Raw genomic sequence first — 112602 nt, forward strand, 5'->3', positions numbered from 1 at the left:
GGGGAGAGATGGCTGTTGCATCATCTGCGTGGGCTTCCGGCACCTCGCGACGGCGTGCGACCTACGTGCCGCTTCAGCGCGGGGGGTTGCGCTCGGCATCGCAGGTCGCGTTGGTCGCGTCGTGTCTGATCGCCGCCTCCGCATCCGTCGCGCTCGGCGCCCTCGCGCTCATCTGACACACCGACTCAGGGGAAGGGACACCATGGGAAAGCTGTACTACGGGGCTGACACGGAGGCCGTCGTCATTCCCGACCGACTGTTGAGCCACATCAAGGTCGTGGCCGCCACGAAGCTGCGCCGCAACGAGTCGTTCACGCTCTCATGGGTGCATGCGCCGGGTGAGCCCGTCGGGCGCTCGACGCTCTGGCTGCAGCCCTCGATTCCGATGCGCTTCGTGTTCGACTCCGTCGAGCCCGAACAGCTCGACCCGGTGACGCTGCGTACCCTCGCAGACCAGGCCGCGTCGAGCGCAGGCATGCACGTCGACTTGACGAAGGACGACTTCGGCATCCAGAAGAGCACGACCGAGCGAAAGCTCGCCTCGGTCGCCTGATCCGAGATCTCGCGAAGCCCCTGACCGCCGTCGCTGCGGTCCGGGGCTTCGCCGTTCTGGCCGGTCGCCGCTCACGAGAGTGCGCGACCGTCGGGGATCACTCCGTCGGATGTCAAGGCCCTCGGTGTCGCTGCGTACCTCGCGCAGCATGGCCCGCAGGTATCCGACCACGACGAGAGGACGATCATGAACACGACCGCCGACCCGCGCGAGGGCGAAGGAGCCGAGGGATTCCCCGGGCAGGAGCAGTCGCAGCCCGGCAAGACCGCGCCGATGGAACCGCAGCCCGACCACGGCGAGCACAGCTATCGCGGAACCGGCCGACTGACCGGGCGCCGCGCACTCATCACCGGCGGTGACTCGGGCATCGGGCGAGCAGTGGCGATCGCGTTCGTCCGTGAGGGCGCGGACGTCGCGATCGGCCACCTCCCGGAGGAGGCCGATGACGCCGCCGAGACGGTGCGATGGATCGAGGAAGCCGGAAGGCGCGGCGTCGCCCTTGCCGCCGACATCCGCGACACGGACGCCGCCACGCAGATGGTGGAGCGGGCGCACGAGCGGCTGGGAGGTCTTGACCTGCTGGTGCTCAACGCCGGCTACCAGCGCGATCGAGAGAGCATCGAGACGATCCCGCTCGACGATGTGAAGCGCGTCTTCGACACCAACCTCGTCGGTCTGATCGCCGGCGCACGCGCTGCGGTGCCCCATTTGCGGGAAGGCGCCTCGATCATCGTCACGAGCTCGGTGCAGGCGTTCTCGCCCTCGCCGTCGCTGATCGACTACGCCATGACGAAGGCGGCGCAGGTCGCCTTCGTGAAGGCCCTGGCCGAGGAGCTCGGGCCTCGCGGGATCCGGGTCAACGCCGTCGCGCCGGGGCCGGTGTGGACGCCGCTGATCCCCGGCACAGGATGGGACCAGGAGCGCATCGAGACCTTCGGGACGGACACGCCCCTGGGTCGCGCCGGTCAGCCGGCCGAGCTCGCCGGAGCCTACGTGTACCTCGCCTCGGACGCGGCACGCTATGTCAGCGCCGCTGTTCTGCCGGTCACGGGTGGCAAACCCCTCTGATCGTCGACGACCCGTGCCGGTCGTTCGTCTGCGGAGCCTTGCATGCGCATCGCGGACGACGACCGGCATGGGTGCGCTCGGGGACCGATCATCGGAATCAGGGTCGCGACCGAACGGCGCGCAGGCAGGAGTGAAGAAGCGGCATGGGACGACTCTGGTACGGGCGCGAGGAGTACTTCGTGGTCGAGGACGATCTGATCGCGCACCTGCGCGTCGTCACGATGAACAAGCTCCGTCGTGGAGAGGCCTTCATGCTGACCATGCCCACCGCCGACGGGACGGGCGGGCGACGGAGCCTCTGGATGTCTCCCGCGGTGCCGATGTCGTTCACGTACTCGCGTCGCGGCACCGTGCAGATCAGGCGAGAGCTCATCGAAGCGCTGATGGATGCGGCCAACAGCCCAGACGGGCTCGATGTGCAGGAGTTGATGACGGGACACACCCCGTCGTAGATGTCCGTTGCCCGGTGCCGTGAGAGCATGTCGACGTCGCACACTCGAAGGAGTTTCGCCATGCCCGATCCGCGCCGCCGACCTCTCGGCACGGGAGCGCTGACGCTTGCGCCCGCCGAGGCGCCGGAGCGTTGGCGGCTCACGGGGAGCGAGGAAGGAGCCCCCGAGGCCAACTGGGGCCACTGGGTGCGCCTCGCGCAACGGATCCTCGAGGTCGACGTCCTGTCGCGCGAGCGCGAGGGACGCGGCGACGCCTGGGATGAAGGTTTCGCCGCCGGTCACGCTGCGCACGGCGACGACACCGCGAACCCCTATCGCTGACCGCCGTCCTGCGCCGCGAGACGCAACGCATCCGCTCCGAGGCCGAACACCTCGCGCTGCACGCCGGCGATCGCCGCGGGGTCGTCGCCTCGCAACTGGATCACCACGGTGACACGCTCGCCCTTCGCCGTCTCGCCCGACCAGGATGCAGCGAGCACCCCCGGTGCCGAACCGCCCTTGAATCCCAGGTAGGGCAGAAGCGTGCGATCGAGATCCGCGCCGAGTCCGGGGTTCTTCGAGAGGATGGCACGCACGGTCTCGTCGCCCGTGTCGAGCAGCGCCTCATGCACCGCGGCAACGGTGGCGGGGCTCGCGAACCAGTCGACGCCGTTGTTCCAGGCCGGGCTGGTGACGCTCGCCGCATCCACCGAGAGGGGAGCGGCGTCGACGCCCTCGAGGAGCCGTCTCCGCTCCGCCTCATCGGCGTCGCGCCACTGAGCCAAGAGCGCGGAGTCTCCCCATCCGAGAGTGAAGAAGTCCTTCGTCGTCAACCACGGCGCATTGCCCTGACCCCCGACGCTCGCGAATGCCGCTTCGATGCGCTCTCGTCCGAGTCGCCGGATCAGCAGATCGGTGGCGGTGTTGTCGCTGATCGCGATCATCGCCTGAGCCGCCTCGCGGACCGAGATCCCGGTACCGACGGGTTCGTCCTGGAGTCGCCCGGAGGGCAGGCTCCGATCCGCGTCGGCCAGCACGAGCGTCTCGTCCCACGTCAGCTCCGAGGAACGCACCGCCTCCGCGGTCGCGAGCAGCACGAACAGTTTGAACACGGAACCGAGAGGGGCGGCGTCGTCCGCCCGTCTTTCGACGAGCTCCTCGTCGCCGCGGGCGATCAAGACCCCGACCTCGCCGGGCAGCCGATCGAGGCGATCAGCCACGTCGTCGAGCGAGGATGATGCTCTTCATGGCTCGGACGCGGGGCCGAGGAGGAACGCGACGATCTTGTCGTCGTCGTTGATGGCGACGGTCATGTCGAAGGGTTCGCCGATCGCACCTCGGATCGTCGTCACCGCGGAACGTTCGTCGCCCCGGTAGGCCGTGACGGTGAAGGGCGCCGCGGGCCGGATCTGCGTGTTGAGCAGGTCGGCGACTTCGCCGGCGGACACCTCTGCGGTGAAGACGGCGTCGAGGTGAGGCTCCCACTCGGCGGCTGTGGTGTCGTGCTCGGCGCCGAGGACGTCGATGATCCACGACGTCTTCTCTCCCACGGGGGTATCGGCGATCTCCACGGACGAGGGTGTCGTAACCGGCGCGTCGGGTGCGTCGGCGGCGGGCGCGCAGGCCGTCAGAGCGAGCGCCGCGGTAGCGAGGAGAGCGAGGGACGAGTACGGGCTCAGCCGGCGGGGCATGGCGGGGTCCTTTCGTGGGGGATCCCATCCACGCTATGCACGGCGCGACTCGAGCGCCTCCACCTGGCGGGGGAGTTCTCGAACGCGCGTCAGGAGCCGGGGCGCTCGATCAGCAGCAGGCCCTGCTTGGTGTCGGCGAGCGTCATCCAGCCGTCCCCGAACTGATACGTCATGCCGTACCCGTCCGAATCCGGGTTGAGCACGTTCGCCTTGTTCTCGGTGATGTACTCGTCGCCGACGCTCGTCCAGCCGCCTGCGAGCAGTTCGCTCCGGGCGGTCTGGGCTTCGGCGTCGCTCACGGGCGCCCACCCGAACACCTGGACGTGATCGCTGGCGACCGAGTAGTCGCCCCAGACGCACTGAATGCCCTCCGGGAAGGTCAGGCTGCCGACCCGGAACACGTCCTCCTTCGCGGTCCACTTCGCCTTCGCGAAGTCCGCGATCACGTCGTCCGGGAGCAGTGACTCGCACGTGGGCTTGTCGATCGTGCCGGGTGTGGGTTCGCTGGTGGCGACGGGGGTCGGCGTGGAGGCGTCCGGCGCCGACGCGGGAGTGGAGGCGGCCGGCTCGGGAGCGGCCGAGCTCGAGCATGCGGCGAGCGAGATCGCGCCGGCGACGAGCAGGGCGGCGCAGAGCGAGGAGCGGATGCGGCGGGTCATGCCGTGGCCTCCGAGTCGGTTGCACGGGCGAAGAAGTCGAGGAAGGACTGGTGGAGCGCGCCGTTGGTGGCCAGCACCGACCGGGTGGAGAGGGAGTCGGTGCCGTCGAAGGCCGTCATCCGTCCGCCTGCTTCGGTGATGATCGGTCCGAGGGCCGCGATGTCGTACTCCTTCACGTCGAACTCGGCGACCATCTCGAGCCGCCCCTCGGCAAGCAGCATGTACGGCCAGGCGTCGCCGTATCCGCGGTCGCGCCACACGGTGCGCGAGAGCCGGATGAGTCCGTCCAGGTGACCCGCATCATCCCACTGCGCGATGCTCTGGAAGCTCACGCTCGAGCGGTCGAGGCTGTCCACGGTCGACACGGCGAGCCGGCGCGGCTGGGCTCCGCCGTTCGTCCAGGCGCCCTCGCCCTGGGCAGCCCACCACCGGCGTCCGATCGAGGGCTGGCTCACGACGCCGACGCGGGGCACGCCGTCGACGGCGAGCGCGATGAGCGTCGCCCAGATCGGGATGCCCTTCAGGTAGTTATGGGTGCCGTCGATCGGGTCGATGATCCACTGGCGTGCGCTGTCTCCGGCCGATCCGAACTCTTCGCCCAGCACCGCGTCGTCCGGCCGTTCCGCGGAGAGGATGGCGCGAATCGCCTTCTCGGTCGCGATATCCGCCTCGGTCACGTAGGACGCGTCGGGCTTGACCTCGATGCTGAGGTCGGCGGCATCGAAGCGCGACATGGCGACGGCGTCCGCCGCATCCGCCATTCTGAGGGCGAGCGCGAGGTCGTCGGAGAAGCTGCCCGCGAGCGCGCCGGAGGACGAAGTGGGGGACATGACCGTCAGCCTACCGGGCCGACACCGGCTCGATTGGCGCTCTGCTTCGCCGGGTGATAGCGTTGTCCCTCGGTTCGGAAAGTGAGTTTCTCGCTCCGGATCACGCACCTCTAGCTCAATCGGCAGAGCAACTGACTCTTAATCAGTGGGTTCAGGGTTCAAGTCCCTGGGGGTGCACCACAAGGAAGGCCCGGAATCACTGAGCAAAGCTAGTGACCGGGCCTTCCGGCGTTTGCGGCTCCGGACGGGCAGCAGCGCGAAAACAGCGCGCGTGTCTCAGCCGAGCGGTGTCGGGGCGCTGCGGCAAGATGAAGTCGTGGTTACCGGATGGCACAAGCGCGGAGCGGACCCGGCGGAGCTCAAGGCTCTTCACCCGGGCGTGCCCTCGTGGATGCGTCGGCAGATCATCATGTGGGCAGACGCGTTCTCCGCTGAGGCAACGAACTCGTCATTCGTAAGTGGCAACCCAGATCCCGCGGTTCTTGAGGACTATGAGACGGCCGTCAGACGACGCGAGTCGCTCGTCGACGGGTTCAGCGGCGAGGGCGCGGAGTATCTGCTGGACGAGATGGGTCAGGACGAGTTCCTGGACTTTGTTGACTATCTCGTCTACCGAGTGAGTCGAGATCCGGACGCGTATCCCGACGCGTTGGATCTTCTTGAGGACATCCTTCAGCGCGCGGGTTCGGAGTGGCGGGTCGGGGAGCGAGATGGATTCGCGTCTCTGGAAAAGCGGGTGCCTGAAGGTGTCTCCATAGCCGCCGCGGAAACGATCTCGAACTCAGGCAACGCTGGCGGGCTGCTTGCGGAGTCCTGGCATGCCGCGTTCGGCAAATCTCCTCACACCGAAGAGGCCTATGAAAAGGCCATCAAGGCTGTCGAGGAAGCAGGAGTGCACATTGTGACTCCGAAGGATTCAAAGTCAACGCTCGGCAAGATGATAAGTGTGATGAAGAGCCAAAAGGATTGGAAACTCGACCTCCCGACTCCCGACGCGGACGTAGCAATCAAGATGGCCGACGCGCTCTGGGTTGGGCAGGAGAGCCGTCACGGTGGAAATGGATACCGGAAGCCGACACAAGCTGAAGCGGAGGCTGCCGTCTTGCTCGCTGTTCCCCTCGTGCAGTGGTTCACGTCTGGTGCTCTCGCGCGGCGCTAGACGCGGGCAGGACTACCAGTCGATCATCGCGCCGCTGATGACGTTGTTGATGAGGCGCTCGATGAAGATCACGGCCTCCTCGCGGCCCACGGTGTACCCGGTCGGGTGGCCACAGCGGTTACGCGTTTTGAGCCCGTCGTCCAGGATGCTCCGGGCGTTCTTGTTGAAGACGCCTGCGTCCTCGCACAGCAGGAAGAAGTTCGCGTCGTTGACGTATAGCAGATCGTTCTTTTTGGATATCTTCCGGTAGTTGTGAGCGGTCTCGAACCGTGCTTTGTTCGCCGCCTGCATCGCTTTGAACCCGCCGCGGTGGCCCTCAATCACCGAGTACAGGTGCTCGATCGTGGCTGCCCAAACCATGAGCACAGCGCCTCGATACGCATTCGCTTCATAGCAGTCGATGGCCTCTTCGAGATACTGCCGATATGTCGCCGGGGCGCGCTGTGCTGACTCCCGGAGCGAGTGGAGCGCTTGGGTGGGTGCCTGACGGGCGATGTCGGTGACAGGGAGTCGGTACGCCTCTTGAAACTCGCGAAGGCGGTCGAGGTTTGGTTCCCAGCTGTCAGTCACCATCGTCCGCGATGGGCTTATCGAGCACGTATCGCGCCATGTTCTTGAATATTTCGCGTACGGTGTCTGCGGTCGCGTCGGCCGCGATATGAATCTCGACATTGACGTGCACGCTCGGGCTTGTCGATACGGAAACGGTGGGGGTCGGCGGAGGGGCTGGCAACATCTGCGTACCGGTCGAGACGGGAGCTGGTGTTGCCGGAACGGCGGTCGCGGCCGAAACGTCGCCGTTAGAGTCCGCCGGGCTGGTGTCGTCGCCAGACTCATCTGGCGTGGCTGCGGGAGGGGAGCCGTTCACGAAGGCATCGACCGCGGCCAGATTGAACGTGATTCGCGTCTCCTTGCCGCCTCGGCCGACCAGGAAGCTCCCTAGCCCTGCTCCCTCCACGACGCGCCCGAAAGTGACCGCCCCCGAAAGAAGGGTAGATCCCTTCAAGCCGCCCAATGTGTCCTGGTGAGACGCTTCCCAGTACTGCCCGACTTCTGCGGCGGTGGCTTCAGATTTCGAGCCGTAGTGCACCCACTCCAGAGTCGCCTTGTAAAGGTCGACGCCCGCGAGCGTCTCGCGCAAGGCCGCCTGCGCATCGCTGTTGAAGAGCTTTCCCCGCTCGGTCATGCGGAGATTGGTTCCATCGCGCAGAATCAGGCCGAATTCGACCACCGCGCTGATCTTGCGGTCGTCGATGCTCCCAAGCGCCTTCTGCATCGTTGACTGATCGACCCACCCGATCTGCTTACCCAGATAGCTCAGCAACTTCTGAATGTCTTCGACAGACGCCCTGATCGGGACCATCTAGTTCCTCCTTGAATGCGACCTTGCGAAAACCATATCGACAAGATGGAACGGCGGTGTGCATTTGAGTCGCTAGCCGTGGCGTCGAAGTGGCTGGACGTTCGTCAGATCGGCCTCAGCCGCCGACATGATGTCGTCAAGGATGTCCACGTTCGGGCGTGCGTCGAGCAGATGCCCGTAGACGTCAACGGTCGTCTGGTAGCTAGCGTGGCCCATCCATCGGCTGACCTCGTAGAGCGTGCACTGGGCACCCTTGCCGATCATCGAGATCATGACCGTGGCGTAATAGTGGCGGAGGTCGTGCCATCGAACGCCGATCAGCCCCAACTCCTTCAGCGCGGGCTTGAAGTAGTACCGGATGACCGAGCCGATATCGAACTGTCGGTCGTAGTCCAGCCCGCGCGGGTCGCCGCCGCTCCCGGGGATTCGCCCTGGCCACAGAGCGGCGCTGGGGTCGTCCCGGTGTGGGTGCTCGGCGAGGTAGGCCGCGAGATCGTCGCGTAGGGCTCGGGGCAGAGGCGTAGTGCGCCGTCCCGCTGCGGTCTTGGGCGTGTCCGTCTTCCATCCGCCCTTGACCCGGCGCACCGACCGCTCTACGCGGACCTCGCTGGCAACCCTGCCCATGCTCGTGACGTCCGCCACGGTCAGCGCTGCCAGCTCGCCCTCGCGGAGTCCGGTGTGCGCGGCGAACCGCACCAGTAGCCCATAGGGAGCGTGGCTGTCGAGTAGGCGAGAAAGCTTGACGACGTGAGCCGGCTGCAACGGGAACTCCCTCCGCTTCTCGACCTTGACGCGCGGCTTCTTGACGGCCTCGCATGGGTTCGCCGCGACCAGCCCATGCCGGTGCGCGTACTTGAAGACGGTGTTGATCGCGATCCAGGCTCCGTGGACGGTGCTCGCGGAGAGCTTCTTCTTCGTCCGCTCGGAGTCCTATTTCCGTCTGGGATCACCGAGATGATCCAGGGCGCTGCGGCGAGCGAGTGCTGCACGATGAACAACAGTCCCGGCCCGACCGCATAACGCAAGCCGCCGTGACCGCCCTCCCGCTGCTGCATGGTGCGCGCCGGCGCGATCGTCATGAGAGTCAGCCCGAATGCGAGCATGGCGATGACAACGCCCACTAGGAACATGGTCACCCTAAACCGGTGTTTCCCCCGCTAGGCGTCAGGTAGCCGGTCGCGCTCGCGTACAGGAACACGATCAACGCAACGAACCCAGTGCCTCCATCTGCACCGCTACTTCGCCAGAACTTCTCATCCCTCACCCCGTTCAGCGGCCAGAACGGCGAGCGCTCGGAGCGCTCGAGTTCGGTTATGCCGAAGGCCTATTGGTCGAGTGTGTCCGCCTCGGTGTGCCCCCGCGATTCACCATCCGCGAGATCCCGCGCCGCTCACAGCCGGTCTCTGATCCTCAATCAGCTCAGCTCAGCTCAGTTCCCGACGCCTCATGTCCGCGAATGCTTGCACCGCATCGTGGTGGTCGCTGGTCACTGATTCCGGAATCTCGAACTTAATGTTGAGCGTGATTCGAGGTGTCTCTCCGCGGCCGAGGAGCGCTGACAGTTCATCGAGTTCGACCCGGAACTGGTCGACAAAGCGGCGGATTTCCTCTATCGGCTGATCCGCGTACTTAGACAAGGCGCGAAACATCGCGCGGCCCTCTTCTCCGCTACTTGCTAGGGCCCGCACACGGTAGGACCAATCGAGCATCTGTACGTAAATGGACGTCATCCGGTTGGCTAGATGTCGGATCAGATCGGGATCGCCCGGTTCCCCAGGTGCCCCTAGCGCCAGCTCTTGTGTGCGTTGATCCAGTAAGTCCTCGAATACTTGGGTCGTCGTCATGAGTCTGGCGAGTTCCGCAGATGAACGGTCCAGAGCGACCGCGTCGGGGACGTGCTCCCCAGCGACTGCAAATCTCATCAAATGGTCGCTGTACTTGCTCTGATTCTCCTCGATGCCCACGGCCAGCCAGTACCCGAAAAGTAGGTACTCCCAACCCCCCGGACGCTCGCCTAAGAGGATCGCCAACTCGGCGTCAGTTCGTGGCACGCGGCCGTTGAATTTGCGCGCACCGTTCGACTCGGGGTGCTGGAGCTTTTCCGCGATCGCCGCAGCCACGCCAGCGGGTCCCTCTTTCAGCGCTTCCAGGTGTCCGATCGTGCTCTGAACGCCTGCAAGTTGGGTCGAGTCGAAGCGCACCGGGAGCAGGTAAGGGGATTCGGCCTGCATGGCGCGTGCAAGCACACTACGTCGCTCCAACCGCGTCCAAGGCTTGGCCGCATAAGCCGCCGAGATGAACATGACAGCGTAACGAGATCGCCGCTCGTAGACGTCTGCGAAGAACTCGGTCAGGTCTTCACCCCACAGATCGGCCTTAGCGTCCTCGTCGTAGAACACTGTGAACCCGTCAGCTTGCACGAGGCGCACGACCTCCTCCACGAACTCCCGTTCCTCACCTGCGAAGGTGACAGCGACGTCAAAATCTCTGTCCGGACTAGCGCTCATGATCCCCCCATGGACATCCGGTTCAGCGTACGGCCTGATTGATCCAGGGGTGTGGTGCCGCGCGGCTTCCTGTGCCCCGTGCTGTGCCCGCAGCGGGCGAGACACGCGGGATCATGCGGCTCTCGCGGGCAGCAATTGAGTCTGAATCAGAGGTCGGTGGCTCGCACCTCACTCCGGGTCGGGTAGCCAGACTGCGTCGATGTCCGGTGGAGCGGGAGGGTTCGCCGTCTTTCGGGCGAGGGCATCTGCCTCTGAGTCGGACTTTCCAAACGCCTTGTGCACGATGACGCCCGCTCGGTAGAGGCTCAACACCTCGGCGTGATCTCGCTCGTACTCGCGCTGCGTGTTGAAAACCTCCAGCGAGAAGATCAGCGCGTTCAGGTATGTCGATAAGCGCTCGGCGGGCGGGTCATTCGCGCCGATGACTGAGGCGAACGGGTCAGGCATTGTCGCGACGAGAGACTCAATCTCATCTGCCGTCATGGAGTATTCGAGACGGTGAGCGGCGCTGTTTCTGACCGAATTGAGCTTGCGAAGCGTCGGCCCGAAGACCAGCGGCACTGCGCCGAACGCGAGGGCGACGTTTAGTTTCAGCGCGAAGGTCACGCGATCAGTGTTGAGCTCCGAGGCGTGCGGTGCGGCAATGCTGATGCCGCGGTTCATGCAGCTTTCTACCCATAGATGACCCTTGAGGAGGGCGCTCAGCGGGTTCGTGTCGTCCACGTGCTCACGCAGCAGGTTCTTGTCGAGTGGCATAGCCACTAGCTTGGCTGATGCGCACGAGCCGTGTCCTGTACCGCGCTACACCATTGACTCGCGCGGTAAGCGTAGAAACCTGGCACGTTGCCGAGACTCACTGGGCGAGCGTGTCCGCGGGCGGCGTACGATCGCTTTACACGCGTCGTAATGGCGGGCTTCAGGCCAACACAACCACGCCCGTGATGCGCTCGCCGGCTTCTGCGCCTGGAGCACCGCGATGGCATTGAGCCTGGGAACGCTGACCGGGTGACTAGACCTGCACGACAAGCAGTGCTGGAAAGGCTGCCCGGGAAGCTGGAGCTGTCCGGCACCGCCATGGAGTTCGCTGTCGGTGCTGTCGCAGTCGGCGTCGGCGCGGCGCTCCTGCAAGGCTTGTTGGATGCCATCGAGCTGGACAGTGCCAGCCGGAAGATCAGCCCCCAGATCGGCCTCGCCGAGCAAGAGAGCGCCCGCGTGGGTGGCGTCGCGCGGACACCTACGGTGAGAGCGTCAAGGACGTGAGCAACGCGGTGGCCCCGGTCATGTCGTCGTTCGACGGGATGCGCGGCGCGAGTGACGAGGCGGTGGAGGGGATGACGGCCAAGGCCCTGACGTTCTCGGCGCGTTCGAGCTGGACGTGGCCCGGTCGACGCAGGTGGTCGGTCAGCTCATGAAGCTACGTTCTGGCCCAGTCCATTGCCGAAACACGCGGGCGCTGAGTGGGCACACTGCGGGCAAAAGACGCAGGGCAGAGGCGGTTGGAGGGGGGATGCACACAGCGCCCGCTGCCACCGATCTCACGCGAACTAGGGCCGCAGCGGACGCTATCGGATGGACCCGGATGGTACAGTCCCGTGACTCTTAATCAGTGGGTTCAGGGTTCAAGTCCCTGGGGGTGCACGGATTGCCTCGACAGATCTCGCCATCTGCCGGGGCTTTCTGCTTTCCGGGGCGACGCTAGGCTGGCGCCGTGCAGCTCGAGCCGGTTTTCACTGCGGTCGCCGTGGCCTTCGAGGTCGTCGGAGCGACGGCGATGGTCGTGGGAGCGGTGATCGCCGTCGCTCTCGCGGCACGCTCTCTCGGACGCCGGGAAGGTGGACGAGCGGCGTTCATGGTGCTGCGGACAACGCTCGGGTCCGCGATTCTCCTCGGCCTGGAGGTGCTCGTCGCCGCCGATCTCATCCGCACGATCACGTCCAAGCCCTCGCTGGAGGATGCGCTCATCCTCGGCCTCGTCGTTCTCATCCGAACGGTGCTGTCGATGTCGATCCAGATCGAGATCGACGGCGTGCTTCCGTGGCGACGTGCGCTGTTGACCAGCGGCGGTCAACTGATCGGCGAGGCCGTCGCGCGCGACCGGCGCGCGTCAGCCCGATGACGTCGGAGATGGCGGCGCTCGATCGATAGTGTCGGGTGATGCGCTTGTTCTCTCCCGTCGCCGCTGCGGCGGTACTCGTGGCCGCGTTCGGCCTGACCGCCTGCTCGGCGCCCGCCTCGAGCACCACGGCGACGCCTTCCCTCACTTCGACGGCTTCCGCCGAGCCGACGTTGGCGGTGGGGGCCGTCGTCGATGCGACGACCGCGCAGGAGATCGGTACGCGCGGCACCCAGCGCGCCTATCCCATGGCCGACGGCAGCTTCGTCGTCGTCGACAGGGGAGAGCCGTTGCCGGCCGCGGTACAGGCGGACATCGACGCGAAGGCCGTCGCGTTCTCCGAGGAATGGGGCAGTGACGCGCAGGCGGCGGCGACGTCGGCTTCGTTGCGCGCCCGCGAGAAGGTCATCGCGGATGCGTCGTGGGGCACGGGTAAGCGCCCCATCCTCATCTTGAAGATGACCGCGTACGAGACTGCCGAGGCCGAGACGCCGACGACGTTCTGGATGGTCAACGGAGCCGGCCCCGCTCCGGACGGAGTTTCGCGCTCGCGCGAGGAGATGACCGCCGTCGTGAACGACTGGCTCGCCCAACAGGACGATCCGGACCTGTACGTCGTCATCCATGGCTGAGGGATCAGGCAGGAGGAGCGAGCTCGGATGACCAGTCCACGACACATGCCTGACCCCCGACTCGACACCGAGGTGACGAACCATCTCGCCACGACACACCCCGACCTCCTCAGAATCGCGGGGAGAAGCGGACGGGTGAACGCGCTCCTTCTGTTGCCGCCGCTGCTGAATCTCGCGATCGTGCTGTGCCTGGTGCTCTTCTGGTCGCAGTTGTCGCGAACACCCGCCTACATGGTGGTCCTCGGGGGGATCTTCTGCGTCATGCTGAGCCTGCTGATCGCCGGGATCATCCTGGGCCGCGGCGTGAAGCGCGCGTGGCTCGTTCTCGACCGCGAAGTCGGCGAGAAGTTCGGTGCTCGGATCGTCAGTGTTCGCGACGGAGTCGTTCGCGTGCGTCGTTGACTCGCTCGTCGGCGTTCACGCCGAGGGGCGGTCGAGAGGGCCGAACAGGGCCTGCCAGAGCCACTGCGTCGCCGTCTCGATGGAGGGAAGCGGGTCGCGCGCGAGCCAGGCGGTGATGACGCCGAGGGCGCTCCCTGTCACGCTCGCCGCGACGACGTCGACGGGCAGGCCGTCGAACACCGGCGGTGCTTCCTGGCGCACCGCGTCGCCCACGATGCCCTGGACGCGGGTGCGCAGCTGCGCCGCGACGGCGAGTGAGCCGTGCTCGCCGAGCACGAGCCGGTAGAGGTCGGCGTTGTCGGCGATGTGCTGCAGGTAGGTCGTGAGCTCGGCGGGCGGCTGGCTGATGTCGCGCGGGTCGGCCGAGCGGATGATGCGGCTCGAGACGTCGTCGACGGCCGACTCCAATGCATCGGCGAGGAGCTGATCCTTGTCGGCGTAGTGCTGGTAGAAGCTGCTGCGGTTGACTCCGGCCTCGGCGGCGATGTCGGCCACCGTGATGGCGTCGAGCGGACGCTCACGGGCGAGCGCGAGCAGTGCCGTCTGCAGACTCGCTCTCGTTCGTGCCACGCGGGGATCCATCCCGCCATCTTGGCAGAGCACCGGCCCGCTGCTGAGAGTTGTCCCACACGTGATGGTTTTGCAACACGTGTCGGATATCCTCGACGAGGCTCGATGGTGCGCCGCATCCCACCTCCTCTCGGAAAGGCACGTCGTGGCCCAACTCCTCTACCGGCTGGGGCGCTTCTCGGCGCGCCGCGCCTGGATCGTCCTGGTCGCCTGGGTGCTCGCCCTGGGTGTCGCGGGCGGCTCGTTCGTCGCCTTCGGCGGCACGCTCGCCACCTCTTTCAGCATTCCCGGAACCGAGACGGAGCGCGTCAACGATCGGCTCGCCGACGCTCTGCCGGATCTCACCGGCGCGAGCGCCCCCGTCGTGTTCCAGACCGATGGGCAGTCGTTCACCGACGAGCAGAAGGCCGAGATCACCTCGCTCCTGAAGGACATCGCCGGTCTCGACGGCGTCGCGGGCACCGTGGACCCGTTCCAGACCCAGGCGCACCGCGCCGATCAGGCCGCGCAGCTCGAGTCCGGCGCCGCCCAGCTCACGCAGGGCGAGGCTCAGCTGGATGCGGCCCAACAGCAGCTCGATGCGGGCAAGGCCCAGCTGGACGCCGCCGTCGCGCAGGCCCAGGCGGCGGGCGTCTACGCCCAGGCCGAGGCGCAGTTCACGGCCCAGCAGGCGCAGATCACCACGGGTCAGCAACAGCTCGACGCGTCACGTGCTCAGCTCGAGGCGCAGAAGCCGCAGCTCGAGGCGGGCAAGGAGCTGCTCGACGCTGCATCCGGGATCCGCACCGTCTCGACCGACGGTGCCACCGCGATCGGCAACGTCGCCTTCACCGAAGACATGTTCTCGTTGCCGCAGGAGACGAAGACCGCGGTCGCCGACCGCCTCAAGAGCGCCGACATCGCCGGGGTCAGCATCGATTACTCCTCGACGATCGCCCAGTCGACCGACGGCCTCATCGGAGTGGGGGAGCTCGTCGGCGTACTCATTGCGGCGCTGGTGCTCGCGATCATGATGCGCGCGCTGCTTCCGGCCATCACGCCGCTCATCGGCTCGCTCATCGGCGTCGGTGTCGGAGTCGCGGGATCCCTCGCGTTCTCCGACGTCGTGGACATGGCATCCGTGACGCCAATCCTCGGTGTCATGCTCGGCCTCGCCGTCGGCATCGACTACTCGCTGTTCATCGTCAACCGCCACCGCAAGCAGGTGCTCGCGGGCATGGAGATCGGCGAGTCGATCGGTCTCGCCAATGGCACCGCCGGCAATGCCGTCGTCTTCGCCGGCACGACCGTGATCATCGCCCTCGTCGCCCTCCTCGTCACCGGCGTGCCGTTCCTCGGCGTCATGGGCGTGGTGGGCGCGGCGTGTGTCTTCGTCGCGGTTCTCGTCGCGATCACGGTCACGCCAGCGCTGCTCGGGCTCATGAAGCTGCGGGTGTTGCGTCGCGGGCTCCGTGCGAAGGTCGGGCATCCCGACCATGCGCCGGCGGAGCTTCGCCCCATGCGCACCGGTCGTGTGGTCGCCGCGGGAGCCGTGGCGATCATCGCCCTGCTCGTGATCGCGATCCCCGCCCTCTCGATGCGCCTCGGCCTGCCCGACGGCTCCTCGGAGGCCACCGACACGACCCAGTACCGCGCCTACACGGCGGCGACCGAGGCCTTCGGCGCCGGCATCAACGGCCCGCTTCTCGTCGTGGCGGAGACGCCGCAGGCGGTGGATGAGGCCGACCGGGTCACGACGCAGGCCGATATCGTCCGCACGCTCATGTCGCAGGACGACGTGGATGCGGTCGCCCCGATCGCCGTCTCGGATGACGGCAGGACCTTCGCGTTCCAGGTCGTTCCTCAGGACGGTCCCGCGAGCGAGTCGACCGAGACGCTCGTGCACGATCTGCGGGCCCTGTCGCCTCTCGACGGCGACATCGAGCTCGGTGTCGCGGGTCAGGCGTCGGCCAACATCGACGTGTCGCAGAAGCTCGCCGACGCGTTGCCCGTCTACCTCGCCGTGGTCGTGGGGCTGTCGCTCGTGATCATGGTGCTGGTGTTCCGATCGATCCTGGTGCCGATCATCGCGACCGCAGGCTACGTGCTGTCGCTGTTCGCGGCGCTCGGCGCGGTCACGGCCATCTACCAGTGGGGCTGGCTGAGCGACGTGTTCGGTGTGCACGACCCCGGCCCGGTGCTGAGCTTCGGGCCGATCATCCTCATGGGTGTGCTCTTCGGCCTCGCGATGGACTACCAGCTGTTCCTCGTATCGGGGATGCGTGAGGCGTACGTTCACGGCGCTCCGGCGCGTGCGGCGGTCGTGGCGGGCCTGCGCGGCGGACGGGCGGTCGTGACGGCCGCCGCGATCATCATGATCTCCGTCTTCGGCGGCTTCGTCTTCAGCCACCTGGCGATGGTGCGGCCGATCGGCTTCGGGATGGCGATCGGTGTGCTCTTCGACGCGTTCGTCGTGCGCATGGTGATCGTCCCGGCGCTCATGCACCTGTTCGGGCGCGCGGCGTGGTGGCTTCCGCGCTGGCTCGACCGCATCCTGCCCGATGTGGACGTCGAGGGCGCGGCGCTCGAACGCGCTCACCCCGTGCAGCACTGACTCTGCACGACACGTGAGAAGGGTGCCCGCCGTCCGGTGGGCACCCTTCTCGCTTCTTCGTGTCAGGCCGCGTCGCCGACGAGGACGGCGACGCCTTCTTCGGCCGCATCCGCCGGGCGCTCATCGATGCGACGCAGGGCGCGGCGGCCGAGCGCGATCGTCAACGCGGCGATCACGATCGATGCCGCGGCCACGAGGTACGGCACCGTCGCGTTCGAGGCGTGCCACAGCCACGCGGCGAGCGGGGGAGCGGCTGCTCCGCCGAGGAAGCGGACCGCGGAGTAGGCCGACGATGCGACGGCGCGCGGGAGATCCGTGGCCTCCATGACCGCCTCGGTCAGTACCGTGTTCATCACGCCGAGGAGCAGGCCTCCCACGACGATGCACGTCACCAGAGCGGCGGAGCTCGCCACGAGGATGCCGCCGACGACGAGATCGATGGCGAGCAGCGGCAGCACGACCAGCATGACGCCCGAGCGGGTGAAGCGGCGCAGCAGCAGCGGCGCGACCCAGACGCTCGTGATCGCGAGAGCGACGCCCCATCCGAAGAAGGTGAAGCCGATCCCCATCGCGCCGAATCCGAGCGGGAAGGGCGAGAAGGCCAACAGCGTGAAGAACCCGATGTTGTAGAACAGGGCCGCGACCGCGAGCACGGCGAGGGCGGGCCTGCCGAGAGCTCGGAACGGCGCCGAGAGCGGCACCGGCGAACGCTTCTCCTTCGGGCCGCGCAGCAGCACGGCGACGGCGATGAAGGCGATGGCCATGAGTGCGACGACGCCGAAGAACGGGCCGCGCCAGCTCACCTCGCCGAGCAGGCCGCCCAGCAGCGGACCGACCGCGATGCCGACACCCAGCGCGGCCTCGTACAGCACGATCGCCGCGGAACTGCCCCCGCTGGCGGCCCCCACGATGGTGGCGAGAGCGGTGGAGATGAACAGGGCGTTGCCCAGACCCCACCCGGCCCGGAATCCGATGATGGCGTCGACGCTGCCCGACAGAGCGCTGAAGAGCGAGAAGACGACGATGAGGGCGAGACCCGCCAGCAGTGTCGCCTTGGCGCCGATGCGACTCGAGATCCAGCTCGTCACCAGCATCGCGAGGCCTGTCACGAGCAGGTAGCTCGTGAAGAGGAGCTCGGTCTCGACGGGGGTGGCCTCGAGCGACTCGGCGATGGCCGGAAGGATCGGATCCACGAGACCGATGCCCATGAAGGCCACGACGCAGGCGAACGCGACGGCCCATACCTGTGCGCTCTGGCGCCAGACGGACGTCGTCCCCGCGCTCATCGTGCCGCTCCTGCGAAAGCGTCGGTGCGCGACATCAGGATGCGGGAGGCGTGCTCGAGCGCCGCCCACTCCGCCTCGTCGAGATCGACGAACAGCGGCTCGAGCGTCTCGCCGAGCTGTGTGCGCCACGCATCCATCGCCTCGGAACCCGCGGGGGTGATCGAGACGCGTGTCACCCGGGAGTCCTCCTCGTCGCGCTCGCGCGCCACGAGGTGCAGGTCGGCGAGCTGACCGACCAGGCGGGTCATCCCGGGCTGTGTGGTGCGGCTCAGCCGCGCCAGGTCGCCCACGCGCTGGGGGCCCTCCTTCTGCAGGATGCTGAGGGCGCGCCACTGGGCGGCGGGCGCATCGTTCTGTGTCGTGACGGCGGCGACGCGGGTGAGCGCGTGCGCGGCGACGACGATCCTCTCGATGGCTTCGGCTTTTCGCATATCCCAAGTATATACCCCAGGTATGTAATGCTGGGGTGGAGCAGGCACGGATGGACGGCGCCCAACCGCCGTAGGCTGGGACGATGACTCCCGACGACATCGTGATCGTTGCCGCTGCCCGCACGCCGCAGGGGAGGCTGAAGGGTCAGCTGGCCTCTCTGGCGGCCCCTGAGCTGGGCGGGGTCGCCATCCGCGGCGCGCTGGCACAGGGCCGGGATCCCCGCATCCGCCGTCGACGCCGTCCTCGTCGGGCAGGTTCTGCCCGCCGGTACCGGGCAGAACCCCGCGAGACAGGCGGCGATCGCCGCCGGGCTCGGCTGGGATGTGCACGCCGCAGGCGTGAACAAGGTCTGTCTCTCCGGGCTCACCGCCGTCATCGACGCAGCCCGGATGATCCGCGTCGGCGATGCATCCGTCGTCGTCGCCGCGGGTATGGAGTCGATGAGTCGCGCACCGCACCTGCTGACCGGCTCGCGCGACGGATACGCCTACGGCAGTGTCGAAGTGCTCGACCACATGGCCTATGACGGGCTCACCGACGCGTTCGACCGCGTGAGCATGGGTGAATCGACCGAGCGTCGCAATGCCGACTACGAGGTCACGCGCGAAGAGCAGGATGCGGTCGCCGCCCGTTCGCACCAGCGCGCAGCCGCTGCTGTCGCCGCCGGTCTCTTCGACGCCGAGATCGTGCCCGTCGAGGTACCGCAGCGCCGGGGCGAGCCCGTCGTCATCACGCGCGACGAAGGAATCCGCGCCGACACCTCCGAGGAGGTGCTCGCGAAGCTGCGTCCGGCCTTCGCCGAGGGTGGGACCATCACCGCGGGCAACTCGTCCCAGATCTCCGACGGCGCATCGGCCGTCGTGCTCACGACGCGCAGCCACGCCGATGCGCAGGGATGGAAGGTGCTGGCCGCGCTAGGAGCGAGCGGGCAGGTCGCCGGTCCCGACAACTCGCTGCATGCGCAGCCGGCGCGGGCCATCGCCCGCGCACTCGAGAGGCAGGGCCTCGCCGCGTCCGATCTGGATCTCGTGGAGATCAACGAAGCCTTCGCAGCGGTCGTCGTCCGCTCGCAGCGCGAGCTCGGCGTCACAGACGAGGTCGTGAACCCGCAGGGCGGCGGCATCGCGTTGGGGCACCCGATCGGGGCGTCCGGAAACCGACTCGTCGTCCACGCCGTGCACGAGCTCGTACGGCGTGGATCCGGCACCGCTGCGGTCGCGCTGTGCGGCGGTGGCGGTCAGGGCGACGCGCTCATCCTCGTGCGCTGACGACCGCGAGCGGGAAGGCCTCAGCGGCGCAGACGCTTGCGGAGAAGCTTCGTCTCGTCGCCGGAGACCGGGGAGTCGCCGGCGGCCACGTGTCCGCGCTTGGCGCGGAAGGTGTCGACGATCGCGCCGATGGCGAGTGCGAGCGTGATGCCCCAGCTCACCCACGCCAGCGCCGTCCTCCAGGTGAAGGGCTCCTCGTTGTTGCGCAACCCTCGAAAGAGCGTGGCGCCACCGAGAAGGGCGCTGAACAGACCGGAGCCGAAGAGGTAGGAGCGCATGAGGCCACGCTATCGCGGGAGGATACCCCCTCGCTCGGGGCTTGCGCGAACCCCTGGAGGCCCTGCAGGCCGCTGTTAGCCTGAGTGGCATCCCGAGAGACCAGGAGTGCTCGCGTGCCGCAAGCAGAGTTCGTCGTCGTCGCCAACCGCCTTCCCGTCGACCGAGACGCCGACGGCGGATGGCGTCGCAGCCCCGGCGGGCTGGTCACCGCGCTCGAGCCGGTGATGCGAAAGAGCGACGGCGCGTGGGTCGGGTGGGCCGGAAAGCCCGACCTCGAACTCGAGCCGTTCGACGCCGACGGCACCCACCTCGTGCCGATCACGCTCAGCGCGGAAGAGGTCGAGCTGTACTACGAGGGCTTCTCGAACGACACGATCTGGCCGCTCTATCACGACGTGATCGCAGCTCCCCGATACCGCCGCGAATGGTGGAACGCCTATGTGGCCGTCAACCGCCGGTTCGCCGAGGCCGCCGCGGACGTGGCCGCCGAGGGTGGCACGGTGTGGGTGCAGGACTATCAGCTGCAGCTGGTGCCCCAGTTCCTGCGGGAGCAGCGGCCCGACCTCACGATCGGATACTTCCACCACATTCCGTTCCCTGCATACGGTCTCTTCTCGCAGCTGCCGTGGCGTCGTCAGGTGCTCGAGGGACTCCTCGGCGCCGATGTGATCGGCTTCCAGCGGGTGGCGGATGCGGGCAACTTCGCCCGAGCGGTGCGTCGCCAGCTTCGCTACGAGACGAAGTCGACGGGCATCAAGGTTCCGCAGGCCGACGGCTCGGTGCGCATGGCGCTGGCCAAGGCGTTCCCGATCTCCATCGACGTGGCCTCGTACGTCGAACTCGCAGAGCGGCCGGAGATCCAGGCGCGCGCCGCCGAGATCCGTGAAGAGCTCGGCAACCCGCGCCACATCCTGCTCGGCGTCGACCGCCTCGATTACACCAAGGGCATCCGCCACCGCATGAAGGCCTTCGGTGAGCTGCTGCAGGACGAGCGGCTCTCCGTCGAGGACGTGACCCTCGTGCAGGTCGCGAGCCCCAGCCGCGAACGCGTGGAGACGTACCAGCAGCTGCGCGACGAGATCGAGCTCACGGTGGGGCGCATCAACGGGGATTACGACACGATGGGCCACACGGCCATCCGCTACCTCCACCAGGCCTTCCCCAAGGAGGAGATGGTGGCGTTGTACCTCGCCGCCGACGTCATGCTCGTCACGGCGCTCCGCGACGGCATGAACCTCGTCGCCAAGGAGTACGTCGCGAGCCGCATCGACAACCGCGGCGCGCTCGTGCTGAGCGAGTTCGCCGGAGCCGCCGATGAGCTCGGCAGCTCGCTGCTCGTGAACCCCCACGACATCCAGGGGCTCAAAGACACGATCGTCCGGGCGATCGAGATGACACCGGGCGAGCAGGGACGCCGGATGCGGGCGCTGCGCCGTCGTGTGCGCGAGCACGACGTCGAGGACTGGTCGCGGGAGTTCCTCGCCGCGCTCGCGGGGATCCGGGGAAGCGGCGCGGCGTGAGCGATCTCGAGAGCCTCGCACACACCCCGCGGCTCCTGGTCGCGCTCGATTTCGACGGCACGCTCTCGCCGCTCGTGGACGAGCCGATGTCGGCGCGGATGATCCCTGCGGCGCGCCGCGCGCTGGACGCCCTGGCTGCCCTGCCCGTCACCGACGTGGCCCTGGTGTCGGGGCGATCGTTGGCCGATCTCCGTGTGATCAGCGAGCACACCGACGACTCGCTCTTCCATCTCGCGGGCTCCCACGGCGCCGAGACCTGGCACCCCGGTGCTCGGGCGGGAGAGGGCGATGCTGACGACCCCGCGGATCGGCAGCTTCTGTCCGAGCTGGTGGCGGAGTCCGAGCGCATCATCGCGGACGTCGACGGAGCGTGGGTGGAGCCGAAGGCCTTCGGGCTGGGCCTGCACACGCGCCTCGCGCGGCCGGAAGCGGCGCAGGCGGCCCAGCGCGAGATCGACGCCCTCATGGCTGAGCGTGCACCGGGCTGGCGGCGGCGCACCGGCCGCGACATCCTCGAGTTCGCGTTCCGGCACGAGGGCAAGGACCAGGCGGTCGCGGCGCTGCGCGAGCGTCTCGGTGCCACGGCGGTGCTGTTCGCCGGCGACGACGTCACCGACGAGGATGCGCTGCGTTCGCTCGGAGAGGGCGACCTGGGCGTACACGTCGGCGCGGGCGACAGCGCCGCATCCGTGTCCGTCGAAGACCCTGCGGCGCTGGCGGCCCTCCTGGACCGGCTGGCCCGACTGCGCGCTCAGCGTTGACGGCTCGGCGACCGTGACAGGCGCCCGGCCGCAATAGACTGCACGGGTGAGCCACCCCAACGAAGCGATCGACATCAAGCCGCGCAGCCGCGCTGTGACGGACGGCATTGAAGCCACCACCTCCCGAGGCATGCTGCGTGCCGTCGGCATGGGAGACGAGGACTGGGACAAGCCCCAGATCGGCATCGCCTCCAGCTGGAACGAGATCACCCCCTGCAACCTCAGTCTCGACCGGCTCGCCCAGGGCGCCAAGGAAGGCGTGCACGCCGGTGGGGGATACCCGCTGCAGTTCGGCACGATCTCGGTCTCGGACGGCATCTCGATGGGGCACGAGGGCATGCACTTCTCGCTCGTCAGCCGTGAGGTCATCGCCGACTCCGTCGAGACGGTCATGATGGCCGAGCGCCTGGACGGCAGCGTGCTGCTGGCCGGCTGCGACAAGTCCATCCCCGGCATGCTCATGGCCTCGGCCCGGCTGGACCTGTCGAGCGTCTTCCTCTACGCGGGTTCGATCGCGCCCGGCTGGGTCAAGCTCAGCGACGGGACCGAGAAGGACGTCACCATCATCGACTCCTTCGAGGCGGTCGGTGCGTGCCTCGCGGGCAAGATGAGCGAGGCCGACCTCAAGCGCATCGAATGCGCGATCGCGCCGGGTGAGGGAGCGTGCGGCGGCATGTACACCGCCAACACCATGGCCTCGGTCGCAGAGGCGCTCGGGCTCAGCCTCCCGGGCAGTGCGGCGCCGCCCTCCGCCGACCGCCGGCGCGACTACTTCGCGCACCGTTCGGGCGAGGCCGTCGTCAACCTGCTCAAGCTCGGCATCACGACCCGCGACATCCTGACCAAGGAGGCGTTCGAGAACGCGATCGCCCTCGCCATGGCGCTCGGCGGCTCGACGAACGTCGTGCTGCACCTGCTCGCGATCGCGCGCGAGGCCGACGTCGAGCTCTCGCTCCACGACTTCAACCGCATCGGCGACAAGGTGCCCCATGTCGCCGACATGAAGCCGTTCGGCCAGTACGTCATGAACGACGTCGACCGCCACGGCGGCATCCCGGTCATCATGAAGGCGATGCTCGATGAAGGACTGCTGCACGGTGATGCCCTGACGGTCACCGGCAAGACGCTCGCCGAGAACCTGCGCGAGCTCGACCCGGACCCCATCGACGGCACCGTGATCCACACCTTCGACAACCCGATCCACGCCACCGGCGGCATCACGATCCTGCACGGCTCGCTGGCGCCCGAGGGCGCGGTGGTCAAGACGGCCGGCTTCGACGCCGCCGTGTTCGAAGGACCCGCGCGCGTGTTCGAGCGCGAGCGCGCCGCGATGGACGCACTGGAGGCGGGGGAGATCCACGCCGGCGACGTCGTGGTCATCCGGTACGAGGGCCCGAAGGGCGGCCCGGGCATGCGCGAGATGCTCGCGGTGACCGCCGCCATCAAGGGCGCCGGCCTCGGAAAAGATGTACTACTCTTGACGGACGGACGATTCTCGGGCGGCACAACCGGCCTGTGCATCGGCCACGTAGCACCGGAGGCGGTGGACGCAGGTCCTATCGCTTTCGTGCGCGATGGTGATCTGATACGGGTCGATATCGCGGCTCGCTCTCTCGACCTACTCGTCGATGAGGCCGAGCTGAGCTCCCGCCGCTCTGGCTGGGAGCCGCTTCCCCCGCGCTATACCCGTGGCGTCCTGGCCAAGTACTCGAAGCTCGTGCGTTCGGCTGCCGAAGGCGCCGTCACCGGGTAACTTCGCCTCCGACATCCCGTCATCCCCACCCGAGGTAGTTCCCATGTCCTCAGACATCTCTGCGGCTATTCCCCGGCCGCCCGCCCGTGCGCAGTCCGCACCCGTAATCACGGGAGCGGAGGCCGTCGTGCGCTCGCTCGAACTCGTCGGCGTCACCGACGTGTTCGGACTCCCCGGCGGCGCGATCATGCCCGTCTACGACCCGCTCATGGACGATGAGGCCGTACGCCACATCCTCGTGCGCCACGAGCAGGGCGCCGGTCACGCCGCCGAGGGCTATGCCGCCGCATCCGGTCGCACCGGTGTCGCCATCGCGACATCCGGCCCCGGCGCGACGAACCTCGTCACCGCGATCGCGGACGCCTACATGGACTCCGTCCCGCTCGTGTGCATCACCGGTCAGGTCTTCTCGACGCTGATGGGCACGGACGCGTTCCAGGAAGCCGACATCGTGGGCATCACGATGCCGATCACGAAGCACTCGTTCCTGGTGAAGACGGCCGAGGAGATCCCCGGCGCGATCGCGGCCGCCTTCGAGATCGCGAGCACGGGGCGCCCCGGTCCGGTGCTCGTCGACATCACGAAGGACGCCCAGCAGGCGACGGCCCCCTTCATCTGGCCGCCCAAGGTCGAGTTGCCCGGTTACCGCCCGGTGACGAAGGCCCACGGCAAGCAGATCCAGGCCGCGGCCCAGCTGCTGTCCGAGGCCCGCAAGCCCGTGCTGTACGTCGGCGGCGGCGTGATCCGCTCGCACTCCTCCGACGAGCTGCGCGTGCTGGCCGAGGCGACGGGGGCTCCGGTCGTGACGACGCTCATGGCGCGAGGCGCGTTCCCGGACTCGCATCCGCAGAACCTCGGCATGCCCGGCATGCACGGCACGGTGCCCGCGGTGCTCGCACTGCAGGAAGCGGACCTCATCGTGGCGCTCGGCGCCCGCTTCGACGACCGCGTCACGGGCAAGGCATCGCTGTTCGCCCCCGGCGCGAAGGTCGTGCACGTCGACATCGACCCCGCGGAGATCTCGAAGATCCGCTTCGCCGATGTGCCGATCGTGGGCGATCTGAAGGAGGTGCTCGTCGACCTGGACGGCGCCTTCCGCCAGGCCATCGGCGACCAGCAGCCGGACATCACCGAGTGGTGGAGCTATCTCGACGGGCTCCGCGACGAGTTCCCGCTGGGCTATGCGCCCACGACCGACGGTCTGCTGTCGCCGCAGCAGGTCATCTCGCGCATCGGCGAGCTGAGCGGCCCTGAGGCGATCTACGCCGCCGGTGTCGGCCAGCACCAGATGTGGGCCGCCCAGTTCATCAAGTACGAGCGGCCCAACTCCTGGCTCAACTCCGGCGGCGCCGGCACCATGGGCTACGGGGTCCCTGCCGCCATGGGCGCGAAGGTCGCGGAGCCCGACCGCGTGGTGTGGGCGATCGACGGCGACGGCTGCTTCCAGATGACCAATCAGGAGCTCGCCACCTGCGTGATCAACGAGATCCCGATCAAGGTCGCGATCATCAACAACTCCTCGCTGGGCATGGTGCGCCAGTGGCAGACGCTGTTCTTCGACGGCCGCCACTCGAACACCGACCTCAACACCGGCCACGGCACCGCCCGCATCCCGGACTTCGTGAAGCTCGCCGATGCCTACGGCTGCCTCGCGATCCGCGTCGAGCGCGAGGACGAGATCGACGCCGCCATCACGCTCGCCCTCGAGACGAACGATCGCCCGGTGGTGATCGACTTCGTCGTCTCGGCCGACGCGATGGTGTGGCCCATGGTCCCGCAGGGAGTGAGCAACAGCTTCGTGCAGTACGCCCGCGACCACGCACCCGAGTTCGACAAGGAGGACTGACATGACTTCACACGTGCTGAGCCTCCTCGTCGAGGACAAGCCGGGTCTGCTGACCCGCGTGGCGGGCCTGTTCGCCCGACGCGGTTTCAACATCGAGTCGCTCGCCGTGGGCGTGACCGAGGTCCCCGGACTCTCGCGCATCACGGTCGTCGTCGACGTCGATCAACTCCCGCTCGAGCAGGTGACCAAGCAGCTGAACAAGCTGATCAACGTCATCAAGATCGTCGAGCTGGATGCGGCCGCCTCCGTGCAGCGTCAGCATGTGCTGGTGAAGGTGCGCGCCGACAACGCGAGCCGCTCCAACGTGCTCGAGGTCGTGAACCTGTTCCGCGGTTCCGTCGTCGACTACGCGCCGGACGCGCTGGTGGTCGAGATCACCGGCGACAAGGGCAAAGTGGACGCGTTCCTGCGCGCCCTCGAGCCCTTCGGCGTCAAAGAGATGGCGCAGTCCGGGCTGCTCGCGATCGGTCGCGGCGGCAAGAGCATCACCGAGCGCGTCCTGCGCGGATAACCCCTTTTCGCAAGCCGTTCACCGGTCGTTGAGCGAGCGCAGCGAGTCGAAACGCAACGACCGACACACGAAGGAGAAAACACACACCATGGCTGAGATCTTCTACGACGCCGACGCCGACCTCTCGATCATCCAGAGCAAGAAGGTCGCGATCGTGGGCTACGGCTCGCAGGGTCACGCCCACGCGCAGAACCTGCGCGACTCCGGCGTCGAGGTCGTCATCGCGCTGAAGGACGGCTCCAAGTCCGCCGCCAAGGCGCAGGAGGACGGCTTCGAGGTCAAGTCGGTCGCCGATGCCGCCGAGTGGGCGGATCTGATCATGATCCTCGCCCCCGACCAGCACCAGCGCTCCATCTACGCCGACAGCATCAAGGACAAGCTGACCGCGGGCAAGACCCTCGCCTTCGCGCACGGCTTCAACATCCGCTTCGGCTACATCGAGACGCCCGAGGGCGTCGACGTGATCCTCGTCGCCCCGAAGGCGCCGGGCCACACCGTTCGTCGCGAGTTCGTCGCGGGCCGCGGCATCCCGGACATCATCGCCGTCGAGCGCGACGAGACCGGCACCGCGTGGGCCACGGCGCTCTCGTACGCCAAGGCCATCGGCGGTACGCGCGCCGGTGTCATCAAGACGACCTTCACCGAGGAGACCGAGACCGACCTGTTCGGCGAGCAGGCCGTCCTGTGCGGTGGCATGAGCCACCTCGTGCAGTACGGTTTCGAGACGCTGACCGAGGCCGGCTACCAGCCCGAGATCGCCTACTTCGAGGTGCTGCACGAGCTGAAGCTCATCGTCGACCTCATGTGGGAGGGCGGCATCGCCAAGCAGCGCTGGTCGATCTCCGACACGGCCGAGTACGGGGACTACGTCTCCGGCCCACGCGTCATCGACCCCTCGGTCAAGGAGCACATGCAGGCCGTCCTCGCCGACATCCAGTCCGGCGCGTTCGCCAAGCGCTTCATCGACGACCAGGATGCCGGTGCTCCCGAGTTCCTCGCGCTGCGCGAGAAGGAGCAGGGCCACCCGATCGAGGCGACCGGCAAGAAGCTGCGCTCGCTCTTCTCGTGGCAGCAGCAGGACTCGGACTACACCGAGGGCTCTGCCGCTCGTTGATCCGCGCCTGAGCGCCTGAACACCTCGCCGTGCACCACGCGGCGGACCTGGCCCGGTCATCGCATCCCGAACACAGGATGCGGTGGCCGGGTCTTTTTCCGTGGGACCTTGGGCCCTGGGTAGTGGTCTGACCAATTCATAATCTGGTCCCATGACGCGCGGCGAATGACCGCGCAGAGTGGGAGTGTTCCGATGTCTGTCGTCATCGATGCCCTCGTCGACCGGGCCCAAGAAGCTCTGGCCGCGTACGCATCCTTCACCCAGGAGCAGATCGACCAGATCGTCCGCAAGGCGTCGGTCGCTGCCCTCAGCCACCACGCCGACCTCGCGGTGCTCGCCGTCGAAGAGACGCGTCGAGGCACGTTCGAGGACAAGGCCGTGAAGAACATGTTCGCGTGCGAACACGTCACGAACTCGATCATCAACCAGCGCACGGTCGGTGTGATCTCCACCGACGAGCTCACCGGTATCACCGAGATCGCCGACCCGGTCGGCGTCGTGTGCGCCCTCACGCCGGTGACGAACCCGACGTCCACGACGATCTTCAAGTCGCTCATCGCGCTGAAGACCCGCAACCCCATCGTGTTCGGGTTCCACCCGTCCGCTCAGCGCTCGTCCGTGGCCGCTGCGACGGTCGTGCGCGATGCGGCCGTCGCCGCGGGTGCGCCCGCCGACTGCATCCAGTGGATCGAGGAGCCGTCGATGGAGGCCTCGGGTGAGCTCATGAACCACCCCGGCGTCGCGCTCATCCTCGCCACCGGCGGCAACGCCATGGTCCGCGCGGCATACTCCTGCGGCAAGCCCGCCCTCGGCGTCGGCGCCGGCAACGTGCCCGCCTTCATCGAGCGCACGGCGAAGGTCGGTCGCGCGGTCAACGACATCGTGATCTCGAAGTCGTTCGACAACGGCATGGTCTGCGCCTCGGAGCAGGCCGTCATCCTCGATGCCCCGATCGCCAAGGAAGCACTCGCGGAGTTCGCACGCCTGCACGCCTACATGGCGACGCCGGCCGAGAAGCGCCTGCTGGAGGAGTTCATCTTCGGTGTGGCCGCCGACAGCGCCAACTGCGCCGACGCGAAGCTCAACGCATCCGTCGTCGGACAGTCGCCCGCCTGGATCGCTCAGCAGGCCGGCTTCGAGGTGCCCGCGGACACGTCGATCATCCTCGCCGAGGTCTCCGGTGTCGGACCGCACGAGCCCCTGACGCGCGAGAAGCTCGCGCCCGTGCTGGCCGTGCTCCACGCCCGCACCCCTCAGGAGGGCATCGACCTCGCCGAGCAGATGGTCGCCTTCGACGGCCTGGGCCACTCCGGCGCGATCCACAGCAACGACCCTGCGGTGATCGCCGACTTCGCCGACCGCGTGAAGGCCGTGCGCATCATCGAGAACGCCCCGTCGGCCCTCGGTGGCATCGGCGACATCTACAACGCGTTCATGCCGTCGCTGACCCTCGGCTGCGGCTCCTACGGTCACAACTCGGTCTCGAACAACGTCTCGGCGGTGAATCTGTTGAACATCAAGCGCGTCGGTCGGCGCAACAACAACCTGCAGTGGTTCAAGATCCCGGCGAAGACCTACTTCGAGCCGAACGCGCTGCGCTATCTGATCGACATGAAGCACATCGACCGGGTCACGATCGTCACCGACGCCACGATGACCAAGATGGGCTTCGTCGACCGGGTCGTCGACATCCTGCACCGCCGCCCGACGCCCGTGCACCTGCAGATCATCGACCGGGTGCTGCCCGAGCCCACCGTGGCGAGCGTGCAGGCCGGAGCCGCGCAGATGCGCGAGTTCCAGCCCGACACGATCATCGCGCTCGGCGGCGGCTCGCCCATGGATGCGGCGAAGGTCATGTGGCTGCTCTACGAGAACCCCGACGTGCAGTTCTCCGACATGCGGGAGAAGTTCTTCGACGTGCGCAAGCGCGCCTTCAAGTTCCCGGAGCTCGGTGCCAAGGCGAAGCTCGTCTGCGTGCCGACGACGTCGGGCACCGGAAGCGAGATGACGCCGTTCGCGGTGATCACCGACGAGACCACGGGCATGAAGTACCCGCTCGCGGACTACGCGCTCACGCCGTCGGTCGCCATCATCGACCCGACGCTGACCGCGGCGCTGCCGGCCTTCCTCGTGGCGGATGCGGGCTTCGACGCCCTCACCCACGCGACCGAGGCGTACGTGTCCGTCTACGCGAACGACTACACCGACGGTCTCGCGCTGCACGCGATCAAGCTGATCTTCGAGAACATCGTGCGCTCCACGCAGGCGCCCGCGGGTTCCAAGGACGCCGCTGACCTGCAGGCCCGCGAGAAGATGCACAACGCCGCATCCATCGCCGGCATGGCCTTCGGCAACGCATTCCTCGGGATCGTGCACGCCATGGCACACGTGACCGGTTCGAAGTTCCACCTCGTGCACGGCCGCACCAACGCGATCTACCTGCCGCACGCGATCCGCTACAACGGCCGCGTTCCCAGCAAGGTCACGAGCTGGCCGAAGTATGAGCGCTACATCGCACCGGAGCGCTACCAGGAGATCGCCAAGCACCTGGGACTGAAGGCGGACACCCCGGAACAGGGTGTGGAGAGCTACGCCCGCGCGGTCGAGAAGCTGCGTGACGCCGTCGGCATCGAGCGCTCGTTCCAGGCGCAGGGTGTCGCGGAGGGCGACTTCATCGGCCGCCTCGACGAGCTCGCCATGGCCGCCTACGGCGACCAGTGCGCTCCGGCCAACCCGCGTCTGCCGCTGCTCGCGGACATGCGCACCCTCATGGAGGCCGCCTACTACGGCACCTCGTTCGACGAAGTGCGCGCTGCTCGTGCGCACGCCGAAGCTGCGGCGGATGCGGCGACTGAGCCCGCCCGTCCGACGCAGGACGCCTGAATCCCCTTCTGGGCGTCCGGGCCCCGGGATCCTTGTGATCCCGGGGCCTTCGCCCTGCCAGGAGGTAGGGTCGAGGCATGGTTTCGCGTGACGACGACGCTCTCAGCTGGGACGGCGACGACGACCCGACGCTCGCCCCGCAGGTGGCGCCCCGCCGGGCCGCATCCGCCCCGCAGGAGCGGGCGGACGTGACGCCTGCGACGCGTCTGGACGCCGAGACGGAGGCGGTTCCCGCATCCGCCTCCGCCGACTCCGAGCCCGCGCCGATGAGCAACGTCGCGCTCGTGACGCTCGGTGTGTTCGGCGGCGTCTACCTGCTGCTCGCCGTCGGGTGGTTCATCGGCGGGTCGCGGCTGCAGTTCGTCGCACAGCTGTTCCTCAACCCCGCCGCGCACATCGCGGCGTGGATCCTGGCGATCGCGGCCCCCGCCGTCTGGTTCGCGACCACGATGGTGCTGACGCGCTCCCGGCCGATGTGGCTGCGGATCGTGGCCCTGGTCGTCGGTGCGGTGGTGCTGCTGCCGTGGCCGTTCCTCATGACGGGAGTGGGAGCATGAGCGCCACGACGCCCGCGCGCCGCGTCGCGCTGCCGGTCTGGCTCATCGTCACGATCGCCGGCTTCGCCGCCCTCTTCTTCGCTTTCGCGCTCTGGACGGCGCTCGGATTCCTGTTCCAGCAGGCCGGGGGAGACGCCGGGCTCACCGGGTACGGCTGGTTCGTGCTGCTGCTGCCCGTACTGTTCCCGATCCTCGTGTTCGCCGGCTGCTTCGCCCTCGCGCTGGCGGCGCAAGGCGGGGCCCTTCGCGCTTCTGCTCCTGCTCGGCCTGTGCCTGGTCGCCGTCTTCTGGCTCGACATCTTCGCCTACGCGTCGGTCACCCCCGCGCTCTACAACACCTGAGATCCGAAGGCCCAACGTCCTGTCACACGGTCGGGGGCGGGGTGGCCGGGGCAGTAGGCTGGCATCACTGCGCGGCCGGCCCGCCCGGGACGCGCTTCCACCCGCCTCGCGCCGTCGTGCTCTGCACGCGGTCCCGCATGTGTCAAAGGACATCCGCTGTGACCAAGCCCGTCGTCCTCATCGCTGAAGAGCTCTCTCCCGCCACGATCGACGCCCTCGGGCCCGACTTCGACGTTCGCCACGTCGACGGAGCGGACCGTGCAGCTCTGATCCCCGCCCTCGCGGACGCGCACGCCGTTCTCGTGCGCTCGGCGACGCGGATGGATGCGGAGGCCATCGCCGCCGCGCCGGCGCTGAAGGTCATCGCCCGCGCCGGCGTCGGACTCGACAACGTCGACATCAAGGCGGCGACGACCGCCGGCGTCATGGTCGTCAATGCGCCGACCTCGAACATCATCTCCGCGGCGGAGCTCACGGTCGGACACATCCTGAGCCTCGCGCGCCGCATCCCGGCCGCGCACGCGTCCCTCTCGTCCGGCGCGTGGAAGCGCAGCTCGTTCACCGGCACCGAGCTCTTCGAGAAGGCCGTGGGCATCATCGGCCTCGGCCGCATCGGCGCGCTGATCGCCGCCCGCCTGCAGGCGTTCGACATGCGTGTCGTCGCCTACGACCCCTATGTCACGAGCGCCCGTGCCCAGCAGCTGGGCGTCGAGCTCCTCACGCTCGACGAACTTCTCGAGCAGAGCGACTTCATCACCATCCACATGCCCAAGACGCCCGAGACCACGGGCATGATCAGCACCGAGCAGCTGCGTCGCATGAAGCCGACCGCGTTCGTGGTGAACGTCGCCCGCGGCGGGCTGATCGACGAGGCCGCCCTGGCCGACGCGCTGATCTCCGGTGAGATCGCGGGCGCGGGGCTGGACGTGTTCTCGAGCGAGCCGCCCGCTGCCGACAGCGACGCCGCCCGCCTGCTCTCGCTGCCGAACGTGGTCGTGACCCCCCACCTCGGCGCATCGACCGACGAGGCTCAGGAGAAGGCCGGCGTCTCTGTCGCCAAGTCCGTGCGGCTGGCGCTGTCGGGCGAGCTCGTCCCGGATGCGGTCAACGTCGCCGGCGGCGTCATCGACCCCTACGTCCGCCCGGGCATCGCGCTCGTCGAGAAGCTCGGTCAGATCTTCTCCGCGCTGGCCGTCTCGCCCGTCACGAGCATCGACGTCGAGGTGCACGGCGAGCTCAAGGACTACGACGTCAGCGTGCTGAAGCTCGCCGCCCTCAAGGGTGTGTTCACGAACATCGTCAGCGAGTCGGTGTCGTACGTGAACGCGCCGCTGCTGGCCGACCAGCGCGGCATCGAGGTGCGGCTCATCGTCGACGGCGTGAGCGAGGAGTACCGCAACGTCATCACCGTCGCGGGCGCCCTGTCCGACGGCTCGCAGCTCTCGGTGTCGGGCACGCTGACCGGCACGAAGCAGATCGAGAAGATCGTCGCCATCAACGGCCACGCCCTCGAGCTGCCGATCGAGAAGCACCACATCGTGATGCAATACACCGATCGCCCCGGAATCGTCGCCGTCTACGGTCAGCGCTTCGGAGAAGCCGGCATCAACATCGCCGGCATGCAGATCGCCCGCCGCGCGGCCGGCGGACAGGCCCTGTCCGTGCTGACTGTCGATTCGCCCGTGCCCGACGAGCTGCTCGCCGAGGTGGGCTCCGCCATCCAGGCCGACCTGTTCCGCCAGATCGAGATCACCGAGTCCTGAGGCGCGTCGCTCGCGGCGCGGCGGCGCTTCGTCTCGCCGCGCCGAGTCGAAACGTCTGGAGGTCGGGTCAGCCGCGCGCGGCGCGGGTGACGATCTCGACCAGGGCGTCCATCGCGGCGCCCGTCGGAGTGGGGCCGGCGACGCCGTCGCCCTCGAGGGCGTTGTTGAAGTACAGGCCGTCGCTCACGAGCATCACGAGATCCAGGGCCGCCTCGCTCGCCACGTGCGTGCGCAGCGCCTCGGCCCAGCGGTCCCTGATGGCGCGCAGCGCCGCTCCGGCGGCGGTGTGCCCGCCCTGGGCGAGCCGCGAGACGGCGACGAGCGCGCGATCCAGCGCGTCATCGCTCATCGCGGACGTGCGCACGAAATAGGCGACAGGACCTTCCGCGGACGCCGACATGCGATCCAGGTCCTCGTCGACGAGCACGTGGAGGCGTTCGAGCAGACCGGCCTCCAAAGCGTCCTTCGACCCGAAGTGGTAGAGCAGGCCGCCCTTGGACACCCCGGCGGCCCGCGCCGTCGCATCCATCGTCGCCGCGCGTTCGCCCTCGGTGACGAGAAGTCTCTCGAAGGCGTCGAGCACCAGCTCACGGGCGCGCGGGGGTCGACTCATGGTCTCGATCGTACTGACGGAGGACGTGTCATCTCTGTTACTATACCAGCCGGACGGTATAGAAACATATGAACACACTCACTCAAGACATCGCCATCGCCGAGGCCGAGGGGCGCCGCGTCGGATGGCGCGGCTGGGCGGCGCTCGTCGTCCTCATGCTCCCCGTGCTGCTGGTCGCGGTCGACAACACCGTGCTGAGCTTCGCGCTCCCCGAGATCGCCCTGCAGCTGCAGCCCACCAGTACGCAGCAGCTCTGGATCATCGACGTGTATCCGCTCGTGCTGGCGGGATCCCTCGTGACGATGGGCACGCTCGGCGACCGCTTCGGACGTCGTCGGATGCTGCTGATCGGCGCCACGGGCTTCGCCGCCGTCTCCGCCCTCGGAGCGTTCGCGCCCAGCGCCGAGCTGCTGATCGTGGCCCGTGCCGTCATGGGCGTCTTCGGCGCGATGCTGATGCCCTCCACGCTGTCGCTGCTGCGGAGCATCTTCACCGACCGCAACCAGCGCCGGCTGGCGATCGCCGTCTGGGCGGCCATGTTCTCGGCGGGCGCGGCGCTCGGTCCCGTCGTGGGCGGGTTCCTCCTCGAGCACTTCGCCTGGGGATCCGTGTTCCTGATGGCCGTGCCCGTGCTCATCCCGCTGCTGGTGCTCGCGCCGATCCTGGTGCCGGAGAGCCGCGACCCGAACCCCGGCCGCGTGGACCCGGTGAGCATCGTGCTCTCCATGGCGACCATGGTGCCCATCGTCTACGCGATCAAGGAAGCCGCGGCACACGGCCCGAGCCCGCTCGTCGCCGCACTGCTCGTCGCCGGCGTCGGGTTCGGTGTGCTCTTCGTGCGCCGGCAGCGCCGCTCCGAGACGCCGATGCTGGATGTGCGCCTGTTCGCTCGCGGCGCCTTCAGCGGTGCGCTGCTCGTCAACCTGCTGAGCGTGCTCGCGCTGGTCGGCTTCATCTACTTCGTCTCGCAGCACCTGCAGCTCATCGTCGGTCTCTCGCCGATGACCGCAGGGCTGGCGCTCGTGCCCGGTCTCGCGCTCATGATCGTCGCGGGACTCGCGGTCGTCCCGGTCGCAAAGCGCGTCTCGCCACGCGTGGTCATCCCCGTGGCCCTGGTGTTCTCGTTCGCGGGATATGTCATGGTCGCGCTGTCCACGGACCCGGGCTCGGTGGCGCTGCTGGTGGTCGCCTTCATGGTGCTCGGCATCGGGATCGGCGCCGCGGAGACCGTCTCGAACGAGCTCGTGCTCGCCAGCGCCCCGCCGGCGAAGGCGGGAGCTGCCAGCGCCGTCTCCGAGACGGCGTACGAGGTGGGCGCCGTGCTGGGAACATCACTGCTCGGAGGGCTGCTCACCGCGCTCTACCGTGCGAACCTCGTCGTGCCGCAGGGGGTGCCCGCGGACGTCGCCGATGCGGCGCGCGAGACGCTGGCGGGCGCCGTGAGCGCCGCGAATGAGCTCGCCCCCGAGACCGGCGCCGCGCTTCGGGATGCGGCAGCGCACGCCTTCGACGCCGGTGTCGGCGTCACCTCGCTCATCGGCGCGGGTCTCGTCGTCGTGGCAGCGGTCATCGCCGCCACTACGCTGGGATCATCCCGCAACTCGCCGCGGCGGTGATGCCCGCGGCATCCTGAGACAGGAGTGCCATGTCGCGCGTCGTGAAGCTCGCCGTCATCCCCGGTGACGGAATCGGTCCGGAGGTCGTCGCCGAAGCCGACAAGGTTCTCGAAGCGGTGGCCGCCGGCACCGACGTCACGTTCGAGCGCACCTGGTTCTCGCTCGGTGCCGCGCGCTTTCTCGAGACCGGCGACACCCTCACCGACGATGACCTGGCCGCGATCGCCTCTCACGACGCGATCCTGCTCGGCGCCGTCGGGGGAGTGCCCGGCGACCCGCGCTTGAAGAACGCGAACATCGAGCGCGGCCTGCTCCTCAAGCTGCGTTTCGCGCTCGATCACTACGTGAACCTGCGTCCGTCGAAGCTCTACCCCGGTGCGAGCGGTCCGCTGGCCGACCCGGGCGAGATCGACTTCGTCGTGGTGCGCGAGGGGACGGAGGGCCCGTACGTCGGCAACGGTGGCGCGATCCGCGTCGGCACCCCGCACGAGGTCGCGAACGAGACCTCCGTAAACACGGCGTTCGGCGTCGAGCGTGTGGTGCGCTTCGCGTTCGCCGAGGCCGAGCGTCGCCGCAAGAAGCTCACCCTCGTGCACAAGACCAACGTCCTCGTGCACGCCGGCGGCATCTGGAAGCGGATCGTCGATGAGGTGGCGACCGAGCACCCCGACGTCGCCGTAGACTATCTGCACGTCGATGCGGCCACGATCTTCCTGGTCACGAACCCCAGCCGCTTCGACGTGATCGTCACCGACAACCTCTTCGGTGACATCCTGACCGACCTGGCAGGTGCCGTCACCGGTGGCATCGGCCTCGCCGCATCCGGGAACATCAATCCCGACGGCGACTTCCCGTCGATGTTCGAGCCCGTTCACGGTTCGGCTCCCGACATCGCGGGCCAGCAGAAGGCCGACCCCACGGCCGCGATCCTCTCGGTCGCTCTCCTGCTGAATCATCTCGGACTGCGCGATGACGCCGACCGCCTCACCCGCGCGGTCGAGGCCGACATCGCCGATCGTTCCGATTCGGTCCGCACCACAGCACAGATCGGCGACGCGATCATCGCGCGGCTCCAGGCGTAACCTGGAGCCCGCAGCCGTCGCCCGTGACCGCGCCGCCAGGCGCAGATGAAGCGAGATCCTCATGACACTCCTCGACACCGATCCCGACCAGGGCCTCGCACCGCTCGAGTTCGCCGTCACCCGCAACCTCGCCGCCCGCGGCGCCGCGGAGCGCGAGCAGATCCTCGAGAACCCCGGCTTCGGCACGGCCTTCACCGACCACATGGTCGACATCTGCTGGTCGATGCGCGGCGGCTGGCACCGTCCCCGCGTGCAGCCCTACGGCCCCATCTCGCTGGATCCGGCCGCGGCAGTCCTGCACTACGGTCAGGAGATCTTCGAGGGCATCAAGGCCTACCGTCACGCCGACGGCTCGATCCACACGTTCCGCCCCGACCAGAACGGCCGTCGTCTGCAGCGTTCGGCGCGGCGGCTCGCGCTGCCGGAGCTGCCGGTGTCGTACTTCGTGCAGTCGCTGCGCGAGTTGATCAAGGTGGATGCGGCCTGGGTGCCCTCCGGCGCGGACCAGAGCCTGTACCTGCGTCCCTTCATGTTCGCCAAGGAGGCGTTCCTGGGCGTGCGTCCCGCGCAGAAGGTCGCGTACTACCTGATCGCGAGCCCCGCGGGCGCCTACTTCAAGGGCGGCGTGCAGCCGGTGTCGATCTGGCTGAGCGAGGACTACTCGCGCGCAGGCAAGGGCGGCACGGGAGCGGCGAAGACGGGCGGCAACTACGCCGCGAGCCTCTTGCCGCAGTCCGAGGCGTACGAGAACGAGTGCGACCAGGTCGTCTTCCTCGACCAGGACGGCAATGTCGAAGAGCTCGGCGGCATGAACATCGTGTTCGTCAAGAAGGACGGCACGCTCGTGACCCCGCAGTCCGACTCGATCCTCGAGGGCATCACCCGCGACTCGATCCTCCAGCTCGCGATCGACCGCGGCCACAAGGTCGAGGGGCGCGCCGTGTCGCTGGCCGAGTGGCGCGACGGCGTCGCCTCGGGTGACATCGTCGAGGTGTTCGCCTGCGGCACGGCCGCGGTGGTCACACCGATCGGCCAGCTCAAGGGCAAGAACTTCTTCGACGAGCAGCCGACCGGCTCGCTCGCGCTGTCGCTGCGCGAGGAACTGACCGACATCCAGTACGGACGTCGCGAAGACACCCACAACTGGCTCGTCCGCCTCGACGCCTGAGCCCGTGGCGGGGCGTCCTGGATAGGCTGAACGGGTGAAGATCGCTCGTTTCAGCCACCAGGACGCCATCGCCTACGGAATCGTCGACGACGACGAGCTCGTGCAGCTCGCCGGGGACCCGATGTTCGCCGGGTTCGAGCCCACGGGCAAGCGCATCCCGATCGCGGATGTGGCGCTGCTGGCGCCGGTGATCCCGCGATCCAAGGTCGTGGCGATCGGACGTAACTACCGCGCCCACGCAGAAGAGCTCGGCAACGACGTGCCCGCCGAGCCGCTGATGTTCCTCAAGCCCAACACCGCGGTGATCGGTCCCGGCGATGTCATCGTGCGCCCCACGCAGTCCGAGCGGGTCGACTTCGAGGGCGAGCTGGTCGTGGTGATCGGTCGCATCGCGAAGAACGTGCCGGTCGAGAAGGCACTCGACGTCGTGTTCGGGTACACGGTCGGCAACGATGTGACCGCCCGCGACCTCCAGCGCAGCGACGGCCAGTGGTCGCGCGCCAAGGGCTTCGACACCTTCTGCCCGCTCGGACCCGTCATCGAGACGGAGTTCGATCCCGCATCCGCCGCGCGCGTCGTGACCCGCGTCAACGGCGACGAGCGCCAGTCGGCGCCACTCACCGATCTGATGTTCCCGATCGCCGAGCTGATCGCGTACGCGTCGTCGGTGTTCACGCTGCTTCCCGGCGACGTCATCATGACCGGGACCCCCGCCGGCGTCGGCCCGCTCGTGGCCGGCGACGAGGTCGAGGTCGAGGTCGAGGGGATCGGGGTCCTGCGCAACACCGTGCGCGATGCCTGAGATCACCGAGTCGCTGCCGGATGCGGCGGAGCTGACCCGCATCCGGCGCCGCACGCTGTGGCTGCTCTCGTCCGGGCAGATCCTCGGCGGCATCGCCTTCGGTGCGACGATCTCGCTCGGCGCGATCCTCGCCACCGAGCTGTCCGGTGACGAGGCGTTCTCCGGCTGGGCGACGGCGGCGGTGACGCTCGGCGCTGCCGCGTTCGCCATCCCCCTCGCGGCGCTCGCGCGTCGAAGCGGGCGCCGTCCGGCGCTCGCGGTCGGCCTGTCGGTGGCGCTTGGCGGCGTGCTGCTGGTCATCGGGGCGGTGGCGGCCGCATCCTTCCCGCTGCTGCTGACGGGTGTCGTGCTGATCGGTGCCGGGCAGGCGGCGAACCTGCAGTCACGGTTCGCGGCCGCCGACCTCGCGACGGACGCGTCGCGCGGTCGCGACATCTCGGTCGTGGTGTGGGCGACGACGGTCGGAGCGGTCCTGGGCCCGAACCTGGTCGGACCCGGGCAGGTGCTCGGCGACCTCGTGGGCATGCCCCCGCTGACCGGTCCCTATCTGTTAACGATCGTCGCCCAGGTGCTCGCCGTCATTCTTTACGTCGCCGCTCTGCGCCCGGATCCGCTCGTGCTGGCGCAACGCCTGGTCGCCAGGGATGCGGCGGGCACGGGTCCTCGCATCGCCCGAGCCGACCGGCCCGTGGCCGCGCGGTACGCGATCCTCGCGATCGCCGCCTCGCACGGCACGATGGTCGCCGTCATGGCGATGACCCCCGTGCACCTGGTGCATCACGGGGCGAGCCTCACGATCGTGGGGCTCACCATCAGCCTGCACATCGCCGGGATGTACGCCCTGTCGCCGGTGTTCGGCATCCTGGCCGACCGGATCGGCCGGGTGGCCACGGTTCTCGTCGGACAGGGGCTGCTCGCCGCATCCCTCCTGGTGTCGGGACTGGGGCAGAACTCGAACGCCGCGGTGACCGTCGGCCTCGTGCTGCTGGGACTCGGCTGGAGCGCGTCGACCGTGGCGGGCGCAGCGCTGCTCGTGGAGACCAGCAGCGAGGCGATGCGCACCCGCCGGCAGGGCCGCAGCGATCTCGCGATGAACCTCGTGGGGGCGGCCGGCGCGATCCTCGCCGGACTCATTCTCGGCTGGATCGGATTCGGTGGCCTGGCGTTCGTGACCCTCGCACTCGTGGTTCTCGTGGTGGCGGCTTCTCCGCTCGCGCGGTCGAGACGCGGCCCGGCTTAGCGCAGGGCGCGCACCGCGCGGTCGACGTCGTCCTGGTCGTTGAAGACGTGGAACGCGAGACGCGCGCGACCCGCGCGTCCGGAGGCGGTGATGCCGGCGGCCTGCAGACGTGCGAGGTCGGAGGCGTCCGGGTCGGGCCACGTCACGATCGCACTCGGCGTGGCGGGTGAGGGAAGACCCATCCCGGTGAGGAAGCGCGTCGCGAGAGCCGTCGCGTGCCGGTGGATCGCCGCCATGTCGGCGTGCGCGAAGAGACCGAGTGCGGGTTCGGCCCCCACGAAGGCCTGCCAGGCGGGGGAGACGTCGAAGCGCCGTGCGTCCGACGCCAGCGCCGCGGCGTCGCCATAGCAGGACTGCCAGGGGTCGGCGCCCGCGTACCAGCCGGCGTGGAGCGGCGTGAGGGTCGCCGCGAACTCCTCGCTGAGGGCGAGGAAGGCGACGCCGCGCGGGGCGCACAGCCACTTGTATGCGTGGACGACGAACGCGTCGAACGCGGAGGCGTCGACCGGGAGCCAGCCGACGGCCTGCGTGCCATCGCACAGCGTGCGGGCGCCCACGGCGCGGGCGGCGGCGGTGATCGCGGTGTGATCGGCGACCTCGCCGGAGGCCGACTGCACGATCGAGAACGCCACGAGGGCGGTGTCGGGGCGAACCGCATCGGCGAGCTCTGCGAGCGGAGCGCAGCGCACGCGGAGGCCGCCGCGGTGCACGAACGGGAGGACGAGCGAGGAGAAGTCGCCGTCCGGCACGAGCACCTCGCTGCCCTCTGGCAGGGATGCGGCGATGAGGCTCACCAGGACCGAGGTCTGCGACCCGATCGCGAGACGATCCGGGCTCACCTGAAGAAGCCGGGCGGCGTGCGCGCGCGTCTGCTCGACGATGACGGAGTAGGCCCCCGCATCCGCACCGTGCGTGACCGAACGCACGAGGTCGGCGATGAGGGCATCGCGACTCGCGCGCGGCGGCAGGCCGCTCGTGCAGGCGGCGAGGTAGTCCCGACCGCCGTCGAAGGCCGCGCGGACGGCGGTCAGATCCAGCGGTGCGGTCATGCCTCCAGCATCGGGAAGCATGAGGTTGCGGTCTACGGCAGAAGCGGCATCGCGTTCATAAGCGCACGTTATATATTCGGCGCATGGCCGACCAGGATGAGGGCGAGCTCGCCGTGCAGGCGTTCCGCGTGATGCGCGCGATCGCCGAGACCGGGTCCATCACGGCGGCCGCGGCATCGCTCGGCTACAGCCAGCCCGCCGTCAGCCAGCAGGTGCGCCGGATCGAGAGCCGTGTCGGGATGCCGGTGGTCGAGCGCGTCGGGCGTCGGGTGCGCCTCACGGAGGCCGGCGCCGTGCTCGCCAGGCACGCGGATGCGGTCGCGCGCTCCATCGACGCGGCCTCCGACGAGCTCGCACAGCTGCGCGGGCTCGCCTCGGGCCGCGTGCGGCTGACCGGGTTCCCCTCGGCCTCGCCCACGCTCGTGCCGCGGGTGCTCGCCGCGCTCTCGGACAAGGCGCCGGGACTCGCGGTGACCTACGTCGAGGCGGAACCGCCCGAGGCGATGGCCGCGGTGCGCGAGGATCGCGCGGACATCGCGCTCACGTTCAGCTACCCGGGCGACGAGAACGATCCGCACGGCGAGAGCGCGCGCGGGCTCGTGGTGCGCACGCTCGGCGCGGACCGCATGTTCGTCGTCGTTCCCGACGGCCATGACCTCGTCGGCGCCTCCGTCGTCCAGCTGGGCGAGCTCGCCGACGCATCCTGGATCGCGGGCTGCCCGCGGTGTCGAGGCCACCTTCTCGAGCTCTGCGCCCGTGCGGGGTTCACGCCGCGTATCGCGTTCGAGACCGACAACATCGTCGCGGTGGAGAACCTCGTGGCCCGGGGCACGGGGGTGGCGACGCTTCCCGGACTCGCCCTCGATTCCTTCCCGCTGCTGCCGGGCGTGCGGGCGGTGCCGCTGCCGCCGGGGGAGCAGCGCACTCTGCACGTGGTGACGGCGGTAGACGCGCACCGCGTGCCCGCGCTCCGGCTCGCGCTGGCGGCAGTCGGCGAGGCCGCGCAGGCCGCGGGAGTGGGCCGCGGCACGGCGGGGCGACGCGGGTAGGCTGGGAGCCTATGGTTTCCGCACCCGATCCCCGCACCACGACCGCAACCGGCTCCGACATCCGGGTGCGGTTCTGCCCCTCGCCCACGGGCCTGCCGCACGTCGGCCTCATCCGCACCGCGCTGTTCAACTGGGCGTACGCCCGGCACAACGGCGGCAAGCTCGTCTTCCGCATCGAAGACACGGATGCGGCCCGTGACAGCGAGGAGAGCTACCAGCAGCTGCTCGAGGCGCTGCGCTGGCTCGAGATCGACTGGGACGAGGGCGTCGAGGTCGGCGGTCCCCACGCGCCGTACCGGCAGTCGCAGCGGCACGAGCTGTACCGCGAGGTGCTCGACAAGCTGGTCGCCGCGGGCGTCGCGTACGAGAGCTACTCGACGGCCGAGGAGATCGACGCGCGCAACGAGGCGAACGGCCGCGCCAAGCAGCTCGGCTACGACAACTACGACCGCACGCTCACCGAGGAGCAGAAGGCCGCCTTCCGCGCCGAGGGTCGCGAGCCCGCGTACCGCCTGCGTGTGCCGGACGAGGACCTCACCTACATCGACCTCATCCGCGGCGAGGTGACCTTCCCGGCGGGTTCGTTCCCCGACTTCGTCATCGTGCGTGCGGGCGGCGTGCCGCTGTACACGTTCGTGAACCCCGTCGACGACGCGCTCATGGGCATCACGCACGTTATCCGCGGCGAGGACCTCATGCCCTCGACCGCGCGTCAGCTCTCTCTCTACCGTGCGCTCATCGAGGCGGGTGTGACCGACTTCGTCCCGCGCTTCGGGCACATGCCGCTGGTGCTGGGGGAGGAGGGCAACAAGAAGCTCTCCAAGCGCGACCCGAAGGCAGACCTCTTCCTGCAGCGCGAGAAGGGTTTCATCCACGAGGGTCTGCTCAATTACCTCTCGCTCCTCGGCTGGTCGCTGGCGCCCGACCGCGACGTGTTCTCGCTGGAAGAGCTCGTCGAAGCCTTCGACATCGCCGATGTGAACCCCAACCCGGCCCGCTTCGACCAGAAGAAGGCCGAGTCCATCAACGGCGATCACATCCGGATGCTGGCGCCCGAAGACTTCGCGACCCGCATCCTGCCGTACCTGCGCGACGCGGGCATCATCGGCGACACCCTCGACGATCGCGAGCGGGCGCTCATCGCCGCCGCGGCCCCGCTGGTGCAGGAGCGCGTGCAGCTGCTGGGCGACGTGCCGGGCCTCCTTGGCTTCCTCTTCCGCGACGAGGTGGAGTACGCCGACGACGCCCTCGGGTCGCTGCCGGCCAACGCGGGCGAAGTGCTCGTCGCCTCGGTGAACGCGCTCGAGCTCGTGCCGCACGCGGAGTTCACGGCAGCATCCGTGCAGGAGGCGCTGCAGAAGGCGTTGATCGAGGAGCTGGGCCTCAAGCCCCGCGTCGCCTACGGTCCGCTCCGGGTGGCTGTCAGCGGTCGTCGGGTGTCGCCGCCGCTGTTCGAGTCGATGGAGCTGCTCGGTAAGAGCGAGAGCATCCGCCGTCTCGACGCCCTGGTGCAGAAGATCGGCTGACGCGACCGCTCATCCTGCGGTGCAGGAGTAGAGGGTCGCGCCCGCGGGAGCATCTGCAACGAGGGTGCAGGCGGATGTCACCCATGCGCTGATGTCCTTCGTGGCGGTCGATGCGGCGCGGGTGCTTCCTGCTCCTGCTCCCGGTGCGCCGGAGCCGAGCACGTAGGTGACCTCGCCGTCGGCGACCATCTGCTGGAACGCGGCCAGGGTCGGCACATCGTCGCTGCCGTCGAATCCGCCGATGGGCAGCACCGAACCTCCGTGCGAGCCGAGGATGAGCTGCGCCGCCGACTGCGCGCCGAACGTGGCGACGAGGTACTTCGCGTCGCCCTGACGCTCCGTGAGGTAGAGCAGCAGTGCCGCGTTAGAGCTCGCCCCGCCCGCCGCGCCCGTGGGGGGCATGCCGCCGCGAGCACCGGTCTGCGCGCCGCCGTCCGGCGCATGCGGTCGTGCGCCGACCGCCGATCCGCCGAACGTCGCGCCGCCGGGCCGGGAGCCGCCGAAACCACCGCCACCACCCGGCATCTGAGAGACGCCCGCGGCCGTGGGATTGATCGAGCTCGGCGCGCCGATCGTCAGCACCGACCAGGCCGCCGGCGTCAGCAGGAGGGCGATCACCGCCGCCACGGCGGTCACGGAGCGCAGCGCCTGCGCCCGCCGTTCGAGAACCAGAAGCAGAATCGCGACCGCGGCGATCGCGGCCTGTACCCAGGCGAGGACCGGGCTCGGTTCGGGGTACATCGCCGCGATCATGACGGCTGTGATCGCCGCGACGGCCACGAGCAGGACCTGCGGCCAGAGCAGGCGTCGTGAGCGCGCGACGGCGAACGCCGCGGCCACGAGGAGGGCGACGGGAATCGCGAGCGCGGACGTGTAGAACTGGTGCATACCGGCGACGACGGAGAACATCGCGACTTCGGTCGCGAACCAGCCGCCGAGGAACACGACGGTTGCGGGGCGCCACCGCAGGATGAACAGGACGACGATCGCCGCGACGGTCGCGGGGAGCAGCCACGGGATCTGGCCGGCGAGCTCGGTGTTGAACAGACGCAGGGGGCCGGGGTCGCCCGCGAAGGCCGGCGTGAACGAGCGGTAGGCGTCGGAGTCGGCCGTGGCGCTGAAGCGTCCGAGCCCGTTGTAGCCGAACACCATCTCCCAAGGGTTGTTGCCGTTCGTGCCGCCGACGTAGGGCCGATCGGATGCCGGAACGAGCCAGACGACGGCGACCCAGGTCAGCGACACCACGAGAGTCACGGCCCCCGCGAGGAGGGTGTGCCAGATGCGACGCCACCACGGCTGACGCGTGCACAGGTACGCCGCCGCGAGAGCGGGCCAGACTGCACACGCTTCGAGCATGTAGGTCTGGAAGGCGACGCCGATCAGTGCTCCGGCGAGGAGATACCAGCCGAGGCTGCGCTGCTGGATGGCCCGGACGGCGGCCCACGCCACCAGCGCGAGCGCGAGCACGAAGAATGCCTGCGGCTGATTGGATCGCGCCACCGCGACGAGGATCGGCGTGGTGGCCACCACGGCGGCGGCGAGCAGACCGCCCGTCGTCCCGACCAGGCGACGGGCGGTGAAGGCGGTCACGGCGGCCGCCGCGGTGGCGGCGATGGCGTTCGGAAGGATGACGGCCGCCGGTGAGAATCCGAACACGCGCACGGCGAGGGCGGGGATCCAGAAGGAGCCGGGGATCTTGTCGAGAGAGACGGTGCCGGCGGGATCGAAGGCGCCGAAGAAGAGGTTCGACCAGCTCTTGCTCATCGACATCGCGACGGCGCCGTAGTAGTCGCTCATCGAGGCGGACACCTGCCATCCGGTCAAGACGGCGGCAGCGATCACGATCAGTACGAGTCCCACGGGCCACGCGGCACGGGCCCGCCACGAACGGGCAGGGGGAGCGGAGACAGCGGTCATGGCAGGACCGTACGAGTCCCGGTGAGGGATTCTGGATGAGCCGTCGATGGCGTCGCCGTGAGCGTGCCCCGGTTTGGGATTGCCGCGGGCGTGGGCTAAGCTCTTCTCTTGGCGCTACTTCGGTAGAAGCCGGTGGGGTATGGTGTAATTGGCAACACGGCTGATTCTGGTTCAGTTGTTCTTGGTTCGAGTCCAGGTACCCCAGCCAGATAGTTCTTATTCGAACCATGCGAACAAGCGAACTGCTTGAGAGCCTGATTACCTCCTTCGACGGTCATGTCGGGGGAGGTTTCAGTTTCGGATGTGGCTGCCCGGGGGAGAGCCTGGTGGATGGCCGCGTTGGCCTCGTTGCGTTCACCTTCCAGGTCAAGCTTGTCTTCGACGTAGACCAGAAGCCGGTCGAAGAACGTCAGAATGAGGTCGCGGCGAGCATTGTTGGGTGCTTCACGGTAGAACGTCCCGGGCGTCGCAGCAGGTCAAGGAAGGCGGTCGCCTTCTCCGCCCCGTAGGTCAAGCGTTGCTCGGTGCGCTCCAGCTCCTCGGTGATCGCCCCCGCTGCAGACGGGTAGCCTCCAGTTCTTACTGACTACTGCGACGCTGGCATTGCCAGCTGCGTTGAACGACGTCAAGAGGTCGCAGCTTTCGACGCGTATTCGCTTGGGGGCGGACTCACGCGGGCCTTGTGCGTCGTACGCGACTGACCGAGGGCAGTTTCTCCAGGGTCCGGTCGATGAAAACTCAGCCGGTCTCGGATCGAGACATCGCTGATCGATGAACTGTGTGAATCGTCTTGGCGCGTCGAGGCGGTGGTCCGCGACGGGGATCGATTAGTTCGACGTATCGCGCGGGGGCGGCACCAACTTCCCGTCGCGATCGAGCAAGCGGATTCTGCAACCCTCCGGCAGCTCCGTCAACTGTTCAGGCGGCACCGTCGAGAACCCTTCTCCCGGCCCCACTGTCGTCCAATCCGAAAGGTCCTCGGCCTGCGAGTTGGCAAGCGTCGTCAGATTATCGAGGACGTCAGGCAGGTCATACAGGTTTGAAATGACGGTGGTGCCGTAACGCGCCGGTGCGCGGGTGAGGCTTGCGATGGCGGCTGCGTCGCGGTCTGTAACGACGGCGTGGCAGTACGGAATGGCGATGCTGAGTGCATCGATGTCTCGAAGCATGTTCCAGGTCCACTCGCGGGCAGGGTTGCGGAAGATCTCTCGTTTCATATCAGCGGCGATGACCAGCGTGGGTATGAGTTCGCTGAACTGCACCATTCGCGCTCGCGACTGCGCTTCGGTTCCGTACACGACGGCGCTGAGCGGGAGCTTGTACTCGTTCAGGATCGTCGTGAGTGTCTCGCCACACTCGTGCGTGAGTTCACGGGCGAGCAGCTTGATGCGGAGCAGTTCCCGTGATTTCGTGGTCGCCGCCTGCGACGTGAAGCTCTGCTCCCACTCGAGTCGATTGCCTTGTGCGGTCTCGTAGTCCCGAGGCATCACATATCCGTCCTTAATGAGGTCTGGGAGCGCAGCATTCGCGGGGCCCGCCATCAGCTCGAACTCACAGAACTGGTTGAGGCGGCGGAGCCAGTTCCTGCTGACGGACCGCAGCGGCGCGTCATCCGCGTCTACGACGGTCATGAAGCCCTCTACGCCCCGGAAGGCCCAGTGCACACCGATGCCGAGTACACGCGGCGGCGGAGGTAGGAAGGTGGGCCGGCCGACCATTTCGTGCAAGCCGACGAGCAGCTGGTGCCGAACGAGGTCGGGGCGATGCCTAATCGTCCTTCCCATCGCGATCGGCGCCATCACCCGCGAAATGCTCTTTCGCTGCGCAGGATCGAGGATGCGCCCGGTCTCCTCGTAATGAGTAGCGGAGAGAGGAAACGCGACGCCCTTCGCTGCCGCTGACTTGATTCGCTCGAGCAGGCCGAGGTCAGCGGGATCGAGCGGGCTCCCGGTGTTAGCTTTCGCGAGGCGAATCCACACCCATTGATCGAGGTACACCGAAGGGCGAACCGTCTTGAGACGCAGGTCCGGCTGTTGTTGAGACATGGGAGCTGTGAGTCTATCGACGCGCTCGAGCGCGATGACCCGGAAGTAGCTCAGCCGCCACGCGATGATGGGTTCATACCTAACAGGATCGTCGCGCCAGCTCTGCCGCGAACGGCGTATGTGCTCGGGGCTTCTCTCGGGCTGTCTCATTGCATATGCCCATCACGGATGAACTGGGGCAGCTTTCCGTTGGTGATGTCGAATGGAGAACGTCTATTGGCTTGGCTGACGCTCGTTCACAGCCGCGCATCCGCTCCTCGTCGGGCAGCGGTGTAGAGGATCCCCTCAGACATCATCCGCCGCTTCCGATGAAGAGGGCTCACGATGAGTGAGCACGAACGCGCCGGCTACTTCGCTTTCGGGTGCGTCCGACGCGTGTGCCGTCTGTCGCGCCGGAGTCGAGGCCGGGTTTCCGCTAACTTGGGCACATGGGACATGGGGATGAGATCAGCGTGCGCGACCTCCAACCCCCAACTTCGACCTTCGCGCTCACCGCTGCTCAAGCGGAGCATGGGCCTCGCCTTGCCCCTCGGAAGGTCATTCAGACCTACGACCCCGATGAATGGGAGATCTTTATCGAGGAGTGGGCGACGGGCTTAGCTCCCGGGTACATCCGAGTCCAGCGCTTCGGCGGATCGGGCGACCGTGGCGTTGACGTCGCCGGCTTCAAGACTGATCGAGGCTTCGAGGGGGACTGGGACTGCTTCCAGGGGAAGCACTACGACAAGAGCCTGACACCGTCGATCGCCTGGCCGGAGATGCTCAAGGTCTTCCTCCTTCCGGTACGCACCCCTCTTTACACGCTGCCATCCAGCTACAGCTTCATCGCTCCTCGCGGACTAGGTACCGGTCTGGCGCACCTGATCTCCACCCCCACGGAACTTCGCGCGAAGTTCCTGGAGCAGGTCGAGTCCAGCACGGCCAAGCCGTTCAAAGAACTCGACGACGACACCCGAAACGCCGTCTATCTTCTCGCAAGCGTGACCGACTTCTCGATCTTCGACTCAGTTGAAGTCCTAGCCTTACTCGATCAGCACAAGGCAACGCCATACTTCGCAGCTCGATTCGGTGGTGGACTCCCCTCTCGCCCAGCGTCCGATAACCCGCCGCAAGAGGTCGGTCCCGAGGAGCTCGTGTACTTGACCAAGCTTGTTGATGCATACCGGGAGCGATACGTGAGTGTCGACAGCGTTGCTTCCGCGGGGCTGCACAACAAGGCCGGGGCGCACCTCCAGAGACAGCGAGAGAGTTTCTTCCGCGCGGAAGCGCTCCGTACCTTCGCCCGTGACCGGGTGCTTCCCAACACGTTCGAAGGTCTCCAGAACGAGCTGTTCGACGCGATTGTTGAGACAGTCGAGGCCGATCACGCCGATGGGTTGGAGCGTCTGCGCCGCACGCTCGAGCAAGCGGTCAACGCGCAGCTGAGCGCCAACGCCCTCATTCAAGTCACGGAGCCGGCCGATCGGCGGGGGATCTGTCACCAGCTCGCTAACGATGACCGCCTCACCTGGGTCGCCGACAAATGACGCAGTTGCTGAATAGCCCGCTCGAGATCGGCATTCGTGTCGTCGCACTGCTCACCGCCCTGTATCCGGAGCGAGCTGACCTCGCCCGAATCGTGCTGCTCGACCACGTTGTGCTCCACAGTGGTGACTTCGCGGGGGCGAAGAGCCTCCACCCGGAGATCCCGGGGCGTGTCGGTGAGCTGGGCGTGAAACGTGAACTCATTCGCGAGGGCATTACCCTCATGGGTGCACGGGGGCTCGTCGTCCGCGACCTGACGACAGCAGGCATCTATTACAGCGCCGGCGAGGATGCTCGTCCGTTCCTTGCTGCCATGGACGCGGTCTACCTCGCTCGCTTGCGCGCGCGGTGCGCGTGGGCGGCGTCAACGTTCGGCACTCTTGACGACGACGAGATTAGGGTACGGCTCGGTGCCGTGCTTGGAAGCTGGGCCGAGGAGTTTGAACAGTTGAGCGGGCAGGATCACCATGGTTAGTCGACTCCACCTCGTTCATCTCACTGCCGTCGGCAAGAACGTGCCTCCGGCGACTATCGAGTTCGGCGACCGCCTCACCGTGATCCACGGTGCATCGGACACTGGCAAGTCGCACGTATTCGACCTTCTAAACTACTCGTTCGGTCTCGCTCAGACGATCGAGCTTCCGGACGAGGCCAAGGGCTACCAGTACGTGCACCTTGGCGTTCGAACCGCGGACGGCACAGTCATCACGCTCGTTCGTGATCTGACCGGAGGGAATGTCGGGCTTGTTGAAGAAGACCTTCGCGAGCTCCTGACTGAGCCCGCTCCGGAGTACTTGGTCCCGAAGCATGTGTCGAGCGATCCGCGGAGCGTTTCACGCGTTCTCCTCTCGCTCACAGACCTCGATGAGTGGGTGGTTAGAAAGAGCCAGCACAACGACACGCGCCCGTTGCAGTGGAGAGATGTCATCCGCCTCGCCGCGGTCGATGAGGAGACGATTCTCACCAAGCGCTCTCCCATCGAGTCTGGGCAATACTCCGATCGCCCAGTCGAGGCGGCGATCTTCCGCATGTTCATCGAGGGTCACGATGATTCCGGATTGACGCCGATTCCCAAGGCAACCGAGTTGAAGAAGATCTCGGCGAACAAGCTCGAAGTACTGGATCAGGTTATCGCGGCACTTGAGCAAGAGCTTGCTGCGTCTTCGTCGGTTGATCAGCTTCGTGATCAACTTGGGCGGCTTAACGAATCTCTCATCTCCGCCAGCAGAGCGCTTAATGACGTGAGTTCTGAACGCGACGCGCTCGTGCTGCGCCGCGCAGCCAACACAGAAATGTTGGCCAGTTTCGTGGAACGCCAAGACGAACTTGGGAGTCTCGAGGCGCGATTTGGCCTGCTCCGCACTCAGTACGAATCTGACCTCTCGCGGCTCGAGATGTTGGCTCAGGCCTCAGACGTGCTCGCAGTCGAGACGGACGGAACCTGCCCCTTCTGTGGCGCGGAACCCGCACATCAGCACTGGCCGGAATCCCCGCTCGCTTCGGATGAACCGGCGACCTTCGCCGCCGCTATCGCGTCCGAGCGAGACAAGGTCCTGTCTCTACGGGAGAACCTTGACGAGACGATCAGCTCCATCCGGAGCGAGCGCCGAGAAGTCACGGTGCACGCTAAGAAGGTCTCGGACGCAAACCTGCAACTCACCAGCCAGATTCGTCGACTGGACACCGAGATCAAGACGCCAGGTGGCGATATGACACCACTTCTTGAGACTCGGTCTCGCGTGGAGCGGGAGATAGACAATCACAACCGTCTTCTGGACCTCCTTGCACTACGCAACGCTACCGCTCAAGTCGAGAAGCCAAAGACGTCAACCGAGGTGCCGATCGTTTCGGCTGACTTGCATCAGTTCGATGTGATCGCACAGGAAATACTCCGACAGTGGTCCTTCTCGGCGGACAGCACTGTGCACTATTCCACTAGTGAGCGCGACCTGGTCGTCGACCAACGCGTCCGCCGGGTACGAGGCAAGGGCGTGCGCTCGATCCTCCACGCGCTCTTCAATGTGGCGCTCGCGGAATACTGCCTCCGCCGCGACTACAGGCATCCGGGGTTTGTCATTCTCGACTCGCCGATTGTCACATATCGACAGCCTGGAGATCCGGAGCTGACCGGAGAAGATGAAACGATCGGTACGAACGTCGTCGACGCGTTCTACGCCTATCTCCAGAATCAGTTCAGTGGCCAAGCGCTGATCCTTGAGAACAAATCGCCGGTCTCACCGTTGCCCGAAGGAAGCCGCGAGTACTTCTTTGGTGGCACGGCGACGAAGAGCGAACGGATGGGGTTCTACCCGCCGCGCAACTAGGCGCCGGACATCTGCGCCAGAGCGGAGCGCCGGGGCTCTTGCTTTCGGCGGTTGATGTCACGCTCAGTGAGCCTCCCCGTCGCCCGCGCGCCGCCCGTTAGGCTGGCCAGGTGGCTGGCGTGAGGATGCGGACCGGGGGAGCGCGATGAGCTCGCCCGCTGTCGGCGCCCGCGCGGCAGACGGCGTCTTCGACGGGCTCCGCGAAGAGATCGTCACCGGGCGTCTCGCGGTGGGTGAGCGGCTTCCCTCCGAAGCCGCTCTCGCCGAGCGCTACGGCGTGAGCCGTCCGAGCGTCCGCGAGGCCATCCGCTCGCTCCAGACTCTCGGCCTCACCCGCACCCGAACGGGCAGCGGCACCTACGTGGTGTCGGACCGTCCCGCCCTCTCTCTCGGCTACGGCGATTTCTCGCCCCGCGACCTCAGCGAGGCGCGACCGCACATCGAGGTGCCCGCGGCCGGCCTCGCCGCCGAGCGACGCACCGACGAACAGCGCACGGAGCTCGTCGCGCTCTGCGACCGCATGGATGCCACCACCGACCCGGAGGAGTGGGTTGAGCTCGACTCGCGCTTCCACGTGCTCGTGGCCGAGGCATCCGGAAACGCGGTGTTCGCCCGCGCGGTCGGCGACATCCGCGACGCCCTCAGCCACCAGTCGGGCGTCGTGAACCTCATCGCGGATCGTCGTGAGCCTTCTTCCCGCGAGCACCGGGCGATCGCCGAGGCGATCGGTATCGGATCGGCCATCGAGGCACGCGAGGCCATGCGCGCGCACCTCGGCGCGGTCGAACGCGTCGTCAGCCCGCTGTCGGAACCAGCTTCTCGGGACTGAGCGCCGCAACCAGCGCGTCGGCATCCAGGAGCCCGCGCTCGAGGACGATCTCGGGCACCGAACGCCCCGAGCGCAGCGCCTCACCGGCCACCTCGGTCGCCGCGCGGTAGCCGATCAACGGGTTGAGGGCAGTGGCGAGCCCGATCGAGTCGGTCACGCGGGCGGCCATCACCTCCGGACGGGCCTGGATGCCACTCACGCACCGCTCGGCGAGCAGCCGGCACGCGGCGGTCAGGTGCGCGATGCTCTGCGACAGCGCGCGCACGATGACCGGCTCGAATGCATTCAACTGCAGCTGACCCGCCTCGGCGGCGAGGGTGACGGCGAGATCGTCGGCGATGACGGTGTACGCGACCTGGGTGACCACCTCGGGGATGACCGGATTCACCTTGCCCGGCATGATGCTCGATCCCGCCTGCAGCGCCGGCAGGGTGATCTCGCCGAGACCGGCGCGGGGCCCCGACGACAGAAGGCGCAGATCGTTGCACGTCTTGGAGAGCTTCACGGCGATGCGCTTCAGCATCCCCGACAGGTGGACGAAGGCGCCCGGATCCTGCGTGGCCTCGACGAGGTCGGCGGCGGGAACGAAAGGGCGACCCGTGAGCTCGGCGAGGTGCCTGACGGCCAGTGGGCCGTAGCCGGCGGGCGCGTTCAGGCCGGTGCCGATCGCCGTCGCGCCGAGGTTCACCTCGAGCAGTAGCCGCGCGGACTCCTGCAGTCTCTTGCGGTCCTCATCGAGCATGACCGCGAACGCGCCGAACTCCTGGCCGAGGGTCATCGGCACCGCATCCTGCAACTGCGTACGACCGATCTTGACGAAACCGGCGAACTCGGCGGCCTTCGCGGCGAAGGCGTCGTGCAGCACGCCCATCGCCGTATCCAATCCGTCCACCCCCTCGACGAGCGCGACGTCGATCGCCGTCGGATAGGCGTCGTTCGTGGACTGGCTCAGGTTGACGTGGTCGTTCGGGTGCAGGTGGGTGTACTCGCCCTTGGTATGCCCGAGGATCTCCAGGGCCCGGTTGGCGATGACCTCGTTCGCGTTCATGTTCGTCGACGTGCCCGCGCCGCCCTGGATGACGTCGACGACGAACTGGTCCGCGAGCGCGCCGTCCCGTATCTCCCGGCAGGCCGTCGCGATCGCGTCTGCGCGCACCGGGTCGAGCAGGCCGAGGTCCCGGTTCGCGAGGGCTGCGGCCTCCTTCACGAACGCAAGCCCCCGAAGCAGGAACGGATACGTGCCGATCGGCACACCGGTGACGGGGAAGTTGTCGCGGGCGCGGGCCGTGTGGACGCCCCAGTAGGCGTCGTCAGGGATCTCGGCAGGGCCGAGGAGGTCGTGCTCGGTGCGCATCGTCGTCATGTCGCTCTCTTCCTTGAGGTGGACGAACGGCGCCAACCTATCAGACAGATTCGACATTCTCACGGCCTGGACTTGACGGAATCGCCTCTCGGGGTGTTCAGTGGTCCCCGACCTGTCAGGCAGATACCACCTCCTCTTCCTCGCGGCGACGGAGCCGGCGAGATCAGAAAGCGAGAACCCATGACAACGGAGTCGAGTACCTCACAGACGGAGGCCGCGCTGCTGCGTACAGCCTCGATCGCCCAGGCCGAAGGCGCGGGCTTCCACAAGGGTCTGCGCCCGCGACAGATTCAGATGATCGCCATCGGCGGCGCGATCGGAACGGGTCTGTTCATGGGCGCCGGCGGCCGACTCGCGACGGCGGGACCGGCCCTCGTGCTCGTCTACGCGGTCTGCGCCGTGTTCGCCTTCCTCGTGATGCGCGCGCTCGGAGAGCTGATCGTCCACCGCCCCTCGACCGGCTCCTTCGTGTCGTATGCCCGAGAGTTCTACGGCGAGAAGATGGCGTTCGCTGCGGGGTGGATGTACTGGCTCAACTGGGCGATGACCTCGGTCGCCGACGTCACCGCCGTCGCGCTCTACATGAACTTCTTCAAGCAGTACGTCCCCGCGCTCGTCGGCATCCCGCAGTGGGTGTTCGCGCTCGTCGCGCTCGTGCTCGTGCTCACGATGAACCTGCTCTCGGTGAAGGTCTTCGGCGAGCTCGAGTTCTGGTTCGCGATCATCAAGGTCGCCGCCCTCGTCACCTTCCTCGTCGTCGGCATCTTCTTCGTCGTCACCGGCACTCCCGTCGCGGGGACCACCCCCGGCTTCCACCTGATCGTCGACAACGGGGGAGTCTTCCCGAACGGTATCCTCCCCGCCCTCATCGTGGTGCAGGGCGTCGTGTTCGCCTACGCGTCGATCGAACTCGTCGGAACCGCTGCGGGCGAGACCGAGAACGCACGCAAGATCATGCCGAAGGCGATCCGCGCGGTCGTCTTCCGCCTCGCGGTCTTCTACGTCGGGTCGGTCCTGCTGTTCGCCCTCCTCCTGCCGTTCTCGAGCTACAAGTCCGGTGAGAGCCCCTTCGTGACCTTCTTCGGGTCGATCGGAGTACAGGGCGCCGACGTCATCATGAATCTCGTCGTGTTGACGGCGGTGGTCTCCTCCCTCAACGCCGGCCTGTACTCCACGGGGCGCATCCTCCACTCGATGGCGGTCACGGGCTCCGCGCCGGCACCGCTCATGCGGATGAACCGGGTGGGCGTGCCCTACATGGGCATCGCGGTCACCGCCGCCGTCACGGCCCTCGGCGTCGTGCTCAACGCGCTCGTCCCCTCGCAGGCGTTCGAGATCGCGCTGAACGTCTCCGCCCTCGGCATCATCAGCGCCTGGGCGGTCATCATCCTCTGCCAGATCAAGCTCCAGCGACTGGCTCGATCCGGCGTGATGGAACGCCCGTCGTTCCGGATGCCGGGAGCCCCCTACACCGGCTGGGTGACCCTCGTGTTCCTCGCCGCGGTCATCGTCCTCATGGCGCTCGACTTCCCGATCGGCACCTTCACGGTCGGTTCGCTCATCGTGATCGTGCCCGCTCTCATCGGCGGCTGGTTCCTGCTGCGCGACCGCATCAGGATGCTGGCCGCCGAGCAGACCGGCACGATCGCCGCACTGCAGCGCGCGGACGAGGGCGACGCGTGAGCGAAGGTCACCTCGTCGTCATCGCGACCGGCGGTACCATCGCCAGCCGCCGGTCGCCCGACGGATCGAGCGCTCCCGTCCTCGCCGGAAGCGCTCTGCTCCACGGCCTCGCCGACGGTGACGACGTCCGTGTCGTCGACGCGTTGGCGGCCGACTCGGCGACCTTCACGCTCGCCGACATGCAGCACATCGTCGACCAGGTCTCCCGCGTCGTCGACGACGAGGGCGTGCGCGGAGTGCTCGTCCTGCACGGGACGGACTCGCTCGAGGAGACCTCATTGCTGGCCGCGATTCAGGTCGGACGGCCACGGGTTCCCGTGGTCTTCACCGGTGCCCAGTTCACGGTCGACCACCCGGACTCGGACGGGCCCGACAACATCCGCGACGCCCTGGCTGCGACCCGCGCCGCGGACGCCGGCGTCTGGGTGGCGTTCGGAGGCCGCATCTTCTCGACGTGGGGTCTGTCGAAGCTCACCACCGACCGCGCCGATGCCTTCGGTCACGCGCGACAAGACGCCGCGGTCGTTCCCCACCTGCCTGGTGACGTGTCACGACTGCGGGTCGACGTCGTCGCGCTGCCTCCCGGCGCCGACGACCTGCACGTGCGCGCCAGTCTCGCGGCGGGAGCCGACGGACTCGTCCTCGAGGCTCTCGGGTCGGGGAACACCACGCCCACGGTCGTCGACGCCGTCCGCGATGCGGTGACGGACGGCATTCCGGTCATCGTCTCGAGTCGTGTCCCGAGGGGTCTTCTCGCCCCCTCGTACGGCGGTGGCGGCGGCGGTGCCGACCTTGCCGAGGTGGGGGCCCTGCACTCACCGACCCTGCGTCCGGGGCAGGCCCGCATCCTGCTGGCGGCGCTGCTGTCGACCGGAGCCGACCGCGACCTGATCGCTGCCGCCGTGGCGGGGCGTGCGCCGGTTCAGCCTTTGGGTGCCAGCACTGCTTCCAGCATCTGAAGACGCTGCGCCGGCGACCCAGTCAGCTCCACCACCCGTGTCCGGCCGACGATGTCGGGGTCGTCGACCAGTTCGAGCAGGACGTCGTTCATCGCCTCACGCAGCGCGAGATGCTCTTCGGCCGACACATGGATCTCATCCGCAGCGGTGAGGGGAAGCACGATCAGGAGATCCACGGCACGCATCGCCTCCGTGGTGCGTGCGAGAGCGCGCCGCAGCACATCCGCATCCGCAGCCCGCCCGGTGAGATCCGCGAGCGCGAGAAGGTACGCGAGGAAATCCATGGGGCCACGCTCGGCGATGACATCAGCGGCCAGGCTGTCCTCGGTGAGCCGTTCTGCCGTGATCCGAAGCTGCGCGGCGAACATGGCCGCGCGTGGGGCGTCGTCCGCCTCGTCCATCGACTCGAACGGGTCTGTCAGCACGGTGAAGTGCGGATACCGCGCGGTGAAGTCCGAGATGAGGGTGCTCTTGCCACTGGCATGAGCGCCGGACACGATGATGCGCACGAGTCGAAGCTATCTCGCGCCAGGCACCTACCGGAACGCCGGGCACCGGGCAAGACGCGTGAAAGGACGCGGGGCGGCGGTGATGATGTCCAGGTGAGCGAGAACACACGTGATGCCCTTGTCCGCGAGTTGGACCTTCGTAAGGAGGCCTTCCGGGCTGCGACGGGGAACACCGAAGCCGAGAGAGCCGTCTGGGAGGCGGCTGCGAAGCTGCCCGACTGGTTCATCGTCAACCGGGGGACACCCGAACAGCCGATGCCCGGCGGATTCCAGTTCGACGGGGTCGGCACACTCATCGGGATCTACAGCACCGCGGAGCGCGCGGCGGATGTGGGAGGCATGGATGCCACGCTGCTCGCCGTTCCGCTGCCGCAGGCGCTCGCCTGGCTGGCATCCTTCGCGCAGAGCGGCGTCGCCGGAGTAGTGCTGGATTCGCCAGGACCGTGGACGTCGCTGTCGAACCTGCGCTTCTTCCGGCAGTGGATTCCGCAAGAGCGTGAGGCAGCGGACGCGGTGGTCATCGCTCCGCGGGTGCAGGCCGCGGCCGACGCCCACCGGGCGGGTCAGAACGACGAGACCTATGCCGCGGTCGTCCAAGAGATCGCGGATGCCGAGCTGTTGCTCGTTCTCGATCCGACCGGCGACGGCGCCGCCCCCGCCAGCATCGTCAACGGTCGCGGCGAGCGGATCCTCTTGGCCTTCACCGACGTGGAACGGGTTGACGCGATCTACGCAGGAAAGCAGATCACCGTGGTCCCACGATCCGGGAGAGAGGTCCTGCGGCTCATCGGCGACGCGTTCGATGTGCTGGTGGTGGCACCCGCAGCATCCGTCCTCGATCGCGCTGACTCCCGAGTGGATCGGCGACGACGTCAGCTGACAACCCGTCGGTCACCTGTATGAGTGCCGTTCGCCTTCACGGGCCTCGCCGTCGCAGAGACGGCTCCGGCGGTGTGGCGTCGATCAAGGGGTCGACGAGTGGGTGTGTCGCCGCTCGGACAGCTCCCGCTCCACCGACCGCAGCAGATCTGTCGCCTCCGCGAGGCGGTCGGCCTCCGCGGGAAGGTCGGACAGCAGCTTGGTCCACGCGCCTCGGACTCGGAGCAGGTTCTCATGGGCCCTGGCGGTCGCGGTCACACGAACCGTGCGCCGGTCGAGCGGATCGGGGTCCCTGCGGACGAGTCCTTTGCGCTCCAACTCCCGCAGCGCGGCGCTGGCGTTGCTGCTCTTCAGCGACAGGTCGGCGGCGAACTCCGACGAGGTGATGCCGGGGCGACGGTCGATGTGCTGCATGGCCAACGCCTCGAGCGGCGTCAGGGGGATGGCGTCCGAGGCTTCCGACGTCCGTGCGTGGATCTTCCGCGCCACGCTCAAGACGACGTCGGCGAGATCGGCGAGCGCGTCCTCCCTGCTCGCACCGCCGCCGATGGATCCGACGGCCTCCACACCGGGCCCCGTTTCTGCGGTCATCGTCAGAATCCCTTCGTCATTATGCTATTGTCACATAGCTATGCAAACATAGCGAAGGGTGGAAGGGCTCACATGACGGCTATGAAGGAACAGACGGGCACGGAAACCGTGCGAACGGTGGCCCCTCGATCTGCGGTGGGCGTGCCGCTGCTGCTCACGCTCGCTCTGCTCTCCGCCGTCGCCCCGTTCGCCACCGACCTGTATCTCTCTGCTTTCCCGGCGATGACCGTCGACCTGGGGGCCACGGCGACCGGCGTGCAGCTCTCTCTCACGGCGTTCCTGATCGGCGCGGGCGTCGGGCAGCTCGTCTTCGGGCCGCTCTCGGATCGGGTGGGGCGCTTCCCGCCGCTGCTCGTGGGACTGCTCCTCTACGTCCTCGCGAGTGCTGCCGCCGCGCTGGCCCCGACGATCACCCTCCTCGTCCTGGCGCGTCTCGTACAAGGACTCGCCGGGGCGGCGGGAATGGTCATCGGACGCGCGATCATCGCCGATCTCGCGCGGGGGACCGAGGCTGCCCGCGCGATGGCGGTCATGATGCTCGTCGGCGGCATCGCGCCGATCGTCGCACCCTTCGCCGGCAGTGTGCTCGCTGCGCCGCTCGGGTGGCGGGGGCTGCTCGGGATCGTGGCTGCCCTCGGTGCGATCGCCGTGCCGCTCGTGCTGCTCTTCGTGCGGGAGACGCGCCCTCGGGATGCACGCCACGTCTCGCGATCGGATGCGTCCATCCCGACGGTGCGGCTGCTCTCACGCCGCTACCTCGGCTACGCCGCCGCCTACGCGTTCGCATTCGCGACGATGATGGCCTACATCTCGGCGTCTCCCTTCGTGTATCAGACGATGATGGGCTTCGACGAGATTCAGTACGGCCTCGCGTTCGCGGCCAATGCCCTCGCCTTGACGGTCTCCAGCATCGTGGGCAGCCGCCTCACCCACCGCATCCCCCTCACGCGATTGCTGGGCGTCGGTCTGCTTTGGAACCTCGGTGCCATCGCGGTCCTGCTGGCGCTGGTGCTGGCGGGCGTCCCCGCGATCTGGCTCGCCGTTCCGATCCTCGCCGCCGTCAGCTCGCTCGGCCTCGTGATGGGTAACGCGACGGCCCTCGCGCTCGAAGCCGCACGCGGACGTGCAGGCTCCGGGTCGGCCTGGCTCGGCTTCCTCCAGTTCACCCTCGCCGGCCTCGTCTCGCCGCTCGTCGGTGTCGGCGGCGAGGAGAGCGCCCTGCCGCTCGCGCTGACCATGCTCGCGGCCTCCCTGGTGGCGAACGCCGCGTTCCTCATCGCGCAGCGGGCGACCCCACGGGAGCAGCGGTGATGCTGTGACGACGGCTCGGCTGCGGGTCCCGTCGGCGGCCGCATCCGCCAGGTGACACCCCGGAGCGGTCCCACCCGCATCCGTTCCGTCACTCTCCGCGGCTGCTCAATCCCCGCCTCCGATACGTCGCGGGAGGGCAGCCGTGCGCGCGCGCGAACGCGCGGCTGAAGGAGGCGGAATCGGCGTAGCCGAGGCGTCGGGCGACCTGTGTCGCGTGCGCGCCCTCACGGAGCAGTCGCCGTGCCCAGGCCATTCGCATGCGCGAGCGCCAGGACGGCAGGTTCGTCCCTGTCAGCGCGTCGATCGCGCCGCGCAGATCTGCCGGCTCGATACCCATCCGGGCTGCGAGCTGCTCGGTCGATGCGTCGTTCGAGGGCTCGTGGGAGAGCTCATCGAGCAGCGCGTAGGTGGCACGGATCACATCACTGTGCGTGGTACCCGCCTCCTGCAGTCCGAGCGCTGCCTCGAGCGTGCGCCGAGCGTCGCCGCCATGGTGCGGAGTGACCCCGGTGTACGCCCACGCCGCCAGGCGGAGAAGCGGTGCCGTGGCGGACTCGTCCACGCGCGCGATGATGCCGCCCGTCATGGGGAGACCGCCCGGCATGGGGAGACCGCCCGGCAGCCATCCGAGTGGGATGACCGCGGACCCTTCGTGCGTGCGGTACTTCACCGTGCGGCCCGCGGGCAGACACACGATGTCGCCGGCGGTGAGTACCACGGTCTCCGCGTCGATCGTGAGCTCGGCTCCGCCTGCGGCAACCCAGCAGACCACGTGATACCCGTTCCGCTGGGGGCCGAGCGCGTCCGTGCAGACAGGGACGTTCTCGCGGGGCGACGGGGCGGGATCGAGCAGCCGGCTCGGGGAAAACCCCCATTCACGCCGGAAGGCGCGAGCGAAAGCCTGCGGAGTCGTGTAGGCGGTCGCTGCCAGTCCCGCCGAGACTCGACCGGTGCGGCGGACCTGCTCGGCGGCTGCGGCGAGCGTGCGTCGTGCACGCCATCGCGCGGGCGTCCATCCCGTCTCCGACCGGAATCCTCGGGTCACGGCGCTTTCGCTGAGGCCATGGTCGCCGGCGACCCGAGTGAGCGTGGCTGCGGTATCCGCGAGGAGGGCTTCGGCGACGCGGCGCAGCTCGCTCGATCGCGGCATGCGCGGTGGTGCGAGATCGATGATCGGCTGGTCGAGAGCCCGTAGCAGCGCGGATGCCGGGACGCCGTCGCCATGGAGGAGCCCCAGGCTCCGAGTGAAGAGCGAGAGGAGCAGTCGTCGCCCTGTGGAGGTGAGAGGGACAGTGAAGGGATGTGCCGGCCCCGCTGCCGCGTTGTGCGCGCGTACGGGCAAGATGCACGCACCTTCCGTCCCGCGGACCGTTGCGCGCTCGTTGCCGGGGAGCCACAGCGCCTCACCGGCGACGAGCGTGAGGTGAGACGCGGCGGTCGCAATGTGCGCGCTTCCGGTTACGGCCCACACCACGACGGGCGCACCTGCGTCGAGCACGGTTCGCGTCGGGCCGGACGGAAGGACATTTGGATCGAAGGGGAGGAGGGAGGACAAGAATCTGCCGATCTGGGTTCATCACATCGAGTAAGGCAACCCTAACCTGATGCGAGGAGCGCCCGAGCTCTCCGGCCTCCGGTGCCTCGCGCGGCGCCGTCCCGATCGCCCGCCGGCCATCCGGTCATCAGGAAGGAACCCATGTCTTCATTCGCATCCGCACGTCGCCTGGCGACATTGCCCATCGCTCTGGCGGCCACCGCCCTGATTGCGCTGACCGGGTGCGCCGCTGAACCGACGGCACCCGCGGCAGATGCCGACAGCGCGTCGCAGGCGAGCCAGTCCTGGCCCCGGGTGTTCGATAACGCCGACGGTTCCACGACCGAGATCCCCGAGCAGCCGCAGCGAGTGCTCTCCACCGCGGTCTCGGTGACAGGCACACTGCTGGCCATCGAGGCTCCTGTGGTGGCGAGCGGTTCGCAGGTGGGCGGTGTCTGGTTCGACCAATGGGCCGACATCGCCGAGGAGCGCGACGTCGAGAACCTCTGGAGCGTGGGCGAGTTCGACCTGGAGGCGGTCATGTCCGCCGCTCCCGACCTGATCGTCGTCGCGACCAGCGGGCGTGATGCGCTCACAGATCAGGTGAGTGACCTGCAGTCCGTCGCCCCGACCATCGTCGTCGACTACGGGGCGCAGACCTGGCAGGATCTCGCCGTCGAGCTGGGCGAGGCGACCGGCCTGGAGGCGGAGGCGAAAGCCGCCATCTCCGACTTCGACGATCTCGTCGACGACACAGCCGCATCCATCACTGTTCCCGAAGGGACGGCGAACGTGATTTCGTTCAACGGCCCGGGCCAGGACAACCCGATCGCGAGGAAGGGTGGCTCTCACGCAGATCTGCTGGAGTCCCTCGGCTTCACGATCGAGGACCCGGATCCGTCCTGGCACACGCAGGCACAGCAGCGCGCGGATTTCGTGTGGGCGACCTACGAGAACCTCCTTCAGCTGACGAGCAGCACGACCTTCATCCTCTCGACGGACGACAGCGGAGCGCAGGCATTCGCTGAGGACCCCGTGCTCGCGAATCTTCCGTCGGTTGCCGCCGACCGCGTGTTCGGCCTCGGGCTCAACTCCTTCCGTATGGACCCTTACAGCTCGCGAGAGATCGTCGAGCACGTGAAGGAACTGTTCTCCTGAAGCCATTCGGTCGGCCTCGCTCCCGGGCGAGGCCGACCGGTCTCGACCTCCCCCGACATCCACCATGACCACTGACATCCACTCGGCGAGCGCGCCCGGGCGTGCGACACCCCGACGTTCGGGCGCCGTGACGGGCGCCGTCCTCCTCGGCGTCCTCGTCCTCATCGCGCTCAGCTCGATCGTGGGCGTGCGCATGCTCGCACCGGGCGATCTCGTTGGAGCGGCGCTCGCCTTCGACCCCACGAACGATGCCCATCTCCTCCTACTGAGCCGGCGGCTGCCCAGGGCAGCGCTCGCGGTGCTGGTGGGTGCCGCGCTGGGCGCAGCCGGCGTCGTGATGCAGTCTCTGACCCGCAATCCGATCGCTGAGCCCGGTCTGCTCGGAGTGAATGCCGGCGCGGCCGTCGCCGTGGCCGTGTCCATCGCGGTCATGGGGATCGTCGCCCCCTTCGCGTACTTCGCCGCTGCGCTGGTGGGCGCCGCGCTCGCCGGTGCCCTGGTGATGCTGCTGGGCGGCGTGCGCCGAGGTTCCGACCCCGTCCGCCTCGTCCTCGCCGGAGCCGCCCTGTCGGTCGTTCTCGGTGCCCTCGCCCAGATCGTGATCGTCAACGGCGACGACATCGTCTTCGACCGTTTCCGCGCCTGGGCGGTGGGTTCGTTGGCCGGGCGTGACGCGGACGTCCTGTGGCCCGCGACGATCCTGATCGGTCTCGGGATCCTCATCGCGCTTCTACTGTCGCGCATGTTGGACGCCGTCTCGCTCGGGACGGAGACCGCACGTGCTCTGGGGGCTCGTCCGTCCCTCGTATGGACCTGCTCCGGGCTCGCGGTCGTCCTGCTCGCCGGCGGCGCAACGGCGGCGGCGGGTCCGATCGCGTTCGTCGGCCTCACGGCCCCCTACGTCGCTCGCCGACTCGTGGGGTCGGACCACCGCCGAGTGCTGTTGCTCGCCATGCTGCTCGGTGCGGCGCTCGTGCTCTTCGCAGACCTCTTGGGGAGAGTCGTGGCTCCTCCCGGCGAGGTGGGGGTCGGCATCATGGTCGCGATCCTCGGCGGACCCTTCTTCGTCGCGCTCGTTCGGCGCCGTCGTCTGGCTCCGCTATGAGAGAGATCACCGCGCTCCGGGCGCCGGGAGACCGCCGCGTCGTGAGGTTCGGCCGTCTCACGCTTCTCGTGCGGGCGCGCACCGTTCTCGTGGTCTCGTCTCTTCTGGTCGTCGCGCTGTCCGCCGCGGCATTCGCCATGACCGTGGGGCGCTTCCCCGTTCCGTGGGATGCGGTGCTGCCCGCAGTCTTCGGGATCGGAGAGGACCCGGTGGCCGTACGCGCCGTGCAGGGCGTCCGACTGCCGCGCGTGGTCAGCGCCATCGCAGCCGGCGCCGCGCTGGGCGTCTCCGCCTCCCTCTTCCAGTCGCTCGCGCGCAACGCGCTCGGATCACCCGACGTCATCGGATTCACCACCGGCGCGGCGACTGGAGCGCTCGTTCAGATCGTTCTGTTCGGCGCACAGCCGAGCCAGGTCGCGATCGGGACAGTCGTCGGAGGCGCGGTGACGGCCGGACTGGTGCTCGTCCTGGCGCGGCGAGGGGGCGGCGTGACGGGGCGTCAGCTCATTCTCGTCGGCATCGGCATCGGTGCGATCGCCTCGGCTGTGAACGGTCTGCTGCTCGTGCGCGGCACGATCGACGCATCCAGCCAGGCCAACCTGTGGCTGTCGGGCTCGCTCGATGCTCGTCAATGGAGCCATGCGCTACCCGTGCTCGGTGCGGTGGCGATTCTGCTCCCGCTCATCGTCGTGCTCGCACGCCGAGCCGGTCTCATGGAGCTGGGCGATGACGTCGCCGCCCAACTCGGCGTGCGCGTCGAGCGGACGCGCTTCGCGCTCATCGTCTGCGCTGTCGCCCTCGCCGCTACGGCGACGGCGGCGGTCGGTCCGATCGCGTTCATCGCGCTGTCCGCACCGCAACTGGCGCGACGGCTGCTGCGCGCCGACGGGCCTCCGATCGTTGCGGCCGCCGCGATGGGGGCAGCGCTGCTGCTCTCCTCGGACCTCGTCACCCAACTGATGCCGGTGGGCTTCGCCGTGCCGGTCGGACGGATGACGGGCGTCGTGGGCGGCTTGTACCTGCTCTGGCTGTTGCTGCCCCGTCGCGGGGCCGTTCAAGGGAGGGGATGGCGTTGACGCAAAACTCGCTGGAAGCGCGAGAACTCACGCTCGGCTATCACGAACACACGATCATCGAAGCGCTCGACGTGCTCATTCCGGAGGGCCGCGTGACGGTGATCGTCGGAGCGAATGCCTGCGGCAAATCTACGCTGCTGCGCGGTCTTGCACGCCTGCTCGTTCCGGCATCGGGGTGGGTCCTGCTCGGCGGCGAGGACATTCGTCGCATGCCGCCGAAAGTGTTGGCGCGGAGGGTGGGCTTCTTGCCCCAGACCGCGTCCGCGCCCGATGGCGTCACCGTCGCCGAGCTCGTCGCACGCGGGCGCTTTCCTCATCAGCGTCTGCTCCAGCAGTGGTCGCCGGAGGATGCGGCGGCGGTGAACGCCGCGATGCGTGCCACGGGTGTGAGCGGGCTGCGTGAGCGCGCCGTCGACGAACTGTCTGGGGGACAGCGTCAGCGGGTATGGATCGCAATGCTGTTGGCGCAGCAGACACCGGTCATGCTGCTGGATGAACCGACCACGTACCTCGACATCGCGCATCAGATGGAGGTGCTGGAACTCTGCCGTCGGCTCAACCGCGCCGAAGCGCGGACCGTCGTTCTGGTGCTGCACGATCTCGATCAGGCATGCCGCTACGCCGACCACCTGATCGTGATGCGTGAGGGGCGGATCCTCGGCAGCGGCTCTCCCGCGGATGTGATGACCGAACAGGTGCTCGCAGAGGCATTCGGGCTGCGCGCCCTGGTGCAGCCCCATCCCGTCACGGGGACACCGATGGTGGTGCCGATCGCCCCGCTGGACTCGACGGAACGGGAGAGCGTCGCATGAGCCTGTTTGCGGGATTCTCCGCAGCGCCGACCTGGATGCGCGGTGAAGCCTGGCGCCGGCCCGATTCACGCGTGGAGGAGCTCTTCTCCGGCGCTCCGATCGTCGATGCCGTGGTGATGGCGGAGGCGGCGGGTTTCGACGTCGCGTTCCGACCGGACGCCCTGACCCTCCCCGTGGACAGCGTCGGACGCGACCCTGCCCACTTGGGCCTGGACCCGATCGTGCAGACGGCGCAACTGGCCATGGCGACGCGGACGATCGGATTGATCGCAACGGTCTCCGCGACGTTCACCGAGCCTTATGCGGCCGCGCGTCAGCTGGTCTCCCTCGAGCACCTCGCACCGGGGCGGATCGGTTGGAACGTCGTCACCTCGCGAAGCGGCGATACGCAATTCTCACGGTCGAGGCCACCGAGCTCATCGGAGCGATGGCGACGTGCCGAGGAGTTCATCGACGTCGTCGAATCGCTGCGACGCGGATTCCCCGCGGACGCCTTCGTCGTGGACCGTGCCGCGTCGGTGCTGGTGGACATCGAGCGAGTGCGACCCATCGACCACGTCGGTGCGCACTTCCGGGTAGCAGGGCCGTTGCCGCTGCCGGTACCGTCCGAGCAGACCCTGCCGCTCATGGTGGCAGGTGGGGGAGAAGCCACGGTGTCATTGGCGGGACGGCGGGCCGACGCGTTGTTCGCCGCGGCGATCGAAGCCGTGGACGCCGCGACCCAGCGTGCGGCGATCCAGGACGCGGCGGTCGCCGCGGGTCGGACAGAGCGACCGCGCCTGCTCCCCGGCATCAGCCTTCTGCTTGCCGACACACGTGAAGAGGCTGCCGAGATCGAGCGCGCGACCTACCCGTCGGGCGGTGGGCGACGTACGGTCGGGCCGCACTGGTCCGTGGTGGGTACCGCCTCGGACGCCGTCGCCGCGATCGCCGCGCGAGCCCGTGCGGGCGTCATCGACGGCTTCATCGCTTTCCCGGTGGGTTCGTGGCACTCCGTCGAATTGCTGTGCGCATCCGTCATGCCGCGGCTTCGCGAGCTCGGACTCGTGGCTGTCACGCCGACCGCGCACTTTCGTCCACACGAGGTGCGCTCCTCACGCACAGAAGGATCAGAATGAGCAAAGCGGCAGACGCAGAGGATGCGGAACGTGACCTGTGGGGAACACGGATCGAGAGGGTGCCCACACTCGGTCGGCGTCTGCTCCGTGTGGTGGGCGCGCGCCATCTCGCTCCCCGTTATCGCCGGATCACCTTCCGGGCGGAGGATCTGCACGATGGGTTTCCCTTCCGTGCCTTCGCGCCGAGCGACCACGTCAAGCTGTTCTTTCCCGATCCGCTGAGCGGTCGGCTCGCCTTTCCGGTGGTCACGGACCACGGTTGGCACGTACCGCCGGAGCTCGGCACGCCGATCTTCCGCGATTACACGGTGCGCGGGTACGAACGGGAGGCGGGAGAGCTCACGATCGATTTCGTCGTGCATCCTCACGGCATCGCAGGCTCGTGGGCCGCGCGTGCGCGACCCGGGGACGAGATCGGCCAGCTCGGGCCGCGCGGAAACATCCTCTTTCCCACGGATTACCCGCACTATCTGGCGGCGGGAGATGAGACAGCGCTGCCGGCGATCATGCGTGTCCTCGAGGAGGCGCCGATCGGCTCTCGGGTCACCGCAGTGGTGGAGGTGGACGGTGCCGCTGACGAACAGCCGCTGGACGTCCGGGACGGGGTCGACGCGGACATTCGCTGGGTGCACCGTATCGGTGCGCGCGTCGTCGGCGGAGGCTGTTCGCCGCTCGAAACCGCCATCAGATCCGTGCCCCTGCCCGGCTCGGAACCCGCGTTCGTCTTCGTCGCGGGCGAAGCGACGGCGCTGACACCCATACGCCGTTACCTCCGGCGAGAGCTGGGCCTTGCGAAGGTTCGCGTGGACGTCGACGGGTATTGGAAGCAGGGCGTCACCAACCTGGATCATCACGCCGAGCTCGACGACGACTCGTAGGTCGGCGGACGCATCGCCGACGCACGGCCTACGCATACGCGCGACTGGAACGATCCGCCCGTGCGGAACCGATTCGTCGCTGTGGGCACGATGCTTGCTCTCCTGGTGCTCAGCGGGTGTGCCGGCCCGGCCGGGATCTCGTCGGCCGGACAGCTCGCCTCGGGGGACCGGCGCCAGGTCTCCGAACCCGTCGCGCCCATCCGGACCTGTGCGACGGTGTCAGCTCAACGCACCCTGACAGGCGGTGCGGGCGACGACGCCGACGAGGCTGCACCGCCCGACACCGCACGTATCCAGCAGGCGCTCGACGATTGCGCCAGGACCGACGATTCGGTCGTGGCGGTTCGGCTGGCCGCATCCGACACGCTGACCGACTTCCTGAGCGGTCCGTTGACCGTGCGCCAGGGTGAAGTCCTCCTCCTCGATTCGACGGTGACGCTCTACGGCTCACGCAATCCCGCCGACTACCAGATCGCGGGTCGAGAGACCTGTGGCACGGTGGGCAGAAGCGGCGGTGGGTGCGCGCCGCTGCTGACTCTCTCCGGTGCGCACACCGGTCTGACGTCGGCACCCGATGCGGCAGGGCGCCAGGGCCGCATCGACGGACGCGGGGGACAGACGATGTGGGGAGCGCAGCAGAGCTGGTGGGACCTCGCACAGGCGGCGAAGGGCCACGGGATGCAGAACGTGCCGCGGCTCGTCCAAGCGTCGAAGGCGGATGACGTCACCTTGCACGACATCGACCTCGTCGACGCCGCCGGCATCCATGTGTCCTTCCAGGATGCGGATGGGCTCACGGTCTGGGGCGTGCGCATCCAGACACCCGCGACCGCGCGGAACACCGACGGGATCGACCCGGCAGGAGCGACCGACGTCACCATCGCCGACTCGTGGATCATGGACGGCGACGACGGCATCGCCATCAAGGCCGGCTCAGAGCCGTCGGCGCACATCTCGATCCTCGGGAACCACTTCTTCGGAACCCACGGCATCTCGATCGGCAGCGAGACGACGGCCGGCGTGAGCGACGTGCTCGTCGCCGACGACACCGTCAGCGGCACCGACGCACTCGGCAACGCGAGCGCGGCATCCACCGGCATCCGGATCAAGAGCTCGCCCAAGGTCGGCGGCATCGTGCGGCAGGTGACGTACCGCCGCATCTGCCTAGATGCCGTCAAGGCTCCGCTCGACATCGATCCGTTCTACGGCGGCTCGAACGGTCCGAACGTCCCGCGGTTCCAGGACATCGTGGTGTCGGACCTGCGCGCCACGAACTCGCCACGGGGCGCGACCTCGGTGCTGAAAGGAGCGGACGCCGCGCATCCGCTGCGCGTGCGACTCGAGAACATCGATGTGGATGCGCGCCCGGTACAGGCCTCGGACGCGGACATCACCGCCGCCGGTGTCGTCTTCGGCGGAGCGGAGTTGAGTTCGGAGAGTTCCGACGTGCACGTCTCGGATGCGGATGCGCCGACCCCCGCCGAGGCGACGCCGTGCGTGTTCCCGTCCTATCCCGCGCTGTGACGCGAGAGGTGTGTCACTCCTTCGGAGTCGAGAGGTGTGTCACTCCTTCGGAGTGGAGACGACCCGCGGCGTCGCCGGATTCAGGAAGTCGCCGGTGCCGACCCGCGAGTGACGCCGGGAGTACGCGAAGTAGATCCCGACGCCGAGGGCGAGCCAGATGAGGAAGCGCAGCCACGTCTCGACCGAGAGGTTCAGCATCAGGTACGTGCAGATCAGGGCGGAGATGATCGGCAGCACGGGGCTCCACGGCACGCGGAAGCCGCGCTTCAGATCAGGCCGGGTGCGACGCAGGACCACGACACCGACAGACACCAGCACGAACGCCGACAGTGTGCCGATGTTGACCATCTGCTCGAGCACGCCCACGGGGGTGACACCCGCGACGACGGCGACGATGACCGTCACCACGATCGAGATGACCCACGGGGTGCGCCAGCGCGCGTGCACGCGCGCCAGCTTCTGCGGGAGCAGGCCGTCGCGCGACATCGCGAAGATGATGCGCGTCGCACCGATGAGCAGTGTCAGCACGACGGTCGTGAGACCGGCGACCGCGCCGGCCGAGATCACCGTCGCCATCCAGGACTGTCCGTGGTACGCGAACGCGTTGGCGAGGGCGGCGTCAGGGTCGAGGTCGCGGTACGAGACCATGCCGGTCACCACGAGCGCGACGGCGCAGTAGAGGATCGTGCAGATGATGAGCGAGGCGATGATGCCGATCGGCATGTCGCGCTGCGGGCGCCGCGTCTCCTCCGCCGTGGTGGCGACGACATCGAACCCGATGTAGGCGAAGAACACGAGCGCTGCGCCGGCGAGGATGCCGCCGACGCCGAACGTGGCCGGCTCGATGCCGGAGAGGAACTGCAGGAGCGGCTGCGTGAGGCCGGAAGCGGATGCGGTGCTCTCGGCCGCCGGCACGAACGGGGTGTAGTTGGCCGGATTGACGAACATGAGACCCGCGACGATGACGAACAGCACGATGAAGAGCTTCACCGCGACCAGGACGAGATTGACCCGCAGCGACTCCTTGATGCCGATCGTCATCAGGGTGCCGAGGACCAGGACGAGCAGGATGGCCGGCACGTCCACCACGCCGCCGTGCGAGAGCCGCTCCGGGAGCACGATGCCGAGCTGTTCGAGGAAGGCGCCGAGGTACGCGCTCCATCCCTGCGCGACCACGCTCGCTCCGAGGAACATCTCGAGGATGAGGTCCCATCCGATGATCCAGGCGAAGAACTCGCCGAGCGACGCGTACGAGAACGTGTACGCCGAACCCGACACCGGCACGGTCGAGGCGAACTCGGCGTAACACATGGCCGCGAGGGCGCAGGCGATCGCGGCGATCACGAAACTGACGACGATCGACGGACCGGCGACCTCGTGTGCGGCACGTCCCGTGAGCGTGAAGATTCCCGCGCCGATCACGACACCGACGCCGAAGACGGTGAGATCGAGCGCGCCGAGCGACTTCTTGAGGCGGAACTCCGGTTCCTCGGTGTCGGCGATGGACTGCTCGACCGACTTGGTGCGGAGAAGACTCACGTGGTGCTCGCTTTCGACGGATTCCGTGGCGTCCGGAGCCACTCAGGGAGGATAGCCGCCGTCGAGAGCGTGTGCAGGGTGTGTCCCGCCGTGTGTACAACTGCGCGCAGGAGTGGTATCCAACGGGGGGCGCGCGCCGCATCCCTCTTGCACGTCGGCGGATTTTCCCGGCTCGGGGCCGAAGCGCGGCGAAGTGATCGGGTGTGCACTGGAGACATGACCGGTTCGGGCCGCATCCCGGAAGCAGTCGTGCGTCGTGGCGGCGGCGTCGCGGTGTTCCTGGGCGTCTCGTTTCGGCGTGACGTGGCTCGTGTGGGCGCCGTTGGTGACGCAGGCGCAACAGGGCGCGCTCACCACCGTTCCGTGGACGTTCTTCTTCGGCTCTCTCGGACCGGCGTGCGCAGCCGTGGCCGCATCCGTCTGGGAAGGCGGATGGCGTGAGGTGGCGCGGTGGGCGCGGCGCGCGTTCTCCTTGCGGTTCGCTGCGCGGTGGTGGATCGCCGCGATCGGTATGCCTGTGGCCTACTTCGTCATCGGATACGGAGTCGCGACGGTGGTGACGGGGGCATGGCCCGATGCCTCGCAGTTCGGCGCGACCGACAAACTGCCCGGCCTGGCGTGGCCGCTGGTGGCTGTCGTGTGGGTCGTGACGTTCGGGCTGGGGGAGGAGTCGGGCTGGCGCGGGTGGCTCCTGCCCGCCCTCACCCGCAGGATGTCCGTCTTCTGGGCGACGCTCATCGTCGCCGCGGTGTGGATCGCCTGGCACGCTCCCGCGTTCCTCTTCAACCCCACCTACACCGCTATGGGCCCTGGGATCATCGGCTGGATGCTCGCCCTCGTGACGGGGTCGTTCCTCCTGTCGTGGATGGCGCAGGGTGCACGTTGGAGCATCGTGCCGGTGCTGATCTGGCATGCCGGGTTCGATCTGCTGACGGCCGCCGATCAATCCGCGGGCGTCATCGCGTCGACGATCAGCGCGATCGTCATGGCGCAGGGGGCGGTGTGCGCGTGGTTGCTGTGGCGAGATGCTCGCGCGCGCCGAGTGCCCGCCCCTATGCTCAGCCCATGACTGAGCCAACGCAGGAACAGCTCGAAGCCTCCGACAAGGTCGAGAAGCGCACGGTGGGCGGGGAGCTCCGCTACTACCTCAAGAACATCAAGGAGCACTGGCCCGCGGTCGTCGAGCAGCATCCGGATGCCGCCGGCCACGAGGCGTGGTGGACGCCGGACGGCAAGTTCCACGCGACCCACGAGCAGCTCCGCCGCGACGCGATGATCGGCGGCATCGTCTGAACCACTTCCCCCCGCCGTGAGTTTCGCGGGGATGAGTCGGCGCTCGGCGCGACATAGGGTGGCCGGATGGTCGATATCGAGATGCGGGCGCTCGATGGCGGCACGGTGACGCTGGGCGACGCGCGAGGACGATCGCGGCGCACCGTCGAAGTCGAGGCCTTCGAGATCGGGGTGTACCCCGTGACGGAAGAGGTCCTGGCGGAGCTTCTCGGCATCGAGGTGCGCCACCCGCGCGTGCCCGCCACACACCTGAGCTGGCTGCGCGCGGTTCGCTTGTGCAACGCCGCATCCGAGTGGGAGGGACTCGATCCCGCCTACGGATTCGACGGCGCGGAGGTCACCTGGCACCAGGATGCCGACGGGTACCGGCTCCCGACCGAGGCGGAGTGGGAGTACGCGTGCCGCGCCGGATCCACGGCCGCGCATTACGGTCCGCTGGCGGAGGTCGCGTGGACGGCGGCCGACGGAGCGGCTCGTCCTCAGCCGGTGGGCGGCAAGATGCCGAACCTCAACGGCCTCTTCGACACGCTCGGCAACGTGTGGGAGTGGTGCTGGGACCTCCTCGATCCGTCGGGCGACGACGATCGTCGGGTCTTCCGCGGCGGCAGCTTCGCGAGTGACGCGTTCAGTGCCCGAGCATCCACGCGTCGTGGCGCGCTTCCGGATGCGGGCGCAGACGACATCGGGATGCGCCTGGCCCGCGGTCCGCACGAGGCATAAGGCTTCCTCCACGCCGGCTCCGATGAGCGGCGAAAGCAGCCCGCCCCGGGCGCGGATGCGGGCGCGCGACCCGCAGCGAAACGCCTGAGCGCAGCGGCTCAGTCGCGCATCGCGTTGCCGATGTAGGAGTACTTCACGAAGACCTCCGCTGCGATCCCCGCCTCCTCGAGCACTCCCTGAACGGCAGCGAGCATGTACCGCGAGTCCCAGCCCATGTAGAGGAAAGCGCCGTCGCCGAGCTCGTCCCACTGGCCGTTCCACGCGCGGGTCTCGTACACCGGGCCGCCGCGCCGCGCGCTGAACGACACCAGATCCTCGCGGGCATCAGCCCACAGTCGCTTGAAGATGCGGTTGAACAGGGACGCGATGTCGTAGATCTCCCAGTGCTCGCCGCGGTACTCCACGTACGACCATTCCTGCTGCCAGCCCGGCGGGAAGCCGCGGCGCTTCTTCGCATCGAGGATGGGGGTCAGATCGTCGTCGTCGATGAGCACATCGGCCCTGCGGCGCCACACCGTCAAGAACCGGTCGATGAGCTCGACGGTGCGCCGGGAGATCGCGGCCGTGTTCCACGCCTCGAGGTCGGCGACGGATGCGGTCATTTCGATCCCGCTGCGGCGATACAGGCCGCGCTTGTCCGGGAACGAACGATCGAGCGCCCGCTCCGCCAGCGGCTCCTCGAGCAGCGTGAGGTTGCCCAGGGTCGCTGCCAGGGCGCGGTGACTGTTCTGCTCGTCCTCCGAGAACTCGCTCCAGGAGCGGAGGCCGTCGCCGCTCCACCCGTCGCCCGGGGCCAGCGGGACGATGTGCTCGACGTCGAGGTCTGCCGCGGAGTCGCGCCCGGCGAGGCGCGCCAGCACATAGGCCGGATGCGGCAGGGGAGTGAACTTGAGGGCGATCCGCATCCGCTCGTCGGACGGCGTGATGCGCCCGAAGGCGTGACTGAGCGCCTCGGGGCCGTCGGCGCGCGCGCGACACAGACGGGCGACGAGGCGGTCGTTGGTGAGGCCGGCGACCAGTCGCCGCAGCAGCAGCGCCTGCAGATCCTCCAGCGTCTCGATCAACGTGTCGCGGGCGATGACGCCCTGCTCGTGGTCGCGGTACGCGGCCATGACCAGCGGGAAGGTGCCCCGCCCGAACGTGCCGAGGAAGCGAAGCTGCGCGGCGACGCCTTCGTCGGCAGCGTGCGCGGGTTCGAGGAGCACGCGGTAGATCTCGGAGTAGGCCTTCCATTCGGCCGCATCCCTCTCCAGCGTCTCGGCCTCGAGCACGGGGAACTCGCCGCGGAACGCGTCGTAAACGGCGCGCGTCGTGCCGCCCGTGAGCTCGCGGCCGGTGCGCATCACGAGGTAGTGACGCCAGAAGTCCGCGATCGCTTCGCCCGTGTTCTGCTCGATCGGCAGCCAGAAGCGCTCCTCGATCGCGGTCTGCTCCGCGTGAGTGAGCCCCATGAGGATGTAGTTGTGGATCAGTTCGTGATCCCGCAGGGGTTCACCCGTCGAGTTCAGGCTCTCGAAGATCTGCTGCGCATTGGCATCGGCGCCGAGTGCGATGGCGACGTGCTCGAGGCGCTGCAGCCCCCGCCAGATCCGCGACGCCTCTTCGGGGCGGATCTGGCTGCGGAAGAACGCGTAGTTGTCGTCGAAGCGCGATGTGCGATCTGCGGCGTCGGCCTCCCGTCGGTCGAGCACCACGCTCTCGAAGACATCCGCCCACGCCCGGTGGGGGCGCAGCTTCGTCCGGTGGGTCTCGCCGCCGCGTACGAGCACGTCGTGCAGGTGCCCTGCCAATGCGGGGTCGGACTCGCGCACGGTGTGCTCGAGAGCGGCGACCAGCAGCATGAGGGTCGTGATGCGCTGCTGGCCGTCGATCAGCACGAGTTCGGCGTCGTCGGAGTCCCCGCCGCGAGACGACAGGATGGAGGCCAGGAAGTGCGTGTGCCCCTCCGGGAGATCGGCCACCTGGCGGACGTCGGCCAACAGCTGCTCGCACCCGCCGATGTCCCAGCGGTACTGCCGCTGATAGACGGGCACGACGATGGCGAGGTCGGGATCGCTGAGCCAGGCGATCGTGTTGACGGCGGTCGCATCGACGTTGGTGGCGGTGGCCATGATCCTCGATCTCGTTGCGGGCGGAGCGGGTCGCGCAGGGCGACCAGACCACTCTAGGCCGGGGCCTCGGGCCTCCCGGGTATTGCCGAGGAGCCCGAGTAGGCTGACCTTACCTGGGCCAGTAAAAACGCGCTGACCCCCCACCGAAAGGCATGATTCGTCATGGGTTACATCAAGTCCGCCGCTCTCGAGGAGACCGGCTACGTCGTCCTCGACAGCTACAACCAGGAGCTCGATCCCAAAGAGTGGCTCGACATCGAGTACAACGACTGGAAGTCCTCGGGCGACACCCGGTTCGCTCCTCTGGCCAGCGCCTTCGGCGAGATCGAGTGCAACGGGTTCTGGAACCACAAGCCGCCGCGCACCGACAAGGACGGCGTGTGGATCGACTCGCAGGTCGCCAAGGCCCCGAACCTCGTGCGCCGCGCGCAGGAGCCCGGCGCGAACGTCGGTCGCTGCCGTGTCATCGAACTGCAGCCCACCCCCTACGGCGACTGCCTCTACAACCTGCACCAGGATGACAACAACCGTCTCAACCCCGACGGGACCGGCTGGGTCGTGCGCGGGTTCTTCAACCTGACGGATGACAAGGACAGCTACTTCGTCCTGCGTGAGAACCGCACGGATCCCCGCGGCGAGGTGCGCATCGCGCTTCCCGCCGGAGCGCAGCTGATCATCGACACGCAGCGCCTCTGGCACGCTGCCACGCACAACGGCACCGACCCGCGTTACTGCCTCATCACCTCGTGGACCTCGGGCCCCGAACTCGACGCCTACATCGAGAAGTACCACGGCGTGAACCACGTCGAGAGCGTCGAGGTGCCGCAGGACGTGCTGGAGCACGGCTACGCCGAGCAGGCCCGTAAGGATGCGGCTCGCGCCGCCTACTACGCGGCCAAGGGGCAGGCGGCTGTCCAGGCCATGAGCGAGGCCTGAGACTGCTGACGACGACGGTGGCCCGGTCCGCAGTGCGGATCGGGCCACCGTTCTGCATGCCGGCGCCTGCGCGTCGCGATCCACAGGGTCGGGCGCAGGCCGCCGTGTGAACACTGTGTTGGTTTTACCCGGCGCAGCCGTTTCTTTGTGTGGCTTTGTGTTGTAATGTGTTGATCCTTCGAGGAGGATCATGTACGCAACGGAGCGCCAGGCGGCGATCGAGCGAATCTTGGACGCCGAGGGACGACTGGTCGTCGTCGACCTCGCAGAACGCTTCGACGTCACCACCGAGACCGTGCGACGCGATCTCGCGTCTCTCGAGCAGCGCGGCGTTCTGCAGCGTGTGCACGGCGGTGCCGTCGCTCACGACCGCTCCAGCACCCGCGAGACGTCGATCAGCGAACGCATCCACGAACGCAGCGACGCGAAGGGCCGGATCGCCCGCGCAGCGCTGAATCTCCTCGGCGACCGCTTCGACGGATCCGTGCTTCTCGACGCCGGCTCCACGGTCGGCGCACTCGCGCGGGAGCTGCCGTCGCACCTGGCGACGCGCGGCGGGCGAGCGGATGTGGTCACCCACTCCTTCGCCCACGCCCCTCTGCTCGCGGAACAGGACGGGATCGACCTCACCCTCGTGGGCGGTCGGGTGCGTCGCGTCACGGGCGCTGCCGTCGGGGCGACCACCGTCGCCGCCATCGACGGCCTGCGCCCCGACATCGCCTTCCTCGGCACCAACGGACTCTCCGCCGCGTTCGGTCTCAGCACCCCCGACCCTGAAGAGGCCGCGGTCAAGCGCGCAGCGGTCGCGGCCGCGCGGCGCGTCGTCGTCCTCTGTGACGCGCAGAAATTCGACCTCGAGCTGCTCGTCTCGTTCGCTCCGCTCTCGGCGCTCGACGTGCTCGTGACGGATGCGGCTCCGCCCGCCGCGCTGGCGGAGGCACTGGAGCGCGCCGACATCGAGGTGGTGCAGGCATGATCGTCACCGTCACCGCGAACCCGTCCCTCGACAGGGCGGTCTCGCTCGCCGCCCCGCTGGAGGTCGGCGAGGTGCAGAGCGCCCTCGGCGTCCGCGAGGACGCCGGCGGGAAGGGCGTGAACGTCTCCCGTGTCGTCGCCGCCGCGGGAACGGCGACACTGGCAGTTCTGCCGTTGGCAGACCAGGATCCGTACGCGGCGGCGCTCGCGCAGACCGGCATCCCCGTCAGAGCCGTGCCCGTCCACGGCCACGCCCGCGCGAATCTCACGCTCGCCGATCCGCGGGGAACGACGACGAAGATCAACCTGCCCGGGGCCGTGCTCGACTCGGAGGATGCGGACGCGCTCATCGACACGATCGTCGCGGCCACCGCGGGCGCGGACTGGCTGGTCCTCGCGGGATCCCTTCCGCCGGGCGCGGGCGACGACTTCTACGTGCGCGCGATCCTCGCCGTTCGCGCCGCGCACGGCGACGCCACGCCTCGCATCGCCCTCGACACCTCGGGTGCCGCACTCGCGGCGGCTGTGGCGGGAGCCCGCCCCGACCTCATCAAACCCAACGAGCATGAACTCGCCGAACTGACCGGCGCAGCCGCCGACACCCGCGACATCGACGGCATCATCGCGCTCGCGCAGGATCTCGTCGGACCTCGCGTCGGCGCCGCGCTGGTGACGCTCGGCGCCGCCGGTGCCCTGCTGGTCACCGAGGACGGCGTCTGGGTGGGAACGGCCCCGCGCATCACCGCGGTCAGCACGGTGGGGGCGGGCGACAGCTCCCTCGCCGGATACCTGCTGGCGGACGTTGCCGGTGCCGAACCCGCCGAGCGTCTGCGCACGGGGATGCGATACGGCGCAGCCGCCGCATCCCTGCCAGGAACCCAACCCCCGACCCCGGCGGATCTTGTGACCGCCGAGATTCCCGTGCAGCGGATCATCCGCTGACGAACCCGACCACTGGAGGTCATCGTGTCCGACACCATCACACCGGAGCTCGTCGTCCTCGACGAGGATCTCGGCGCCGACAAGGCAGCCGTCATCCGGGCCCTTGCCGCGCGCGTGGTCGCCGCGGGTCGGGCCACGGATGCCGAGGCGCTGTTCGCCGACGCCTGGGCGCGCGAAGAGAAGGATGAGACCGGCCTGCCCGGCGGCATCGCGATCCCGCACGCGAAGAGTCCCGCCGTCTCGCAGGCGTCTCTCGCCTTCGCCAGGCTGAAGCCGGCGGTGGCCTTCGGCGCCGCCGACGGCCCCGCGGATCTCGTCTTCCTCATCGCGGCCCCCGCGGATGCCGCCGAGGAGCACCTGGCCGTGCTGTCCCGCCTCGCGCGGAGCCTCATGCAGGAGTCGTTCACGAGCGAGCTCCGTCAGGCCCCCGATGCGGCGGCCGTGGTGTCCACGGTGCGTCAGGCGATCGGCGAGGAGCAGGCCGCAGCGCCCGCGGCGACTCCGGCCGCGCCCGCCGCGTCCGCCTCGCCCGCGCTCGAGGTCGACGGCCGCCCCGCGCGCATCGTCGCCGTCACCGCGTGTGCGACCGGTATCGCGCACACGTTCATGGCGGCCGACGCGCTGACCGCGGCCGGCAAGGAGCAGGGGATCGACCTCGTCGTGGAGCCCCAGGGCTCCAGCGGCTACAAGGCGCTTCCGCAGAGCGTGATCGATGACGCCGACGCGGTGATCTTCGCCGTCGATGTGGATGTGCGCGAGCCGCAGCGGTTCGCCGGCAAGCCTGTCGTGCGCTCCGGCGTGAAGCGCGGCATCGAGCAGCCCGTCGCCCTCATCACCGAGGCCCTCGCGGCGGCGAAGGATCCGAGCGGCGCACGCGTGCCGGCCGCATCCGGCGGCGCCTCCGCTGCGAGCAGCGCTCCCGCGCAGAACGAGCGGTGGGGCGCCAAGATCCAGCGGATCCTCCTCACGGGTGTGAGCTACATGATCCCGTTCGTCGCCGGCGGTGGTCTGCTGATCGCCCTGGGCTTCCTGCTGGGCGGCTACCAGGTGACTGCCGACGCCGGCAAGGTGATTATCGACAACTCGCTGTGGAACCTGCCGACGGAGAACATCACGTCGCCGCTGGGTCCGATCGGCCAGTACCTGGGCTCCGTCGCCTTCATGATCGGCGCGACGTCGATGGGCTTCCTCGTGTCGGCGCTGGCCGGTTACATCGCCTTCGCGATCGCGGACCGGCCCGGTATCGCGCCCGGTTTCGTCGCGGGTGCCGTCGCGGTGCTCATGAACGCCGGCTTCATCGGCGGCATCATCGGCGGTCTGCTCGCCGGTTTCATCGCCTGGTGGCTCGGTCGCCTGAACCCGCCGCGCTGGCTGCGGGGCCTGATGCCGGTCGTGATCATCCCGTTGGTCGGTTCGGTCATCGCCTCGGGTCTGATGATCCTCTTCCTCGGGCGCCCGATCGCGGCTCTCATGGACGCGCTCAACGTCGGCCTGACCGACCTCGCCGGCACCGGCGCGATCGTCGTCGTCGGCATCATCCTCGGCCTCATGATGTGCTTCGACCTCGGCGGCCCGGTCAACAAGGTGGCGTACGCCTTCGCCACCGCCGGTCTCGCCAGCGCATCGACCGCCGACATCCACGCCGTGCCGTTCCTGATCATGGCGGCGGTCATGGCCGCGGGCATGGTCCCGCCGCTGGCCATGGCGCTGGCGTCCACCGTCCTCGCTCGCGGCCTGTTCACCCCGGTCGAGAAGGAGAACGGCAAGGCGGCCTGGCTGCTGGGTGCCGCCTTCATCAGCGAGGGCGCCATCCCGTTCGCGGCGGCGGACCCGCTCCGTGTCATCCCCGCGAACCTCATCGGCGGCGCCGTCACCGGCGGGCTGAGCATGGCGCTCGGCGTCTCGTCGCTGGCGCCCCACGGAGGCATCTTCGTGTTCTTCGCCATCGATCCCATCTGGGGCTTCCTGATCGCGCTCGTGGCGGGGACGCTGGTGACCGCGCTGGCCGTCGTCGCGCTGAAGAAGTGGGTCGGACGCAAGGAACTCGTTCAGGCGCAGGCGGCCGCAGCACCCGTCGCGGCCTGAGAGCATAGAAGGGTAAGACGAGAGGAATCACCCATGGCAGAACGTCAGGCGAAAATCGCCAGCAGCTCGGGCCTTCACGCGCGCCCCGCCAAGCTCTTCGTGCAGGCGGTGCAGGAGAAGAAGCTCCCCGTCACGATCGCCCTCGAGGGCGGCCCCGACCTGAACGCGGGAAGCATCCTGTCGATCATCGGTCTCGGCGCCTCGCACGGCAGCGTCGTGACCCTGAAAGCGGAGGGCGAGGGGGCCGAGCAGGCTCTCGACGAGCTCGTCGCACTGCTCGAGACGGACCTCGACGCCGAGTAAGGCATCCTTCAGACGACGAAGGCGGATGCGGTCACCTCCGGGTGCCGCATCCGCCTTCGTCGTTCGTGCTCAGAGTTCGAGCGTGTCGCCCGGCTCGAGCACGACGAGCTCTCCGCCGTGCTGCTCTGCGGCCCATTTCAGACGGGCGCGGCCCATCTCCTTACCGGCGACAGAAAGCGTCATGTCGTGCGTTCCGAACACCTGGCGCGGCTTCACGGCGAGGACGAAGTCCATGGCGTCGCCGATCTTCAGCCACGGTGCACCCACGGGCGCGGCGAGCACCGTCACATCGTGGCCCTTGGGCAGCGCGTACGAGTCGCCGGGGTAGTAGAGCGTGTCGTCGACCAGGACACCCACGTTGTCGATCACCGGGATGCTCTCGTGGATGACGGCATGGCGGCCGCCGAAGAAGCGGAGCTGGAACGGCGCCACCTCGACCGTGTCTCCCGGAGCGACGACGGTGATGTCGTATCCGGGCGCGGCGTTCTTGACGCCCTCGGGCGCGTAGATGGGCAGCCCGGGATTGGCCGCGACGAGTCGGTCGATGTGATCGGCAGTCCAGTGGTCGGGATGCTCGTGGGTGATCACGAGGGCTGCGACGTTCGACGCGTCGGGCAGGGGAGTCGTGAACGAACCGGGGTCGATGATGAGCTTGCGGCCCTGCTTCTCGAGGGTGAGGGCGGCATGCTCGTGCTTGGTGATTCGCATGACGCGAGTCAACTCTTCGGGGGTCCTCGAGGCAACCCGACACGAATCCCGGCCTCGATTTGGCGCAACGCAAGACCGCATGGCATACTTGAACGGTTGCCACGGCAGCGGCCCCATCGTATAGCGGCCTAGTACGCCGCCCTCTCACGGCGGTAACGCGGGTTCGAATCCCGCTGGGGTCACCAAGAGAAAACCCCCGGTTGATCCGGGGGTTTTCTTGTTTCTCCGAAGCGCTCCGCGGCATCAGCATCTCGCGGCTCGCGTAGTGCGCGCACGACGCGGAAGCAATCCCCTCGGGTCGCATCCGGTCGCGGCATACGGTGCCGTCGTTCGACACGAACGAGGGGAGCGAGACGTGGACGTGACAGAGCGGATCGGTGAGCTGGCGATGGATGCGGGCATCCGCGTCGCGGCGGCGGAGTCGCTGACCGGCGGGCAGGTGTGCACGGCCCTCGGTGCGACGCCGGGCGCATCCGATTGGTTCGCCGGGGGAGTCGTCGCCTACACGATCGAGACGAAGAACCTCGTGCTCGGTGTGCACCTGGACATCGACCCCTGTTCCGCCGAGTGTGCGCGGACGATGGCTGCGGGGGTGCGCGATGCGCTGGAAGTGGATGCTGCCGTCGCCACGACGGGTGTCGGCGGGCCGGATCCGCAAGACGGTCACGCGCCCGGGACCGTCTTCATCGGCTGGGCGCGGGGGTCGCACGTCGGCGCGCGCGAGTTCTCCTTCGAGGGGGACGACCCGGAGCAGATCGTCGAGGCGAGCACGCGGGCGGCGCTGGAGATGCTTGCCGAGATCCTCGACGGCATGTCGGAGGACGAGGACCGCTGACGCGTCAGTGGTGCGGCACCACCGGAACGGTGCCGTCATCGCGCAGCAGGATCCCGTCCTGCACCGCACCGAGGGCCGGCGTCACCAGCACCGCGATGAGCGCGGCGGCGGCGAGCAACTGGCCGACCCGCAGATGCTGCGCGGGTACAGTGCGGTGCATGGCGGCTGCCGCACAGGCGCCGAGTGCCACGCTGAGGGTGACGCAGACCGCGACGCCCACGATGCTCGTGTGTGCAGGTTCGCTCGCCAGCAGCGACGTCGCGGCGAGCATCGCGAGCAGGGCTCCCGCTGTGACGGCGCGTGGGGCAAGGAAGCGACCGGCGCGAAGTGCCGCGACGCCCCATCCGAGTCCGCCGAGGCCGAGAGCTGCGGCACCGACTCCGAGGATCCGGTTCACCGATGTCGCGTCCGGGAGGACGACAGCGCCTGCGCCGAGGGCAGCGAGCACGAGCGCGGCACCCCAGGCGAGGGCGGCCGGCCACGGGCCGGCGAGCAATGCTGCCCGCAGGCCCGTGGCCGCGCTCGCGCGCTGCACGCTCATGCCGTGGCGATGCGCGCGCCGCGGTCGGCGCCGACGCCGATGGCCAGCAGCACGACGGCGCTGCCGAGGTGCAAGAAGTGGTCCGGGACGTTCAAGGCCAGGATGTTCGCGGCAGTGCCGACGAGGAAGAACCCGGCCACGCCGAGCAGCAGGTAGGCGGCGCCCACGACGGTGTTCACCGTCTTGGCAGCACGGACGTTCGCGAGACCCGCGACCAGCAGTGCCGCACCGATCAGGAGGTGGGCGACGTTGTGCAGCGGGTTCACGGCGAAGATGCCGAGAAGAAGCCCGCCCTCGGTGGCGAGGAAGCCGACGCCGCCGGTCACGGCGAAGCCGAGGAGGCCGACGAGGAGATAGACCGCGCCGAAGACGGTCGCGACGATGCGGTTCGGGGAAGAGCTCATGATGACCTCCGGTGTGAGGAGGACGCGACCGTGTGCCGCATCCATCACTTGTTCGTGACGGGGTCGAGAACGGATGGGAACACTTTCAGGCCGCTCACAGAAACGGGGCGCCGCTCCCGAAGGAACGACGCCCCGTGCGCGCGGTGGTCAGTTGAGCAGACCACCCAGATCGAGGTCGGAGGTGAGTCCGTCGACGAGATCGCCCACCTGCGTGCCGATGTCGCCGACAGATCCGCCGACCGACGTCTCGGGGGCGACAGGCGCGTCGATACCGGTCTCGTTGCCGGAGCCGACCGGCGCATCGACAGGAGCCTGCACGTCGTTACCGGAGGCGACCGGCGCCTGCAGGTCGTTACCCGACGCGACCGGCGCCTGGTTGCCGGAGAGCACGTCGCCCACGATGGGGCCCTGGATCACGCTCACGTCGCCGACGGAGGTGTCGGGGGCCACGGATGTCTCGGGGGACACGGAGGCATTTCCGGCCTCGATCGCGCTCGTCAGCCAGGTCTGCGCGGCTTCGACCGGGGCGCTCAGCGTCGTGGTGAAGGTGGACCAGTCGCCCTCGCGGGGCTCATCGGCCGAAGCCGGCAGCGCGAAGCCGGCGACAGCGATCGCTGCAGCGCCCGCTCCCGCCGCGGTGATGATTGCCAGACGGTTCTTCGTGTTCGTACGCATCGATATCTCTCCTTGTTTTCCGTCTGCGACCTTTCGGCCGCACACAGGTCATCCGAAGCCGAGGCTCGATCGGATGGGAGGAAACATCTCAGGTCGTGATGGCGAACATCGCGTCGCTGGTGGGCAGACCGCTGGGGGAGCCGCCCGCGGCCTCCACGGTGACAGCGATCACGTCGCCCGGCTGGAACGTGCCGTCGAGCTCGGAGACGGCGTCGTTCGCCGAGAAGGTGCCCGCTGGAAGAGGGGCGCCGTCGCGGATGAACCACATCTCGAACGTCTTGTCGCTCTCGAGCGTCGGCATGCCGTCCGTCACGAGCACCGCCCGACCCGTGGACGCGGACCAATGCGCCGTCGCGGAGGCGCCGTCATCGAGGGTCACGCTCGCGGACTGCGCGTCGGGGGCGTCTTGGATCTGCTCCAGCGCGACCTGAGCGCCGTCTACCGGGTTCAGCAGGCGCCCGAGCGACAGGCCGCCGATGCCGAGCGCGAGGATGAAGGCGAGCGAGGCGGCGAGTGCGAACCACATCCGCGATCGGGCGCGGCGTGGGGCGGGGGCAGGCGGCGTATCGATGACCGGCTCAGTGTGACCGGCAGATCGGGGAGCTTCCTGCGGGAGCGTGGCGATTCGAGCCAGCAACGCGTCGCGCACCTGCGGACGGGGTACCACGTCATCTGCGCCGTCGGCAAGGGCGGCTGCGGTGTCGAGCTCGGTGGCTACGATCGTGTTCCAGGCCGGATGCGCGGCGAGGAGCTCCTGGAAGCGAGTCTCGTCTTCGGCGGAGAGCGCGTTCAGGGCATGGCCGGCCGCGAGGTCGCGGAACTCTTCTTCTTCCATCACTGCACCCCCATCCTCGTTCGCAATCTGCTCAGTCCATCACGCATGCGTGTCTTCACGGTTCCCAACGGCGCCCCGACGAGCGCGGCGATCTCGGTCTGAGAGTAACCGCCGTAGTAGGCGAGGACGATCGCCTCACGCTGCGCTTCGGGTAGCCCGGCGAGCGCCTCGGAGACGCGCCCGCCCTCGATCTTCAGTTCCACCGTCTCGGCGACGCCGTCATATGCGACGTCGAGATCGCGAAGGCCGACACGTGCATCACGATCAGCGCTGGCCTGCGACGCCCGCACGCGGTCGACGGCTCGGCGGTGCGCGATGGTGAGAACCCACGACCTTCCTTGTCCCTTGTTCGGAGCGAAGCGGGAAGCGGATTGCCAGATCTCGAGGAAGACCTCTTGCAGCACCTCCTCGCTCTGCGAAGGGTCGACGAGGACGCGACGGATGAGGCCGAACATGCGCGGCGACAGCATGTCGTACAACTGCGCGAAGGCGTTCTGATCGCCCCCGGCGATCGCGGCCAGCAGCGTCGCCACATGATCGATTCCCTCCGAGCCGTCCTCGGGAACCTCGACGCCGTCGATCACCACATTCACCAGCATGCCTTATCGCGCTCGCAACACCCTGCGGGCGCGCGGCGGACGAAACCGCGTGGTAGGGCAGGGCTTAGCGGGGTTCGTGAGCGTCAGCCGGGCTTTCGGGGGCCGGAGCGGCATCCCGCGATCGGCGGAGGCGCTGCGCGCGACGCAGGCGTCGCATTGCCCACACGATCACGACCGCGACGGCGATGACCGCGAGCCACGGCAGAAGGAAGCCCAGCCCGATCACGATCCCGTTCACAGTCGCGACCAGCCCCGCCCACCCCGCGGCGATCCCGTCGCCGAAGCCGGCGGGATCCGCGTGAGGCGCTGCGTCCTTCGGAGCGAGAGTGACCGTCAGCGTCGACATCGCGACCTGATCCTCGAGCATCTCGAGCTGCTGTCGGTCCGCATCCAGCGCCGCCTGTCGGTCGGCGAGTGCGGACTCCGCGGCGATCAGATCCGCGACCGATGCGGACTGCGCGAGCAGTTCGGTCAGACGTGAGACCGACGTCTCCTGCGCCGCGATCCTCGCACGCAGGTCGACAGCCTGGTCCGTGACGTCGAAACGGTCCACCGACGATGCCGACACCGTCCCGAGCGCTCCGACCTGATCGATCACATCCTGCAGCCGCTCCGCGGGGACCCGCACGGTGATCGAGCTCTGCGGGGGCGCCGGGTACGCCGGGTCCGTCGTGGTCGGAGCGCCGGCGATGCTCGCCGATGAGACGTATCCCTGCGCACCCGTCACGATCGCGGTGATCTGCTGCTGCGCAGCCGCGGGGTCGTCCACGGTCATCTGCAGCCAGCCCGACGCGGACACCTCGCGTCCCGCATCCGTCGCCCCGGACCTGCTCGCGTCGGCGCTGCCCGCCGCGCCCTGGACCACGAGGGGACCCGTCTCCGCCTGCTCGGTCACGGGCGCGTCGGAGAGTGACACCGGGTTGGTCATCTCCGGTCCACGACCGCCGAGGACGACGGGGGAGACGACCGCCGCCAGCGCGACGACCGCGACACCGGCGGCGGCGACGGCCCACCCGCCGCGACGTCGCGCCCGTCGGCGCATCCGGTCGAACGCGAGGTCGCGTTCGATGCCTCGCTCGATCCGGTCGACCTGCTCTGCGGACGGCCCCTCCGGCAAGGACAGATCCTGCCGCTGCTCCCGGTCGTCGATCGTCATGATGCGTTCCCCTCCTGGACGGTGCCGCGCAGGCGGCTGCGGATGCGGGAGAGACGGTTGCGGACGGCGCCGTGGGTCAGACCCAGCTCGGCGGCCGCGGCATCGTAGGCGTAGCCGTGCGCGGCGCACAGGACGAAGAGCTCGCGATCGAGATCGTCGAGTCTCGCCACCTCCCGGGCGACGCGATCGGCCAGCTCGGAGTCGATGACCGCCTGCTCCACGTCGATCGGCGACGGCATGCGGTCGTCGAGCGGCGCACCGACGTGTTCGCGCTCGCGACGCAGCGCACGCAGGCGGTTCGCGCACACCAGGCGACAGATCGTCGCGAACCAGGGGAGAGCCGAGGCTCCCTCCAGCCGGAAGCCGTGAAGCTTCCGCCATGCCGTGACGAACGTCTCCTGCGCCGCATCCTCGGCGTCCGCGGTCGTCGGCAGCAGGATCGCCGCGATGCGGTAGACCGCGTCGATGTTGCCGCGATACAGCGCACGGAAGGCCTCGTGGTCTCCGTGCGACGCGCGCGCGATCAGCTCCCCATCGCTGGTCATCGTGCCCCAATCCCTCAGCGCCGGACACGCCGACGTCTTCTCTCACCCTCAGGTGTCCTCGGCCGCCCGATCGTCTCAGATCCGCATAAACTGTGGCGTCCGCCGATTCCGAAAGGCTCTCATGGGCTTCGAGATCCCGGTGTGGTTCCAGATCGTCGCGCTGACCGTGCTCGTTCTGATCCTGGCCGCCGACCTTCTCCTCATCCTCCGTCGTCCCCACATCCCCTCCGCGCGGGAGGCCACCCTGTGGGTCGTCTTCTACGTGTCGCTTGCGCTCGTGTTCGCCCTCATCCTGCTGTGGGTCTCGGGTAGCGCGGATGCGGCGGGCCAGTTCGTGGCCGGATGGTTGACGGAGTACAGCCTCTCGGTCGACAACCTGTTCGTCTTCGTGCTGCTGATGGGCCAGTTCGCCGTCCCGCGCAAGTACCAGCAGGAGGTGCTGATGGTGGGGATCATCATCGCGCTCGTGCTGCGAGGCATCTTCATCGCGTTCGGTGCGGTGCTGATCGACAACCTCTCGTGGATCTTCTACGTGTTCGGGCTCTTCCTCGTCTGGACGGCCTGGCGTCAGGCCTTCCCCGGCGACGACGAGCACGGCGAGCAGCGCGAGAACGCCGTCGTGCGGCTGCTGCGGCGTTTCATCCAGATCCGCGACGAGTACGACGGATCGAAGCTGCGCACCGTGGTCGACGGCAAGAAGGTCTTCACGCCGATGCTGCTCGTCTTCGTGGCGATCGGCTTCACCGACCTCGTCTTCGCGATCGACTCGATCCCGGCGATCTTCGGCATCACGCAGAGCGCCTTCATCGTCTTCACCGCCAACATCTTCGCCCTCATGGGGCTGCGCCAGCTCTACTTTCTGCTGGGCGGACTGCTCGATCGCCTGCGCTACCTGCACTACGGGATCGCGTTCATCCTCGCCTTCATCGGCGTGAAGCTGTTCCTCCACGCCCTGCACGAGAACGAGCTGCCGTTCATCAACGGCGGTCACGGCGTCGAATGGGCGCCCGACATCTCTGCGTGGGTCTCGCTGATCGTGATCGTGATCGCCATGGCGACCGCGACCATCGCCAGTGTCGTGGCGGCGCGGCGCGAGGCCGCATCCGTCGACGAGGGCTGAGCAGCCCGGTCAGAACGAGCGCAGGTTCGCGCCGAGGCCGGCGCCGTCGTACTCGCGGCGCAGGATGCCGCGGCGGCGGAGGATCGGCACGAGTTCGTCGAGCATCCGGTGCACGGTGACCGGATGCACGTCACCCCACAGCAGAACGCCGTCGTTGCCCCAGTCGCCCAGCTGCTCGATGCGATCCGCGAGCTCTCCCGCCGTTCCCACCCATCCGGTGCCGTCCGAGATGCGGCCGAGGCGGGCGTGCGCGGCGAGGATCTCCCGCAGCGGCGTCTCGCGCGCGTCGTGGTCACCGATGAGCCGACGGATGCTGCCGTGCGACACGTGCGCGGCGAACAGCCCCTCGGGCAGCGGGCGGTCGAGATCGAGCGTCGTGAGATCGGTCTCCAGATCCGAGGACTGGCGCCGGGCGATCGTGCGCAGCGCGGAGTCGTCGGGCGTGCGGGACGCCGCCACGAGCCGATCCGCCTCCTCGGCTGAGGAGACCAGCACGGGCTGGATCGCGAACAGCACCTTCACGTCCGACGGGTTGCGACCGCGCTCGCGTGCGGCGCGGTGGATGCGCTCCCGGTAGGTGCGCACGCTCGTCTCGTCCAGAGGCGCGAGAGCGAGCTGCACGTCGGAGTGCGCTCCGGCGAACGCGAGGCCCCGCTCCGAGCCCCCGGGCGACACGATCGCGGGCTCACCGTCGACGAAGGGCAGCGCATTCAGCGGACCGTCGAACCCGAAGTGCTCGCCGCGGTGGCGGATCGCCCGCATCCGTGTCCCGTCCGCGTAGCGATCGTCGTCGCGGTCGAGGACCAGCGCGCCCTCGTCCCAACTCCGCCACAGTGAGCGGATGCCTTCCAGCCATTCCTCGGCGCGGTCGTAGGCGGCATCGTGGCCGAGCGGGGCGTCGGTGCCGAAGTGGCGGGCGCTGCCGGTGTCGGTCACCACGTTCAGCCCCAGCCGGTGGCCGCTCAGGTGCTGCAGCGACGCGAACTGCCGGGCGGCCGTGTAGGGCAGGTATGCGGCGGGGTTGACGGTCGGGACGACCCCGAGGTGCCGGGTCGCCGCGAACAGATACGGAGCCAGCACGAACGGATCGTGCTTGGGTCCGCCGAAGGCGTGGCGCACCCGCAGATCGATCGTCTCCGCGGACCCGGGCGAGGGCGCATCCTCGACGATCAGCAGATCGAACCCGGCCTGCTCCAGGGTGCGGGCGGACTCCTGGTAGAGCTGCGGGGCCGTCCAGTCGTAGTCCCAGTCCAGGCTGGGCAGTCCCCAGCCGTGCGGGCCGAAACCGCGGGCCAGGAACCAGCCGAAATGCTGCGGTCTGCTCACCCGATGACCTCGATCGTCCGCGTGGATGCCGCGAGGGATGCGGCCTTGAGCGCCCGCTCGAGGTCGGCGATCAGGTCGTCGGCATCCTCGATGCCGATCGACAGACGCAGAGTTCCCGGATGCACGCCGAGCGCGGCACGCGCAGCGTCGGAGTGCTGCGCGTGACTCGTCGTGGCCGGATGCAGCACGAGCGAGCGGACATCGCCGAGGTGCGTCATGTGGGTCACGACCTGCACGGCCTCCACGAAGGCGCGGGCCGCCTCCTCTCCGCCGTGCAGGGTGAAGGTGAAGACGGAGCCGGTGCCGCGGGGCAGAAGGCGCTTCGCGAGCGTGTGGTGCGGATGGCTCGCGAGTCCCACGTAATCCACCGACGCGACCTCGTCGCGGCTCTCCAGCCACGCGGCGATCCGTGCCGCATTCGCCGACTGCTCGCGTACGCGCAGATGCAGCGTCTCGATGCCCTGCGACACGAGGAAGGCATTGAGCGGCGACGGAGTCGGACCCAGTCGCGGGGCGACCGACTCTCGCACATAGGCCAGACGTGCGCGGGAGCCGTGCCGTTCCCAGACGCTCGGCGCGCCGTCGTGACGCGCGGTGACCAGCTGCGGGAACAGAGCGCCCGACCGGGCGGCGTCGAAGCGGCCGTCGTCGACGATCACGCCGCCCAGGGCCGCTCCGTGGCCGGCGAGGAACTTGCTCGCCGAATGGACCACGACCGCCGCGCCCAGCTCGATCGGTCGCACCAGGTACGGCGTCGCGAAGGTGTTGTCGACGACGAGCGGGATGCCGTGGCCGTCCGCCACGGCGGCGACGGCAGGCACGTCGAGCAGATCGTTGCGCGCGTTGCCGATGGACTCTGCGAACAGCGCGCGGGTCTCGGGGCGGATCGCGTCCTGCCACGCCCGCGGGTCGGCGATGTCGTCGACGTAGGTGACCGTCACCCCGAACCGGGAGAGCAGGTCGTTCACGAGACCGCGCGTTCCCTCGTAGATATGGGTGGAGCTGACCAGGTGGTCGCCGGCCGAGAGCAACGCCAGCAGGGCGACCGAGACGGCGGCCTGTCCGCTGCCGAGGAACACCGCACCGGCACCGCCCTCGAGCTCGGCGAGGCGACGCTCCAGGGCGTCGACGGTCGGGTTTCCGGTGCGCGTGTAGCCGTAGCCGTCGCCCGTCGCGAAGTGCGCGGCGGCGTGATCGAAGTCGTCGAAGCGGAAGCCTGCGGTCATGTAGACCGGGACGGTGCGCGATGGCGCATCCGCCCAATCGGTGCCGCTGTGCACCTGTCGCGTGGCGAATCCGTGGGTGGGTTCGGTCATGAGGGTCCTGCCGTCTCGGGTCGCAGCAGCCTACGAGCGACGACCGCTCACGGGCGAGTGCGCCGACACACAACGTCACCTGTGCGCCCGTGCGGGTGGGCCGCGGCGCCGGAGGGCGGTGGTAGCCTGTGCGGGTGCGGATCGCTCGCCTTCTCCTTCGCAGCCGCGACGAGTCCTAGACCCAGGCCTCCCTCGTCGCGGAGTTCGTTGCGGGCTTGATCCACCGTCATCTCAGGAGAACGACAGCATGAGCAATCCCGATCACTCCGCGGCGTCCGCGCCGCGCACCCTGGCCGAGAAGGTCTGGGACAACCACCTGGTGGTCAAGGGCGAGGACGGCCAGCCCGACCTCATCTACATCGACCTGCACCTCGTGCACGAGGTCACGAGCCCGCAGGCCTTCGATGGTCTCCGCGCCGAAGGGCGCGGGCTGCGGCGCCTCGACCTGACGATCGCGACCGAGGACCACAACACTCCGACGCTCGCGATCGACAAGCCGATCGCCGACCCGACCAGCCGTCTGCAGATCGAGACGCTGCGCCGCAACGCCGCCGAGTTCGGGGTGCGCATCCACTCGCTGGGCGACGCCGAGCAGGGCATCGTGCACGTCGTCGGGCCGCAGCTGGGTCTGACCATGCCGGGCATCACGGTCGTCTGCGGCGACTCGCACACCTCCACCCACGGTGCGTTCGGAGCCATGGCCTTCGGCATCGGCACGAGCGAGGTCGAGCACGTCATGGCGACGCAGACCCTGCCGCTGAAGCCGTTCAAGACCATGGCCATCACGGTCGAGGGGACGCTGCGCCCCGGCGTCACCGCGAAGGACATCATCCTCGCGGTCATCGCGAAGATCGGCACCAACGGCGGGCAGGGCTACGTGCTCGAGTTCCGCGGCAGCGCCATCCGCGCCCTCTCCATGGAGGGGCGCATGACGATGTGCAACATGTCGATCGAGGCGGGCGCGCGCGCCGGCATGGTCGCCCCGGACGAGACCACGTTCGCGTACCTGAAGGGCCGCCCGCACGCTCCGAAGGGGCAGGACTGGGAGGACGCGGTCGCCTACTGGCGCACGCTCCCGAGCGACGAGGGCGCCGTCTACGACGCGGAGGTCTTCCTCAACGCCGACGAGCTCGAGCCCTTCGTGACCTGGGGCACGAACCCCGGACAGGGCGTGTCGTTGAACGACGTCGTGCCGACCCCCTCCGAGATCGCGGACCCGAACGAGCGCGTGGCCGCCGAGCGGGCTCTGCAGTACATGGACCTCGCCCCCGGCACGAAACTGAAGGACGTCCCGGTGGATGCGGTCTTCATGGGCTCGTGCACCAACAGCCGCATCGAAGACCTGCGTGCCTTCGCGTCGATCGTGAAGGGCCGCAAGAAGGCCGAGGGCGTGCGGGTGATGGTCGTGCCCGGCTCTGCCCGCGTCCGGCTGGAGGCCGAGGCCGAGGGGCTGCACCGCATCTTCGAGGAGTTCGGCGCAGAGTGGCGTTTCGCCGGATGCTCGATGTGCCTGGGCATGAACCCCGATCAGCTCGCTCCGGGCGAGCGGTGCGCATCCACGTCGAACCGCAACTTCGAGGGCCGGCAGGGCAAGGGCGGGCGCACGCACCTGGTGTCGCCGCTCGTCGCCGCGGCGACCGCGGTGCGCGGAACGCTGTCGAGTCCGGGGGATCTCGATCCCGTTGAAGAGCCGGCGACCGTCGGGGCGGGGGTCTGACATGGAGAAGTTCAGCGTTCACACCGGTGTCGCAGCCGCCCTCAAGCGGTCCGCCGTCGACACGGACCAGATCATCCCCGCGGTGTACCTCAAGCGGGTGACCAAGACGGGCTTCGAGGACGCGCTGTTCGCCAACTGGCGTCAGGATCCCGATTTCGTGCTCAACCAGCCCGTCTTCGCGCAGAGCTCGATCCTCGTCGCCGGGCCCGACTTCGGCACCGGATCGAGCCGGGAGCACGCGGTATGGGCCCTGCGCGACTACGGGTTCAAGGTCGTCCTGAGCCCCAAGTTCGCCGACATCTTCCGCGGCAACGCGGGCAAGCAGGGGCTCGTGACGGGTGTCGTCACCGAGGCCGACATCGAAGCGCTCTGGGCGGCGATCGACGCACAGCCCGGCATCGAGATGACGGTCGATCTGACGGCGCGCGAGGTCGTCGCGGGCGAGCTCCGGGTCCCGTTCGAGATCGACGATTACACTAGGTGGCGGTTGCTGGAAGGTCTCGACGACATCGGGCTCACGCTCCGCAACGAAGACAAGATCGCCGCCTACGAAGCGCGACGCGAATCCTGGAAGCCGCGGACACTCCCGCCCCTTCCCGCACAGTGAGGTACCGCATATGACACTTCTCGGGCAGACCACCGAATCCTCCAGCCCGCTCGCGGAGGAGGCGGAGATCCTCGAGATCCGCGGCGGACGGCCTCTGCGGGGCACCGTCGAGGTCAAGGGCGCGAAGAACCTCGTCACCAAGGCCATGGTCGCCGCACTTCTCGGCGAGAGCCCGAGCCTGCTGCGAGACGTGCCGATGATCAGCGACGTCGCCGTGGTGCGGTCGCTGCTCGAGGTGCACGGCGTGCGCGTGGCGGAGGGCGACGAGCCCGGCTCGCTCGTGCTCGACCCGCGTGACGTCGAGAGCGCCCACATGGAGGAGATCGACGCGCACGCGGGTGCGTCGCGCATCCCGATCCTCTTCTGCGGACCGCTCCTGCACCGGCTCGGTCAGGCATTCATCCCCGACCTCGGCGGATGCCGTATCGGCGACCGTCCGATCGACTTCCACCTCGACGCGCTCCGCAAGTTCGGCGCGATCGTCGAGAAGCTCCCCAGCGGCATCCGGCTGTCCGCCCCGCGGGGTCTGCACGGCGCCAACATCCACCTGCCCTACCCGAGCGTCGGGGCCACGGAGCAGGTGCTGTTGACCGCTGTGCGCGCACAGGGCGTCACGGAGCTGCGAAACGCTGCGATCGAACCCGAGATCATGGATCTCATCGCGCTGCTGCAGAAGATGGGCGCGATCATCTCCTACGAGCCCAACCGCGTGATCCTCATCGAGGGCGTCCCGAAGCTCAACGGCTACGACCACCGTTCGATCTTCGACCGCAACGAGGCCGCCAGCTGGGCGAGCGCCGCCATCGCGACGGACGGCGAGATCTTCGTCGCCGGCGCGCGCCAGCAGGAGATGCTGACCTTCCTCAACGTGCTCCGCAAGATCGGAGCGCACTTCGAGGTCCGTGAGGACGGCATCCTGTTCGCCCGCGGCGACGCGCTTAGGCCCGTCACCGTCGAGACCGACGTGCACCCGGGCTTCATGACCGACTGGCAGCAGCCGCTCATCGTGGCACTGACGCAGGCCACCGGACGCTCCGTCGTGCACGAGACGGTGTACGAGAATCGCTTCGGCTTCACCCAGGCCCTGGTCAAGATGGGTGCCGACATCACGGTCTACCCCCACGGTCTGCAGGAGGGGCCGCGCCGTGTGCCGCGCCGTTCGCTGGAGCAGGCTGCGGTCATCACCGGACCCACCCCGCTGCACGGTGCCGACATCACGGTGCCGGACCTGCGCGGCGGGTACAGCCACGTCATCGCGGCGCTGGCCGCGGAAGGCACCTCGACGGTGCGCAACATCGGGATCATCCGCCGCGGATATGCGGACTTCCTCGCGAAGCTGACCGCGCTCGGCGCCGACTTCGACGTCATCGGCTGATGGCGTCGGAGACGCACCGTCGGCGGCGCGCCTCGACGGAGAAGACACGGCCGAGCGTCTTCTGGCTGCTCGGTGGGATCGTCGTGCCGTTCGTCGGCCTGATCGCCAAGATCGAGATCGAGGGCGAGGAGAACCTGCCCGAAGAGGGGCCGTTCGTGCTGGCCCCTAACCACCACAGCGAGATCGACCCGCTTCTGGTCGCCGTGGCCGTGTGGCGCATGGGCCGCGCCCCGCGATTCATGGCGAAGGAGAGCCTGTTCCGGGTTCCCGTGCTCGGTTGGGCGCTGCGCGCGACCGGCATGATCCCGGTGGCGCGAGCCTCGAGCGCCGCGGCCGCGAAGCAGTCGCTCGACACGGCGCGTCACCTCGCGGAGCGCCGCGCCGGCGTCATCGTCTACCCCGAAGGGACCCTGACGCGCGACCCGGATCTGTGGCCCATGCGCGGAAAGACGGGAGCGGCGCGCTTGGCGCTGGCCGGCGACATCCCCCTCATCCCGATGGCCCAGTGGGGCGCGCAGCAGATCATGCCGCGCTACGGCAAGTTCCGGTTGTGGCCGCTGCGCAAGCGCGTGCGTGTTCTGGTGGGGCCGTCGATCGCTCTGGAGGAGTACCGCGACCGCGCGGCGCACCCCGTGGCGCAGGCGGAGCTCACGACGCGCGTGATGGACGAGATCGCAGGGCTGCTGTCGGTCCTCCGGGGCGAGCCCGCTCCCGCGACGCGCTGGGAGCCCGGCGCCCACGGTCAGAGTGAGACGGGCCGTCTTGAGTAGGCGTGCCACGACCCCCGTGACCCGCGTCGCCGTACTCGGCGCGGGCAGCTGGGGCACCACTTTCGGCAAGATCCTCGCGGACGGTGGTGCGAACGTGGTCATGTGGGCGCGCCGGCCCGAGCTCGCGAACGAGATCCACACCGGCAAGCGCAACACGAAGTACCTGCCCGGCATCAATCTGCCCCGCACGATGACCGCGACCTCGCATCTTGCGGAGGCGCTCGAGGGTGCAGACCAGGTCTACCTGTCGATGCCGAGCCAGGCGCTGCGCGAGAACCTCACGGGGGTCCGGCCGCTCCTCGAGGGCAGCTCGGTGCCCGTCGTCTCACTCATGAAGGGCGTCGAGAAGCGCACCGGACTGCGGATGAGCCAGGTCATCGAGCAGGAACTCCGGTGCGATCCGGCGCGCATCGCGGTGGCGTCCGGCCCCAACCTCGCGCTCGAGATCGCGCAGGAGCAGCCCACCGCCGCGGTGATCTCCTCGATCAGCCCGGAGACCGCGGAGATCGTCGCCCGCGCGGCGCGCAACCGCTACTTCCGGTCCTTCGTCAACACGGATGTGATCGGCACCGAGTTCGGCGGCGTGCTGAAGAACCTGATCGCGGTCGCGATCGGCATCGTCGACGGGGTCGGCTACGGCGAGAACACGAAGGCGTCGATCATCACCCGCGGTCTGGTCGAGATGACCGACTTCGCCGTCGCCCAGGGCGCCCAGCCCGAGACCCTGCAGGGGCTCGCCGGGCTGGGTGATCTGATCGCCACGTGCCAATCGCCCCTCAGCCGGAACAACACCGCCGGCAGGCTCCTGGGGCAGGGATACAAGTTCCAGGACGTCGTGGCGCAGATGCAGCAGACGGCGGAGGGACTCGCATCCGTTGCTCCGATCCTGCAGCTGGCCAAGGCGAGCGGCGTGCAGATGCCGATCGTCGAGCAGGTCAAGCGCGTGTTGGACGGCACGATGAACCCCCGCGAGATCGCCCCCCACCTGACCACCGACGACGACACCCCGCAGGGGGAGAGGACCCAGCATGGACAAGCCGGTAGTGGTGGTGCTCTTTGGCGGTCGCTCCAGCGAGCATTCGATCAGTTCCGCCACGGCGGGCGGGGTTCTGGGCTCGCTTGACCGCGAGCGCTACCGGGTGATCCCGGTCGGCCTCACCCGCGAGGGCGCGTTCGTTCTCGAAGACGACGATCCGGACAAGTTCGCCCTCGTCGCCGATCGCCTGCCTGCCGTGGCCGACAACGGCACGCGCATCATCTGGCCCGAGGCTGCGGGCGACAGGCAGCTGCGCGTCCGCGAGGCGGACGGCACCCTACGCGAGCTGGGCGCGGTGGATGCGGTCCTGCCGATCCTGCACGGCTCGCACGGCGAAGACGGCACCATTCAGGGCTTCTTCGACACTCTCGAGCTCGCTTACGCCGGCGGCGGTGTGATCGACTCCGCGCTGTGCATGGACAAGCACTTCATGAAGGTCGCGCTGCACGCGGACGGCATCCCGGTCTCGCCCGGCGTGACGGTGCGCCGTGCCGATTGGAATGAGGACACGGATGCGGTGCGTCCTCGTCTCGCGCACCTGGAACTTCCCTGGTTCGTCAAGCCGGCGCGGGCGGGCTCGAGCGTAGGCGTGTCGAAGGTGCACTCCGCCGATGAGCTCGACGCGGCCCTGCGGATCGCGTTCGACGAAGACGACAAGGTGCTCGTCGAGCAGGGCATCGTCGGACGCGAGGTCGAGGTGGGCGTGCTCGAGGGCCGCGACGGCGTCGTGCGCGCCTCGCTCCCCGGTGAGATCGTGTTGAGCTCGCGCGAGTTCTACGACTTCGAGGGCAAGTACCTCGGCGGCGACGGTGTGGATGTGGTGTGCCCCGCAGACATGACCGAGGCGGAGATCGAGGCGGTCCGCGCCATGGCGCTGCGCGCTTTCGCCGCCGTCGACGGGCGCGGTCTCGCGCGCGTCGACTTCTTCCTGACCGCCGACGGCCCGATCGTCAACGAGCTGAACACGATGCCGGGCTTCACGCCGATCTCGATGTTTCCGAAGTGCTGGATCGCGTCCGGCCTCAGCTACTCGGAGCTGCTGTCGGAGCTCATCGAGACGGCGCTCACGCGGCGCTGACGCCTACGAGGTGCCGGGGCGTGCGGTGCACTCCCCGTCCTTGGGAAGCTTCGCGACCAGCGACGAGAGACTGTCGAGCACGTCGACGCTCGAGACCACGTCGTTGTCGAGGTAGATCTCCACGGCCGGCGTGCGCCCGAAGCTCGTGAGGCGGTATCGGGGCGCGTCGCTGTCGTCGATCAGCCAGTCCACGCCCGACACCGTCTGACACACGAGGGTCGAGGGTCCCGGAGGCGTCACGCCGCAGGTCAGGATCACGGCGGCCGGGTCGCCCCATGCCCCCGTCGCCTGCGCGTCCGTCCACCGACGGTCCTGGCCGGCCACGTTCTGCGGCAGGTAAGCGGTGACATCCGCACAGCGCGGATCGTTCGCGGCCGGGGCGGGTTCGAGCGCGACCGTGCTGCTGCAGCCGGTGAGGGCGAGCAGCGCGAGGGCGACGGCTGCCAGGCGGCCGAGTCGGGGGCGGATCACCCCTCCAGGCTAACGCCCGCCGCGCCCGCATCCGTCTCGCGTCGAGGCTGTGGAAGGTAGCGTGGCGGGGTGGACGAGCGCACCGAGACGACCGTGGCAGAGCTCAGCGAGCGGGAGATCCTGCGCCGCATCCTGGCACGCGTCGGGACGAGCTCCGCCGTCGTCGGTCCGGGCGACGACGCGGCGGTTCTGGCGCCTGCCGGACAGATCGTGGCGACCGTGGACACCCTCGTTCACGGCCCGGATTTCCGTCTCGCGTGGACCGATGGGTTCGACCTCGGCTGGAAGGCCGCCGCCGTGAACCTCGCGGACGTGGCCGCCATGGGTGCGCGTCCCACCGCATTGCTCGTCGCGCTGGCGATGCCGGAGGACACGACGATCGGGTTCGTCGAGGCCGTGGCGGACGGCCTGCGGGCGGCGTGCGACGAGCTCGCCCCGGGGTGCGCCGTGGAGGGCGGCGACCTGACGGTCTCCGATACGCTCACCGTCGCCGTCACCGCGTTGGGGGAGCTCGGCGGTCCCGCGGTGCTCCGCTCCGGCGCGCGGGAAGGCGACACGGTCGCGATCGCGGGGGAGCTGGGCGGTGCAGCACGCGGGCTGCGACTCCTGTTCACGCGGTTCCGCGACGCCGACGCGCGCCCCGTGCCGGTGGAATTGCAGACGCTCACGGAGGCGGAGCGCGAGGACATCGCGGCGCAGTTGCGCCCGCATCCGCCCATCGCCCTCGGGCCGCGGGCGGCAGCGGGAGGTGCGCGCGCCATGATGGACGTGTCCGACGGTCTCGTGCTGGACGCGACGCGCCTGGCGGACGCCTCGGGCGTCACGATCGCGCTCGAGACGGCGACTCTCGGCGCGGATGCGGAGAACGCCCTCAGCGGCGGAGAGGATCACGCCCTCCTGGCCGCCTTCCCCGCGCACCTCGATCTTCCCGACGGCTTCCGCCGGGTCGGCACGGTGCACGCACGCGGCGAGCATCCGGTCACGGTGGACGGCGCGAGTCCCGCCGATCGTGGCGGATGGGATCCTTACGCGGACTGGGACGCAGGGCGCGGCTGAGCCCACCACAGCGCGGTGTCGCCGTGACGGCGCTCGCGCACCTGTTCCAGGTCTGCGAGATCCCAGTCGGGCTCGGTGGAGCGCTTCGCGCGCTCCACGACCACGAGCGCATCGGCGGAGAGCAGCGGACGCAGCAGCGCGAGCGCCTCGGCCAGATCGTCGTCGGCGATGTCGTAGGGCGGATCGAGGAACACGAGGTCGTACTCGGCGCCGCCCTGACGAAGGAACGCGTTCACCGTGCTGCGGTGGGCTCGTGCGGTCGCGCCGGCAGCGCGCGCGATCACCTCGGCGTTGCGCCGCACCACGGCGGCGGCCCTCGGATTGTGCTCGACGAGATCGACGTGCACGGCGCCGCGGCTGAGCGCCTCGAGCCCGAGCGCGCCCGAGCCCGCGTACAGGTCCAGCACGCGGGCGCCCGCGAGCAGGTCCTGGGACTCGAGGGCGGCGAAGAGGGACTCGCGGACGCGATCGCTCGTCGGCCGGGTACCGCTGGCCGGCACGTCGAGTCGGAGTCCGCCGGCGGCTCCGGCGATGATGCGCGTCACCTCTTCACCCTACCGACGGGCGTGGGGGAGGCTCGCCGTAGAATCGGCTCATGTCCGTCACCCTCGATTCCCGTCTCGACGGCGTGATCGGGGGCAAGGCCGCGACGACCCTGCAGCGGGCGTTCGGGATGCGGACGGTGGGCGATCTGCTCACGCACTACCCGCGTCGGTATGCGAAGCACGGCGAGCTCACGCCCATCGACTCATTGACGGTCGACGAGCAGGTCACGATCGTCGCCCAGGTCAAGAGCGTCACCGACCGGAGGATGAAGAACCGACGAGGTTCGATCCTCGAGGTCGTCATCACCGACGGCCGCGGCGACCTCGTGCTCACTTTCTTCAACCAGTCGTGGCGGCAGGACCAGCTCAAGGTCGGCCGGCGGGGCACCTTCTCGGGCAAGGTCGGCGAGTACCGCCGTCAGATGCAACTTGCGCACCCGGACTACCAGCTCTTCGAAGACGAGAACGTGGCGCTGATGAACGCGCAGGCATACGCCTCGCAGCCCATCCCGATCTATCCCGCGACCGCATCCCTGTCGAGCTGGAAGATCGGGGAGCTGATCGCCCACACGCTCGATCTGCTGGCTCCTCTCGATGATCCGATCCCCGACGACATCCGCACCCGCGAGGGGCTCTTGAGCTTCCGCGAGGCGCTGGAACGCGTGCATCGGCCGGACTTCGACGACGTCATCGACCAAGCGGTACACACCCTGCGCTGGCAGGAGGCGCTCGTGCTGCAGACCGCTCTGCTGCAGCAGCGCCAGCTCGTGCGCGCGCTGTCGGCCGAGCCCCGGCCGGCGGGGTCGCTGCTGGAGCGCTTCGACGCTGCGCTGCCCTTCGATCGCACGCCGGACCAGGTGTCGGTCGGCGACGCGATCGCCGCCGATCTCGTCGGCCCCTGGCCCATGAACCGCCTCGTGCAGGGCGAGGTCGGCTCGGGCAAGACTCTCGTGGCGCTGCGCGCCATGCTGCAGGTCGCTCAGAGCGGCGGGCAGTCCGCGCTGATCGCCCCGACGGAGGTGCTCGCCGCGCAGCATCTGCGTTCGCTCACCAAGATGCTCGGTCCGGCCCTCGCCCCCGAACTCATGCCGACGCTGCTCACGGGGCAGATGGGCGCTGCCGAACGCCGCAAGGCGGCCCTGCGGGTCGCTGCCGGGCAGGCGCTCATCATCGTCGGCACGCACGCGCTGCTCAGCGACAAGACGACCTTCGCCGACCTCGCACTGGTCGTGGTCGACGAGCAGCACCGCTTCGGCGTCGAGCAGCGCGAGACGCTCCGTGCGAAGGGCACGAGCCCGCACGCGCTCGTGCTGACGGCCACACCGATCCCGCGCACCGTGGCGATGACCGTGTTCGGCGACCTCGACGTCTCCACCATCCGCACGATGCCCGCCGGACGTGCCGGCATCGAATCCTTCGTCGCGCCCGTGGGAGAGAAGCCGGCCTGGTTTGAACGTGTCTGGATGCGGGCCGCGGAAGAGGTCGAGAAGGGCTACCAGGTCTTCGTGGTGTGCCCGGCGATCGACGTCGAACCAGAGACCGCGATCGCCGAAGCCGGGCAGGATCCTTCGACGACGATCGACGACCTCCCCGACGACGCCGGCGGAGCCCGTCCGCGGTGGGGAGTCGTTCAGGTCGTCGGGCTCCTCGCCGAGCATCCCCGCTTCGCCGACAAGCGCATCGCCTTGCTGCACGGCAAGCTCCCCTCCGACGAGAAGGACGCGGTCATGCGCGCCTTCGCCGCGGGCGACATCGACGTGCTGGTCGCGACCACCGTCGTCGAGGTCGGTGTCGACGTGCCCAATGCCTCGACGATGATCATCCTCGACGCCGACCGTTTCGGCGTGTCTCAGCTGCACCAGCTGCGCGGCCGGGTCGGACGAGGGTCCGTGCCGGGGCTCTGTCTCCTCGTCACGGACGCGCCTGCGCGCACCTCTGCGCGCACCCGCGTCGAGGCGGTCGCGGCGACGCTCGACGGTTTCGAGCTCGCCGAGGTGGATCTCCAGCTGCGTGGCGAGGGCAACGTGCTCGGCGCAGCGCAGTCCGGAGCGCGCTCGTCGCTGCGGATGCTGCGCGTCGTCACGGACGCCGATCTCATCGCGCGGGCGCGCAGTGACGGCGAGGTGATCCTGGCCGACGACCCGGCGCTGCTGCGGCATCCCGGACTCGCGGGTGCGATCGAGCGCCGGCTGGATTCGGACGAACGCGCGGCGCTGGGAAAGAACTGACGGCTTCGCGGCGCCTTGCTCTTCTGCCGAATGCGCCCCGCTAGGGTGAGAGGGTGAGCAACCGGATCGCCGTCGTCCCCGGCTCCTTCGACCCGCCCACCCTCGGTCATCTCGACGTCATCCGTCGCGCCGCGGGCCTGTACGACGAGGTGCACGTGCTCGTCGTGCATAACCCCGGCAAGGAGGCGATGCTCCCCATCGCGCAGCGTGTCTCCCTGCTGGAGCAGTCGATCCGCGAGGACGGCTTCCCGGCGGAGCACGTCACGGTGGCGTCGTGGAGCGTGGGCCTGCTGGTGGACTACGCGACCGAGGTCGGTGCCGGTGTGCTCGTGAAGGGCATCCGCTCGCAGGTGGACGTCGCCTACGAGACGCCGATGGCGATCGTGAACCGGCATCTGGCCGGGGTCGAGACCGTGTTCCTGCTGCCCGACCCCTCGCATGCTCTCGTGTCGAGCTCGCTCGTGCGACAGGTCGCCTCTCTCGGCGGCGACGTCTCGCCGTATGTGCCGCCGGTCGTCTCGCGCTTCCTCGACACGGGCGGCCGCGGCATCTGAACCCGCCGAGCCTCGTGCCGGCGGGCTAGACTCTCCGGGTGAGAAATCGTCGACCCGGCCCCTTCAGCATCGGTGTGCGCGACATCGTCAATCGCCCCGGCGAGATGCGCGAGGTGTCTTTCGACGTGCCCGCGCCCGAGAAGTGGGGCGAGGGACTCGTCTCTGTCGCACAGGGCGAAGAGGTGCACATCGACGCTCGCCTGGAGTCCGTCCACGAGGGCATCCTCGTCACCGGCGACGTCGAGGCGGAGTACACGGGCGTCTGCGGACGATGCCTCATCGACATCGCCGCGCCTGTCGAAGTCGAGTTCCAGGAGCTTTTCGCGTATCCTGGGTCGGAAGCGTCCGACTTCGAAGTTCAAGACGACCACGTGGATCTTGAAAATCTGGTCAGGGATGGCGTCGTCCTGTCGCTTCCGTTCCAGCCGGTGTGCCGGCCGGATTGCCCAGGTCTCGACCCCGAGACCGGTGAGCGTCTGGCAGACCACCCCGCGCAGGCACCGCGCGAAGCCCTCGATCCTCGCTGGGCAGCGCTTGCGGACCTGGTAGCGGAACCGGCCGCGGAGACCGGCGACGCAGGACAAAGCACACAGACCTCGTAGAAAGAGAAGACCATGGCAGGTAACCCCCCGAAGCGCAAGGTTTCGCGCTCCAACACCCGTTCGCGCCGCGCGCAGTGGAAGGCCGAGGCTCCCGCCCTCGTCAAGACCATCGAGAACGGCAAGGTCGTCTACAGCCGTCCGCACCAGGCGAAGGTCGTCACCGACTCGCAGGGCACCGAGCTGTTCCTCGAGTACAAGGGCCGCAAGGTCGCTGACATCTGAGCCGCGTTCCGTGACGGACGCAGCTGCGGATCTCTCCGCACTTTCCGAGAAGCTCGGGGTCGATATCGACCCCGAGCTTCTTGCGCTGGCGCTGACGCATCGCTCGTACGCGTACGAGCACGGTCAGATCCCGCACAACGAGCGTCTCGAGTTCCTCGGCGACTCGGTGCTCGGTCAGGCCGTGACGGTCAAGCTCTACCGCTCGCACCCCGAACTCGACGAGGGTTCGCTGGCCAAGCGACGCGCGAGTGTCGTGTCCACCGTCGCCCTCGCCGAGGTCGCCCGTTCGATCGGTCTGGGCGCGTACATCCGCCTCGGCCGCGGTGAGCAGCTGACCCGGGGCGACGACAAGGACTCGATCCTCGCCGACACGACCGAGGCCATCATCGGCGCGACCTACCTCTCCGCCGGATCGGATGCGGCGACGGCCCTCGTGCTGCGCCTCATCGAGCCACTGCTCGCAGACCCGGAACGTTACGACGCGGCGGTCGACCCGAAGACCGCGCTGCAGGAGCTTGCGGCACGCATGGGACTGCCCGCGCCCGTCTATCGCGTGGACTCGACCGGACCCGACCACGCACGTGTCTTCGAAGGCACCGTGACCGTGGGGGACCTGAGCACCACGGGCTCGGGGACGAGCAAGAAACAGGCCGAGATGGCGGCTGCTCTGACGGCGTGGCGCACCCTCAGCGGGCGCGACTGAGGTGCCCGAGCTCCCCGAGGTCGAAGTTGTGCGCGCGGGTCTCGCGCCCGCCGTCGACGGCGCGTTCGTGAACGGCGTCGAGGTGCTCGACGAGCGCGCGCTCACCCGTCATCCCGGCGACGGATCCCACTTCGAGGCCCAGCTCGCGGGTCGCACGTTGGGCGCACCTGTGCGCCGGGGCAAGTTCCTCTGGATCCCGCTGGCGGATGCGGGGGAGCAGGCCGTCGTGGCGCACCTGGGAATGAGCGGTCAGATGCTCCTGCGCGAGCCGGGGGCGCCGCGCGAGCGCCATGAGCGCGTGCGGTTCGACATACGGCATCCGCAGCACGGTGAGCTCGCCGTGGTCTTCGCCGACCAGCGCACGTTCGGCTCCCTTGCCGTCGACCACCTCGTACCCACCCGCGATGGGGCGGCAGGAGGCTACGGGACCGACCGCGCGAGCGTTCCGACGCAGGTGGCGCATATCGCGCGCGACCCGCTCGATCCGGCGTTCGACGACACGGACTTCCGCCGGCTCGTCGCGCGCAAGCGGTCGGGCATCAAGCGCGTCCTGCTCGATCAGGGCGTCGTGAGCGGCATCGGCAACATCTACGCCGACGAGGCCCTGTGGGCCGCCCGCATCCATCCCGAGACGGTTGCGGCGACACTGAGCACGCGTGCGCTGAATCGACTCCTCGCCGAAGTGCGCGCCGTGCTGCAGAAGGCACTTGCGGAGGGAGGCACGAGCTTCGACGCCCAATACGTCAATGTGAACGGCCAGGCGGGCTACTTCGCGCACTCGCTGAACGCCTACGGGCGTACCGGCGAGCCCTGCGCACGTTGCGGCCACGCGATCGTGCGCGTCGCCTTCACGAACCGCTCGAGCCACTACTGCCCGCACTGCCAACAGCTGCGCTGACCTTCCGTCGGAGGGTCGTGGGCGCCGCGGGCTCCGGCACGACCGCGAGGGACCCGGCCGGTTCGGCGCGCGTGGGCGCACTCCGAACCGGCCGGGGACGCGGGACTCCACCCATTACGAGAGCACGCGCTTCCAGACGCCCTCGTAGCTGACCGGGACGAATCCGATGGCCTCGTTGATGTCGAGCATCGGCCGGTTCTCCTCCGCGTTGTATGTGACGACGCGTGTCGAGGCCGGAGCGACCCGCGGCCAGGCGAGCAGGCCCTCGGCCTTCACGAGCATGCCGAGCCGGTGACCGCGATGCGTCGAGAGCACGAGGGTGTCGTACTGGTGTGAGGCCACATCGGGGTCGACGCCGAGCACGAGTTCGTTGAACGCGCACAGCTCTCCGGTGGGGATGTGCTGCGCGGCGGTCACCAGCATCCGGCGTCCGCCGTCGAGGATGTCGGCGTCCCACGTCCGCACGCGCTCGGCGTCCCACGTCTGCTCGTCCACCACCAGGTCGGCGGAGGGGGCATCCGTCGACATGCGGGACTTCATCCAGGCGTAGCCCTCGACGTACTCGTCGGGCGTGGGTGTCTCCCACTGCACGACGCGGTATTCTGCGGCTGCGGTACGCGCCTGGGCGGCGTGCTGCTCCAGTGCGGCCCGGCTGTTCTCGAGCGTGAAGGCGCTCTTTCGCACGATCTGCTCCAACGTGTAGCCGTGCCGCAGCAGGAACCGTGCCGGATGATCGAGCGGCACCGTGCCGAAGCCCGTCGGGGGCGTCAGCTGCTCGCCGTCGGCGGCAGGATGCTCGACCCAGCTCTGCATGACGCTGCGGCCATGCGCGCGGGCCGTCTCCTCGAGGAGAGCGTGCGCCCGCTGGCCGATGCCTTGGCCCCACACGTCGCGTCGGAGCTCGATGAAGACGTACGACGTGCGCGAGCCGTCCTCCTGAGGCAGGTCCATGCCCATACGCCCCACGGGCTCGTCATCGAGGAGCACGAGCCAGTGGAGGCGCAGCTCATGCGCATCCGAGCGGGCGAAGGGGGCGAGCTCGCCGGGTGTCATCCGGTCGTCGTCCGTGCCGGAGATCTCGCGATAGACCTCGTTGCGGATGGCGGCGAGTCGGCGGAAGTCTCGGGCTCCGGGCCCGTCGAGGTCCGTGGGGACCACGACGGGCCGCAGCTCGAGCGTGGTGAGGATGTTCATGATGGTGCTCCGTGGGTGAGTCGAGTCGATCATCGGATCGTGGGCTGGGCTCCGTTGCGCACGACGGCGAGGTCGTAGGCGCGGCGCACGTCTTGGGCGAGGAGCGCCCGGACGTTCGCCTCGGGTGAGACGCGCCGCCGAGAGCGGTCGCGACCCCAGAGCAGCAGCCGGAGCCCGACGTGCATCGCGATGCGGTCGACGAGGGTGGGCCGTGCCACGGGCGACGGCGGGTGGGTGGGAAGCGACGCCCGGATGGGGGCGTCCTGAGTGATGTTCACGATGGTTCTCCGAGTGAGAGCGGGCAGAATGCGGCCGCCGGATGGGGCCGCAGTGCGGTCGGGACGGGCCGACCACGTGCGAGGGCACGGGTGGCGGAGGAACGAACGGCTCAGCGTGCGGTCGACTCCGCGCGGAGGCCTGCCCGGTGATGGGCAGACTGATCCCCGGCGAGGGTCAACGAGCGGTGTGAGTGCGACCGTTCTGGAACACACCGACGGAGCGGATCGCATCGACGGCGCACGTGTTCGGCGCGGTGGTGACAAGCAGACGAGTCATCTTGCGATCTCCTTTCTCAACGTCGGTTGGCAGATCAGGACGCTAGCGTGTCTGAGAGAGAGCTGTCAACATCCCGGGCGTGTCGCGCTCTCCGCCTGCGTCGCTGCCGGGCGGGAGAGGACCGCTCCGGTAACGTCGTGAGAAGCCCGACGACCGGAGGTCCCGCATGCACCTGAAGAGCGTGACGCTCAAAGGGTTCAAGTCGTTCGCGCAGCCCACGACCTTCGCCCTGGAGCCCGGTGTGACGGCCATCGTGGGGCCCAACGGATCCGGCAAGTCCAACGTCGTCGACGCCCTCGCGTGGGTCATGGGCGAGCAAGGCGCGAAGACCCTCCGCGGCGGCAAGATGGAGGACGTCATCTTCGCCGGCACGTCCACCCGCGGGCCGCTCGGCCGCGCCGAGGTGCAGCTCACGATCGACAACGCCGACGGGGCGCTGCCGATCGAGTACGCCGAGGTGACGATCAGCAGAACGCTGTTCCGCAACGGCGCCAGCGAGTACGCGATCAACGGCCAGTCCTGTCGGCTCCTCGATGTGCAGGAGCTGCTCAGCGACTCCGGACTCGGCCGGGAGATGCATGTCATCGTCGGGCAGGGACGCCTCGACACCGTGCTGCAGGCGAGCCCCGAGGACCGCCGCGGCTTCATCGAGGAAGCAGCCGGCATCCTGAAGCACCGTCGGCGCAAGGAGAAGACCCTCCGCAAGCTCGAGGCCATGGAGGCGAACCTCACCCGCCTCAGCGACCTCGCCGGCGAGCTGCGCCGTCAACTCAAACCCCTCGGACGCCAGGCCGACATCGCACGTGAGGCGGCGACGATCGCCGCCGTCGTCCGCGATGCGCGGGCTCGGTTGCTCGCGGATGAGCTGGTCGCCCTGCAGGCCGACCTCGCCGACTTCGCGCGCAACGAACAGGATCGCCGAGCGGAGCGAACCCTCCTGCAGGATCGTGCCGATCACGTCAAGGCTCGTGTCACAGCCCTCGAGACGCAGGAACGCTCCGAAGCGGTGGACGCGGCGCGCCGTGTCGCCTTCGGACTCGAACAGGTGCAGGAGCGACTGCGCGGCCTGTACACGCTCGCGGGGCAACGGCTGAGCCTGCTCTCCGAGGACGAGGACTCGCTGGCGCCGGCACCCACGGTTTCGCAGGCCGCGATCGACGAGGCTCGCGAAGAGCTCGACACGATCACGACCGGTGTCGGCGAGGCTGAGGACGCGGCCGCGGCCGCGGCGCGCGACGTGACCCGTGCGCGCGCCGAGCTCGACGCCCTCGACGCCGACATCGCGGCCCAGAGTGCTCTCGTCTCCGAACATGACATGCGGCTCACGGCGCTGCGCGGGACGGCGGAGGCCGCGGAGTCGGCCCTCGCAGCGGTGCGTGCCGCCGTCGAGCGGCAGCAGAAGGCGCTGGACGCGGCCCTCGCCCGCCGAGCCGAGGCGGAGGAGGAACTCGCCGGCGCCGACCCGGACCTGGTGCCCGAGACGTCGTCGGCAGAGCACGCCGCAGCCTACGAACAGGCACAGCGGCACGCTGCCGATGCCGAAACGGAAGTGGCCGGCATCCGGGAGCGTCTCCACGCCACCGAGCGCGAGGTCGACGCGCTCTCCGCGCAGGTGAAGACCCTGGGACGTGCGCTCGACGTGCGCACCGGTGCATCCGAGCTCATCGCGGCCGGCGGTGACGGAGTCCGCGGGCTCGTGGGCGATGCCGTTCAGGTGACCTCCGGCTACGAAGCCGCCATCGCCGCCGCCCTGGGTGCGGTCGCCGAGGGCGTGCTGGTGGACAGCGAGGCGGATGCGCTGGATGCGGCCGCTGTCGCCCGCGGCGGAGACTTCGGCGTCGTCGACATCGTGATCGCGGAGGTGTCGGCCGCTCCGGCCGACATCCCCGACATCGAGGGCGCGGTGCGGGCAACCGACGTCATGACCGCCCCGGCGGGCGTCGCTGGCCTTCTCGCGCGGGTCGTAATCGCCGCGGACCTCCCTGCCGCGCAGGGTGTTCTCGCCTCGGCTCCCGAGCTCACGGTCGTGACGCGCACGGGCGAGATCGTCACGCGCTTCTCGGTGCGCGCGGGCAGCGGCCAGGGGCGCTCCCGGCTCGAGCTCGCGGCCGAGCGTGATTCGGCCGCGGAGCGACTCGGCGAGCTCCAGGTCGTCGCCGACTCCCTCCGCGAAGCTCTCTCCGATCAGACGCGCGCGCTCCAGGAGGCGCGCGCCCGCACCAAGCACACCCTCGACGCGCTGCGCTCCCACGACGCCGCACTCGCGGCGCACGCTGAGAAGGTCAACCGGGCGACGGTCCGGCACGAAGCCGCTGCGGCGGAGTGCGAGCGGCTCACACAGACGCTGCGCCAGGCACAGGCGGCGGTCGCCGAGGCCGAGGACTCGGCGCGTGTCGCCGCGGACCGGTTGGCGTCCGCGCAGGAGGCGCCGCGCCCGATCCTGGACGCGTCGGCCCGCGACGGCATGCTCGCCGCGCTCGACGCCGCGCGCGACGGCGAGATGCGCGCCCGTTTGGATGTGGAGACTCTTCGCGAGCGCATTCGCGCGGGCGAGGCGCGCATCGCTCAGCTGGAGCGCCAACGTGAACGCGAACGTGCGGCTGCGGAGGAGGCGGCGCGCCGCGCGGTGATCCGACGGCGTCAGCGCGACATCGCGGCATCCGTCGCCGCTCAACTACCGGCGCTGCTGGACTCGGTCGACCGCTCGGTGTCGCAGGCACGCGTGGAACTCGCCGCGGCGGAGTCTGCGCGCACGGCCGTGACGGCAGAACTGTCCGAGGCGCGACGCGAGGAGGCTGCGCTGCGCGAGCGGTTGAGCGGACTCACGGAGAGCGTGCACGGACTCGAGCTGCGCATCCACGAGAAGAAGCTCCACGTCGGCTCGCTGCGTGAGAGGGTGCAGAGCGAGCTCGGTCTGGACGAGAACATTCTCATAGCGGAATATGGCCCGGATCAGCTCATCCCCGACGACTCGGCCGAGCCGAGCGAGGACGGCGATCAGCCCCTGGTCCCGTTCGATCGCAGCCAGCAACGCAAGCGTCTCCAAGAAGCCGAGCGCAAGCTCGCCCAGCTCGGCCGCGTCAACCCGCTCGCGCTCGAGGAGTTCGCAGCCCTCGAACAGCGCCACACGTTCCTCACGGAGCAGCTCGCTGATCTGACGCAGACGCGCAAGGACCTGCTCACCATCATCGAGGAGCTCGACGAGCGGATGCGGTCGATCTTCCTCGAGGCTTTCGAGGACACCCGCGTGGCCTTCACCGAGGTGTTCCCGCTCCTGTTCCCCGGCGGCACCGGCAGCATCGCCCTGACGGATCCCGACAACCCGCTCACGACCGGAATCGACGTCTCGGTGCGGCCCGTCGGCAAGAAGGTCGAGCGGTTGTCCCTGCTCTCCGGCGGGGAGCGCTCGCTCGCAGCGGTCGCGCTGCTGGTGGCGATCTTCAGGGCGCGGCCCAGTCCCTTCTACATCCTCGACGAGGTCGAAGCGGCGCTCGACGACGCGAATCTCGGTCGCCTGCTGACGGTGTTCGAGCAGCTGCGCGCGTCCAGCCAGCTGATCGTCATCACGCACCAGAAACGGACGATGGAGATCGCCGATGCGCTCTACGGCGTCTCCATGCGTCAGGACGGCGTCTCGGCCGTCGTGGGCCAGCGGGTGCGCGAGCGCGAATCCGCGTGAGCCCGGCCGCGTAGGCTGGTGGCATGGCCGAGAGATCGTGGTCGCTGGGGCGTGCCCTGCGAGGGATGTTCGTCAAGCCCGTCATCGACGAGAGCACGTGGGAGGACCTCGAGACGGCTCTGCTCACGGCCGACTTCGGTCCCGATGTGACCGAGCGTCTCATCGACGAGCTGCGCGAGAAGGTCGATCGGTACCGCACCACCGACCCGAAGGATCTCCAGCGCATGCTGCGCGAGACCCTCGAGGAGCACTTCGCGAAGTTCGACTCCACGCTCCGGCTCACCGAGCGTCCGGCCGTCGTGCTCGTCGTCGGTGTCAACGGCGTGGGCAAGACGACCACCATCGGCAAGTTCGCGAACTTCCTGCGCCGCTACGACCGTTCGGTCGTCGTCGGCGCTGCCGACACCTTCCGCGCCGCCGCCGTCGACCAGCTGGCGACGTGGGCCGAGCGTGGGGGAGCATCCATCGTGCGCCCCCAGCAGGAGGGGCAGGATCCGGCATCCGTCGCCTTCCAGACCGTGGCCCACGCGATCGAGACGGGTACCGAGATCGTCCTCGTCGACACCGCTGGACGCCTGCACACCAAGGGCGGTCTCATGGACGAGCTCGGCAAGATCAAACGCGTCATCGAGAAGCAGGCCCCCATCAGCGAGGTGCTGCTCGTGCTCGACGCGACGACGGGCCAGAACGGCCTCATGCAGGCCGAGGCGTTCCTGGAGCAGGCAGGTGTCACGGGGCTCGTGCTCACCAAGCTCGACGGCTCGGCCAAGGGTGGATTCGTGCTGGCCGTGCAGGAGCGCACCGGCATCCCGGTCAAGCTGCTGGGTCAGGGCGAGGGCATCGGCGACCTCACCGGATTCACGCCCCACGTCTTCGTCGAGCAGCTCGTCTCCTGAGCCGCGCGCCGGACTACCGCCTGGCGGGTCGGGCTGGTTTCATTGACTCATGGCGATCGAGCACGATTTCTTCGGACTTCTGGAATCCGGACCGGACGGGTCCATCTTCTGGTCCGAGAACGTCGAGTTCGGCGACCAGAGCGTGACGGTCGATCTGACGGCTCCCGACCAGGAGGACGTCTCGGTCGCGGCCCTCGACGTCGCCGCCTCCCTCATCTCATCGCTCGAGCAGCTCGATCTGCTGGCCCGCAACGCCATGATCGGTGAGCTCGACGACCGCACCAGCGAGGTGACGGAGTACATCCTGCAGCAGCAGGACACCTTCGGCGAGGACATCACCGATCTCCTCGTGGACATCTCCGGCGACGTCCACGTCGACGTCATCCGTTCGCTTCAGCTGACCAGCATGACGATCCTCGCCGACGAGCACGGCGGTTCGGATCCGTTCGCCGTCCTCGAGTACGCGCTGGACGCCGACGCGACCGATGACGTCCTTCTGGTGAACCTCGACTCCGACGGGGCAGTGCTCTCGGTCACCAGCGCCGACTGAGCTCACGCCTGCGGCGCGCTGGACGCCGCCGCGATCAGCTCGCGGGTGAACGGATGCCGTGCGCCGGTGAACACCGCTTCTGTCGCCCCTTCCTCGACGACGCGGCCGGCCGACATCACGAGCACGCGATCGCTGACGCGTCGCACGACTGCGAGGTCGTGCGAGATGAAGACGACGGCGGTCCCCACCGTCGCCGGCAGAGTGAGGATGAGCTCGAGGATGCCGGCCTGCGTCGCGACGTCCAGTGCGGAGACGGGCTCGTCGCACACCAGGATGTCGGGGGAGGCGGCGAGGGTGCGTGCGATGGCGACGCGCTGACGCTGTCCGCCGGACAACGTCGCCGGACGTCGATGCAGCAGCGCGGGGTCCAGCCCCACCCGTTCGAGGAGCTGTCGAGGAGGGGGCGAGGTGGCAGAGGACGAGGCCGTCAGGATGCGCTCCACGCTCCAGCGAGGGTCGAAGCTGCCCGCGGGGTCCTGCGGGACGAGGCGGATGCGCGGTGCGGGCGTTCCGAGCGCGATCGTGCCGGTGTCCGGATGCTCTGCGCCCACCAGCAGCCGGGCCAGGGTCGTCTTTCCCGACCCGGACGCGCCGACCACGCCCACGACCTCGCCCGCATGGATGCGGAGGTCGACGTCCGAGAGTGCAGCGACCGAGCGATAGGCACGCCCCAGGCCCTCCGCACTCAGCAGCATGCGGCCCCCCGGCCGCGCGGCGACCGACTTCGGACCACGTGGCGCTGCGGCGAGCAGTGCACGTGTCGCCTCGTGGCGCGGTGCGGACAGCACCTGAGCCGTCGGTCCCTTCTCCACCACGACGCCGTGTTCCAGAACGGCCACTCGGTCGGACACGCGGGCGACGGCTGCGAGGTCGTGACTGATCAGAAGGACCGCTCGACCCTCGTCGCGGAGGCGGGCGAGGAGATCCAGCACGTGCACCGCCACGGTGGCGTCGAGCGCCGTCGTCGGCTCGTCGGCGATGAGGATGTCCGCACCGCCCGCCATCGCCGAGGCGATGAGGGCGCGCTGCCGCATCCCGCCGGAGAGCTCGCCCGAGCGACGGGACAGCAGTGCCGCGGGCTCCGGGAGTCCTGCGTCGGCGAGAGCCGTCACGACGCGCTCGCGTCGGAGGGAGTGCGGGACCCCGCGTAGCGCGAGTGTCTCCGCGACCTCCGCCTGAATCGTCCGGAGCGGGTCGAGGGATTGGAGGGCGTCCTGCAGCACGAGCGCGACGTCGCGCCCCCGCATCCGTCGCCAGTCGCGCCGTCCCGCGCGCCTCGCATCGCGCCCCGCGACGTCGAACCGCGCTGCGGACACCGAGGCCCCGCTCTGCTCCTGCGTGAAGCCGAGGAGCGTGCGTGCCAGCACGGACTTGCCGGCGCCGGAGGATCCGACGATCGCGACGATCTCGCCCGGGTCGACGTCGAGGTCGATGTCCTGCAGGACGTCGCCGGCGCCGGGGAGGGCGACCCGCAATCCCCGCACGTGCAGCCCGCTCATGCGTGCACTCCGCCGGCCAGGCGCCGCCCGACCGCCGTCAGTACGGCGGCGGTGGCGACGATCGCGAGTCCGGGAAAGACCGTGAGCCACCAGGCGCTGGCGATGTAGACGCGCCCGGCGTTGAGCATCGCCCCCCATTCCGGCGAGGGCGGAAGCGCACCGAGCCCGAGGAAGCTGAGCGCGGAGACCCAGACGATCGCCTGGCCCACACCGAGGGTGGCGACCGAGACGAGCGGCCAGAGTGCGTTGGGCGCGACGTGCCGAAGAAAGATGCGAGCCGCCCCGGCCTGTTCGAGGCGGGCGTACTCGACGTATCCGCTGCGCGCGACCTGCCGCACCTGCGTGCGCAGCATCCGTGCGTAACCCGGTGTCGTCGCCAGCCCGATCGCCACCACCGAGGCCGTGGTCCCCGGGCCCGCCACCGCCACGAGCAGGAGGGCCATGACGAGCGTCGGGAGCGCGAAGAGCACTTCGATGATCCGCGACAGCGCCGCATCCAGCCACCGCGGTCCGAGGCCGGCGGTGAAGCCCAGCACGAGGCCCACACCCACGCCGATCGCGGTCGCGGCGGCGCCGACACCTGCGGATGCGGCGGCCCCGTGCACGACGCGCGTGTACAGATCGCGTCCCGACTCGTCCGTCCCGAACAGGTGCGAAGGGCTGGGCGGGCGCAATGCCTCGGCCGGGGCGATCGCGAGCGGATCGCCCGGGGCCAGGAGGCCGGGCCAGACGATCGCCACGATCAACACGCCGAGGCCGATCAGTGCCGCGATGCCTGCCGCACCCCACGCCCAGACGAACGCTCTGACGGCGCCTGCCCGGGCGTTCGTCGAGGTCGCGATGCTCATGCGCCGACCGCCACGGTCACAGCACGCAGCGACCGGGGGCGACGGCCGCGCAGGCGGGGATCGACGAGGAGCTCCGCCGCATCCGTCAGCGTGACCACGACGATGTAGATGAGAGCGACCACGACGACGGCGCCGATCACGAGCGGGACGTCGCGGGCGGTGGCCGCGTCGATGAGCAGGCGTCCGAGACCGGGGCGAGCGAAGAGCGCCTCGACCACGACGGCACCGGAGAGGAGGCTGCCGTACGCCCAGCCGGAGAGCGCGAGCGCGGGAAGCGCAGCGTGCCGCAGCGTGTGCCGCAGCAGCACCCGCACCTCGGAGGCGCCTCGGCTGCGAGCCGTCGTCGCGAAGGGTGCGGCGTCGGCGCTGGCGAGCGAGTCGCGCA

General features: G+C 68.8%; 108 protein-coding genes, 4 tRNA genes and 1 pseudogene (1 of these 113 only partly in view). 73 read left to right on the plus strand and 40 right to left on the minus strand.

The features are described from left to right. Positions 1–202 precede the first annotated feature (202 nt). The 4 genes from QE374_RS00005 (at position 203) to QE374_RS00020 (ending at position 2394) form a co-directional block, all read left to right on the plus strand. Positions 203–553 (plus strand): hypothetical protein, encoded by a 351-nt coding sequence (locus tag QE374_RS00005; protein ID WP_309731109.1) that lies wholly within the window; start codon positions 203–205, stop codon positions 551–553. 186 nt (positions 554–739) lie between these two features. After that, on the plus strand, positions 740–1621 hold the full coding sequence (locus QE374_RS00010; RefSeq protein ID WP_309731111.1) for an SDR family oxidoreductase: 882 nt from the start codon (positions 740–742) through the stop codon (positions 1619–1621). A 143-nt stretch (positions 1622–1764) separates the two neighbouring features. After that, positions 1765–2073 (plus strand): hypothetical protein, encoded by a 309-nt coding sequence (locus QE374_RS00015; RefSeq protein WP_309731113.1) that lies wholly within the window; start codon positions 1765–1767, stop codon positions 2071–2073. A 60-nt stretch (positions 2074–2133) separates the two neighbouring features. Continuing rightward, the gene (locus QE374_RS00020; protein ID WP_309731115.1) at positions 2134–2394 is read left to right on the plus strand and encodes a hypothetical protein; all 261 of its coding nucleotides are present in this window, start codon (positions 2134–2136) and stop codon (positions 2392–2394) included. Here the strand turns inward: QE374_RS00020 and QE374_RS00025 are convergent. From QE374_RS00025 to QE374_RS00040, 4 genes are all read right to left on the minus strand, one after another. Next, on the minus strand, positions 2385–3272 hold the full coding sequence (locus QE374_RS00025) for a serine hydrolase (protein WP_309731117.1): 888 nt from the start codon (positions 3270–3272) through the stop codon (positions 2385–2387). The two genes, QE374_RS00020 and QE374_RS00025, sit on opposite strands and share 10 nt — an antisense overlap. Before the next feature lie 24 nt (positions 3273–3296). Continuing rightward, positions 3297–3743, minus strand: a complete 447-nt coding sequence (locus QE374_RS00030) for a Cpe/LpqF family protein (protein WP_309731119.1) — start codon at positions 3741–3743, stop codon at positions 3297–3299. Between the two features lie 89 nt (positions 3744–3832). After that, on the minus strand, positions 3833–4402 hold the full coding sequence (locus tag QE374_RS00035; RefSeq protein ID WP_309731121.1) for a hypothetical protein: 570 nt from the start codon (positions 4400–4402) through the stop codon (positions 3833–3835). Beyond that, a complete protein-coding gene (locus QE374_RS00040) occupies positions 4399–5232 on the minus strand; it encodes an inositol monophosphatase family protein (RefSeq protein WP_309731123.1) in 834 nt (277 codons plus the stop codon). The genes QE374_RS00035 and QE374_RS00040 overlap by 4 nt, the downstream gene beginning before the upstream one ends. 104 nt (positions 5233–5336) lie before the next feature. On the opposite strand from QE374_RS00040, the gene QE374_RS00045 reads away from it, so the two are divergent. Continuing rightward, positions 5337–5412: transfer RNA gene (locus QE374_RS00045), tRNA-Lys, on the plus strand. A 136-nt stretch (positions 5413–5548) separates the two neighbouring features. After that, positions 5549–6391 (plus strand): hypothetical protein, encoded by an 843-nt coding sequence (locus QE374_RS00050; RefSeq protein WP_309731125.1) that lies wholly within the window; start codon positions 5549–5551, stop codon positions 6389–6391. A gap of 12 nt (positions 6392–6403) precedes the next feature. Here the strand turns inward: QE374_RS00050 and QE374_RS00055 are convergent, their stop codons facing one another. From QE374_RS00055 to QE374_RS00075, 5 genes are all read right to left on the minus strand, one after another. After that, a complete protein-coding gene (locus QE374_RS00055) occupies positions 6404–6961 on the minus strand; it encodes a hypothetical protein (RefSeq protein ID WP_309731127.1) in 558 nt (185 codons plus the stop codon). Next, positions 6954–7754: a hypothetical protein gene (locus tag QE374_RS00060; protein WP_309731128.1), complete on the minus strand. Its 801-nt coding sequence runs from the start codon at positions 7752–7754 to the stop codon at positions 6954–6956. The genes QE374_RS00055 and QE374_RS00060 overlap by 8 nt, the downstream gene beginning before the upstream one ends. A gap of 72 nt (positions 7755–7826) precedes the next feature. After that, complete coding sequence (locus QE374_RS00065; protein WP_309731130.1) at positions 7827–8516, minus strand: site-specific integrase; 690 nt, start codon at positions 8514–8516, stop codon at positions 7827–7829. A 662-nt stretch (positions 8517–9178) separates the two neighbouring features. Continuing rightward, positions 9179–10261: a TIR domain-containing protein gene (locus tag QE374_RS00070; protein WP_309731132.1), complete on the minus strand. Its 1083-nt coding sequence runs from the start codon at positions 10259–10261 to the stop codon at positions 9179–9181. Positions 10262–10429: 168 nt separating this feature from the next. Continuing rightward, positions 10430–11017, minus strand: coding sequence for a hypothetical protein (locus QE374_RS00075; RefSeq protein ID WP_309731134.1), 588 nt, complete (start codon positions 11015–11017; stop codon positions 10430–10432). 249 nt (positions 11018–11266) lie between these two features. On the opposite strand from QE374_RS00075, the gene QE374_RS00080 reads away from it, so the two are divergent. From QE374_RS00080 to QE374_RS00105, 6 genes are all read left to right on the plus strand, one after another. Further along, positions 11267–11521: a hypothetical protein gene (locus tag QE374_RS00080; protein WP_309731135.1), complete on the plus strand. Its 255-nt coding sequence runs from the start codon at positions 11267–11269 to the stop codon at positions 11519–11521. Further along, positions 11518–11673 carry a hypothetical protein gene (locus tag QE374_RS00085; RefSeq protein WP_309731138.1) on the plus strand — a complete coding sequence of 52 codons (156 nt, stop codon included), beginning with the start codon at positions 11518–11520 and terminating at the stop codon, positions 11671–11673. The genes QE374_RS00080 and QE374_RS00085 overlap by 4 nt, the downstream gene beginning before the upstream one ends. Before the next feature lie 159 nt (positions 11674–11832). After that, positions 11833–11899, plus strand: a tRNA-Leu gene (locus tag QE374_RS00090). A gap of 70 nt (positions 11900–11969) precedes the next feature. Next, entirely contained in the window at positions 11970–12377 is a 408-nt protein-coding gene (locus QE374_RS00095) for a DUF1622 domain-containing protein (RefSeq protein ID WP_309731139.1), read from the plus strand. A 38-nt stretch (positions 12378–12415) separates the two neighbouring features. Continuing rightward, positions 12416–13006 carry a hypothetical protein gene (locus QE374_RS00100; RefSeq protein WP_309731141.1) on the plus strand — a complete coding sequence of 197 codons (591 nt, stop codon included), beginning with the start codon at positions 12416–12418 and terminating at the stop codon, positions 13004–13006. Between the two features lie 135 nt (positions 13007–13141). Next, positions 13142–13408 (plus strand): hypothetical protein, encoded by a 267-nt coding sequence (locus tag QE374_RS00105; RefSeq protein WP_309731142.1) that lies wholly within the window; start codon positions 13142–13144, stop codon positions 13406–13408. 15 nt (positions 13409–13423) lie between these two features. Here the strand turns inward: QE374_RS00105 and QE374_RS00110 are convergent, their stop codons facing one another. Next, positions 13424–13990, minus strand: coding sequence for a TetR/AcrR family transcriptional regulator (locus tag QE374_RS00110; RefSeq protein ID WP_309731145.1), 567 nt, complete (start codon positions 13988–13990; stop codon positions 13424–13426). Positions 13991–14123: 133 nt separating this feature from the next. On the opposite strand from QE374_RS00110, the gene QE374_RS00115 reads away from it, so the two are divergent. Beyond that, a complete protein-coding gene (locus tag QE374_RS00115) occupies positions 14124–16571 on the plus strand; it encodes an MMPL family transporter (protein ID WP_309731147.1) in 2448 nt (815 codons plus the stop codon). A 62-nt stretch (positions 16572–16633) separates the two neighbouring features. On the opposite strand, the gene QE374_RS00120 is transcribed toward QE374_RS00115, so the two are convergent. Continuing rightward, positions 16634–17857 (minus strand): MFS transporter, encoded by a 1224-nt coding sequence (locus QE374_RS00120; protein WP_309731149.1) that lies wholly within the window; start codon positions 17855–17857, stop codon positions 16634–16636. Then, positions 17854–18288 (minus strand): MarR family transcriptional regulator, encoded by a 435-nt coding sequence (locus tag QE374_RS00125; RefSeq protein ID WP_309731151.1) that lies wholly within the window; start codon positions 18286–18288, stop codon positions 17854–17856. The genes QE374_RS00120 and QE374_RS00125 overlap by 4 nt, the downstream gene beginning before the upstream one ends. 83 nt (positions 18289–18371) lie before the next feature. On the opposite strand from QE374_RS00125, the pseudogene QE374_RS00130 reads away from it, so the two are divergent. After that, positions 18372–19557 (plus strand): annotated as a pseudogene (locus QE374_RS00130) (acetyl-CoA C-acetyltransferase). A gap of 20 nt (positions 19558–19577) precedes the next feature. On the opposite strand, the gene QE374_RS00135 reads toward QE374_RS00130, so the two are convergent. Further along, entirely contained in the window at positions 19578–19835 is a 258-nt protein-coding gene (locus QE374_RS00135; protein ID WP_137417275.1) for a hypothetical protein, read from the minus strand. Between the two features lie 114 nt (positions 19836–19949). Here QE374_RS00135 and QE374_RS00140 point away from each other — a divergent pair, with 114 nt between their 5' ends. The 9 genes from QE374_RS00140 to serA all read left to right on the plus strand — a co-directional run bounded on the left by QE374_RS00140 (position 19950) and on the right by serA (position 32886). After that, the gene (locus QE374_RS00140; RefSeq protein WP_309731154.1) at positions 19950–21356 is read left to right on the plus strand and encodes a trehalose-6-phosphate synthase; all 1407 of its coding nucleotides are present in this window, start codon (positions 19950–19952) and stop codon (positions 21354–21356) included. Next, positions 21353–22117, plus strand: a complete 765-nt coding sequence (otsB, locus tag QE374_RS00145; protein ID WP_309731156.1) for a trehalose-phosphatase — start codon at positions 21353–21355, stop codon at positions 22115–22117. Before QE374_RS00140 ends, otsB begins: the two co-directional genes overlap by 4 nt. 46 nt (positions 22118–22163) lie before the next feature. Beyond that, on the plus strand, positions 22164–23870 hold the full coding sequence (gene ilvD, locus QE374_RS00150; RefSeq protein ID WP_309731158.1) for a dihydroxy-acid dehydratase: 1707 nt from the start codon (positions 22164–22166) through the stop codon (positions 23868–23870). A 43-nt stretch (positions 23871–23913) separates the two neighbouring features. After that, positions 23914–25716 carry an acetolactate synthase large subunit gene (locus tag QE374_RS00155; RefSeq protein WP_309731160.1) on the plus strand — a complete coding sequence of 601 codons (1803 nt, stop codon included), beginning with the start codon at positions 23914–23916 and terminating at the stop codon, positions 25714–25716. Position 25717: 1 nt separating this feature from the next. Further along, positions 25718–26227: an acetolactate synthase small subunit gene (gene ilvN, locus QE374_RS00160; RefSeq protein ID WP_274285555.1), complete on the plus strand. Its 510-nt coding sequence runs from the start codon at positions 25718–25720 to the stop codon at positions 26225–26227. An 88-nt stretch (positions 26228–26315) separates the two neighbouring features. Beyond that, entirely contained in the window at positions 26316–27341 is a 1026-nt protein-coding gene (gene ilvC, locus QE374_RS00165) for a ketol-acid reductoisomerase (protein WP_137417264.1), read from the plus strand. A gap of 192 nt (positions 27342–27533) precedes the next feature. Continuing rightward, positions 27534–30224, plus strand: coding sequence for a bifunctional acetaldehyde-CoA/alcohol dehydrogenase (adhE, locus tag QE374_RS00170; RefSeq protein WP_309731163.1), 2691 nt, complete (start codon positions 27534–27536; stop codon positions 30222–30224). A 77-nt stretch (positions 30225–30301) separates the two neighbouring features. Further along, positions 30302–30781 carry a DNA polymerase III subunit gamma/tau gene (locus QE374_RS00175; RefSeq protein ID WP_309731165.1) on the plus strand — a complete coding sequence of 160 codons (480 nt, stop codon included), beginning with the start codon at positions 30302–30304 and terminating at the stop codon, positions 30779–30781. A gap of 500 nt (positions 30782–31281) precedes the next feature. Continuing rightward, on the plus strand, positions 31282–32886 hold the full coding sequence (gene serA, locus QE374_RS00180) for a phosphoglycerate dehydrogenase (protein WP_309736543.1): 1605 nt from the start codon (positions 31282–31284) through the stop codon (positions 32884–32886). Positions 32887–32953: 67 nt separating this feature from the next. On the opposite strand, the gene QE374_RS00185 is transcribed toward serA, so the two are convergent. Beyond that, entirely contained in the window at positions 32954–33499 is a 546-nt protein-coding gene (locus tag QE374_RS00185; RefSeq protein ID WP_309731168.1) for a helix-turn-helix domain-containing protein, read from the minus strand. A 68-nt stretch (positions 33500–33567) separates the two neighbouring features. On the opposite strand from QE374_RS00185, the gene QE374_RS00190 reads away from it, so the two are divergent. The 5 genes from QE374_RS00190 (at position 33568) to QE374_RS00210 (ending at position 39407) form a co-directional block, all read left to right on the plus strand. Continuing rightward, positions 33568–35115 (plus strand): MFS transporter, encoded by a 1548-nt coding sequence (locus QE374_RS00190; protein ID WP_309731170.1) that lies wholly within the window; start codon positions 33568–33570, stop codon positions 35113–35115. Between the two features lie 29 nt (positions 35116–35144). Then, positions 35145–36197 carry a 3-isopropylmalate dehydrogenase gene (locus QE374_RS00195; protein ID WP_309731172.1) on the plus strand — a complete coding sequence of 351 codons (1053 nt, stop codon included), beginning with the start codon at positions 35145–35147 and terminating at the stop codon, positions 36195–36197. 61 nt (positions 36198–36258) lie between these two features. Continuing rightward, entirely contained in the window at positions 36259–37365 is a 1107-nt protein-coding gene (locus QE374_RS00200; protein WP_234075240.1) for a branched-chain amino acid aminotransferase, read from the plus strand. Positions 37366–37399: 34 nt separating this feature from the next. Further along, positions 37400–38167, plus strand: a complete 768-nt coding sequence (locus tag QE374_RS00205; protein WP_274285546.1) for a fumarylacetoacetate hydrolase family protein — start codon at positions 37400–37402, stop codon at positions 38165–38167. Continuing rightward, positions 38160–39407: an MFS transporter gene (locus QE374_RS00210; RefSeq protein ID WP_309731174.1), complete on the plus strand. Its 1248-nt coding sequence runs from the start codon at positions 38160–38162 to the stop codon at positions 39405–39407. Before QE374_RS00205 ends, QE374_RS00210 begins: the two co-directional genes overlap by 8 nt. Here QE374_RS00210 and QE374_RS00215 read toward each other — a convergent pair. After that, positions 39404–40456 carry an aminotransferase class V-fold PLP-dependent enzyme gene (locus QE374_RS00215; protein ID WP_309731175.1) on the minus strand — a complete coding sequence of 351 codons (1053 nt, stop codon included), beginning with the start codon at positions 40454–40456 and terminating at the stop codon, positions 39404–39406. The two genes, QE374_RS00210 and QE374_RS00215, sit on opposite strands and share 4 nt — an antisense overlap. An 83-nt stretch (positions 40457–40539) precedes the next feature. Between QE374_RS00215 and QE374_RS00220 the strand changes: the two genes are divergently transcribed. Next, a complete protein-coding gene (locus tag QE374_RS00220) occupies positions 40540–41505 on the plus strand; it encodes a LysR substrate-binding domain-containing protein (protein ID WP_309731177.1) in 966 nt (321 codons plus the stop codon). A gap of 11 nt (positions 41506–41516) precedes the next feature. Beyond that, entirely contained in the window at positions 41517–43031 is a 1515-nt protein-coding gene (gene gltX / locus QE374_RS00225) for a glutamate--tRNA ligase (protein ID WP_309731179.1), read from the plus strand. 9 nt (positions 43032–43040) lie between these two features. On the opposite strand, the gene QE374_RS00230 is transcribed toward gltX, so the two are convergent. Beyond that, the gene (locus QE374_RS00230) at positions 43041–44948 is read right to left on the minus strand and encodes a glycosyltransferase family 39 protein (RefSeq protein WP_309731180.1); all 1908 of its coding nucleotides are present in this window, start codon (positions 44946–44948) and stop codon (positions 43041–43043) included. 133 nt (positions 44949–45081) lie between these two features. On the opposite strand from QE374_RS00230, the gene QE374_RS00235 reads away from it, so the two are divergent. Then, positions 45082–45156, plus strand: a tRNA-Gln gene (locus tag QE374_RS00235). Positions 45157–45775: 619 nt separating this feature from the next. Here the strand turns inward: QE374_RS00235 and QE374_RS00240 are convergent. Further along, positions 45776–46993 carry a hypothetical protein gene (locus QE374_RS00240; RefSeq protein WP_309731182.1) on the minus strand — a complete coding sequence of 406 codons (1218 nt, stop codon included), beginning with the start codon at positions 46991–46993 and terminating at the stop codon, positions 45776–45778. 428 nt (positions 46994–47421) lie between these two features. Between QE374_RS00240 and QE374_RS00245 the strand changes: the two genes are divergently transcribed. From QE374_RS00245 to QE374_RS00260, 4 genes are all read left to right on the plus strand, one after another. Next, entirely contained in the window at positions 47422–48519 is a 1098-nt protein-coding gene (locus QE374_RS00245) for an ABC-three component system protein (protein ID WP_309731185.1), read from the plus strand. Next, entirely contained in the window at positions 48516–48992 is a 477-nt protein-coding gene (locus tag QE374_RS00250) for an ABC-three component system middle component 2 (RefSeq protein ID WP_309731187.1), read from the plus strand. The genes QE374_RS00245 and QE374_RS00250 overlap by 4 nt, the downstream gene beginning before the upstream one ends. Further along, positions 48985–50841, plus strand: a complete 1857-nt coding sequence (locus QE374_RS00255; RefSeq protein ID WP_309731189.1) for a hypothetical protein — start codon at positions 48985–48987, stop codon at positions 50839–50841. Before QE374_RS00250 ends, QE374_RS00255 begins: the two co-directional genes overlap by 8 nt. A 145-nt stretch (positions 50842–50986) precedes the next feature. Then, complete coding sequence (locus tag QE374_RS00260; protein WP_309731191.1) at positions 50987–51670, plus strand: FadR/GntR family transcriptional regulator; 684 nt, start codon at positions 50987–50989, stop codon at positions 51668–51670. Here QE374_RS00260 and QE374_RS00265 read toward each other — a convergent pair. Then, complete coding sequence (locus QE374_RS00265; RefSeq protein WP_309731192.1) at positions 51636–53033, minus strand: aspartate ammonia-lyase; 1398 nt, start codon at positions 53031–53033, stop codon at positions 51636–51638. The two genes, QE374_RS00260 and QE374_RS00265, sit on opposite strands and share 35 nt — an antisense overlap. Before the next feature lie 180 nt (positions 53034–53213). Between QE374_RS00265 and QE374_RS00270 the strand changes: the two genes are divergently transcribed. Continuing rightward, positions 53214–54716 carry an amino acid permease gene (locus QE374_RS00270; protein ID WP_309731193.1) on the plus strand — a complete coding sequence of 501 codons (1503 nt, stop codon included), beginning with the start codon at positions 53214–53216 and terminating at the stop codon, positions 54714–54716. Beyond that, positions 54713–55675: an asparaginase domain-containing protein gene (locus QE374_RS00275; protein ID WP_309731195.1), complete on the plus strand. Its 963-nt coding sequence runs from the start codon at positions 54713–54715 to the stop codon at positions 55673–55675. Before QE374_RS00270 ends, QE374_RS00275 begins: the two co-directional genes overlap by 4 nt. On the opposite strand, the gene QE374_RS00280 is transcribed toward QE374_RS00275, so the two are convergent. Then, complete coding sequence (locus QE374_RS00280) at positions 55639–56184, minus strand: AAA family ATPase (protein ID WP_309731197.1); 546 nt, start codon at positions 56182–56184, stop codon at positions 55639–55641. The genes QE374_RS00275 and QE374_RS00280 overlap by 37 nt on opposite strands. Positions 56185–56277: 93 nt before the next feature. On the opposite strand from QE374_RS00280, the gene QE374_RS00285 reads away from it, so the two are divergent. Next, positions 56278–57087, plus strand: a complete 810-nt coding sequence (locus QE374_RS00285; RefSeq protein ID WP_309731198.1) for an SseB family protein — start codon at positions 56278–56280, stop codon at positions 57085–57087. Between the two features lie 60 nt (positions 57088–57147). Here QE374_RS00285 and QE374_RS00290 read toward each other — a convergent pair whose 3' ends face one another. Further along, positions 57148–57654, minus strand: coding sequence for a winged helix DNA-binding protein (locus QE374_RS00290; RefSeq protein WP_309731200.1), 507 nt, complete (start codon positions 57652–57654; stop codon positions 57148–57150). Between the two features lie 117 nt (positions 57655–57771). Between QE374_RS00290 and QE374_RS00295 the strand changes: the two genes are divergently transcribed. Next, entirely contained in the window at positions 57772–58965 is a 1194-nt protein-coding gene (locus tag QE374_RS00295) for a multidrug effflux MFS transporter (protein WP_309731203.1), read from the plus strand. An 88-nt stretch (positions 58966–59053) separates the two neighbouring features. On the opposite strand, the gene QE374_RS00300 is transcribed toward QE374_RS00295, so the two are convergent. Beyond that, positions 59054–60307, minus strand: a complete 1254-nt coding sequence (locus QE374_RS00300) for a helix-turn-helix domain-containing protein (RefSeq protein ID WP_309731205.1) — start codon at positions 60305–60307, stop codon at positions 59054–59056. 354 nt (positions 60308–60661) lie between these two features. On the opposite strand from QE374_RS00300, the gene fepB reads away from it, so the two are divergent. The 7 genes from fepB (at position 60662) to QE374_RS00335 (ending at position 68170) form a co-directional block, all read left to right on the plus strand. Next, on the plus strand, positions 60662–61657 hold the full coding sequence (gene fepB / locus QE374_RS00305; RefSeq protein WP_309731206.1) for a Fe2+-enterobactin ABC transporter substrate-binding protein: 996 nt from the start codon (positions 60662–60664) through the stop codon (positions 61655–61657). 64 nt (positions 61658–61721) lie between these two features. Beyond that, entirely contained in the window at positions 61722–62762 is a 1041-nt protein-coding gene (locus tag QE374_RS00310; RefSeq protein ID WP_309731208.1) for an iron ABC transporter permease, read from the plus strand. Continuing rightward, positions 62759–63838, plus strand: coding sequence for an iron chelate uptake ABC transporter family permease subunit (locus tag QE374_RS00315; RefSeq protein ID WP_309731210.1), 1080 nt, complete (start codon positions 62759–62761; stop codon positions 63836–63838). Before QE374_RS00310 ends, QE374_RS00315 begins: the two co-directional genes overlap by 4 nt. Further along, complete coding sequence (locus QE374_RS00320) at positions 63829–64650, plus strand: ABC transporter ATP-binding protein (protein ID WP_309731212.1); 822 nt, start codon at positions 63829–63831, stop codon at positions 64648–64650. Before QE374_RS00315 ends, QE374_RS00320 begins: the two co-directional genes overlap by 10 nt. Further along, positions 64647–65768: an LLM class flavin-dependent oxidoreductase gene (locus tag QE374_RS00325; RefSeq protein ID WP_309731214.1), complete on the plus strand. Its 1122-nt coding sequence runs from the start codon at positions 64647–64649 to the stop codon at positions 65766–65768. The genes QE374_RS00320 and QE374_RS00325 overlap by 4 nt, the downstream gene beginning before the upstream one ends. Continuing rightward, complete coding sequence (locus tag QE374_RS00330) at positions 65765–66646, plus strand: siderophore-interacting protein (RefSeq protein WP_309731216.1); 882 nt, start codon at positions 65765–65767, stop codon at positions 66644–66646. Before QE374_RS00325 ends, QE374_RS00330 begins: the two co-directional genes overlap by 4 nt. Positions 66647–66706: 60 nt before the next feature. Then, positions 66707–68170, plus strand: a complete 1464-nt coding sequence (locus tag QE374_RS00335) for a glycosyl hydrolase family 28 protein (RefSeq protein ID WP_309731218.1) — start codon at positions 66707–66709, stop codon at positions 68168–68170. A gap of 39 nt (positions 68171–68209) precedes the next feature. Here QE374_RS00335 and QE374_RS00340 read toward each other — a convergent pair whose 3' ends face one another. Further along, on the minus strand, positions 68210–69709 hold the full coding sequence (locus QE374_RS00340) for an amino acid permease (RefSeq protein WP_309731220.1): 1500 nt from the start codon (positions 69707–69709) through the stop codon (positions 68210–68212). Positions 69710–70007: 298 nt separating this feature from the next. On the opposite strand from QE374_RS00340, the gene QE374_RS00345 reads away from it, so the two are divergent. From QE374_RS00345 to QE374_RS00355, 3 genes are all read left to right on the plus strand, one after another. Further along, positions 70008–70778 (plus strand): CPBP family intramembrane glutamic endopeptidase, encoded by a 771-nt coding sequence (locus tag QE374_RS00345; protein ID WP_309731221.1) that lies wholly within the window; start codon positions 70008–70010, stop codon positions 70776–70778. Continuing rightward, entirely contained in the window at positions 70775–71002 is a 228-nt protein-coding gene (locus QE374_RS00350; RefSeq protein ID WP_309731223.1) for a hypothetical protein, read from the plus strand. The genes QE374_RS00345 and QE374_RS00350 overlap by 4 nt, the downstream gene beginning before the upstream one ends. A 66-nt stretch (positions 71003–71068) precedes the next feature. Next, positions 71069–71722 (plus strand): SUMF1/EgtB/PvdO family nonheme iron enzyme, encoded by a 654-nt coding sequence (locus QE374_RS00355; protein WP_309731225.1) that lies wholly within the window; start codon positions 71069–71071, stop codon positions 71720–71722. A 98-nt stretch (positions 71723–71820) separates the two neighbouring features. Here QE374_RS00355 and QE374_RS00360 read toward each other — a convergent pair whose 3' ends face one another. Next, complete coding sequence (locus tag QE374_RS00360) at positions 71821–73833, minus strand: DUF262 domain-containing protein (protein WP_309731227.1); 2013 nt, start codon at positions 73831–73833, stop codon at positions 71821–71823. A gap of 162 nt (positions 73834–73995) precedes the next feature. Between QE374_RS00360 and QE374_RS00365 the strand changes: the two genes are divergently transcribed. From QE374_RS00365 to QE374_RS00385, 5 genes are all read left to right on the plus strand, one after another. After that, a complete protein-coding gene (locus QE374_RS00365; RefSeq protein WP_137417202.1) occupies positions 73996–74769 on the plus strand; it encodes a hypothetical protein in 774 nt (257 codons plus the stop codon). Between the two features lie 190 nt (positions 74770–74959). Beyond that, positions 74960–75745 (plus strand): DeoR/GlpR family DNA-binding transcription regulator, encoded by a 786-nt coding sequence (locus tag QE374_RS00370; RefSeq protein WP_309731229.1) that lies wholly within the window; start codon positions 74960–74962, stop codon positions 75743–75745. Further along, entirely contained in the window at positions 75742–76686 is a 945-nt protein-coding gene (locus tag QE374_RS00375; protein ID WP_309731231.1) for a 1-phosphofructokinase, read from the plus strand. The genes QE374_RS00370 and QE374_RS00375 overlap by 4 nt, the downstream gene beginning before the upstream one ends. Positions 76687–76710: 24 nt before the next feature. Next, complete coding sequence (locus QE374_RS00380) at positions 76711–78771, plus strand: fructose-specific PTS transporter subunit EIIC (protein WP_309731233.1); 2061 nt, start codon at positions 76711–76713, stop codon at positions 78769–78771. Positions 78772–78804: 33 nt separating this feature from the next. Next, positions 78805–79074 carry an HPr family phosphocarrier protein gene (locus QE374_RS00385; protein ID WP_309731235.1) on the plus strand — a complete coding sequence of 90 codons (270 nt, stop codon included), beginning with the start codon at positions 78805–78807 and terminating at the stop codon, positions 79072–79074. 69 nt (positions 79075–79143) lie between these two features. Here QE374_RS00385 and QE374_RS00390 read toward each other — a convergent pair whose 3' ends face one another. Next, positions 79144–79782: an MBL fold metallo-hydrolase gene (locus QE374_RS00390; protein WP_309731237.1), complete on the minus strand. Its 639-nt coding sequence runs from the start codon at positions 79780–79782 to the stop codon at positions 79144–79146. A gap of 109 nt (positions 79783–79891) precedes the next feature. On the opposite strand from QE374_RS00390, the gene QE374_RS00395 reads away from it, so the two are divergent. Together QE374_RS00395 and QE374_RS00400 are read left to right on the plus strand one after the other, a co-directional pair. Continuing rightward, positions 79892–79967 (plus strand) — tRNA-Glu (locus tag QE374_RS00395). A 170-nt stretch (positions 79968–80137) separates the two neighbouring features. Next, on the plus strand, positions 80138–80617 hold the full coding sequence (locus tag QE374_RS00400) for a CinA family protein (protein ID WP_309731238.1): 480 nt from the start codon (positions 80138–80140) through the stop codon (positions 80615–80617). A gap of 4 nt (positions 80618–80621) precedes the next feature. On the opposite strand, the gene QE374_RS00405 is transcribed toward QE374_RS00400, so the two are convergent. From QE374_RS00405 to QE374_RS00435, 7 genes are all read right to left on the minus strand, one after another. Then, entirely contained in the window at positions 80622–81158 is a 537-nt protein-coding gene (locus QE374_RS00405; protein ID WP_309731241.1) for a hypothetical protein, read from the minus strand. After that, complete coding sequence (locus QE374_RS00410; RefSeq protein WP_274285516.1) at positions 81155–81562, minus strand: DUF4383 domain-containing protein; 408 nt, start codon at positions 81560–81562, stop codon at positions 81155–81157. Before QE374_RS00410 ends, QE374_RS00405 begins: the two co-directional genes overlap by 4 nt. 147 nt (positions 81563–81709) lie before the next feature. Beyond that, positions 81710–82237, minus strand: a complete 528-nt coding sequence (locus tag QE374_RS00415; RefSeq protein ID WP_309731244.1) for a hypothetical protein — start codon at positions 82235–82237, stop codon at positions 81710–81712. An 88-nt stretch (positions 82238–82325) separates the two neighbouring features. Beyond that, positions 82326–83072, minus strand: coding sequence for an anti-sigma factor (locus QE374_RS00420; RefSeq protein ID WP_309731246.1), 747 nt, complete (start codon positions 83070–83072; stop codon positions 82326–82328). Next, the gene (gene sigK, locus QE374_RS00425; protein WP_309731248.1) at positions 83072–83671 is read right to left on the minus strand and encodes an ECF RNA polymerase sigma factor SigK; all 600 of its coding nucleotides are present in this window, start codon (positions 83669–83671) and stop codon (positions 83072–83074) included. Before sigK ends, QE374_RS00420 begins: the two co-directional genes overlap by 1 nt. A 64-nt stretch (positions 83672–83735) precedes the next feature. Continuing rightward, positions 83736–84827 carry a DUF4349 domain-containing protein gene (locus QE374_RS00430; protein ID WP_309731249.1) on the minus strand — a complete coding sequence of 364 codons (1092 nt, stop codon included), beginning with the start codon at positions 84825–84827 and terminating at the stop codon, positions 83736–83738. Further along, a complete protein-coding gene (locus QE374_RS00435) occupies positions 84824–85372 on the minus strand; it encodes an RNA polymerase sigma factor (protein WP_309731251.1) in 549 nt (182 codons plus the stop codon). Before QE374_RS00435 ends, QE374_RS00430 begins: the two co-directional genes overlap by 4 nt. Before the next feature lie 121 nt (positions 85373–85493). Here QE374_RS00435 and QE374_RS00440 point away from each other — a divergent pair, with 121 nt between their 5' ends. After that, the gene (locus QE374_RS00440) at positions 85494–86492 is read left to right on the plus strand and encodes a TerC/Alx family metal homeostasis membrane protein (protein ID WP_309731253.1); all 999 of its coding nucleotides are present in this window, start codon (positions 85494–85496) and stop codon (positions 86490–86492) included. Between the two features lie 9 nt (positions 86493–86501). On the opposite strand, the gene QE374_RS00445 is transcribed toward QE374_RS00440, so the two are convergent. Both QE374_RS00445 and QE374_RS00450 read right to left on the minus strand, forming a co-directional pair. Continuing rightward, positions 86502–87818, minus strand: a complete 1317-nt coding sequence (locus QE374_RS00445) for an LLM class flavin-dependent oxidoreductase (RefSeq protein ID WP_309731255.1) — start codon at positions 87816–87818, stop codon at positions 86502–86504. Beyond that, on the minus strand, positions 87815–89134 hold the full coding sequence (locus tag QE374_RS00450) for an aminotransferase class I/II-fold pyridoxal phosphate-dependent enzyme (RefSeq protein WP_309731257.1): 1320 nt from the start codon (positions 89132–89134) through the stop codon (positions 87815–87817). The genes QE374_RS00445 and QE374_RS00450 overlap by 4 nt, the downstream gene beginning before the upstream one ends. A gap of 247 nt (positions 89135–89381) precedes the next feature. Between QE374_RS00450 and leuC the strand changes: the two genes are divergently transcribed. Genes leuC through QE374_RS00480 form a run of 6 tightly spaced genes read left to right on the plus strand, consistent with a single transcriptional unit; the run spans position 89382 to position 95717 of the window. Further along, positions 89382–90851, plus strand: a complete 1470-nt coding sequence (gene leuC, locus QE374_RS00455) for a 3-isopropylmalate dehydratase large subunit (RefSeq protein WP_309731258.1) — start codon at positions 89382–89384, stop codon at positions 90849–90851. Between the two features lies 1 nt (position 90852). Next, the gene (gene leuD, locus QE374_RS00460) at positions 90853–91458 is read left to right on the plus strand and encodes a 3-isopropylmalate dehydratase small subunit (RefSeq protein WP_309731260.1); all 606 of its coding nucleotides are present in this window, start codon (positions 90853–90855) and stop codon (positions 91456–91458) included. 10 nt (positions 91459–91468) lie between these two features. Further along, complete coding sequence (gene murA / locus QE374_RS00465; protein ID WP_309731262.1) at positions 91469–92833, plus strand: UDP-N-acetylglucosamine 1-carboxyvinyltransferase; 1365 nt, start codon at positions 91469–91471, stop codon at positions 92831–92833. Further along, entirely contained in the window at positions 92833–93603 is a 771-nt protein-coding gene (locus QE374_RS00470) for a lysophospholipid acyltransferase family protein (RefSeq protein WP_309731264.1), read from the plus strand. The genes murA and QE374_RS00470 overlap by 1 nt, the downstream gene beginning before the upstream one ends. Continuing rightward, positions 93596–94726 carry an NAD(P)H-dependent glycerol-3-phosphate dehydrogenase gene (locus tag QE374_RS00475; RefSeq protein WP_309731265.1) on the plus strand — a complete coding sequence of 377 codons (1131 nt, stop codon included), beginning with the start codon at positions 93596–93598 and terminating at the stop codon, positions 94724–94726. Before QE374_RS00470 ends, QE374_RS00475 begins: the two co-directional genes overlap by 8 nt. After that, on the plus strand, positions 94632–95717 hold the full coding sequence (locus tag QE374_RS00480) for a D-alanine--D-alanine ligase family protein (protein ID WP_309731267.1): 1086 nt from the start codon (positions 94632–94634) through the stop codon (positions 95715–95717). Before QE374_RS00475 ends, QE374_RS00480 begins: the two co-directional genes overlap by 95 nt. Before the next feature lie 3 nt (positions 95718–95720). On the opposite strand, the gene QE374_RS00485 is transcribed toward QE374_RS00480, so the two are convergent. Next, positions 95721–96188: a DUF3515 family protein gene (locus QE374_RS00485; RefSeq protein WP_309731268.1), complete on the minus strand. Its 468-nt coding sequence runs from the start codon at positions 96186–96188 to the stop codon at positions 95721–95723. Positions 96189–96257: 69 nt separating this feature from the next. On the opposite strand from QE374_RS00485, the gene thiL reads away from it, so the two are divergent. After that, positions 96258–97244, plus strand: coding sequence for a thiamine-phosphate kinase (gene thiL / locus QE374_RS00490; RefSeq protein ID WP_309731269.1), 987 nt, complete (start codon positions 96258–96260; stop codon positions 97242–97244). Here thiL and rsmD read toward each other — a convergent pair. Continuing rightward, complete coding sequence (gene rsmD / locus QE374_RS00495) at positions 97214–97789, minus strand: 16S rRNA (guanine(966)-N(2))-methyltransferase RsmD (protein WP_309731271.1); 576 nt, start codon at positions 97787–97789, stop codon at positions 97214–97216. The two genes, thiL and rsmD, sit on opposite strands and share 31 nt — an antisense overlap. Before the next feature lie 50 nt (positions 97790–97839). On the opposite strand from rsmD, the gene QE374_RS00500 reads away from it, so the two are divergent. The 6 genes from QE374_RS00500 to mutM all read left to right on the plus strand — a co-directional run bounded on the left by QE374_RS00500 (position 97840) and on the right by mutM (position 102996). Then, a complete protein-coding gene (locus QE374_RS00500) occupies positions 97840–100017 on the plus strand; it encodes an ATP-dependent DNA helicase RecG (protein WP_309731273.1) in 2178 nt (725 codons plus the stop codon). A 53-nt stretch (positions 100018–100070) separates the two neighbouring features. Further along, positions 100071–100571, plus strand: coding sequence for a pantetheine-phosphate adenylyltransferase (coaD, locus tag QE374_RS00505; RefSeq protein ID WP_137417165.1), 501 nt, complete (start codon positions 100071–100073; stop codon positions 100569–100571). Between the two features lie 104 nt (positions 100572–100675). Further along, positions 100676–101173 carry a DUF177 domain-containing protein gene (locus tag QE374_RS00510; RefSeq protein ID WP_309736545.1) on the plus strand — a complete coding sequence of 166 codons (498 nt, stop codon included), beginning with the start codon at positions 100676–100678 and terminating at the stop codon, positions 101171–101173. Positions 101174–101185: 12 nt separating this feature from the next. Beyond that, positions 101186–101395 carry a 50S ribosomal protein L32 gene (gene rpmF, locus QE374_RS00515; protein WP_045248451.1) on the plus strand — a complete coding sequence of 70 codons (210 nt, stop codon included), beginning with the start codon at positions 101186–101188 and terminating at the stop codon, positions 101393–101395. A 10-nt stretch (positions 101396–101405) separates the two neighbouring features. Beyond that, the gene (rnc, locus tag QE374_RS00520; RefSeq protein ID WP_309731275.1) at positions 101406–102098 is read left to right on the plus strand and encodes a ribonuclease III; all 693 of its coding nucleotides are present in this window, start codon (positions 101406–101408) and stop codon (positions 102096–102098) included. A gap of 1 nt (position 102099) precedes the next feature. Continuing rightward, on the plus strand, positions 102100–102996 hold the full coding sequence (gene mutM / locus QE374_RS00525; RefSeq protein ID WP_309731277.1) for a bifunctional DNA-formamidopyrimidine glycosylase/DNA-(apurinic or apyrimidinic site) lyase: 897 nt from the start codon (positions 102100–102102) through the stop codon (positions 102994–102996). A 114-nt stretch (positions 102997–103110) separates the two neighbouring features. On the opposite strand, the gene QE374_RS00530 is transcribed toward mutM, so the two are convergent. Continuing rightward, a complete protein-coding gene (locus QE374_RS00530; protein WP_309731279.1) occupies positions 103111–104190 on the minus strand; it encodes a GNAT family N-acetyltransferase in 1080 nt (359 codons plus the stop codon). Positions 104191–104219: 29 nt separating this feature from the next. Next, a complete protein-coding gene (locus QE374_RS00535) occupies positions 104220–104468 on the minus strand; it encodes a hypothetical protein (RefSeq protein WP_309731281.1) in 249 nt (82 codons plus the stop codon). 443 nt (positions 104469–104911) lie between these two features. Between QE374_RS00535 and smc the strand changes: the two genes are divergently transcribed. The 3 genes from smc to QE374_RS00550 are packed head-to-tail and all read left to right on the plus strand — an operon-like array spanning position 104912 to position 109870. Next, a complete protein-coding gene (gene smc / locus QE374_RS00540; RefSeq protein WP_309731282.1) occupies positions 104912–108424 on the plus strand; it encodes a chromosome segregation protein SMC in 3513 nt (1170 codons plus the stop codon). A gap of 23 nt (positions 108425–108447) precedes the next feature. Continuing rightward, positions 108448–109320, plus strand: a complete 873-nt coding sequence (ftsY, locus tag QE374_RS00545) for a signal recognition particle-docking protein FtsY (protein WP_234075294.1) — start codon at positions 108448–108450, stop codon at positions 109318–109320. 49 nt (positions 109321–109369) lie between these two features. Next, positions 109370–109870: a DUF2004 domain-containing protein gene (locus tag QE374_RS00550; RefSeq protein WP_309731283.1), complete on the plus strand. Its 501-nt coding sequence runs from the start codon at positions 109370–109372 to the stop codon at positions 109868–109870. A gap of 2 nt (positions 109871–109872) precedes the next feature. On the opposite strand, the gene QE374_RS00555 is transcribed toward QE374_RS00550, so the two are convergent. The 3 genes in view from QE374_RS00555 to QE374_RS00565 are tightly spaced (each overlapping or abutting the next) and all read right to left on the minus strand, a layout consistent with a single transcriptional unit that may run on beyond the window. Further along, complete coding sequence (locus QE374_RS00555) at positions 109873–111369, minus strand: ABC transporter ATP-binding protein (protein ID WP_309731284.1); 1497 nt, start codon at positions 111367–111369, stop codon at positions 109873–109875. Continuing rightward, on the minus strand, positions 111366–112217 hold the full coding sequence (locus QE374_RS00560) for an ABC transporter permease (protein ID WP_309731285.1): 852 nt from the start codon (positions 112215–112217) through the stop codon (positions 111366–111368). Before QE374_RS00560 ends, QE374_RS00555 begins: the two co-directional genes overlap by 4 nt. Next, positions 112214–112602, minus strand: partial view of an ABC transporter permease gene (locus QE374_RS00565; protein WP_309731286.1) — the end only. It continues 598 nt past the right edge of the window; the window shows 389 of its 987 coding nt (coding positions 599–987); its start codon lies off the right edge, out of view — the gene reads right to left on this strand; the stop codon is at positions 112214–112216. The genes QE374_RS00560 and QE374_RS00565 overlap by 4 nt, the downstream gene beginning before the upstream one ends.

This window comes from Microbacterium sp. SORGH_AS_0428 (genome assembly GCF_031453615.1).
Classification (GTDB): Bacteria; Actinomycetota; Actinomycetes; order Actinomycetales; family Microbacteriaceae; genus Microbacterium.

What these genes read in the sequence shown, in the direction of transcription:
- QE374_RS00230 (WP_309731180.1), bottom strand. Translation starts at nt 44,948, where the DNA reads ATGACCGCTGTCTCCGCTCCCCCTGCCCGTTCGTGGCGGGCCCGTGCC.
- QE374_RS00510 (WP_309736545.1), top strand. Translation starts at nt 100,676, where the DNA reads ATGCGCGAGGTGTCTTTCGACGTGCCCGCGCCCGAGAAGTGGGGCGAG.
- QE374_RS00420 (WP_309731246.1), bottom strand. Translation starts at nt 83,072, where the DNA reads ATGGAAGAAGAAGAGTTCCGCGACCTCGCGGCCGGCCATGCCCTGAAC.
- ftsY (WP_234075294.1), top strand. Translation starts at nt 108,448, where the DNA reads ATGGCCGAGAGATCGTGGTCGCTGGGGCGTGCCCTGCGAGGGATGTTC.
- QE374_RS00375 (WP_309731231.1), top strand. Translation starts at nt 75,742, where the DNA reads ATGATCGTCACCGTCACCGCGAACCCGTCCCTCGACAGGGCGGTCTCG.
- QE374_RS00190 (WP_309731170.1), top strand. Translation starts at nt 33,568, where the DNA reads ATGAACACACTCACTCAAGACATCGCCATCGCCGAGGCCGAGGGGCGC.
- QE374_RS00370 (WP_309731229.1), top strand. Translation starts at nt 74,960, where the DNA reads ATGTACGCAACGGAGCGCCAGGCGGCGATCGAGCGAATCTTGGACGCC.
- QE374_RS00040 (WP_309731123.1), bottom strand. Translation starts at nt 5,232, where the DNA reads ATGTCCCCCACTTCGTCCTCCGGCGCGCTCGCGGGCAGCTTCTCCGAC.
- QE374_RS00135 (WP_137417275.1), bottom strand. Translation starts at nt 19,835, where the DNA reads ATGCGCTCCTACCTCTTCGGCTCCGGTCTGTTCAGCGCCCTTCTCGGT.
- QE374_RS00325 (WP_309731214.1), top strand. Translation starts at nt 64,647, where the DNA reads ATGAGCCTGTTTGCGGGATTCTCCGCAGCGCCGACCTGGATGCGCGGT.
- QE374_RS00075 (WP_309731134.1), bottom strand. Translation starts at nt 11,017, where the DNA reads ATGCCACTCGACAAGAACCTGCTGCGTGAGCACGTGGACGACACGAAC.
- QE374_RS00175 (WP_309731165.1), top strand. Translation starts at nt 30,302, where the DNA reads ATGGTTTCGCGTGACGACGACGCTCTCAGCTGGGACGGCGACGACGAC.
- ilvC (WP_137417264.1), top strand. Translation starts at nt 26,316, where the DNA reads ATGGCTGAGATCTTCTACGACGCCGACGCCGACCTCTCGATCATCCAG.
- QE374_RS00310 (WP_309731208.1), top strand. Translation starts at nt 61,722, where the DNA reads ATGACCACTGACATCCACTCGGCGAGCGCGCCCGGGCGTGCGACACCC.
- QE374_RS00290 (WP_309731200.1), bottom strand. Translation starts at nt 57,654, where the DNA reads ATGACCGCAGAAACGGGGCCCGGTGTGGAGGCCGTCGGATCCATCGGC.
- QE374_RS00010 (WP_309731111.1), top strand. Translation starts at nt 740, where the DNA reads ATGAACACGACCGCCGACCCGCGCGAGGGCGAAGGAGCCGAGGGATTC.
- QE374_RS00500 (WP_309731273.1), top strand. Translation starts at nt 97,840, where the DNA reads ATGTCCGTCACCCTCGATTCCCGTCTCGACGGCGTGATCGGGGGCAAG.
- QE374_RS00390 (WP_309731237.1), bottom strand. Translation starts at nt 79,782, where the DNA reads ATGCGAATCACCAAGCACGAGCATGCCGCCCTCACCCTCGAGAAGCAG.
- QE374_RS00385 (WP_309731235.1), top strand. Translation starts at nt 78,805, where the DNA reads ATGGCAGAACGTCAGGCGAAAATCGCCAGCAGCTCGGGCCTTCACGCG.
- QE374_RS00550 (WP_309731283.1), top strand. Translation starts at nt 109,370, where the DNA reads ATGGCGATCGAGCACGATTTCTTCGGACTTCTGGAATCCGGACCGGAC.
- QE374_RS00470 (WP_309731264.1), top strand. Translation starts at nt 92,833, where the DNA reads ATGGCGTCGGAGACGCACCGTCGGCGGCGCGCCTCGACGGAGAAGACA.
- QE374_RS00365 (WP_137417202.1), top strand. Translation starts at nt 73,996, where the DNA reads ATGGGTTACATCAAGTCCGCCGCTCTCGAGGAGACCGGCTACGTCGTC.
- leuD (WP_309731260.1), top strand. Translation starts at nt 90,853, where the DNA reads ATGGAGAAGTTCAGCGTTCACACCGGTGTCGCAGCCGCCCTCAAGCGG.
- QE374_RS00110 (WP_309731145.1), bottom strand. Translation starts at nt 13,990, where the DNA reads ATGGATCCCCGCGTGGCACGAACGAGAGCGAGTCTGCAGACGGCACTG.
- QE374_RS00555 (WP_309731284.1), bottom strand. Translation starts at nt 111,369, where the DNA reads ATGAGCGGGCTGCACGTGCGGGGATTGCGGGTCGCCCTCCCCGGCGCC.
- QE374_RS00435 (WP_309731251.1), bottom strand. Translation starts at nt 85,372, where the DNA reads ATGACCAGCGATGGGGAGCTGATCGCGCGCGCGTCGCACGGAGACCAC.
- QE374_RS00100 (WP_309731141.1), top strand. Translation starts at nt 12,416, where the DNA reads ATGCGCTTGTTCTCTCCCGTCGCCGCTGCGGCGGTACTCGTGGCCGCG.
- smc (WP_309731282.1), top strand. Translation starts at nt 104,912, where the DNA reads ATGCACCTGAAGAGCGTGACGCTCAAAGGGTTCAAGTCGTTCGCGCAG.
- QE374_RS00260 (WP_309731191.1), top strand. Translation starts at nt 50,987, where the DNA reads ATGAGCTCGCCCGCTGTCGGCGCCCGCGCGGCAGACGGCGTCTTCGAC.
- QE374_RS00155 (WP_309731160.1), top strand. Translation starts at nt 23,914, where the DNA reads ATGTCCTCAGACATCTCTGCGGCTATTCCCCGGCCGCCCGCCCGTGCG.
- QE374_RS00360 (WP_309731227.1), bottom strand. Translation starts at nt 73,833, where the DNA reads ATGGCCACCGCCACCAACGTCGATGCGACCGCCGTCAACACGATCGCC.
- ilvN (WP_274285555.1), top strand. Translation starts at nt 25,718, where the DNA reads ATGACTTCACACGTGCTGAGCCTCCTCGTCGAGGACAAGCCGGGTCTG.
- QE374_RS00120 (WP_309731149.1), bottom strand. Translation starts at nt 17,857, where the DNA reads ATGAGCGCGGGGACGACGTCCGTCTGGCGCCAGAGCGCACAGGTATGG.
- QE374_RS00405 (WP_309731241.1), bottom strand. Translation starts at nt 81,158, where the DNA reads ATGAGCGTGCAGCGCGCGAGCGCGGCCACGGGCCTGCGGGCAGCATTG.
- QE374_RS00035 (WP_309731121.1), bottom strand. Translation starts at nt 4,402, where the DNA reads ATGACCCGCCGCATCCGCTCCTCGCTCTGCGCCGCCCTGCTCGTCGCC.
- adhE (WP_309731163.1), top strand. Translation starts at nt 27,534, where the DNA reads ATGTCTGTCGTCATCGATGCCCTCGTCGACCGGGCCCAAGAAGCTCTG.
- QE374_RS00430 (WP_309731249.1), bottom strand. Translation starts at nt 84,827, where the DNA reads ATGACGATCGACGACCGGGAGCAGCGGCAGGATCTGTCCTTGCCGGAG.
- QE374_RS00560 (WP_309731285.1), bottom strand. Translation starts at nt 112,217, where the DNA reads ATGAGCATCGCGACCTCGACGAACGCCCGGGCAGGCGCCGTCAGAGCG.
- QE374_RS00125 (WP_309731151.1), bottom strand. Translation starts at nt 18,288, where the DNA reads ATGCGAAAAGCCGAAGCCATCGAGAGGATCGTCGTCGCCGCGCACGCG.
- QE374_RS00005 (WP_309731109.1), top strand. Translation starts at nt 203, where the DNA reads ATGGGAAAGCTGTACTACGGGGCTGACACGGAGGCCGTCGTCATTCCC.
- QE374_RS00255 (WP_309731189.1), top strand. Translation starts at nt 48,985, where the DNA reads ATGGTTAGTCGACTCCACCTCGTTCATCTCACTGCCGTCGGCAAGAAC.
- QE374_RS00220 (WP_309731177.1), top strand. Translation starts at nt 40,540, where the DNA reads ATGGCCGACCAGGATGAGGGCGAGCTCGCCGTGCAGGCGTTCCGCGTG.
- QE374_RS00440 (WP_309731253.1), top strand. Translation starts at nt 85,494, where the DNA reads ATGGGCTTCGAGATCCCGGTGTGGTTCCAGATCGTCGCGCTGACCGTG.
- QE374_RS00350 (WP_309731223.1), top strand. Translation starts at nt 70,775, where the DNA reads ATGACTGAGCCAACGCAGGAACAGCTCGAAGCCTCCGACAAGGTCGAG.
- QE374_RS00185 (WP_309731168.1), bottom strand. Translation starts at nt 33,499, where the DNA reads ATGAGTCGACCCCCGCGCGCCCGTGAGCTGGTGCTCGACGCCTTCGAG.
- gltX (WP_309731179.1), top strand. Translation starts at nt 41,517, where the DNA reads ATGGTTTCCGCACCCGATCCCCGCACCACGACCGCAACCGGCTCCGAC.
- QE374_RS00210 (WP_309731174.1), top strand. Translation starts at nt 38,160, where the DNA reads ATGCCTGAGATCACCGAGTCGCTGCCGGATGCGGCGGAGCTGACCCGC.
- QE374_RS00265 (WP_309731192.1), bottom strand. Translation starts at nt 53,033, where the DNA reads ATGACGACGATGCGCACCGAGCACGACCTCCTCGGCCCTGCCGAGATC.
- QE374_RS00355 (WP_309731225.1), top strand. Translation starts at nt 71,069, where the DNA reads ATGGTCGATATCGAGATGCGGGCGCTCGATGGCGGCACGGTGACGCTG.
- QE374_RS00020 (WP_309731115.1), top strand. Translation starts at nt 2,134, where the DNA reads ATGCCCGATCCGCGCCGCCGACCTCTCGGCACGGGAGCGCTGACGCTT.
- rpmF (WP_045248451.1), top strand. Translation starts at nt 101,186, where the DNA reads ATGGCAGGTAACCCCCCGAAGCGCAAGGTTTCGCGCTCCAACACCCGT.
- QE374_RS00015 (WP_309731113.1), top strand. Translation starts at nt 1,765, where the DNA reads ATGGGACGACTCTGGTACGGGCGCGAGGAGTACTTCGTGGTCGAGGAC.
- QE374_RS00240 (WP_309731182.1), bottom strand. Translation starts at nt 46,993, where the DNA reads ATGTCTCAACAACAGCCGGACCTGCGTCTCAAGACGGTTCGCCCTTCG.
- QE374_RS00200 (WP_234075240.1), top strand. Translation starts at nt 36,259, where the DNA reads ATGACACTCCTCGACACCGATCCCGACCAGGGCCTCGCACCGCTCGAG.
- sigK (WP_309731248.1), bottom strand. Translation starts at nt 83,671, where the DNA reads ATGCTGGTGAATGTGGTGATCGACGGCGTCGAGGTTCCCGAGGACGGC.
- QE374_RS00410 (WP_274285516.1), bottom strand. Translation starts at nt 81,562, where the DNA reads ATGAGCTCTTCCCCGAACCGCATCGTCGCGACCGTCTTCGGCGCGGTC.
- QE374_RS00245 (WP_309731185.1), top strand. Translation starts at nt 47,422, where the DNA reads ATGGGACATGGGGATGAGATCAGCGTGCGCGACCTCCAACCCCCAACT.
- QE374_RS00320 (WP_309731212.1), top strand. Translation starts at nt 63,829, where the DNA reads ATGGCGTTGACGCAAAACTCGCTGGAAGCGCGAGAACTCACGCTCGGC.
- QE374_RS00480 (WP_309731267.1), top strand. Translation starts at nt 94,632, where the DNA reads ATGGACAAGCCGGTAGTGGTGGTGCTCTTTGGCGGTCGCTCCAGCGAG.
- QE374_RS00030 (WP_309731119.1), bottom strand. Translation starts at nt 3,743, where the DNA reads ATGCCCCGCCGGCTGAGCCCGTACTCGTCCCTCGCTCTCCTCGCTACC.
- QE374_RS00270 (WP_309731193.1), top strand. Translation starts at nt 53,214, where the DNA reads ATGACAACGGAGTCGAGTACCTCACAGACGGAGGCCGCGCTGCTGCGT.
- QE374_RS00530 (WP_309731279.1), bottom strand. Translation starts at nt 104,190, where the DNA reads ATGAACATCCTCACCACGCTCGAGCTGCGGCCCGTCGTGGTCCCCACG.
- QE374_RS00315 (WP_309731210.1), top strand. Translation starts at nt 62,759, where the DNA reads ATGAGAGAGATCACCGCGCTCCGGGCGCCGGGAGACCGCCGCGTCGTG.
- QE374_RS00330 (WP_309731216.1), top strand. Translation starts at nt 65,765, where the DNA reads ATGAGCAAAGCGGCAGACGCAGAGGATGCGGAACGTGACCTGTGGGGA.
- QE374_RS00195 (WP_309731172.1), top strand. Translation starts at nt 35,145, where the DNA reads ATGTCGCGCGTCGTGAAGCTCGCCGTCATCCCCGGTGACGGAATCGGT.
- QE374_RS00415 (WP_309731244.1), bottom strand. Translation starts at nt 82,237, where the DNA reads ATGCGTACGAACACGAAGAACCGTCTGGCAATCATCACCGCGGCGGGA.
- fepB (WP_309731206.1), top strand. Translation starts at nt 60,662, where the DNA reads ATGTCTTCATTCGCATCCGCACGTCGCCTGGCGACATTGCCCATCGCT.
- QE374_RS00450 (WP_309731257.1), bottom strand. Translation starts at nt 89,134, where the DNA reads ATGACCGAACCCACCCACGGATTCGCCACGCGACAGGTGCACAGCGGC.
- QE374_RS00070 (WP_309731132.1), bottom strand. Translation starts at nt 10,261, where the DNA reads ATGAGCGCTAGTCCGGACAGAGATTTTGACGTCGCTGTCACCTTCGCA.
- QE374_RS00060 (WP_309731128.1), bottom strand. Translation starts at nt 7,754, where the DNA reads ATGGTCCCGATCAGGGCGTCTGTCGAAGACATTCAGAAGTTGCTGAGC.
- leuC (WP_309731258.1), top strand. Translation starts at nt 89,382, where the DNA reads ATGAGCAATCCCGATCACTCCGCGGCGTCCGCGCCGCGCACCCTGGCC.
- murA (WP_309731262.1), top strand. Translation starts at nt 91,469, where the DNA reads ATGACACTTCTCGGGCAGACCACCGAATCCTCCAGCCCGCTCGCGGAG.
- QE374_RS00250 (WP_309731187.1), top strand. Translation starts at nt 48,516, where the DNA reads ATGACGCAGTTGCTGAATAGCCCGCTCGAGATCGGCATTCGTGTCGTC.
- QE374_RS00215 (WP_309731175.1), bottom strand. Translation starts at nt 40,456, where the DNA reads ATGACCGCACCGCTGGATCTGACCGCCGTCCGCGCGGCCTTCGACGGC.